General features: G+C 60.8%; 103 protein-coding genes and 13 pseudogenes (2 of these 116 running past the window's edge). 57 read left to right on the plus strand and 59 right to left on the minus strand.

The genetic code is table 11. The features are described 5' to 3' along the window. Both ABNG04_RS07770 and ABNG04_RS07775 read left to right on the plus strand, forming a co-directional pair. Window positions 1-586, plus strand: the 3' portion of a protein-coding gene (locus ABNG04_RS07770; RefSeq protein ID WP_371161502.1) for an alpha/beta fold hydrolase. The gene continues 362 nt to the left of window position 1, outside the view; the window shows 586 of its 948 coding nt (coding positions 363-948); its start codon lies off the left edge, out of view; the stop codon is at window positions 584-586. 78 nt (window positions 587-664) lie between these two features. After that, window positions 665-1,423, plus strand: coding sequence for a response regulator (locus ABNG04_RS07775; RefSeq protein WP_371161504.1), 759 nt, complete (start codon window positions 665-667; stop codon window positions 1,421-1,423). Window positions 1,424-1,450: 27 nt separating this feature from the next. Here the strand turns inward: ABNG04_RS07775 and ABNG04_RS07780 are convergent, their stop codons facing one another. Continuing rightward, complete coding sequence (locus ABNG04_RS07780; RefSeq protein WP_371161506.1) at window positions 1,451-1,969, minus strand: DUF4442 domain-containing protein; 519 nt, start codon at window positions 1,967-1,969, stop codon at window positions 1,451-1,453. A gap of 126 nt (window positions 1,970-2,095) precedes the next feature. Between ABNG04_RS07780 and ncsA the strand changes: the two genes are divergently transcribed. Then, window positions 2,096-3,076 (plus strand): tRNA 2-thiolation protein NcsA, encoded by a 981-nt coding sequence (gene ncsA, locus ABNG04_RS07785; protein ID WP_371161508.1) that lies wholly within the window; start codon window positions 2,096-2,098, stop codon window positions 3,074-3,076. Window positions 3,077-3,131: 55 nt separating this feature from the next. On the opposite strand, the gene ftsZ is transcribed toward ncsA, so the two are convergent. From ftsZ to ABNG04_RS07800, 3 genes are all read right to left on the minus strand, one after another. After that, window positions 3,132-4,355 (minus strand): cell division protein FtsZ, encoded by a 1,224-nt coding sequence (ftsZ, locus tag ABNG04_RS07790; protein ID WP_371161510.1) that lies wholly within the window; start codon window positions 4,353-4,355, stop codon window positions 3,132-3,134. Between the two features lie 4 nt (window positions 4,356-4,359). Further along, entirely contained in the window at window positions 4,360-4,539 is a 180-nt protein-coding gene (cdrS, locus tag ABNG04_RS07795) for a transcriptional regulator CdrS (RefSeq protein ID WP_006111915.1), read from the minus strand. A gap of 204 nt (window positions 4,540-4,743) precedes the next feature. Further along, the gene (locus tag ABNG04_RS07800) at window positions 4,744-5,370 is read right to left on the minus strand and encodes a double zinc ribbon domain-containing protein (protein ID WP_371161512.1); all 627 of its coding nucleotides are present in this window, start codon (window positions 5,368-5,370) and stop codon (window positions 4,744-4,746) included. A gap of 219 nt (window positions 5,371-5,589) precedes the next feature. Between ABNG04_RS07800 and ABNG04_RS07805 the strand changes: the two genes are divergently transcribed. The 3 genes from ABNG04_RS07805 to ABNG04_RS07815 are packed head-to-tail and all read left to right on the plus strand — an operon-like array spanning window position 5,590 to window position 10,615. Then, entirely contained in the window at window positions 5,590-6,039 is a 450-nt protein-coding gene (locus ABNG04_RS07805) for a DUF7518 family protein (protein ID WP_371161514.1), read from the plus strand. Window positions 6,040-6,057: 18 nt separating this feature from the next. Continuing rightward, window positions 6,058-9,639 (plus strand): chromosome segregation protein SMC, encoded by a 3,582-nt coding sequence (gene smc / locus ABNG04_RS07810; RefSeq protein ID WP_371161515.1) that lies wholly within the window; start codon window positions 6,058-6,060, stop codon window positions 9,637-9,639. Then, complete coding sequence (locus tag ABNG04_RS07815) at window positions 9,632-10,615, plus strand: segregation/condensation protein A (RefSeq protein WP_371161516.1); 984 nt, start codon at window positions 9,632-9,634, stop codon at window positions 10,613-10,615. The genes smc and ABNG04_RS07815 overlap by 8 nt, the downstream gene beginning before the upstream one ends. Window positions 10,616-10,948: 333 nt before the next feature. Here the strand turns inward: ABNG04_RS07815 and mtnP are convergent, their stop codons facing one another. From mtnP to ABNG04_RS07830, 3 genes are all read right to left on the minus strand, one after another. Next, on the minus strand, window positions 10,949-11,818 hold the full coding sequence (gene mtnP, locus ABNG04_RS07820; RefSeq protein ID WP_371161518.1) for an S-methyl-5'-thioadenosine phosphorylase: 870 nt from the start codon (window positions 11,816-11,818) through the stop codon (window positions 10,949-10,951). 103 nt (window positions 11,819-11,921) lie between these two features. Then, entirely contained in the window at window positions 11,922-12,920 is a 999-nt protein-coding gene (locus ABNG04_RS07825; protein ID WP_371161520.1) for a YeiH family protein, read from the minus strand. Next, the gene (locus tag ABNG04_RS07830; RefSeq protein ID WP_371161522.1) at window positions 12,917-13,108 is read right to left on the minus strand and encodes a hypothetical protein; all 192 of its coding nucleotides are present in this window, start codon (window positions 13,106-13,108) and stop codon (window positions 12,917-12,919) included. The genes ABNG04_RS07825 and ABNG04_RS07830 overlap by 4 nt, the downstream gene beginning before the upstream one ends. 130 nt (window positions 13,109-13,238) lie before the next feature. Here ABNG04_RS07830 and ABNG04_RS07835 point away from each other — a divergent pair, with 130 nt between their 5' ends. Further along, window positions 13,239-14,660 (plus strand): HD domain-containing protein, encoded by a 1,422-nt coding sequence (locus ABNG04_RS07835; RefSeq protein WP_371161523.1) that lies wholly within the window; start codon window positions 13,239-13,241, stop codon window positions 14,658-14,660. A 34-nt stretch (window positions 14,661-14,694) separates the two neighbouring features. Here ABNG04_RS07835 and ABNG04_RS07840 read toward each other — a convergent pair whose 3' ends face one another. From ABNG04_RS07840 to ABNG04_RS07880, 9 genes are all read right to left on the minus strand, one after another. Continuing rightward, on the minus strand, window positions 14,695-15,384 hold the full coding sequence (locus ABNG04_RS07840; RefSeq protein ID WP_371161525.1) for an HD domain-containing protein: 690 nt from the start codon (window positions 15,382-15,384) through the stop codon (window positions 14,695-14,697). A gap of 12 nt (window positions 15,385-15,396) precedes the next feature. Further along, entirely contained in the window at window positions 15,397-16,092 is a 696-nt protein-coding gene (locus ABNG04_RS07845; RefSeq protein ID WP_371161526.1) for a phosphoribosyltransferase, read from the minus strand. A gap of 65 nt (window positions 16,093-16,157) precedes the next feature. Further along, entirely contained in the window at window positions 16,158-17,123 is a 966-nt protein-coding gene (gene kdgK1, locus ABNG04_RS07850) for a bifunctional 2-dehydro-3-deoxygluconokinase/2-dehydro-3-deoxygalactonokinase (protein ID WP_371161528.1), read from the minus strand. A gap of 105 nt (window positions 17,124-17,228) precedes the next feature. Continuing rightward, complete coding sequence (locus ABNG04_RS07855; protein WP_371161530.1) at window positions 17,229-17,807, minus strand: DUF7519 family protein; 579 nt, start codon at window positions 17,805-17,807, stop codon at window positions 17,229-17,231. Then, window positions 17,747-19,198 (minus strand): DUF58 domain-containing protein, encoded by a 1,452-nt coding sequence (locus ABNG04_RS07860; RefSeq protein WP_371161532.1) that lies wholly within the window; start codon window positions 19,196-19,198, stop codon window positions 17,747-17,749. The genes ABNG04_RS07855 and ABNG04_RS07860 overlap by 61 nt, the downstream gene beginning before the upstream one ends. Then, window positions 19,195-19,746 carry a DUF7269 family protein gene (locus ABNG04_RS07865; protein WP_371161534.1) on the minus strand — a complete coding sequence of 184 codons (552 nt, stop codon included), beginning with the start codon at window positions 19,744-19,746 and terminating at the stop codon, window positions 19,195-19,197. The genes ABNG04_RS07860 and ABNG04_RS07865 overlap by 4 nt, the downstream gene beginning before the upstream one ends. 58 nt (window positions 19,747-19,804) lie before the next feature. Beyond that, a complete protein-coding gene (locus tag ABNG04_RS07870; RefSeq protein ID WP_371161536.1) occupies window positions 19,805-20,755 on the minus strand; it encodes a DUF4129 domain-containing protein in 951 nt (316 codons plus the stop codon). Between the two features lie 123 nt (window positions 20,756-20,878). Continuing rightward, the gene (locus tag ABNG04_RS07875) at window positions 20,879-21,928 is read right to left on the minus strand and encodes an MBL fold metallo-hydrolase (protein ID WP_371161538.1); all 1,050 of its coding nucleotides are present in this window, start codon (window positions 21,926-21,928) and stop codon (window positions 20,879-20,881) included. Between the two features lie 62 nt (window positions 21,929-21,990). Continuing rightward, a complete protein-coding gene (locus ABNG04_RS07880) occupies window positions 21,991-23,019 on the minus strand; it encodes a PAS domain-containing sensor histidine kinase (RefSeq protein ID WP_371161540.1) in 1,029 nt (342 codons plus the stop codon). A gap of 172 nt (window positions 23,020-23,191) precedes the next feature. On the opposite strand from ABNG04_RS07880, the gene ABNG04_RS07885 reads away from it, so the two are divergent. The 3 genes from ABNG04_RS07885 (at window position 23,192) to ABNG04_RS07895 (ending at window position 27,380) form a co-directional block, all read left to right on the plus strand. Beyond that, window positions 23,192-23,569: a hypothetical protein gene (locus ABNG04_RS07885; protein ID WP_371161542.1), complete on the plus strand. Its 378-nt coding sequence runs from the start codon at window positions 23,192-23,194 to the stop codon at window positions 23,567-23,569. Window positions 23,570-23,776: 207 nt separating this feature from the next. Further along, the gene (gene purL, locus ABNG04_RS07890) at window positions 23,777-26,032 is read left to right on the plus strand and encodes a phosphoribosylformylglycinamidine synthase subunit PurL (RefSeq protein ID WP_371161544.1); all 2,256 of its coding nucleotides are present in this window, start codon (window positions 23,777-23,779) and stop codon (window positions 26,030-26,032) included. Between the two features lie 160 nt (window positions 26,033-26,192). Continuing rightward, complete coding sequence (locus ABNG04_RS07895) at window positions 26,193-27,380, plus strand: ABC transporter ATP-binding protein (protein WP_371161545.1); 1,188 nt, start codon at window positions 26,193-26,195, stop codon at window positions 27,378-27,380. A gap of 50 nt (window positions 27,381-27,430) precedes the next feature. Here the strand turns inward: ABNG04_RS07895 and ABNG04_RS07900 are convergent, their stop codons facing one another. After that, entirely contained in the window at window positions 27,431-27,580 is a 150-nt protein-coding gene (locus ABNG04_RS07900; protein WP_006111935.1) for a DUF7550 family protein, read from the minus strand. Window positions 27,581-27,766: 186 nt separating this feature from the next. Between ABNG04_RS07900 and ABNG04_RS07905 the strand changes: the two genes are divergently transcribed. From ABNG04_RS07905 to ABNG04_RS07915, 3 genes are all read left to right on the plus strand, one after another. Continuing rightward, window positions 27,767-28,363: a DUF7504 family protein gene (locus tag ABNG04_RS07905; protein WP_371161547.1), complete on the plus strand. Its 597-nt coding sequence runs from the start codon at window positions 27,767-27,769 to the stop codon at window positions 28,361-28,363. Between the two features lie 213 nt (window positions 28,364-28,576). Next, window positions 28,577-29,806 carry a glycosyltransferase family 2 protein gene (locus tag ABNG04_RS07910; RefSeq protein WP_371161549.1) on the plus strand — a complete coding sequence of 410 codons (1,230 nt, stop codon included), beginning with the start codon at window positions 28,577-28,579 and terminating at the stop codon, window positions 29,804-29,806. Between the two features lie 493 nt (window positions 29,807-30,299). Next, entirely contained in the window at window positions 30,300-37,040 is a 6,741-nt protein-coding gene (locus ABNG04_RS07915; protein ID WP_371161550.1) for a PKD domain-containing protein, read from the plus strand. Between the two features lie 1,190 nt (window positions 37,041-38,230). On the opposite strand, the pseudogene ABNG04_RS18135 reads toward ABNG04_RS07915, so the two are convergent. Further along, window positions 38,231-38,323, minus strand: a pseudogene (locus ABNG04_RS18135) (HVO_A0114 family putative DNA-binding protein); the annotation flags it as partial. A gap of 75 nt (window positions 38,324-38,398) precedes the next feature. On the opposite strand from ABNG04_RS18135, the gene ABNG04_RS07920 reads away from it, so the two are divergent. Continuing rightward, on the plus strand, window positions 38,399-38,647 hold the full coding sequence (locus tag ABNG04_RS07920) for a hypothetical protein (protein ID WP_371161552.1): 249 nt from the start codon (window positions 38,399-38,401) through the stop codon (window positions 38,645-38,647). Window positions 38,648-38,781: 134 nt separating this feature from the next. On the opposite strand, the gene ABNG04_RS07925 is transcribed toward ABNG04_RS07920, so the two are convergent. Further along, entirely contained in the window at window positions 38,782-40,005 is a 1,224-nt protein-coding gene (locus tag ABNG04_RS07925; protein ID WP_371161554.1) for an RNA-guided endonuclease TnpB family protein, read from the minus strand. 269 nt (window positions 40,006-40,274) lie between these two features. Here ABNG04_RS07925 and ABNG04_RS07930 point away from each other — a divergent pair, with 269 nt between their 5' ends. Beyond that, window positions 40,275-40,637, plus strand: a complete 363-nt coding sequence (locus tag ABNG04_RS07930; protein ID WP_371161556.1) for a PIN domain-containing protein — start codon at window positions 40,275-40,277, stop codon at window positions 40,635-40,637. A gap of 93 nt (window positions 40,638-40,730) precedes the next feature. Here the strand turns inward: ABNG04_RS07930 and ABNG04_RS18140 are convergent. Both ABNG04_RS18140 and ABNG04_RS07935 read right to left on the minus strand, forming a co-directional pair. After that, window positions 40,731-40,907: pseudogene (locus ABNG04_RS18140) on the minus strand (toxin-antitoxin system TumE family protein); the annotation flags it as partial. A 34-nt stretch (window positions 40,908-40,941) separates the two neighbouring features. After that, the gene (locus ABNG04_RS07935) at window positions 40,942-42,321 is read right to left on the minus strand and encodes an ATP-binding protein (protein ID WP_371161558.1); all 1,380 of its coding nucleotides are present in this window, start codon (window positions 42,319-42,321) and stop codon (window positions 40,942-40,944) included. A gap of 297 nt (window positions 42,322-42,618) precedes the next feature. Between ABNG04_RS07935 and ABNG04_RS07940 the strand changes: the two genes are divergently transcribed. Together ABNG04_RS07940 and ABNG04_RS07945 are read left to right on the plus strand one after the other, a co-directional pair. After that, window positions 42,619-43,152 (plus strand): DUF7342 family protein, encoded by a 534-nt coding sequence (locus ABNG04_RS07940; protein ID WP_371161560.1) that lies wholly within the window; start codon window positions 42,619-42,621, stop codon window positions 43,150-43,152. After that, on the plus strand, window positions 43,149-43,586 hold the full coding sequence (locus ABNG04_RS07945; protein ID WP_371161562.1) for a toxin-antitoxin system TumE family protein: 438 nt from the start codon (window positions 43,149-43,151) through the stop codon (window positions 43,584-43,586). Before ABNG04_RS07940 ends, ABNG04_RS07945 begins: the two co-directional genes overlap by 4 nt. Before the next feature lie 125 nt (window positions 43,587-43,711). Here the strand turns inward: ABNG04_RS07945 and ABNG04_RS07950 are convergent, their stop codons facing one another. From ABNG04_RS07950 to ABNG04_RS07980, 7 genes are all read right to left on the minus strand, one after another. Then, the gene (locus ABNG04_RS07950; protein ID WP_371161564.1) at window positions 43,712-44,164 is read right to left on the minus strand and encodes a type II toxin-antitoxin system VapC family toxin; all 453 of its coding nucleotides are present in this window, start codon (window positions 44,162-44,164) and stop codon (window positions 43,712-43,714) included. Further along, window positions 44,161-44,436, minus strand: coding sequence for a hypothetical protein (locus tag ABNG04_RS07955; RefSeq protein WP_371161565.1), 276 nt, complete (start codon window positions 44,434-44,436; stop codon window positions 44,161-44,163). Before ABNG04_RS07955 ends, ABNG04_RS07950 begins: the two co-directional genes overlap by 4 nt. A gap of 285 nt (window positions 44,437-44,721) precedes the next feature. Beyond that, on the minus strand, window positions 44,722-45,123 hold the full coding sequence (locus ABNG04_RS07960; protein WP_371161567.1) for a type II toxin-antitoxin system VapC family toxin: 402 nt from the start codon (window positions 45,121-45,123) through the stop codon (window positions 44,722-44,724). Then, window positions 45,123-45,395 carry an AbrB/MazE/SpoVT family DNA-binding domain-containing protein gene (locus ABNG04_RS07965; RefSeq protein ID WP_371161569.1) on the minus strand — a complete coding sequence of 91 codons (273 nt, stop codon included), beginning with the start codon at window positions 45,393-45,395 and terminating at the stop codon, window positions 45,123-45,125. The genes ABNG04_RS07960 and ABNG04_RS07965 overlap by 1 nt, the downstream gene beginning before the upstream one ends. A gap of 219 nt (window positions 45,396-45,614) precedes the next feature. Beyond that, window positions 45,615-46,856, minus strand: coding sequence for an RNA-guided endonuclease InsQ/TnpB family protein (locus ABNG04_RS07970; RefSeq protein ID WP_371161571.1), 1,242 nt, complete (start codon window positions 46,854-46,856; stop codon window positions 45,615-45,617). Further along, window positions 46,856-47,263, minus strand: a complete 408-nt coding sequence (tnpA, locus tag ABNG04_RS07975; RefSeq protein WP_371161572.1) for an IS200/IS605 family transposase — start codon at window positions 47,261-47,263, stop codon at window positions 46,856-46,858. Before tnpA (ABNG04_RS07975) ends, ABNG04_RS07970 begins: the two co-directional genes overlap by 1 nt. A gap of 171 nt (window positions 47,264-47,434) precedes the next feature. Beyond that, entirely contained in the window at window positions 47,435-47,698 is a 264-nt protein-coding gene (locus ABNG04_RS07980; protein ID WP_371161960.1) for a HepT-like ribonuclease domain-containing protein, read from the minus strand. A gap of 203 nt (window positions 47,699-47,901) precedes the next feature. On the opposite strand from ABNG04_RS07980, the gene ABNG04_RS07985 reads away from it, so the two are divergent. Next, window positions 47,902-49,182, plus strand: a complete 1,281-nt coding sequence (locus ABNG04_RS07985; protein WP_371161574.1) for an RNA-guided endonuclease InsQ/TnpB family protein — start codon at window positions 47,902-47,904, stop codon at window positions 49,180-49,182. Between the two features lie 49 nt (window positions 49,183-49,231). Here ABNG04_RS07985 and ABNG04_RS18145 read toward each other — a convergent pair whose 3' ends face one another. Next, window positions 49,232-49,390 (minus strand): toxin-antitoxin system TumE family protein, encoded by a 159-nt coding sequence (locus tag ABNG04_RS18145; RefSeq protein WP_510963762.1) that lies wholly within the window; start codon window positions 49,388-49,390, stop codon window positions 49,232-49,234. Between the two features lie 126 nt (window positions 49,391-49,516). On the opposite strand from ABNG04_RS18145, the gene tnpA (ABNG04_RS07990) reads away from it, so the two are divergent. Both tnpA (ABNG04_RS07990) and ABNG04_RS07995 read left to right on the plus strand, forming a co-directional pair. Beyond that, window positions 49,517-49,906, plus strand: coding sequence for an IS200/IS605 family transposase (gene tnpA / locus ABNG04_RS07990; RefSeq protein ID WP_371161576.1), 390 nt, complete (start codon window positions 49,517-49,519; stop codon window positions 49,904-49,906). Beyond that, a complete protein-coding gene (locus tag ABNG04_RS07995) occupies window positions 49,903-51,138 on the plus strand; it encodes an RNA-guided endonuclease InsQ/TnpB family protein (protein ID WP_371161578.1) in 1,236 nt (411 codons plus the stop codon). The genes tnpA (ABNG04_RS07990) and ABNG04_RS07995 overlap by 4 nt, the downstream gene beginning before the upstream one ends. Here ABNG04_RS07995 and ABNG04_RS08000 read toward each other — a convergent pair. The 7 genes and pseudogenes from ABNG04_RS08000 to ABNG04_RS08030 form a co-directional block, all read right to left on the minus strand. Further along, window positions 51,101-51,406 (minus strand): hypothetical protein, encoded by a 306-nt coding sequence (locus tag ABNG04_RS08000; protein ID WP_371161580.1) that lies wholly within the window; start codon window positions 51,404-51,406, stop codon window positions 51,101-51,103. The genes ABNG04_RS07995 and ABNG04_RS08000 overlap by 38 nt on opposite strands. Further along, window positions 51,407-52,021 (minus strand): DUF7342 family protein, encoded by a 615-nt coding sequence (locus ABNG04_RS08005; RefSeq protein WP_371161582.1) that lies wholly within the window; start codon window positions 52,019-52,021, stop codon window positions 51,407-51,409. A gap of 65 nt (window positions 52,022-52,086) precedes the next feature. Continuing rightward, window positions 52,087-52,318, minus strand: a pseudogene (locus tag ABNG04_RS08010) (glycosyltransferase family 1 protein); the annotation flags it as partial. A 512-nt stretch (window positions 52,319-52,830) separates the two neighbouring features. Further along, the gene (locus ABNG04_RS08015) at window positions 52,831-53,235 is read right to left on the minus strand and encodes a MarR family transcriptional regulator (protein WP_371161584.1); all 405 of its coding nucleotides are present in this window, start codon (window positions 53,233-53,235) and stop codon (window positions 52,831-52,833) included. A gap of 113 nt (window positions 53,236-53,348) precedes the next feature. Beyond that, window positions 53,349-53,672, minus strand: coding sequence for a glycosyltransferase (locus tag ABNG04_RS08020; RefSeq protein WP_371161586.1), 324 nt, complete (start codon window positions 53,670-53,672; stop codon window positions 53,349-53,351). A 703-nt stretch (window positions 53,673-54,375) separates the two neighbouring features. Further along, window positions 54,376-55,620 (minus strand): RNA-guided endonuclease InsQ/TnpB family protein, encoded by a 1,245-nt coding sequence (locus ABNG04_RS08025; protein ID WP_371161588.1) that lies wholly within the window; start codon window positions 55,618-55,620, stop codon window positions 54,376-54,378. Window positions 55,621-55,972: 352 nt separating this feature from the next. Further along, complete coding sequence (locus tag ABNG04_RS08030; protein WP_371161589.1) at window positions 55,973-57,253, minus strand: RNA-guided endonuclease InsQ/TnpB family protein; 1,281 nt, start codon at window positions 57,251-57,253, stop codon at window positions 55,973-55,975. 53 nt (window positions 57,254-57,306) lie between these two features. Here ABNG04_RS08030 and ABNG04_RS08035 point away from each other — a divergent pair, with 53 nt between their 5' ends. Next, complete coding sequence (locus ABNG04_RS08035; protein ID WP_006114978.1) at window positions 57,307-57,444, plus strand: hypothetical protein; 138 nt, start codon at window positions 57,307-57,309, stop codon at window positions 57,442-57,444. 35 nt (window positions 57,445-57,479) lie between these two features. Here ABNG04_RS08035 and ABNG04_RS08040 read toward each other — a convergent pair whose 3' ends face one another. Beyond that, window positions 57,480-58,007 carry a DUF7342 family protein gene (locus ABNG04_RS08040; RefSeq protein ID WP_371161592.1) on the minus strand — a complete coding sequence of 176 codons (528 nt, stop codon included), beginning with the start codon at window positions 58,005-58,007 and terminating at the stop codon, window positions 57,480-57,482. A 563-nt stretch (window positions 58,008-58,570) separates the two neighbouring features. On the opposite strand from ABNG04_RS08040, the gene ABNG04_RS08045 reads away from it, so the two are divergent. The 3 genes from ABNG04_RS08045 to ABNG04_RS08055 all read left to right on the plus strand — a co-directional run bounded on the left by ABNG04_RS08045 (window position 58,571) and on the right by ABNG04_RS08055 (window position 60,185). Further along, on the plus strand, window positions 58,571-58,867 hold the full coding sequence (locus ABNG04_RS08045) for a UPF0175 family protein (RefSeq protein WP_371161594.1): 297 nt from the start codon (window positions 58,571-58,573) through the stop codon (window positions 58,865-58,867). An 8-nt stretch (window positions 58,868-58,875) separates the two neighbouring features. Next, window positions 58,876-59,220 (plus strand): PIN domain-containing protein, encoded by a 345-nt coding sequence (locus ABNG04_RS08050; protein WP_371161596.1) that lies wholly within the window; start codon window positions 58,876-58,878, stop codon window positions 59,218-59,220. A gap of 443 nt (window positions 59,221-59,663) precedes the next feature. Further along, on the plus strand, window positions 59,664-60,185 hold the full coding sequence (locus tag ABNG04_RS08055) for a DUF7342 family protein (RefSeq protein WP_371161598.1): 522 nt from the start codon (window positions 59,664-59,666) through the stop codon (window positions 60,183-60,185). A 548-nt stretch (window positions 60,186-60,733) separates the two neighbouring features. Here ABNG04_RS08055 and ABNG04_RS08060 read toward each other — a convergent pair. From ABNG04_RS08060 to ABNG04_RS08080, 5 genes are read right to left on the minus strand one after another with little or no spacing between them, the layout of a single operon-like run. Beyond that, on the minus strand, window positions 60,734-61,387 hold the full coding sequence (locus ABNG04_RS08060; protein WP_371161600.1) for a restriction endonuclease: 654 nt from the start codon (window positions 61,385-61,387) through the stop codon (window positions 60,734-60,736). Further along, the gene (locus ABNG04_RS08065) at window positions 61,380-61,622 is read right to left on the minus strand and encodes a hypothetical protein (protein WP_371161602.1); all 243 of its coding nucleotides are present in this window, start codon (window positions 61,620-61,622) and stop codon (window positions 61,380-61,382) included. Before ABNG04_RS08065 ends, ABNG04_RS08060 begins: the two co-directional genes overlap by 8 nt. Next, complete coding sequence (locus ABNG04_RS08070) at window positions 61,619-64,411, minus strand: plasmid replication protein RepH (protein ID WP_371161604.1); 2,793 nt, start codon at window positions 64,409-64,411, stop codon at window positions 61,619-61,621. The genes ABNG04_RS08065 and ABNG04_RS08070 overlap by 4 nt, the downstream gene beginning before the upstream one ends. A gap of 47 nt (window positions 64,412-64,458) precedes the next feature. Continuing rightward, window positions 64,459-64,920: a DUF8112 family protein gene (locus tag ABNG04_RS08075; protein WP_371161606.1), complete on the minus strand. Its 462-nt coding sequence runs from the start codon at window positions 64,918-64,920 to the stop codon at window positions 64,459-64,461. Continuing rightward, complete coding sequence (locus ABNG04_RS08080; RefSeq protein ID WP_371161608.1) at window positions 64,917-65,240, minus strand: PadR family transcriptional regulator; 324 nt, start codon at window positions 65,238-65,240, stop codon at window positions 64,917-64,919. The genes ABNG04_RS08075 and ABNG04_RS08080 overlap by 4 nt, the downstream gene beginning before the upstream one ends. Window positions 65,241-65,618: 378 nt before the next feature. Between ABNG04_RS08080 and ABNG04_RS08085 the strand changes: the two genes are divergently transcribed. Both ABNG04_RS08085 and ABNG04_RS08090 read left to right on the plus strand, forming a co-directional pair. Further along, complete coding sequence (locus tag ABNG04_RS08085; RefSeq protein ID WP_371161610.1) at window positions 65,619-65,957, plus strand: winged helix-turn-helix domain-containing protein; 339 nt, start codon at window positions 65,619-65,621, stop codon at window positions 65,955-65,957. Between the two features lie 432 nt (window positions 65,958-66,389). After that, window positions 66,390-67,142 (plus strand): tyrosine-type recombinase/integrase, encoded by a 753-nt coding sequence (locus tag ABNG04_RS08090; RefSeq protein ID WP_371161612.1) that lies wholly within the window; start codon window positions 66,390-66,392, stop codon window positions 67,140-67,142. Window positions 67,143-67,360: 218 nt separating this feature from the next. On the opposite strand, the gene ABNG04_RS08095 is transcribed toward ABNG04_RS08090, so the two are convergent. Together ABNG04_RS08095 and ABNG04_RS08100 are read right to left on the minus strand one after the other, a co-directional pair. Continuing rightward, on the minus strand, window positions 67,361-68,659 hold the full coding sequence (locus ABNG04_RS08095) for a tyrosine-type recombinase/integrase (protein ID WP_371161614.1): 1,299 nt from the start codon (window positions 68,657-68,659) through the stop codon (window positions 67,361-67,363). Further along, complete coding sequence (locus tag ABNG04_RS08100; protein ID WP_371161616.1) at window positions 68,656-70,089, minus strand: ArnT family glycosyltransferase; 1,434 nt, start codon at window positions 70,087-70,089, stop codon at window positions 68,656-68,658. The genes ABNG04_RS08095 and ABNG04_RS08100 overlap by 4 nt, the downstream gene beginning before the upstream one ends. Window positions 70,090-70,438: 349 nt before the next feature. Between ABNG04_RS08100 and ABNG04_RS08105 the strand changes: the two are divergent. Continuing rightward, a pseudogene (locus ABNG04_RS08105) lies at window positions 70,439-71,005 on the plus strand (transposase domain-containing protein); the annotation flags it as partial. 7 nt (window positions 71,006-71,012) lie between these two features. On the opposite strand, the gene ABNG04_RS08110 reads toward ABNG04_RS08105, so the two are convergent. Further along, entirely contained in the window at window positions 71,013-72,281 is a 1,269-nt protein-coding gene (locus ABNG04_RS08110) for a sulfatase (protein ID WP_371161618.1), read from the minus strand. 179 nt (window positions 72,282-72,460) lie between these two features. Between ABNG04_RS08110 and ABNG04_RS08115 the strand changes: the two genes are divergently transcribed. Beyond that, window positions 72,461-73,600, plus strand: coding sequence for a glycosyltransferase family 4 protein (locus ABNG04_RS08115; protein WP_371161619.1), 1,140 nt, complete (start codon window positions 72,461-72,463; stop codon window positions 73,598-73,600). Between the two features lie 23 nt (window positions 73,601-73,623). On the opposite strand, the gene ABNG04_RS08120 is transcribed toward ABNG04_RS08115, so the two are convergent. The 3 genes from ABNG04_RS08120 to ABNG04_RS08130 form a co-directional block, all read right to left on the minus strand. After that, window positions 73,624-74,037, minus strand: coding sequence for an HVO_A0114 family putative DNA-binding protein (locus tag ABNG04_RS08120; protein WP_371161620.1), 414 nt, complete (start codon window positions 74,035-74,037; stop codon window positions 73,624-73,626). A gap of 32 nt (window positions 74,038-74,069) precedes the next feature. Further along, window positions 74,070-74,387 carry a toxin-antitoxin system TumE family protein gene (locus ABNG04_RS08125; protein WP_371161622.1) on the minus strand — a complete coding sequence of 106 codons (318 nt, stop codon included), beginning with the start codon at window positions 74,385-74,387 and terminating at the stop codon, window positions 74,070-74,072. A 212-nt stretch (window positions 74,388-74,599) separates the two neighbouring features. Further along, window positions 74,600-74,848, minus strand: coding sequence for a UPF0175 family protein (locus ABNG04_RS08130; protein ID WP_371161624.1), 249 nt, complete (start codon window positions 74,846-74,848; stop codon window positions 74,600-74,602). Window positions 74,849-75,301: 453 nt separating this feature from the next. Between ABNG04_RS08130 and ABNG04_RS08135 the strand changes: the two genes are divergently transcribed. Together ABNG04_RS08135 and ABNG04_RS08140 are read left to right on the plus strand one after the other, a co-directional pair. After that, window positions 75,302-75,448 carry a DUF2080 family transposase-associated protein gene (locus ABNG04_RS08135; protein WP_158059631.1) on the plus strand — a complete coding sequence of 49 codons (147 nt, stop codon included), beginning with the start codon at window positions 75,302-75,304 and terminating at the stop codon, window positions 75,446-75,448. 3 nt (window positions 75,449-75,451) lie between these two features. Beyond that, a pseudogene (locus ABNG04_RS08140) lies at window positions 75,452-76,363 on the plus strand (RNA-guided endonuclease InsQ/TnpB family protein); the annotation flags it as partial. A gap of 24 nt (window positions 76,364-76,387) precedes the next feature. On the opposite strand, the gene ABNG04_RS08145 reads toward ABNG04_RS08140, so the two are convergent. Next, the gene (locus ABNG04_RS08145; RefSeq protein ID WP_371161627.1) at window positions 76,388-77,218 is read right to left on the minus strand and encodes an IS5 family transposase; all 831 of its coding nucleotides are present in this window, start codon (window positions 77,216-77,218) and stop codon (window positions 76,388-76,390) included. A gap of 78 nt (window positions 77,219-77,296) precedes the next feature. Here ABNG04_RS08145 and ABNG04_RS08150 point away from each other — a divergent pair. Continuing rightward, window positions 77,297-77,629: pseudogene (locus ABNG04_RS08150) on the plus strand (zinc ribbon domain-containing protein); the annotation flags it as partial. Between the two features lie 427 nt (window positions 77,630-78,056). On the opposite strand, the gene ABNG04_RS08155 reads toward ABNG04_RS08150, so the two are convergent. Further along, the gene (locus ABNG04_RS08155; RefSeq protein ID WP_371161629.1) at window positions 78,057-78,695 is read right to left on the minus strand and encodes an IS6 family transposase; all 639 of its coding nucleotides are present in this window, start codon (window positions 78,693-78,695) and stop codon (window positions 78,057-78,059) included. A gap of 2,023 nt (window positions 78,696-80,718) precedes the next feature. Then, window positions 80,719-80,931: a hypothetical protein gene (locus tag ABNG04_RS08160; protein WP_371161631.1), complete on the minus strand. Its 213-nt coding sequence runs from the start codon at window positions 80,929-80,931 to the stop codon at window positions 80,719-80,721. Between the two features lie 128 nt (window positions 80,932-81,059). Here ABNG04_RS08160 and ABNG04_RS08165 point away from each other — a divergent pair, with 128 nt between their 5' ends. Together ABNG04_RS08165 and ABNG04_RS08170 are read left to right on the plus strand one after the other, a co-directional pair. Continuing rightward, on the plus strand, window positions 81,060-81,212 hold the full coding sequence (locus tag ABNG04_RS08165) for a DUF2080 family transposase-associated protein (protein WP_371161633.1): 153 nt from the start codon (window positions 81,060-81,062) through the stop codon (window positions 81,210-81,212). Then, window positions 81,209-82,486, plus strand: a complete 1,278-nt coding sequence (locus tag ABNG04_RS08170) for an RNA-guided endonuclease TnpB family protein (protein WP_371161635.1) — start codon at window positions 81,209-81,211, stop codon at window positions 82,484-82,486. Before ABNG04_RS08165 ends, ABNG04_RS08170 begins: the two co-directional genes overlap by 4 nt. Before the next feature lie 36 nt (window positions 82,487-82,522). Here ABNG04_RS08170 and ABNG04_RS08175 read toward each other — a convergent pair. After that, a pseudogene (locus ABNG04_RS08175) lies at window positions 82,523-82,606 on the minus strand (type II toxin-antitoxin system RelE family toxin); the annotation flags it as partial. A gap of 188 nt (window positions 82,607-82,794) precedes the next feature. Between ABNG04_RS08175 and ABNG04_RS08180 the strand changes: the two are divergent. The 3 genes and pseudogenes from ABNG04_RS08180 to ABNG04_RS08190 all read left to right on the plus strand — a co-directional run bounded on the left by ABNG04_RS08180 (window position 82,795) and on the right by ABNG04_RS08190 (window position 85,630). Next, window positions 82,795-84,048 (plus strand): RNA-guided endonuclease InsQ/TnpB family protein, encoded by a 1,254-nt coding sequence (locus tag ABNG04_RS08180; RefSeq protein ID WP_371161637.1) that lies wholly within the window; start codon window positions 82,795-82,797, stop codon window positions 84,046-84,048. 179 nt (window positions 84,049-84,227) lie between these two features. Then, a pseudogene (locus ABNG04_RS08185) lies at window positions 84,228-84,494 on the plus strand (IS1595 family transposase); the annotation flags it as partial. A 158-nt stretch (window positions 84,495-84,652) separates the two neighbouring features. Continuing rightward, window positions 84,653-85,630 (plus strand): IS1595 family transposase, encoded by a 978-nt coding sequence (locus ABNG04_RS08190; RefSeq protein ID WP_371161639.1) that lies wholly within the window; start codon window positions 84,653-84,655, stop codon window positions 85,628-85,630. Window positions 85,631-85,685: 55 nt separating this feature from the next. Here the strand turns inward: ABNG04_RS08190 and ABNG04_RS08195 are convergent, their stop codons facing one another. Continuing rightward, on the minus strand, window positions 85,686-86,351 hold the full coding sequence (locus ABNG04_RS08195; protein WP_371161962.1) for a helix-turn-helix domain-containing protein: 666 nt from the start codon (window positions 86,349-86,351) through the stop codon (window positions 85,686-85,688). A gap of 276 nt (window positions 86,352-86,627) precedes the next feature. Here ABNG04_RS08195 and ABNG04_RS08200 point away from each other — a divergent pair, with 276 nt between their 5' ends. The 9 genes and pseudogenes from ABNG04_RS08200 to ABNG04_RS08240 form a co-directional block, all read left to right on the plus strand. Beyond that, window positions 86,628-87,518, plus strand: a complete 891-nt coding sequence (locus tag ABNG04_RS08200) for a hypothetical protein (RefSeq protein ID WP_371161641.1) — start codon at window positions 86,628-86,630, stop codon at window positions 87,516-87,518. A gap of 225 nt (window positions 87,519-87,743) precedes the next feature. Continuing rightward, complete coding sequence (locus ABNG04_RS08205; protein ID WP_371161643.1) at window positions 87,744-90,563, plus strand: hypothetical protein; 2,820 nt, start codon at window positions 87,744-87,746, stop codon at window positions 90,561-90,563. A 3,251-nt stretch (window positions 90,564-93,814) separates the two neighbouring features. Beyond that, complete coding sequence (locus ABNG04_RS08210) at window positions 93,815-93,985, plus strand: NUDIX hydrolase (protein ID WP_371161645.1); 171 nt, start codon at window positions 93,815-93,817, stop codon at window positions 93,983-93,985. A 255-nt stretch (window positions 93,986-94,240) separates the two neighbouring features. After that, entirely contained in the window at window positions 94,241-94,540 is a 300-nt protein-coding gene (locus ABNG04_RS08215) for a type II toxin-antitoxin system HicB family antitoxin (protein WP_371161647.1), read from the plus strand. After that, entirely contained in the window at window positions 94,518-94,796 is a 279-nt protein-coding gene (locus ABNG04_RS08220) for a type II toxin-antitoxin system HicA family toxin (protein WP_371161964.1), read from the plus strand. The genes ABNG04_RS08215 and ABNG04_RS08220 overlap by 23 nt, the downstream gene beginning before the upstream one ends. A 206-nt stretch (window positions 94,797-95,002) precedes the next feature. Continuing rightward, entirely contained in the window at window positions 95,003-95,515 is a 513-nt protein-coding gene (locus tag ABNG04_RS08225; RefSeq protein WP_371161649.1) for a winged helix-turn-helix domain-containing protein, read from the plus strand. Next, on the plus strand, window positions 95,512-95,691 hold the full coding sequence (locus tag ABNG04_RS08230) for a hypothetical protein (protein WP_371161969.1): 180 nt from the start codon (window positions 95,512-95,514) through the stop codon (window positions 95,689-95,691). Before ABNG04_RS08225 ends, ABNG04_RS08230 begins: the two co-directional genes overlap by 4 nt. A gap of 225 nt (window positions 95,692-95,916) precedes the next feature. Then, window positions 95,917-97,197 carry an RNA-guided endonuclease InsQ/TnpB family protein gene (locus ABNG04_RS08235; protein ID WP_371161651.1) on the plus strand — a complete coding sequence of 427 codons (1,281 nt, stop codon included), beginning with the start codon at window positions 95,917-95,919 and terminating at the stop codon, window positions 97,195-97,197. Between the two features lie 56 nt (window positions 97,198-97,253). Next, a pseudogene (locus tag ABNG04_RS08240) lies at window positions 97,254-97,563 on the plus strand (toxin-antitoxin system TumE family protein); the annotation flags it as partial. Window positions 97,564-97,582: 19 nt separating this feature from the next. On the opposite strand, the pseudogene ABNG04_RS18045 reads toward ABNG04_RS08240, so the two are convergent. Next, a pseudogene (locus ABNG04_RS18045) lies at window positions 97,583-97,654 on the minus strand (DUF7342 family protein); the annotation flags it as partial. 61 nt (window positions 97,655-97,715) lie between these two features. Continuing rightward, a pseudogene (locus tag ABNG04_RS08245) lies at window positions 97,716-98,023 on the minus strand (DUF8137 family protein); the annotation flags it as partial. A gap of 82 nt (window positions 98,024-98,105) precedes the next feature. On the opposite strand from ABNG04_RS08245, the gene ABNG04_RS08250 reads away from it, so the two are divergent. Further along, window positions 98,106-98,696 (plus strand): DUF7342 family protein, encoded by a 591-nt coding sequence (locus ABNG04_RS08250; RefSeq protein ID WP_371161653.1) that lies wholly within the window; start codon window positions 98,106-98,108, stop codon window positions 98,694-98,696. A gap of 3 nt (window positions 98,697-98,699) precedes the next feature. Next, the gene (locus tag ABNG04_RS08255) at window positions 98,700-99,182 is read left to right on the plus strand and encodes a toxin-antitoxin system TumE family protein (protein ID WP_371161655.1); all 483 of its coding nucleotides are present in this window, start codon (window positions 98,700-98,702) and stop codon (window positions 99,180-99,182) included. Between the two features lie 147 nt (window positions 99,183-99,329). Here the strand turns inward: ABNG04_RS08255 and ABNG04_RS08260 are convergent, their stop codons facing one another. Then, window positions 99,330-100,325, minus strand: coding sequence for a DUF8137 family protein (locus ABNG04_RS08260; RefSeq protein ID WP_371161657.1), 996 nt, complete (start codon window positions 100,323-100,325; stop codon window positions 99,330-99,332). A 146-nt stretch (window positions 100,326-100,471) separates the two neighbouring features. On the opposite strand from ABNG04_RS08260, the gene ABNG04_RS08265 reads away from it, so the two are divergent. Both ABNG04_RS08265 and ABNG04_RS08270 read left to right on the plus strand, forming a co-directional pair. Continuing rightward, window positions 100,472-101,887, plus strand: coding sequence for an ATP-binding protein (locus ABNG04_RS08265; RefSeq protein WP_371161659.1), 1,416 nt, complete (start codon window positions 100,472-100,474; stop codon window positions 101,885-101,887). Window positions 101,888-101,944: 57 nt separating this feature from the next. Further along, the gene (locus ABNG04_RS08270) at window positions 101,945-102,067 is read left to right on the plus strand and encodes a hypothetical protein (protein ID WP_371161661.1); all 123 of its coding nucleotides are present in this window, start codon (window positions 101,945-101,947) and stop codon (window positions 102,065-102,067) included. A gap of 49 nt (window positions 102,068-102,116) precedes the next feature. On the opposite strand, the gene ABNG04_RS08275 is transcribed toward ABNG04_RS08270, so the two are convergent. Then, window positions 102,117-103,397 carry an RNA-guided endonuclease InsQ/TnpB family protein gene (locus ABNG04_RS08275; protein ID WP_371161662.1) on the minus strand — a complete coding sequence of 427 codons (1,281 nt, stop codon included), beginning with the start codon at window positions 103,395-103,397 and terminating at the stop codon, window positions 102,117-102,119. A gap of 133 nt (window positions 103,398-103,530) precedes the next feature. Further along, window positions 103,531-104,571 (minus strand): annotated as a pseudogene (locus tag ABNG04_RS08280) (RNA-guided endonuclease InsQ/TnpB family protein); the annotation flags it as partial. A 143-nt stretch (window positions 104,572-104,714) separates the two neighbouring features. Between ABNG04_RS08280 and ABNG04_RS08285 the strand changes: the two are divergent. Beyond that, window positions 104,715-105,159 (plus strand): annotated as a pseudogene (locus ABNG04_RS08285) (zinc ribbon domain-containing protein); the annotation flags it as partial. Between the two features lie 5 nt (window positions 105,160-105,164). Here ABNG04_RS08285 and ABNG04_RS08290 read toward each other — a convergent pair. Then, window positions 105,165-106,241 (minus strand): TrmB family transcriptional regulator, encoded by a 1,077-nt coding sequence (locus ABNG04_RS08290; protein ID WP_371161664.1) that lies wholly within the window; start codon window positions 106,239-106,241, stop codon window positions 105,165-105,167. Between the two features lie 133 nt (window positions 106,242-106,374). Between ABNG04_RS08290 and ABNG04_RS08295 the strand changes: the two genes are divergently transcribed. The 7 genes from ABNG04_RS08295 to ABNG04_RS08325 all read left to right on the plus strand — a co-directional run. Further along, entirely contained in the window at window positions 106,375-107,745 is a 1,371-nt protein-coding gene (locus ABNG04_RS08295) for an ABC transporter substrate-binding protein (protein WP_371161667.1), read from the plus strand. 44 nt (window positions 107,746-107,789) lie between these two features. Then, window positions 107,790-108,686, plus strand: a complete 897-nt coding sequence (locus ABNG04_RS08300; protein WP_371161669.1) for a carbohydrate ABC transporter permease — start codon at window positions 107,790-107,792, stop codon at window positions 108,684-108,686. Window position 108,687: 1 nt separating this feature from the next. Then, the gene (locus tag ABNG04_RS08305; RefSeq protein WP_371161671.1) at window positions 108,688-109,611 is read left to right on the plus strand and encodes a carbohydrate ABC transporter permease; all 924 of its coding nucleotides are present in this window, start codon (window positions 108,688-108,690) and stop codon (window positions 109,609-109,611) included. Window positions 109,612-109,613: 2 nt separating this feature from the next. After that, the gene (locus ABNG04_RS08310; protein WP_371161673.1) at window positions 109,614-110,705 is read left to right on the plus strand and encodes an ABC transporter ATP-binding protein; all 1,092 of its coding nucleotides are present in this window, start codon (window positions 109,614-109,616) and stop codon (window positions 110,703-110,705) included. A 4-nt stretch (window positions 110,706-110,709) separates the two neighbouring features. Continuing rightward, window positions 110,710-111,831, plus strand: coding sequence for an ABC transporter ATP-binding protein (locus ABNG04_RS08315; protein ID WP_371161675.1), 1,122 nt, complete (start codon window positions 110,710-110,712; stop codon window positions 111,829-111,831). 188 nt (window positions 111,832-112,019) lie between these two features. Then, a complete protein-coding gene (locus ABNG04_RS08320) occupies window positions 112,020-113,360 on the plus strand; it encodes a lyase family protein (protein ID WP_371161677.1) in 1,341 nt (446 codons plus the stop codon). Between the two features lie 103 nt (window positions 113,361-113,463). Then, on the plus strand, window positions 113,464-113,630 hold the 5' portion of the coding sequence (locus ABNG04_RS08325) for a TIM-barrel domain-containing protein (protein WP_371161679.1). 2,209 nt of this gene lie beyond the right edge of the window; the window shows 167 of its 2,376 coding nt (coding positions 1-167); the start codon lies at window positions 113,464-113,466; the stop codon falls past the right edge of the window.

A 113,630-nucleotide genomic window follows, 5' to 3' on the forward strand; every position in this document is an offset into this window, starting at 1 on the left:
CGAGTTTGACGAGGCGGCCGTCGTCGCCTCCTCGCTGTCGGCCGCGTACGCGGCCGCCGCGGTCGACGACGCGGGCGGCGGCGTCGAGCTGAGCGGGTTCCTCGGGGTCTGCCCGACCGCGACCGCCGGGCCGAGCCCGGCGAAGGGGTGGCTCCGCGAACTGCTCCGCGCGCCCCTCGTCGGGCGGGCGCTGTTCAACGTCATCACGTCGAAGCCGTCGATCCGCTACTTCAACGCCGACCACGGCTACGACGACCCCGCGAACCCGAGCGCGGAGTGGACCGACTACGAGTGGCGCACGACCCACGTCGAGAACGCGCGGTTCGCGCCCGCGTCGTTCGTCTCCGGCACGCTCAACAGCGAGATCGACCTCGCCGCGGCGCTCGCCGACTTCGACGTGCCGCCGACGATCGTCTGGGGCCGGGAGGCGACCGTCAGCCCCCTGACGGACGGCCGCGAGCTCGCCGACGCGGCGGACGCGCGGCTCGTCGTCTTCGACCGCGCGCGGCTACTCCCGCACGTCGAACACCCCGACCGCTTCGTCGAGACGGTCGAGGAGGCGCTCGTCGCCGGCGCGACGGCGTAGCGACCGGTCTCACCTGCGATTCTCAGTCCTGAACATCGAACGATCACGGATAAGTACGCCACTCGTCGAGGGCTCGCTATGACGGACACGTTTCGCCTCCTGTGCGTCGACGACGAACCGGGGTTGGCCGGGCTCGTGGCGACGTACCTCGAACGAGACGACGACCTCGACTGCGAGACTGCGGTCGAGACGGACCCCCGCGAGGCGCTCCGCCGCGTCGAGCGCGAGTCGTTCGACTGCGTCGTCAGCGACTACGACATGCCCGGCCTGACGGGCGTCGAACTGCTCTCGGCGGCGCGCGAGGTCGAACCGGAGCTCCCGTTCCTGCTCTTCTCGGCGACCAGGCCTGACGAGATCGCGGCCGAGATGGTCCGCGCGGGCGTCAGCGACTACGTCTCGAAGCACGGGGGAGCTGACGGCTACACCGCGCTGCTCCGGCGCGTCAAGCGCGCCGAAGCTGGCGAGTCCGGGCGCTTCGACGCCGGCTTCGAGGACGGTCGCCCCCGAGACGTCGCCCTCGACGGCGTCTGTACCGTGAGCCCGGACGGGACCTTCGAGTTCGTCGGGGAGGAGTACGGCGCCCTGTACGGGTACGACCCCGAGGAGCTCGAGGGCGAACCGTGGCAGCGGGTCCACCCGGACCCCGAGGTCGAGCACATCCGCACGCACATCATCCCGGCCGTGACCGAAGGAGAGCGATGGAGCGGGACGAGCACGGGGCTCCGAGCGGACGGAAGCCGCTTCGCCGAGTCGAAGATGGTCAGCACCACCGCCGACGACCGGTTGGTCATCTCGGTGTCGCCGCTCGACACCGTCGCGCGCGCGGCCGACGACTGAGCCGAGCCCGCCTCTGCCGACGGTCTCTCACTCGTCGCGGCGGACGTACAGCGTCTTCTCGCAGGCGGCGTGGACCCTCCCGCCCTCGTCGACGAGCGAGACGAGGTACTCGCGGTCGGTCGACTCGCCCGCGTCGAGTTCCTCGCGGATCGACTCGGTCTCTGCCGCCGGGAGCTCGAACTCGGCGTACAGCGTGTCGCGCCCGGGCTCGATGAACTCAAGCGCGGCCGACTTGTCCCACACCGTGAACTCGTCGCCGAGGACCCGGCGGAGCATCATCATGTACACCGGGTCGACGGCGGCGTAGATGCTGCCGCCGAAGATGGTGCCGACCGCGTTGCGGGTGCGCCAGTTCAACGGGACCCGGATCCGAACGTACCGCCAGCCGGCGGCGATGTGGTCGACCCGGGCCCCGGTGCCCCGGTACGCGGGGAGGAGGTTGAACCCGTATCGCCAGAGCCGCGTCCGGCGGCTCTCCGCCGGTGGGTTCTCTCGCAGGGGTCGCAGGTCGGGGTCGCGGTCGACCCCGGTCGGGGAATCGCTCACGGCGATCCGCGGCGGGCCGGCGACAAACCGGTGTCGGAACCGGCGACAACCGACCGGCGGTTGTCCGGCGCGACCGTCCGACGGAGCCCGAAACGGGTATCCCCGCGCGACCGCAACCCGACACCGATGGAGTGCGACAAGTGCGGGGCCGACGCGATCCACCACGCCGCCTACTCCGGGGCCCACTTCTGTGGCGAACACCTCCGGCAGTCGGTCGAGAAGCGCGTGAAGCGTCGGGTCCGCGACGACGGCCTCCTCGACCCGGACGCGACCCCCGATGACCCCGACCGCTGGGTGATCGGCCTCTCCGGCGGGAAAGACAGCGTCGCGCTGACGACGATCTTGGACGACGTGTTCGGTCGCGACCCCCGCGTCGAGATGCTCGCCTTGACAATCCACGAGGGGATCGAGGGATACCGCGACGCCAGTGTCGACGCCTGCGTGGAGCTAGCCGACGACCTCTCGATGCGCCACGAGCTCGTGTCTTACGAGGAGGAGTTCGGCGTTCGAATGGACGACGTGGTCGAGGACGACCCCGAGGACATGGCGGCGTGCGCGTACTGCGGCGTGTTCCGCCGCGACCTACTGGAGAACTACGCCGCCGAGTTCGACGCGGACAAGCTGCTTACCGGCCACAACCTCGACGACGAGGCACAGACCGCGATGATGAATTTCCTCGAGGGCGACGTCCGACAGGTCGCGAAACACTTCGACGCCTCGCTCGGCCCCTTCGACGAGCGCGGGGACACCGACGTGTTCGTCCCCCGCGCCAAGCCCCTCCGCGACGTGCCCGAGAAGGAGATCGCGCTGTACTGTCACGTCCGCGACCTCCCCACGCACATGGCGGAGTGCCCCCACGCCGAGGAGGCGTACCGCGGCGAGATCCAGTCGACGATCCACGCCTTGGAGGAGAACCATCCGGGCGCCCGTCACTCGATCATGGCCGGCTACGAGGAGTTGTCCGCGCTCGCGGCCGACGCCTACCGCGGGGACGGTGACGAGGGCGACGAGAACCCGGGTGTCTCGGAGTGCGAGCGCTGCGGCTCCAAGACGAGCCGCGATGTCTGCCGGAAGTGCCGACTGTTGGCGTCGATCGAAGCGGTGTAAGACACGCGTCGGCGCGCGAAAAAACGAACTGCGGTCAGTGTCCGGTCGGTCGAGGTCAGCGGATGACGTCGAGCCCGTTGTTCTTCTCGATCTGGTCGCTGCCGCCGTCGGACTCCCACGCGCTGCGGTCGCCGCCGCCGGAGACCGCCGGCTCGCCGCGGCCGCCCGCGGCCTCGTTCGCCTCGGCCGCCCGCGAGCGCGAGTCGCCGAGGTCCTCGCTGTTGACCGCGGCGCGGGACTTGTCGGCCTGCTTCTGGGTGGAGGGGCCGAGCACCTGCGCGCTCTGGACGCCCGTCATGATCGCCATGACGCGCACCTTGCCCTTGTACTCCTCCTGTATGCGCGCGCCCCAGATCACGTTGGCGCTCGCCTCCAGCCGCTCGGTGATGTTGTTCGCGATCCCCTCGGCCTCCTTCAGCGTGAGGTCCGGACCGCCCGTTATATGTACGAGCCCGCCGGAGGCCCCGCGGTAGTCGACGTCGAGTAGCGGGTGGTTCATCGCGTCGTTGACCACCTCTTGGGTCTTGTTCTTGTCCTGCGTCTCGCCGACGAGCATGACCGCGACGCCGCCCTGGTTCATGATCGTCGACATGTCCGCGTAGTCGAGGTTGATCAGGCTCGGCTGGGTGATCGTCTCGGAGATTCCCTTTACGGTCTCCGCGATGATCTGGTCCATCACGGAGAACGCCTTCCCAATCGGCAGGTTCGGGACGTAATCGAGGAGGCGGTTGTTGTCGAGGACGATGATCGAGTCGGCCTCGTTGCGGAGGTCTTCGAGCCCCTCCTCGGCTTTCACCGTGCGGGCGCGCTCGACGTTGAACGGCGTCGACACCATCCCAACGACGATGGCGCCCTGTTCTTTGGCGATCTTCGAGACCACCGGCGCCGCGCCGGTGCCCGTGCCGCCGCCCATACCGGCGGTGACGAAGACGAGGTCGGCGTCGCCGAGCACCTCTTTGATCGTCCCCTGGGCCATCTCCGTGGCGCGCTCGCCCATCTTGGGGTCGCCGCCGGCACCGAGCCCCTGCGTGAGCGACTTGCCCACGAGAATCTTGGTGTCGGCCTCGATCATCTTGAGGTGCTGTTTGTCCGTGTTGATAGCGACGGTGTCCGCGCCGTCGACGCCGATGTTATACAGGCGGTTGACCGTGTTGTTCCCGGCGCCGCCGGCACCGACGATGACGATCCGAGGGTCCCCGAACTCGTCGTCCATGTCGACGTCCATGTCGCGCTTCTCCGCTTCCGCGTTGTCGAGGGCGTCCTGAACGAGATCTTGCATTTGTTTACACCTTCGCCCAGCTGCGGTTGCGGCCGCGCTCGTCGCGCTCGCCGTCCTGTTCGTTCAACATATCGCGGACGGCCGACCGGATCGCCTCGCTCCGGTTCGGGAACTCGCCCGTCTCCACCATCTGTTCGACCTCGTCGATCTGCTGTTTCGGAATTCGTAGTGTCACACGCTCCATTGTATTCCCCCGGTAAGACGGCGTCCACGCGACGCGTGTGTCTTACAATTCGGCGTCGTCCGGGAACGGGATCTCGCCCCGCTCCGGACGGCCGCTGTAAGACGACCGTCTTACGCAACTTGAATCACCGAGGCTATTCATATAAAGCTATCGGCAGTTGTAAGACAAACACCGCGTTTGTCGTATACAGGCGCTTACAACCTGTTATCTGTCTTTCAAGACGTCTGCCGCCGGGGTTCGACGCCCACAGCCCGGGCAGAACGCCCAGTCGGTCCGGAGCTCGTCGCCGCACTCGCAGAACGCCCGGTGCGACTGCTTCTCGCCGCAGTTCGGGCAGTAGACGTGCTCTCTGGGCACCGTCTCGCCGCAGCCGCCGCAGGCGCTCTCGCGCGGTTGCGCGCCCGGGCCGCTCCCCGCGCTCGCGTCCGTCTTATGCGCGCTCGACTCCGCGTCGTCGGCCGTCTCACCCGTCACACGGACCGCCTCATCCGCGTCGGTCGGTTCGGCTGACGGCGCGTCGAGCGTGACGTTTACGTTGACGTCGCTGGGTGCTCCGTGCGGGTATACGGGCGCCGCGGCACCGCCCGCCGGGCCGATCCGCTCGTCGAGCGCCGCGTCGAGTCGCTCCACGATCAGCTCGTCGACGCGGTCAGCGAGGGCGTCGTCGACGCTCTCGTTCGAGGCGTCGGACGCGTCGGACGCGCTCGCCCCCGCCTCGGCCCCATCGAGGTGCGCTCGGAGCGCCTCCCGCATCACCTCGCTCTTGGAGGCGTCACACGCTTCCAAGCGGTCGACGAGGTCGTCGTCCGCCCGAAAGGTGATCTTGCTCATACCCAACAGATCCGGCGGTCGGTACTAGTATCTTCCCCCATCGTCTGACACGTTTCACAGTTCAGATACATTCGGTCGGACACGGACGGATTCCGCGCCGACGCCCGCCGAACTCCGCCGGCGCGGGCCGAATCCCGCCGCGGGCGCCCGAATCGTGGTAATTGGTCACACGTGTGTCTGACGCAGATTTATACGCGTCGCGCGAGCACACGTGTGTATATGAGTAACCGCGTCGAGGACCTCGAACGGCAGGTCGCGGAGCTACAGGCGGCGGTCAACGGACTCACCGAAGAGCTCGTCGAGATGAAAGAGCGCGTCCGACAGCTGGAAGACGAGCGGTCGGTCGCGGTCGAGGCCGACGCCGCCGGCGCGACGGCCGGCTCCGAACCGAACGCGGCCGACGCCGGCGAGACCGCCGACGAGCCCGCGACCGACGATGCTGCCGCCGCGTCCGGCGGCGAGCGGAACACCCACTCCGACGACCACGTCGACGTGTTCGAGTCCGTCGAGGAGTCGTCCGACGGGGCCGAGGCGGGCACGGAGGAAGGCGGCGACGTCATTGTCCCCGAGCAGTCGGCGACGACGCCCGACGCCGACGCGGAGCCCGAGGAGACCGCCGAGGACGACGACGGCGAGTCGAGCGACACCGACGACATCATCGTCGCGTAAGCGGTCGCCTCCGACCCAATGTACATCACTGAAGTCGTTCTGGACGGGTTCAAGAGCTTCGGGCGAACGACGAGGATCCCCTTCTACGAGGATTTCACGGTCGTCACCGGCCCGAACGGCTCCGGGAAGTCGAACATCATCGACGGCGTGTTGTTCGCCCTCGGGCTCGCCCGCACCCGCGGGATCCGCGCCCAGAAGCTCACCGACCTCATCTACAACCCCGGCCACGACGACGGCGAGGCCGCCGACGGGCCGAACGAGGCGTCCGTCACGGTGGTGCTCTCGAACGAGGACGGGGCCCTCGACCGGTCACAGGTCGTCTCTGCGGCCGGCACCGAGAACGTCGGCGATGTCTCCGAGATCACGATCAAGCGCCGCGTCAAGGAGACCGAGGACAACTACTACTCGTACTACTACCTCAACGGCCGCTCGGTGAACCTCTCGGACGTCCAAGACCTGCTCGCGGCCGCGGGCGTGACGCCGGAGGGGTACAACGTGGTGATGCAGGGCGACGTCACCGAGATCATCAACATGACCCCCTACCAGCGCCGGGGGATCGTCGACGAGATCGCGGGCGTCGCCGAGTTCGACGAGAAGAAGGAGGCCGCCTACGAGGAGCTTGACACCGTTGAGGACCGCATCGGCGAGGCGGACCTCCGGATCGGCGAGAAGCAGGATAGGCTCGACCAGCTCGCCGACGAGCGCGAGACCGCGCTCCAGTACCAGGACCTCCGCGACGAGCTGGAGGAGTACCGCGGCTTCCGCAAGGCCTCCGAGCTTGAGGAGAAGCGCGACGCGCTCGCCGACGTCGAGGCGGAGATCGGCGAGGCAGAGACGGACCTCAACGAGCTCCGTGAGGAGCTCGACGCGCGGCAGGGGAAGCTCACCCGCTTGGAGGAGGACTTAGCGGACCTCAACCACGAGATCGAGACCAAAGGCGAGGACGAGCAGATCCAGATCCGCTCGGAGATCGAAGAGATCAAAGGCGAGGTCTCGCGGCTGGAGGACAAGATCGAGTCGGCCGAGTCGCGTGCGGAGTCAGCCGAGACCGACCGCCGAGAGGCGTTCGTCCAGATCGACCGCAAGGAGGAGACGATCGAGGAGCTGGACGGCGAGATCCGCGAGGCGAAGGTAGAGAAGGCGTCGGTGAAGTCGGAGCTGGCGACGAAGCGCTCCGGGCTCGCCGATGTCGAGGCGGAGATCGAGGGCGCCGACACGGAGTTCGACGAGCTGAAAGCCGAGCTCGCGGAGAAGAAGGAGGCGATCGAGTCGCTCCGCGAGGAGAAGAACGAGACCCAACGCGAGAAGGACCGGCTGCTCGACGAGGCCCGCCGCCGCTCGAACGCGGTGAGCGAGGCCCGCGAGGAGCTTGAAGAAGCCCGCGAGTCGCTGCCGGAACACAAAGCGCGGATCTCCGAGCTGAAGGGGGAACTCGACAAGGCCAAGAAGAATCAGGCGACGATCGAGGACGCGGTCGCCGACCTGTTCGCGGAGAAGGCGGAGCAGAGCGAGCAGCTGGAAGAAATCGAGGACACCCTCCGCGAGAAGCAGAACGAGTACGCCAAGCTGGAGGCGGCCGCTGACCAGCGCGGCGACGCCTCCTGGCCCCGGGCGGTCACCGAGGTGAAGAACGGCGGCATCGACGGCGTCCACGGCGCGGTCGGCGAACTCGGCTCGGTCGAGGCCCAATACGCGGAGGCGTGCGAGACCGCGGCGGGCGGCCGGCTGGCGAATGTCGTCGTCGACGACGACGGCGTCGGCTCGACGTGTATCGACTACCTGAAGCAGCGCAACGCGGGCCGGGCGACGTTCCTTCCAATCACGAAGATGGACGACCGGAGCCTGCCGCGAAAGCCGTCGCTGCCGGGCGTCGTCGACTTCGCGCGCAACCTCGTCGACTACGACGCCGCGTACGAGTCGATCTTCTCGTACGTGCTCGGGTCGACGCTCGTCGTCGAGGACATGGCGACCGCCCGCGAGCTGATGGGGGACTACCGGATGGTCACTCTCGACGGCGACCTCGTCGAGAAGTCGGGCGCGATGACCGGCGGCTCCGGCGGCGGCTCCCGCTACTCGTTCACGAAGTCCGGCGGCGGGAAGCTCGAACGGCTCGCGACCGAGATATCCGACCTCGAAGACGAGCGACAGTCGGTCCAGGCGGAGATCGACGCCCTCGACGACGACATCGAGGACGCGCGCGACCGGAAGGCCGACGCGGCCGAGCGCGTCCGGTCGCTGGAGGCCGACGTCGAGCGCGCCGAGGCCGACCTCGCCGACGCGGAAGACCGGATCGAGGAGCTGGAAGCCGAGCTCGAGGATCTGGAGGCGGAACGCGAGTCGGTCGACGCGGAGATGACGGCGTTAGACGAGCAGCTGGCCGAGACCGGCGCGGAGATCGACGAACTCGCCGGGGAGATCTCGGAGATCGAGGCCGAGCTCGCCGACTCGAAGATCCCGGAGCTCTCCGAGCGCGCCGACGAGATCCGCGCCGAGATCGACGACCTCGAGGACCGGATGAGCTCGTTCGACGGCCGAATCAACGAGCTGGAGCTAGAGAAGGGGTACGCCGAGGACGCGCTCGACGACCTCCACGACGACGTCGAGGCGGCGCAGAACGCGAAGGCGGAGGCGGAGGAGGCGATCGCCGACCACGAGGTCGCGATCGAGGAGAAGGAGGCCGAACTCGCCGAGAAGAAGGAGGCGATCGCCGACCTCGAAGCGGAGCTCACGGCGCTCAAAGAGGAGCGCGAGTCGCTCCGCGAGGAGATCCGCGAGGCGACGCAGGCGCGCGACGAGCAGCGGTCGCTCGTCCCGGCGGCGGAGTCGGACCTCTCGGACCTCACCGACCGCCGCGACCGCCTGGAGTGGGAGATCGACGAGCTGGAGTCGCAGGTCGGCGACTACGACGCCGACGAGATCCCCGACCTCGACGAGGTGGAGTCGCGGATCGAGGAGGTGGAAGCCGAGATGGGGGCGTTAGAGCCGGTGAACATGCTCGCGATCGACGAGTACGAGGAGGTTCAGGCGGCCCTCGACGAGCTCCAGGAGCGCCGCGACGTGCTCGTCGAGGAGCGCGACGCCATCGAGGAGCGGATCGAGGGGTACGAGGCGGCGAAGAAGGAGACGTTCATGGAGACGTTCGACTCGATCAACGACCACTTCCGGGACATCTTCGCGCGCCTCTCGGCCGGGTCGGGGGAGCTCGTCTTGGAGAACCCCGAGGACCCCTTCGAGGAGGGACTGACGATGAAGGCCCAGCCGGCGGACAAGCCGGTCCAGCGGCTCGACGCGATGAGCGGCGGCGAGAAGTCGCTCACCGCCCTCTCATTCATCTTCGCCGTTCAGCGCCACAACCCCGCGCCGTTCTACGCGCTCGACGAGATCGACGCGTTCCTCGACGCGGTCAACGCCGAGCGCGTCGGCGAGATGATCGAGGAGCTGGCCGAGGACGCACAGTTCGTCGTCGTCGGTCACCGCTCCGCGCTCTTGGAGCGCTCGGACCGCGCCATCGGCGTCACGATGCAGGGCGACAACCTTTCGGCGGTGACCGGGATGCAATTCGGCGACGACGCCGACGAGGAGGTGAGCGCGGATGACTGAGGACGGCGACGGAGCCGCCGACGGCGGCGTCCCCGACCTCGACCTGACGAGCGACCGCGACGGCGCGGATCCGTTCGCCGACGACGAGCCGGAAGGCGGGGGAGCCGAGACCGGCGAGCGCGACGCCGGCGGCGAGTCCGACCCGGACGTGCCCGACGTGTCGCCCCCGGGCGAGACCGACGACGACGAGGTCGAGCCCGTCGAGCTCCTCGTCCAGCTCGCCGAGGAGGGCGAGATCGAGCCGTGGGACATCGACATCGTCCAGGTGACGGACGCCTTCTTGGAGAAGCTCGACGAGACGGACCTCCGGACGACCGGGCGGGCGCTGTTCTACGCCAGCGTCCTCCTCCGGATGAAGAGCGACGGCATGCTTGCGGACGACGACGAGGACGAGGAGCCGGAGCCCGAGCCGTGGGAGGTCGCGATGGAGGGCGGCGCGCCTGACCCGGCCGCCGACGGGTTCGACCCGGTCGACAAGCTGGAAGCGGAGATGGACCGCCGGCTCAACCGGAAGAACACCCGCGGATCGCCGGAGACGCTGGACGAGCTGGTCCGCGAGCTCCGCGAGGCCGAGCGCGGCTCGTGGTGGAAGGACTCCCGCGAGTACGACACCTCGGAGTCGCCGCATGGCCACGCCCGCGGCACGCAGACGCTCGACTACCACGCCGGCGACGAGTTCCGGCAGGACGGAGAGCCAACCGCCGGCGAGGCGACCGACCGCACCCACGACGAGGACATCGAGGAAATGATCGTGGAGATCGACAACGCCCTCCGCACGCACTTCGAGCGCGGGCGCACGGAGGTGCTGTTCGCGGAGATTGAGGCGGCCGGCGGCCGCCCGTTCATGACGTACCTCGCGCTGCTGTTCATGGCCCACCGCGGCTCGGTCCGGCTCCAGCAGGACGACCTGTTCGGCGACCTCTGGGTGAAGGACCCGTCGGCGATGGCCGGCGAGTCGGAAGCGATCGCGGACTAGTACGCTCCTCGGATCACGACCGCTTCCGAGGCTTCCGGCGCTCCGTAATACACAGTTACCCGCGAATCGGTGGCGAACGTCGTCGAAGCCCCAGCCGGGAGGCGGGCGCACGCTCGCTGCGCTCCTCGGTCGCTCACCCCGTTCTCCCTACGGTGCTTACGTCGCCTGCGCCCGCCTCCCGGCTGCCCTTTTGAGTCCCGCCCCGCACAGCACCGGCCCGCACCTCACGCCTCCCCAGCCTCGTCGGCCTCCTTGCGGTCGGCCGACTCCCTCGCGCGTGCTACTCGGCCGCGAGGCGGCCTCGCAGGCACGCGCCACCGCCAGCGTGCCCGGTTATAAGTAGTCGCCGAGCAGCGGCTCGACGCGCTCTTTCGTCTCCTCGGGGATGGCCTCCGTCGGCGTGTTGACGGTCCCCGCCAGCGACGTGTGCGCGTCACACTCCAGGTTCTCGGGTAGCGTCCGGACGGCCTCCTCGACGGCGGCCTTGATCGCCGCCTGATTCTGCTCGGCGTTCTCGAGCACCTCTTCGAGCGTCACCTCGCTGTCTTCTTTCCACACGTCGTAGTCGGTGACGCCCGCGATCGTCGCGTACGCGATCTCGGCCTCGCGGGCCAGTTTCGCCTCGGGGATCGCGGTCATGCCGACCAGGTCCCACCCCTGCGACTTGTAGAACTCCGACTCCGCGCGCGTCGAGTACTGCGGCCCCTCGATACAGACGTAGGTGCCGCCCTTCACGACTTTCGTGTCGTCGTCGCCCACCGCCGACTCCGCGGCCTCGGTGAGGTGGTCGACGAGCGCCGGGCTGTACGGGTCCGCGAACGGCTGGTGGACGACGACCCCGTCGCCGTAGAAGGAGAGGTCGCGGTGTTTCGTCCGGTCGTAGATCTGGTCGGGGACGACGAGGGTCCCCGGCTCCAGCTCCTCTTTCAGACTCCCCACCGCGTTCGACGCGAACACGTGGGTGACGCCGGCCTGCTTCAGCGCGTACATGTTGGCGCGGTACGGGAGGTCGGTCGGCGAGACGCCGTGCTCCGAGCCGTGACGCGGGAGGAACGCCACCTCGCGGCCCGTGTCGCCGAACTCGCCGATCGTCACCGCGTCGCTCGGCGCCCCGTACGGTGTGTCGAACTCGACTTCCCGCACGTCGTCGAGCGGGAGCGCCTCGTAGATGCCGCTGCCGCCGATGAATCCGATCGTTCCCATACCCGGAGTGCGCCCGCTCGCTACTTATATGACGTGAACCCGAGCGGCGCGCCGTCGACGGTGCGGTCGCCGGCGCGGGGCGACGGCGCGGCCCAGACTCGTCTCACAGCAGCCAGCGCACCGCCGCGAGCGCGACCGCGCTCACGGCGAGCAGGTGGACGAGGACCGCACCGACGGGCGCCGCGCCCACCGCGCGCATGTCGTCGATCCGGATCGAGAGCCCGAGGCCGACGAACGCCAGCGCGAACAGCGCGTCCGACACGCGGCCGATCGACGCCAGCGCGGCCGGCGAGAGCAGTCCGGTGTTGGCAATGACCGCCACGAGGAGGAAGCCGAGCAGGAACTTCGGGAACTCCGCCCACAGTCGCCGGACGCCCGGGTCCGCCGCCGACCGCGCCGCGTACGCCAGCGAGTACGCGACCGCGACGCCGCCGAGGAGGGAGTTGCGCGCGAGTTTCGTCACCGTCGCCCACTGGCCCGCCTCGGGCGAGTAGGCGAACCCCGCGGCCGCGACGGGGCCGGTCGAGAACATGCTCACGCCCGCCCAGACCCCGAACTGTCGCCCGGTGAGCCCGAGCCACTCGCCCGCCAGCGGGAACGCGACGAGCGTCACCGCGTCGAAGAGGAGTATCGTCGCGGCCGCGAAGGTGATGTCCGCCCCCCGCGCGTCCAGCACTCGGCCGATCGCGACCACCGCGGAGACGCCGCAGATGCTCGCGCCGGCCGCCAGCAGCGAGGACGTGGGCGACCCGATCCGGAAGAGCCCGCGGGCGGCTATCTCCGCGAACAGTAGCCCCCCGCCGACGACCGCCACCACGAGCGCGAGGACGGTCGGTCCCGCGGTGAGGAACTCCTCGACCGCGACCGCCGCCCCGAGCAACACGATCCCGGTCTCCAGGAACAGCTTGTCGACCCCCACGCCCGGTTCCACGACGTCCGGGACGCCGACGGTGTTCCCGACGCCGACGCCGATCGCGACCGCGACGACGAGCGGCTGGAGGCCGGGGACCGCACCCGCGACGAGCGTCGCGGCGACCGCGCCGCCGCCGAGCAGCGCGAGGCCAGGGAGGTACGCCTGGACCGCCTCGGCGATCCCGGTCACAGCGCTTGTCCGACGATGTGCGCGGCGACGATCCCGAGCCCGAGCGCGAGCGCCTGCCAGCCCCGGTCGAGCGCGGTCCAGCGGTCGACGACCGAGGCGTCGGCCGCGTTGGCGGGAGCCGCGTGCGCGTCGGCCTCCTCGTCGCGATCCGGCCGCTCCTCCGGTCCGTCGGCGGCGTCCGATACCATACGTATCGATCGCCGCGCCCGCATTTATACGGTGTGAATCAGGGATTCCCGGCGAGTGACGCGGCGGCGAAGCGGGGCCGCGGGCGACCGAAAGAGGCAGGGTTCGGGAGGGTGTGGTGCCCACAATCGGATGCCCACGACCCAGATCAAAGACTCCGTTCACGGCTACATCGAGCTGCCGGACGAGCTCGTCGAGGGGGTCGTCGACACGCGGCCGTTCCAGCGGCTGCGGTACGTCCGCCAGCTCTCGGCGACCCACCTCGTGTACCCGGGCGCGAACCACACCCGGTTCGAGCACTCGCTCGGCGTCTACCACCTCGGTCGGACCGTCTTCGAGAACCTCCGGCAACAGTCGTACTTCTCGCGCGGCGCGACGACCGACGAGCTCGAGGAGATCCAGCGCACGCTGGAGTGCGCCTGCCTGCTCCACGACGTCGGCCACCCGCCCTTCTCGCACCTCTCCGAGGGGTTCCTCGACGAGGGGGTCCTCCGGGAGCGCGTCGCGGGGACCGGGCTGGTCGACGCCTTCGACGCGGCCGGGGTCGGCGGCGCGCCGCTCCGCTCGGCGAACTCGCACGAGCTGCTCGGCTGCGTGATCATCGTCGAGGAGTACGGCGACGCCCTCCGCGCGTTCGACGTGGACCCGTTCGAGGTGTGCGCGTACGTGCTGGGGTACAGCCTCGCGTACGAGCGCGGCGATCCGTGGCAGTACGGGGTCGGCGCGCAGCTGCTCCACTCTCCAATCGACGTGGACCGACTGGACTACATCACCCGCGACAACGAGATGACCGGCGCGGGCGTGTTGAGCTTCGACGTCGAGCGCATGGTGGACGCGTACACCGCGCACCCCGAGGCGGGGCTGGCGCTCTCGGAGAAGGCGCTCTCGACCATCGGCAACTACCTCGAGGGGCGGATCGCCCTGTACATGTGGGTCACCCAGCACCACAAGTCAGTGTACGCGAACCGGCTCCTCCAAGCGCTCTTAGGCGAGTACGTCGCCGAGACCGGCGAGAGCCCCGTCACGGTCGACGGGATCATCGACCGCGAGCTCGACGACAACGCCGTGCTCGAACGCCTCCGGCGCGCCGCCCGCGAGCACCCCGACTCGACGCTCGCGTCGATGTACGACCGCTTCCGGAGCCGCCGCTTCCCCGCCACCTGCTGGAAACACCGGATCGCGCTCGCCGACCGGATCGGCGGCGACTTCGACGGGGACCTCGGCGGCGACGACCCGCTCGACGCGTTCACCGAGTGGCTCACCGAGGGTGACGACCGCTTGGAACGGCTCCTCGCCGACGCCCTCGACGTGCCGGTCCACGAGGTGTGGATCGACCGCTCGTACGTCCCCGCCTACGACCCCGACGAGCTGGAGGACATCCCCATCGCGTACGGGGGAACGACGCGGTCGGTCGCCGACTGGGGGCTGTACGGCGACCGCGCGTTCGACGTGCCGATCCCCTTCGTGTTCGTCCCCGACGGGACGAAGCGCCGAGCGATCCGCGTGCTCCGCGAGGCGTTCGAGCGGGAGGTCGCGGCGGAAGGGCTCGCGTAGGGTGTCATCGGGCGGGCCGCGACGGCGGTCACCGCTACTCGTCGCGCGCGGCCCAGTACCGCTCGCGGATCGCCGCGAACAGCGCCCGCCCGGCGTCGGTCCGGAGCCGCGGCTCGGTCGTCGCGAAGAACTCGTCTAGGTCGTCGTACTCGCGGAAAGCGTCGGGGTCGCCCCGCTCCGGGTCGTATCTGTCGTCGCGCTCGTAGCGGACGGCTTGGAGGCAGGTGTCGAGCAGGTCGCACTCCTTGACGAGGACCGCCTCCGGCGACTCCCGCGTCTCGTACGCCTCCCAGGCGTCCCGCACGTCGTCCGGGAGCGGACCGGCGAGGTCGCGCATCGCCGTCCGCTCGGCGGCGACCTTCGCCTCGCGGTCGACCGCGTCCGCAGTCGAGTCGGCCCGGGTCGCCACGTCGCCCGTCTCCGCCTCGGCGACGTCGTGAACGACCGCGAGCCGGAGTGCCCGGTCGCGGTCGACGCCCGGGAGGTCCCCACGGAAGCGGTCGCCGAGCGCCAACACGAGGTACGCGACGCCCCACGAGTGGGCGGCGACGGACTCCGGTGACTCGACGCCGCGGAGCTGCCAGCCGGTGCGCCGCTCGTCTTTCAGGGCGTAGGCGTCGAGGAGGGCGTCGAGCGCCGCGTCGGCGTCGCCTGCGGGGTCAACGTTGTCGTCGGCGTCGTCCGCGGAGTCAGCGTTGCCGTCACTGTCGTCTCCGGAGGCCATCGCTCGGTCCGGCTACTCGGCGAGCGCCCACGTCTCGTCGCCGACGGGTACGGCCACGTCCCGGCGGACCATCTCCTCGATGACCTCGTCGAGGCGACCGGGCTGGGCGACCTCCATCTCGATCCGACCGATGCCGTGGTACTCCTCCAAGTAGTGGCGCAGGTCCTCCCGGGAGAACGCCGACTCGTCGGCGCGTTCCATGGCCCCCTCCGTGAGGTCGACCATGTCCTCGAGGAAGTTCCACGGGTAGACGACCCACGTCCACTGTTCGAGCCGCTCGCCCACGAAGTCGGGCTGGAACTCGGAGGTCCCGAGGAGCTGGAGCGTCGCGGTCCGGACCGCGCCGGCGTCGCGGTCCTCGACGTACTCCTCGGCCCGCTGGATCGAGCCGCCGGTGTCGGCGATGTCGTCGATGATGAGGACGTTCTTCCCCTCGACGCTCCCCTCGGGCATGGGGTAGCGGATCTGGGGCTCGTCGCTCTTCTCGGCGGCCCCCACGTAGTGTTCCATCTTGAGGCTGGTGAGGTCGTTGAGCCCGAGGAAGTCGCAGACGCACCGCCCCGCGAACCAGCCGCCTCGGGCGAGGGCGACGACTACGTCCGGCTCGAAGTCGGCCCGCTTCACCGCGTCGGACACGTTGCGGCAGAGCCCGTAGATGTACTCCCAGTTGGTGAGCGTACAGTCGAAGTCGTCCGGGAGGTCGCTCATACGAGCGTACCTGCCGGCCGCGCGGTGATAAGGGTTTAGCTCCGCCGCTCGCCCGGGCCGACCGACTAGCGATCGATGCCGCCGCCGCCGGCGACCACGGCCTCGACCTCGGTGCGCGTGACGACGGCTACGTCGCCAGCGACGGTGCGTTTCAGCGCCGCGGTCGCGGCCGCCCACTCCAGCGCGGCCGAGAGGTCGCCGCCGTCGATCCGCTTCGCGAGGTACCCCGCGACGAACGCGTCGCCGGTGCCGATGGCGTCGAGCGTCTCCGCGTCGAAGACGCTCTGCTCGTACACCTCGCCGTCGCGCAGCGCGACTGCGCCCTCCGCGCCGCGGGTGACGACGACCGTCTCGAAGCCGAACTCCGAGGCGAGGCCGTGCGCCATCGCGACCGCGTCGCCCTCGCGGCCCAACACCTCGCGGGCGTCCCGCCGCGGGACGAACAGGGTGTCGACGTGCTCGAACAGCTCCTCGTACGCCGCCCGCGCGGTCGCCGGCTCCCAGAGCTTCGCCCGGTAGTTCAGGTCGAACGAGCGGGTGAGCCCCGCGTCGCTCGCCTCGCGCAGCAGGGCCCGCGTCGTCTCCGCGGCGCGGTCGGACAGCGCCGGCGTGATCCCGGTGGTGTGGAACCGCGTCGCGTCCGCGAACGACGCCGTCGACAGGTCCGCGGGCGTCACCGTCGTGATCGCGGCGCCCGCCCGGTCGTACACGACGTTCGACCCGCGCGGCGCGGCGCCCCGTTCGAGGTAGTAGGTCCCGACGCGCCCCGCGTCGGGGTCGGTCCACGCGACCGCCGGCTCGACCCCGTGGCTCCGCAGCTCGCTCGTCACCCGCCGCCCAGGCGGGGAGTCCGGCAGCTTCGAGAGCCAGACGGCGTCGGCGCCTAGGCGGGCCGCCCCGACCGCCACGTTGCTCTCCGCGCCGCCCGCCTGGACGTCGAGCGAGTCGGCGGTCTCCAGCCGCTCGCCCCGGGGCGGCGACAGCCGGAGCATCGTCTCGCCGAACGTCACGAGGTCGGTCACGCCGACCACCCGTTCGCCTCGGTTCGCATACCGTCCCGTCGGCGGGCCGGCACAAAAGGGTCCGCGATCGCTCGCGGCGGGCGGGCGACCCCGCGTGGCGCGACGCTCCCGCCCTCACCGCAGCGCGGAGATGAGCGCGATGCCGCCCGCCAGAAGCAGCGCGAGCGCGGCGACCGGTTGGCCGCCGCCGACCGCGAGCGTCACCCCGTAGACGAGCGCGGCCGCGAGCGCGCCGACAAGCAGGCTCGCCCCCGCGTGGACGGCGACGTTGCGGCGGACCCGCGCGCCGCGGCCCACCTGCTCGCCGAGGCCGACCCCGTGGTCGGCGAGGTCCCACGCGACCGTCAGCCCGACGGCGGCGACGAGCAGCGCCTCGGCGGGCGCGCCGCGGTAGCCCGCGAGCACAAGTCCCCCCACGCCGACGGCCGCCCCCCACCCCAGGACGCGCGACGACCGCCGGAACGAGCCGACGAGGAACGCGAGCGCGGCGACCCCGAGCAGCGCGCCGCCGGCCGGGCTGGCGACCGCGCCGGCGGTCGACGCGACCCCCGCGGCGGCGAGGCTCGCGACGACCGCGGCGGTCGGCGGCCGCGCGTCCGCCTCGTGGAAGTCGACGAGCGCGTCGTCGTCGGTCATCGCGACCACCGCCTCGTCGCGGCCGCGACCGCGACCGGGAAGGAGTCGTCGCCCCACTCCAGCGCGCGGATCCCCGCCGACCGGAGCGTCCGGAGCCGCTGGCGGCGTTCGAGGGCCGCCAGCCGCTCGCCTGCCGTGCCGGTCGCCGTGGGGTCCGGCGAGAGGACCGTCACGAGGTGGCCGTGCGCGTCGATCCGCCGGGCGAGCGTCGCCGCGGTGTCGTCGACGAGCGGCGTGAAGAAGAGCACCTGCGCGTCGGCCGGGAGCCGCCGCCGGAACCGCCGGAGCCACAGCGACCGGTAGAACCGCTCGTCGCTCGGCGTCGGTGCCAGCGCCGGGTCGGTGGCCAGCGTCTCGCGCCCACGGGCCGCGTGAACGGTCCCGCTCCCCGGCGCGAGCCAGCAGTCCAGCGGCGACAGCGCCGCGACGCCGACCCGGTCGCCGCCGTCGAGGAGCGCGGAGAACGCCTGTCCCGCGGCCGCGACGCTCGCCTCCACCGCGGTCTCGGCGTCGGGGTCGGCGGCGACGTAGGCCGACTCCCGGGCGTCGACGAGCAGCACGACCGTCGCGGAGCGCTCCTCGCGCAACTCGACCGTCGACAGCTCGCCCGTCCGCGCGCGCCGGTTCCAGTCGACCCGCTTGAGCGGGTCGCCGCGGCGGTACTCCCGGGTCGCGTGGAACTCGACGCCCGCGCCGCCCACGTCGGTCGGTACCCGCCCATGGTGGACGGTCGTCAGCCCGCGCAGCGGGAGGTCGCCGCCGGCGGACAGCTCCGGCGTACAGGCGAGCGCGGTCGGCGCGTCGAGGTCGACAACGCGCTCCCGCGCCCCGGCCGCGTCGCGGGTGATCGCGGTCAGCGGCTCCCACTCGTGGTCGCCCCGGGCCCCCCGGACGGTGTACTCGAACGTCACCGCCGTCCCGGGCCGCAGCGCCGTCGCAACCCGCGCGGGACCGTCGACGACCGCCAGCCCCGGCGGGACGCCGTCGACGAGCCTGAGGTCCGGGAGCGCGCGCTCGCCCACGTTCTCCGCGCGGACGGTGACCCGGACTTCGTCGCCGGGCTCCGGGGCCGCGTCGCTCACCGACCGCGTTACCGCGAGCGTCGGCGTCGGGGCCTCGCCGGCACGCACGTACACGGCGTACCCCACGCCCACCGCGCCAGCGAGCACCAGCGACGACTGCCGGACGAGCACGCCGAGCCCGACGAGCGACAGCGCCGCGCCGGCGATCCCCAGCCAGCGGTCGGTCGCGACCTCGCGCCGGTGCTCCCGATCGGTCGGGGTCTCGGTCGGCTCCGCCCCGGCCGCGTCGCTCGCCTCCGCCGCGGTCGCGTCGTCCGTCTCCGGCTCGCCAAGGTCGTTCGTCAGGGATTCTCCGGCGTCGCTCGCCTCGGACTCGCCCGCGCCCGCCGCTTCGGGCGCGACCGCCGCGTCCCGCGAACCGCTCACGGCTCGCCCCCGTCGATCCGTTCGATTTCGTCGATCGCGGCCCGGAGCCCGTACCAGTAGTTCGAGCGTCCTCGCACCCCGGCCACGACGCGGACGCGGACCGGGTACGCCGTTCTGGTATCGAAGAACGCGGCGGCGGCGGGGTCGTCCGTCCACGTCCCGTCGTCGACCGCCTTCGCCGCCGCCTGGCGCGCGCAGTTGCGGTCCCGGGCGACGACCTCCACGGTCGCCTCGTGAACCCGGTCGCGGAGGTCGCGGCGGCTCCGATAGCCGCCCGGCCCGGGGCTGGCGACCTGCGCGATCCGCTCGTCGAGCGCCGAGCCGGGCACCGCGGCGGGCGCGCGCCGCTCCGGCTCGCCGGGCTCGGTCAGCAGCCGCCGCCGGTCGCGGCGCGCGTTCGCGTATCGGACTCCCTGGACCAGCCCGAGGACGCCGAGCAGCGTGACGACGGCCGACGTGGGCGAGATGGCGGCCGCGATCCCGCGGTCGAGCGCCGCGAGGAGGCCGACGGCGACCGCCGCCACCCCCGCGATCGCGATCGGTCGCACTACCAGTCACCCCCGTCGAGCGCCGCGTCGGCCTCCTCGTCTCCGACGTGGTCGCGGGTCACGAGTCGCCCCCGTGGCGCTCCTCGATCCGTCGCAGCGCCTCGACGGCGCGGCGCTCGCGGTCGTCGGTCGCGTCCTCGCCGCCGTAGCGCACGCGCTCGAACACCTCGGTGAGCGCGGTCACCGGCTCCTCGGCGACCCCGGCGTCGACCGCCGCGGTCGCGAACTCCGCCGGCGTCGACGACGCCGGCCGGTCGACGTCGAGGACGTCGGTCATGTCCCGCCATGCGCGGTACACCTCGTTGTCCGCGTCCGACGACTCTATCCGGTCCGCGGCCTCGCCCGCCGTCCGCCCGACCGCGGCGAGGTCCGGCGGATCCTCGGCCGGATCGTCGGTTCGGTCGCCCTCGCTACCGTCGGCCTCGTCGTCGCCGCCGGCGAGGAGCAGCGCGGCGACGCTCGCGATCACCGCGGCGACGACGACGACCGCGAAGAGGATCTGCGGCGCCGACGCCGCCCCCTCGCCGCCGCCGAGCCCGCCGCCGGCCGCGCCGGCCGGTAACAGTCCCGTCTCGTTGCCGCCGACGCCGAGGCCGACGGAGACGCTCCCCGCCATCGACCCCGCCCGGCACGCCGACAGTATCCAGAAGAGGATCCCGATCGGCGCGCCCATCACACCGGCGACGGTGACGCTCGCGAACAGCGACCCCGTATCGCGATAGGCTATCCCGGCGAGCAGCGTCAGTCCGAAGAAGAACGCGAGCACCGCGGGGGGTTCCCTGAGGAACGCGAGACAGACGTCCGACGTGGCGAACTGGCCCGCCTCGCCCGACGACGTGAGGACTCCGGGATCGTCGTCGCCCTCGCCGACGCTCGGCTGTCCGCCGGATCCCCCGCCGAACCCGCCGCTACCCGTGTCGACGGCGGAGTCCAGCGTCGCGGACGCGACGCCGAGCGCGAGGAGGGCGAGGATGGCGACGGCGACCGCGACGAGGGCGTCCCGCTTCACGTCCCCGAATACGGCGGCCGGCGGGTATAGCTTTCGGCGACCGCGGTTCGTCGAGGCGCGCCGGGGCGCGTCGGTGCGGACCCGCGGGGTCGTCCCTCTCCCGTCCGAGCCTCAGGACTCGGCTTACGCGTCCTCGCTCCCGTCGACGGCGTCGTCGAGCGGCGTGGTCGGGAACAGGGCGTCGACGTCGGGGTCCGGGTCGACGAGCCGGTACGCGGTCCCGTCGGGCTCGACGACGCCGGCGTCGGCGAGGTGGTCGAGGTGCGAGAACGCCTCGCCGGGGCCGTGGAGCACGTGGATGTCCTCCAGCGAGCCGAACAGCGCGGCCGACACCTCCCACGCGGTGGCGGGCCCGGACTCGTCGAGGACCTCGATCACCCGGCGCGTGCGGTGGCGGTGGTGGTCGAGGATCGTCGCCGCCCGGCGGCTCGGCTCGTCGATCCGCTGGCGGTGTCCCGGGTGCGCGGCGTCGAAGTCGCGCGCGACGATCCGCGCGAGGCTCTCGGCGTACGCTGCGAGCGCGCCCTCGACGCGCACGTCCGCGCCGCCGACGTTGGGGGTGTACTTCGGGAGCAGCGCGTCGCCCGTGAACACTTCCTCGGTCGCGTCCGCGGCGGCGACGGGGTCGTGGTCCGGCACCGCGTGCGGGTCGAACGCGAAGCCGGAGAGCCCGGCGGTGTGGCCCGGCAGGTGGAGGGCTTCGAGCGCGACGCCGCCGGCCTCGATGACGTCGCCGTCCGCGAACGTCGTCACGTCGGCCGGGTCCCCGGAGAGCCCCGTGCTGACCGCGTCGAAGAAGTCGATCAGCCGCTCTTGATCAGCGGCGGGCATCCCCCAGCGCTCGAACGTCTCGCGCTGGAGGTCGCGGTCGGCGAACAGCGGCGTCTCCGTCCCGTCGACGAGGCCGGCGTCGGCCTCGTGGACGTACACGTCGGCGCCGCCCTCGGCCTGGACCTCGCCGGCGAGCCCCGCGTGGTCCGGGTGCCAGTGAGTGAGCACGACCGCGTCGACGTCGGCGAACGAGCGCCCGTAGTCGGCGAGGCCGTCGACCAACTCCTCGCGGACCTCGGGGAGCGAGACGCCGGTGTCGACGAGCGCCGTCGTCTCGCCGTCGAGCAGGTACACGTCGTTTTCGCCCTCGAAGACGGTGTTGCCGAGCTGGATCCGTTTCACACAGCCACGTCGGCTGCCGGGCATTTCACGGTTTCCACCGCCGGATCCCGCCTTGCCTCGCGTCACTCGACGTCGACGCCGGTGAACTCGAAGCGCGCCCCGCCGTCGGGGCCGTCCGTGACGTCGACCGCCCACCCGTGCGCCTCGGCGACCCGCTCGACGATGGCGAGGCCGAACCCGGTCCCCTCCGGATCGGTCGTGTGGCCGGCCCCGAAGACCTCCTCGCGCTCGTCCTCGGGGATCCCGGGCCCGTCGTCCGCGACGTAGAACCCACCCTCGAGGTCGCCGACGGTGACCGTGACCGCCGGGCCGCCGTGCGAGACGGCGTTCCGCAGGAGGTTCTCCAACAGCTGTTTGAGTCGGCTGCGGTCCGCGCGGACGGTCGACGTCGCCTCTGCGCGCAGCGTCGCGTCCGCGGTCTCGACGCTCCGCCAGCACTCCTCGGTGACCGCGTCGAGGGCGACCGGTTCGAGCGACTCGACGTCGACGCCCTCGCGCGCCAGCGTCAGGAGGTCGTCGATGAGCGTCGCCATGCGGTCGTGCGCCCTCGCGACCGCTTCGAGGTGCTGGGAGTCGCGCTCCTCGCGAGCGAGTTCGAGCCGGCCCCGGGCCACGTCCAGCGGGTTCCGGAGGTCGTGCGAGACGATCGAGGCGAACTCGTCGAGCCGCTCGTTCCGGCGCTCTAACTCGCGTTCCCGGCGCTTCCGCTCGCTGATGTCCCGGATCACGCCGACCCGGCCGAGCTCCTCCCCGTCGCCGAGGTCCGTCGACCCGAACCGCATCTCCGCGGGGAACGGCTCGCCGTCGACCGGCTCGAACTCGTACTCGATCACCCCGGCGTCGCGGTCCCTCTCTTGCATCTCCGCGCGTTCGCGTCGCGCCTGCATCGCCGTCTCCTCGCTCACCCAGTCGTAGATGTCCGTGCCGATGAGCTCGTCCCGGTCGACGCCCTTCATCTCCGCGTACCGCTCGTTGACGTAGACGATCGTACTGTCGGGACGGATGGCGTAGACGGCGTCGTCGAGCGACTCCAAGATCGTCTCGTACCGACGCAGGTCGCGCTCGCGACGGTCCGGGTCGCTGTCCTTCATCGTGGTTGCCGTCCAGTTTCGACCGATCGGTAATAAACCGTCGCTCGTGCCGTCCGTGTCGCTCGATCGCGCAGCGGATCCGCTCCGGTCGTCGCACCGCCCGACGCGACGCCGTGACACCCCCGCCAGGTCGATCCGTTGAGGCTTTGCTTCTGCCGCCCGTTCCGACCGCATGGAGTACCAACCGGGCGTGTGTAACATCGGACCGACACAGCAGCGACGGCGGCTCCTCCTCGGCGTCGGGTCGCTCGCGCTCGCCGCCGCGTTCGTGGCGGCGGTCGTCTCGTTCGCGTGGCCGCAGTGGTCGCTCATCCTCACGGTGTTCCCGCTGTACGGCGCCGCGATGGGCGGGTTACAGTACCGCGAGCGCTTCTGTATCGGATTCGCCGGCATGGGCGTCTTCGACGTCGGCGGCGGGACGAGCGAGATCCAGAACGAGGCGGCGCTCGCCGCCGACCGGAAGAAGGCGGTCAAGCTCAACGCGAAGGCGATGGCCATCTGCGCGGCCGGGACGGTCGCCGTCTACGCCGGCGTGGCTTTCCTCTTGTAAACACCGACCGGAGTGCCGGCCGATCAGCTGTTAATAACCGAGTGTGGAGCGACGAGCAACACCGCCGAAGCCCCGGCCGCGAGGCGGCCTCGCAGGCACGCGCCACCACACGAGTGCCGTGTCGCAGCTGCCGTCGCGGTCGCCGCCGATAACCACGAACGTGCGTATAGAAAAGCATTAGAACCGCCTCGGTGACCACGTAAGTGAATGAGTCTGTCCGATGCGGACCACGAGCTCGTGACCGCGGAGCTCGGCCGCGAGCCGACGGCGGCCGAGGCCGCGCTGTTCGAGAACCTCTGGAGCGAGCACTGCGCGTACCGCTCCTCGCGACCCCTGCTGTCGGCGTTCGACAGCGAGGGCGACCAGGTCGTGGTCGGCCCCGGCGACGACGCCGCGGTCCTCGCGCTGCCCGAGCCGGACGCGGCCGACGACCCCGCGGCCGAGCGCGACGCCGCCGACTACGGCGACACCTACGTCACCTTCGGCGTCGAGAGCCACAACCACCCCTCCTTCGTCGACCCGTTCGACGGCGCGGCCACCGGCGTTGGCGGCATCGTCCGCGATACGATGAGCATGGGTGCGTACCCGATCGGGCTCCTCGACTCGCTGTACTTCGGCGGCTTCGACCGCGAGCGCTCGCGGTACCTCTTCGAGGGCGTCGTCGAGGGGATCTCCCACTACGGCAACTGTATCGGCGTCCCCACGGTCGGCGGCAGCGTCGCCTTCCACGGCGGCTACGAGGGGAATCCCCTCGTCAACGTCGCCTGCGTCGGCCTCACGAACGAGGACCGCCTCGTCACGGCGACCGCCCAGGAGCCCGGGAACAAGCTGGTGCTCGTCGGGAACGGCACCGGCCGCGACGGGCTCGGCGGCGCCTCCTTCGCGAGCGAGGACCTCGCCGAAGACGCCGAAACCGAGGATCGCCCGGCGGTCCAGGTTGGCGACCCGTACGCCGAGAAGCGCCTGATCGAGTGTAACGAGGCGCTGGTCGACGAGGACCTCGTCCGCTCGGCCCGCGACCTCGGCGCGGCCGGCCTCGGCGGCGCCTCCTCCGAGCTCGTCGCGAAGGGTGGGCTTGGCGCGCGCATCGACCTTGACTCCGTCCACCAGCGCGAGCCGAACATGAACGCCACGGAGATCCTGCTCGCCGAGAGCCAGGAGCGGATGTGCTACGAGGTCGCGCCCGACGACATCGACCGCGTCGCCGCCCTCGCCGAGCGGTTCGACCTCGGCTGCTCGGTCATCGGCGAGGTGACCGACAGCAACTACGTCTGCGAGTTCGCGGGCGACGCGGACGGGGACGCCGAGGTCGTCGTCGACGCCGACGCGGAGTTCCTCGCCGACGGCGCGCCAATGAACGACCTCCCGAGCGAACCCCTGAGCGAGCCCGCCCGTGACCTCCCCGCGGACGAGCCGCCGCTCGACGAGGCGGTCGAAGCCGTCCTCGCGGCCCCCTCCACGGCGAGCAAGCGCTGGGTGTACCGCCAGTACGACCACGAGGTCGGGACCCGCACGGCTCTGAAGCCCGGCGACGACGCCGCGCTGCTCGCGATCCGAGAGACTGAGGCGGCAGACGATACAGACGGAGCGAGCGACGCACCCGGCGACGGCGTCGGCCTCGCGCTCTCCTCAGGCGCGAATCCGAAATGGACCGCGGCCGCGCCGTACGAGGGCGCGCGGGCGGTGGCGCTGGAGAACGCGACGAACCTCGCGGCGACCGGCGCGGTCCCGCTCGCCGCGGTCGACTGCCTCAACGGCGGGAACCCGGAGAAGCCGGACGTGTACGGCGCGTTCGAGGGGATCGTCGACGGACTCGCGGACGCCTGCGCCGCGCTTGACACGCCCGTCGTCGGCGGCAACGTCTCGCTGTACAACGACAGCGTCGAGGGGCCGATCCCCCCGACGCCGACGCTCGCAGTGCTGGGCACGACGCGCGGGTACGACGCCCCGCCCGCCGCGCTCGACGCCGAGCGCGCGGCCGACTCCGAGCTCCTGCTGGTCGGGTCTGGGGGCGACGCGCTCGGCGGCTCCGAGTACCTCGCGCACGCTGGCGGGAGCGACCGATTCCCGACCCTGCCCGACGAGTCCGGCGGCGCGGACGACCTCGGCGGCCTCGTCGCGTCGCTCGCGGCGGCCGCGCGCCACGACTCGACGCTCGCGGCCCACGACGTGAGCGAGGGCGGGCTCGCGGTCGCGCTCGCCGAGCTCGTGACCGACGACGCCGGCGTCGACGCGACGCTCCCCGACCGCGTCGCGGCCTTCGACGAGACGCCCGGCCGGCTCCTCGTCCAGACGACCGACTCCGAGGGGGTCGCGGCCGCGACGGGCGACCTGCCGGTGTTCCGCCTCGGCGACGTGACGACCGACGGGACCCTCTCCCTAACCGTCGACGGCGAGTCGGTCGCGCTCTCGGCCGAGGCGGTGCGGGACCACCGCGACGTGATCGAGCGCGAACTGGCTTGAGCCGCCCTGACGCGGCGAACGAGTAGTAATCCGGCGTAGCGTCCGACCGCCTTCACCCGATTTCGATCGTCCGGGAGCGAGCGATACGCTTTTAGGCACTCCTAAAGTATGTCGCGGCAGCCGCGGGACGCCGGCCATTCCGGTGCCCGCCACCTCATCGATGGCATCCACGGAACCTGTCGGCACGACGCGCTCGACCGAGTCGGACGACGCGACGGCCGATCGATCGGACGACTCCGCGACCGACCACCGGGCGAGCGCCGCCGCCGACCACGGGGCGACCGCCGCCGCGGACCCCGTCCTGTCGCTGTCCGAAGTCACGAAGGCGTTCGGCCCCGAGACCGCAGTCGACGACGTCTCGCTCGACGTGCGCTCCGGCGAACTGCTGACGTTCCTCGGCCCCTCCGGGTGCGGCAAGACGACGACGCTGCGAACCATCGCGGGACTCGAAGAGCCGACCGAAGGAGAGATCGCCCTCGGCGACGAGGTCGTCGCCGGCGACGGCGCGTTCATCCCGCCGGAGCAGCGCGACGTGGGCATCGTCTTCCAGAACTTCGCGCTGTTCCCCCACCTCACCGTCCGCGAGAACATCGCCTTCGGGCTGACGGACGCCGACGCCGCCGCGAGCGAGGCGCGCGTCGACGAGCTGCTCGAACTGGTCGAGATGACCGAGCACGGCGAGAAGACGCCCGACCAGCTCTCCGGCGGACAGAAGCAGCGCGTCGCGCTCGCGCGCTCGCTCGCCCCCGAACCCGAGGTGCTCCTCTTAGACGAGCCGTTCTCGAACCTCGACGTGCGCCTCCGCGTCGAGATGCGCGAGGAGGTCCGGCGCATCCTGAAGAAAGCCGGCGTCACCGCCATCTCGGTCACGCACGACCAGGAGGAGGCGCTCTCCATCTCCGACCGCGTCGCGGTGATGCACGACGGCCAGATCGAGCAGGTCGGCCGCCCCGAGTCCGTCTTCGAGCGCCCCGAGTCGAAGTTCGTCGCCTCCTTCCTCGGCCGGGCGTCGTTCCTCGAGGGCGAGCTTCGCGACGGGAAGGTCGACACCGGCATCGGACGCTTCGACGCCGTCACGCTGGAGGGGTACGACACCGTCTACGACGGCGCGCCCGTCGACGTGCTCGTCCGGCCCGATGACCTGCGCGCGACGCCTGCGAGCCCTGAGCTCGCCGACGGCGTCATCGTCTCGCGACAGTACGTCGGCCCTTCGTTCGTCTACCGGGTCGACCTCGACTCGGGTGACACGGTCCACTGCCTCCACAACCACGTCGAGGAATTCGGTCTCGACGAGCCCGTCTCCCTGGAGCTCACCGCGGACCACCCGCTCGCCTGGTACCCGCGGTAAGCGAGTGCTGGCGACTCGGCGATTGAATAAAAGCCAACGAGCGACTGCGCTCAGAAGGTCGCGAGGAACGGCACGGCGTACGCGAGCAGCAGGCCGACGAGCGTGACGGCCGCGCCGATGCCGACTTCGCGACCGCCGAACTCCTGCATCGGGGCGGTCACGCGCTTGTCCGGGTCGGGCTCGTGCGAGTGGTCATCCATACGTTCGGATGTGGGTGGGGGATACATAAGCGCACCTGAACTCGACAGCGAGACTCGTAGTGTGCTGTTGTCACTGCTCCCCTCGCTTCGTGTTGGAGACTCCCATCGGCTGGACAGTCCCTCGGCCGTCAGTAAAGAATGTAGCTTGGAAAAATTAATTATATGACAGTTGGCTACTACCTGTCGATGGAGCTACCTATCCGCGACGGTGAGACGGTGTTAATCACTGGCCCAACGCTGTCGGGACGGCGGCGATTGCTCCATCAGCTGCTACACACCGCACCGGGAGAGTCGGCCGTGATATCGACAAGAGAGCCAGCAGGCACTGTCCGATCCAGGTATCAGCGGCGCACTGACGGCGACGGGTCCGAACTTATCGTCGTCGACTGTATTACGAACGCCCTCGAGCGAGCGGCAACAGACACAGAGATGACGAAATACGCCCAAAGCCCGGACAATCTCACGTCGATCGGGATGAAGTTCGCCGATATACTCCAACAGCACCGGTCAGATCAGTTTTCGGTCGGAGTTGTGAACCTCTCGCCGCTGTTGGTATACACGTCTCGCCGCGACGTGTTCCAGTTCACAAATATCCTTACCCAGAAGTCGACCGGCGCTGACTGGCCGGTGTATGCGGCGATCGAACCTCGGGTCCATGATACGTCAACTGTTCACCAGTTTATTCCGATGTTTGACACTGTGATAGAAACCCGACGAACCAATTCCGGCGACCAAGAACTCCGTGTAAAAAAGCCATCGCTGACCGATTGGGAAACCTTCTGAGTACACCGGAGCGTCTCTAACGGTCGTAGAAGGTTACTGTAAGACATTCCTCTGACTGCGCGACTGAGTGATCGTTTGTTACTTTACCATCCCTCGGGTAAACTAAACGTCATAGAGATCTCTACAGATATTAATATTACCAATCACCTACCTATCGGTATACGAAAACTTAAAATAGTTGGCAAAAAATAACTAGCTCACGAACACGTTTCGATGGCCACAATAACTAACAATCTCGACGGGCAGGCGGGGGAGGCAACCGCACAGACAACCACTGAACAGTCCCGTCAATCGGCAGATGAGCTGCTCGTCGGGGCCAACTCTAATACGATGCCCACGCTGAGCGTCGTGATGCCGACGCTCAACGAGGAAGCCGGGATCAGAACGTGTATCAACTGGATCAAAGATGCCGTTGAAGCGCTTCAACTGCCGACCGAAATTCTGATCAGCGATAGCTCGACGGACCGGACGCCCGAAATCGCTCGCGAGATGGGGGCCGTCGTCGTTGAACCCGACGGCAAGGGGTACGGATACGCGTACCGGTACGCATTCAACCGAACCCGCGGTGAGTACATCGTGATGGGTGACGCGGACACCACGTACGATTTCACGCAGATCCCACGACTGCTGGATCACCTGCTGGAGACAAACGCAGACATCGTCATGGGAAGCCGGCTTGACGGTGAGATCAAAGACGGTGCGATGCCGACGCTACATCAGTATATCGGCAACCCCCTGTTGACGCGGTTCCTCAACACGTTTTATCGCGCCGGCGTGAGCGATGCTCACAGTGGGTTTCGAATTTTCACCCGCGATGCGTACGAACAGCTAAATCTCGGGACGAGTGGCATGGAGTTCGCCTCCGAGATGATCATGGACGCTGGGGCACGTGACCTCACAATTGAGGAGGTACCGATCGTCTATCACGAACGCAAGGGCGAAGAGACGCTTGACAGCTTTCGTGACGGCTGGCGGCACGTCCGATTCATGCTCGTGAACGCACCGGGATACCTCTTTTCAGTCCCGGGAATGCTCCTCACGATATTCGGTGCGGCGGTAGTGCTGATCGCACACACCGGCATCGAGTTCGGAGCAATCACGCTTGGGACGAACTCGATGATCGCCGGCAGCCTGTTTTCGATTCTAGGTGTTCAAGTCGGCTCACTCGGCGTGTTCGCCACCGTCGCCAGCGATCCGATCCAGAAGCCAAACGACGTGATCACCGACTGGGTCACCGAGAACGCGACGCTCGAACGCGGTGCATCCGCCGGGCTCACGGTCTTCACCGCCGGCGCTGTGTACGCGAGCTGGCTTATTGCGGAGTGGGCACTCAGCGGCTTCGGGTCCGTTCCGTTCACGACGAGCGCCCTGCTCGCGTTTACGTGTATCGTGGTTGGAGTCCAGCTTGTCTTCTCGTCGTTCTTCCTCAGTTCGGTGAACTGACTGCCTTCCGGGTCCTATTTCGAGACGACTGTTGACACTCTCGCCGTGGCCGCGGTCAAAGTGATTTCTACTGACTGTCGTCGTGTCTTCTGACCTGCCGTGCGCCACAGTGACAACTCTCGTGAAGCCCTTGCTAAGAAGGTCTCGAGAGTCTTTTACCCCCAGACTGAGCTACCAAGTCTATAGTTTTATTAATCTTCAATTAACACGTTGACACCAACACGGGGCATCCACGAGTGACAATGTCACACAATAGATCCTCTTATACCGCCAGCCCAAGCCGAACCGCTAAAACAACACCGACAGCTCCGCGTTCAGCAGATGACGTACATGGTATCGTAATCGATTCTAGCGGGACCCAGATACTGCGTAGCCCGCTGGGTAAAGCGTTGATATCGTCCGTTCAACGAGTTGGTCGCGCGGCTGACGGGCGAGGCTCTGGCTTCCCTCACAGAGACACCGATTCTCTTGATCCGGCTAGTGTGAACAGACCATGACACCGTGGCAGAAGCAAACGGGTGCCATTCTTTTTTCACTTCTTCTACTCACCTCAATGGTCGCTGGTAGCGCTGCGTCCAGTGAATTTGCGACAGCAGACACACCCACGGACGGCGATACCTCGGTGATCAGCGAACCGATCAGTAACAACGAGGTGACGTTCACTGACACCAGATACATCGAGCAGATCGCATTCAACGCCGCGACCGACATTCAGGGGCGGGTCAACCTCACGGAACGGGACCCGCCGAATCGGAACGGATCGGTCGCCGACGCCATCCAGACGGAGTTCGTCGATGCCGACGACGAGGTAACCGGGTTTACATTGGCAGCGTCCATTGATATTCGGCGTGCGCCGGCGCTCGGCGACGGCGAGACGGCAACGCTTCGCGGGTCGGTCCCAGCGCAAGCCATCGATGACCCCTCGTCGCTAACCGTCATCCGGGTTCCGGACAACCTGTCTTCAGCCGAAACACTCCCGACTGATGTCACCGACGCCTCCGGCGGAGAGAATGACACGGTCGGTTTCGAGGCCACCACGACGAACTTCTCGACGTTCGTCGTCGGCGAGACTCAGACCTCAACCGGCGAGTTCGCCGTAGATATCAACGGCACTCAGACGGACGACTCGGTCGAACCGGGGACGACGGCGACCGTCGTCGCGTCGGTCACCAACACCCGCGACAGTCAAGCCACCCAGACCGTTACACTTGATTTCGGCGAGAATACGAGCACGGACAGCGTGGAGCTGACGCTCAACGGGAGCGAATCTACGACGGTCATCCTGACCCACGACGTTGCCGTCGACGCGCCGCTCGGGTCCCCGAACGCGACGGTCCGAACCGCGAACGACAGCGACTCTACCGAGATCAGCATTATCCGACCTGACGACGGCGAGGACGACGCCGCGCCCTCAGAAGTGAACGTGACGGCCTCGTCGGTCTCCCCGATTAGTGTCACCAGCAGCACACAAGAGACGTTCGAGGTTGCGGTCAGGATCGACAACACGTCGCTGGGCGACACGGCGTCGGGTGACATTACCGTGGCGTTCGAGGGGTTCAATCTCAGCGTCGACGACGACGAGCTAGCCGGACCCGAAGAAGAGCTTCGGATCGACTACACCGACGCGAACGTCTCGAACGGAACGATCAGCGTCACGGAAGTCGTTTCCGCGACCGCTCCGTCGACAACGGGAGGATACCCGGTCTATGTCACGGATGTAGAAGTCGCAACTGGGAGTGACACCGACGAGTTCCTGATCGAAGACGAACTCGTCACCATGGACACGATCGAGGTGACCGATGGACCCGACGACGGTGCTGGATTACCCGAAAATGGTACCGAAGACGATCTGTACCGGATCGCTAACGTATCCGAACTCCAAGCGATGGAAGACGACCTGAACGGGCATTACGTGTTGGTCGCCGACATTGACGCCACCGATACTGCGCAGTGGAACAACGGAAGCGGGTTCGATCCCGTTGGAGGGACGCTATTCAACAACGACCTTCCGTGGTTCCGCGGAACGCTGGACGGGAACGGCCACACGATTGCCGGACTCACGATCGATCGTCCAAGTGAAGACTTCGTCGGGATATTCAGGACCAGCGCCGGAACAATATCAAACGTATCGCTGACGAACGTTACAGTGACTGGCAACTCCAGAACCGGTGTTGTCGCAGCAGCCAACCCAGGGGATGTCTCGGACACGAGCGTCTCCGGGAACGTCACTGGCGATCGGTACGTTGGTGGTGTCGTCGGAGACAATCCTGGTTCGATCACGAATGCGACGGCATCCGTGACTGTCAGTGGGGGGCAAGATGTGGGCGGACTCGTCGGCGGAAGCGACGGCACAATCACGGCTGCGACGGCGTCCGGGAGTGTTAACGGGACCGGTGTCGTAGGTGGTCTCACTGGGTCAAACCAAGGTGCGATTTCGGACGCAAACGCATCCGGCAGCGTCACTGGAAGCGAGTTCGGCGACGTCGGTGGACTCGTTGGTAGGAACGCAGGAACGATTACGGCCGCGACGGCGTCCGGCAACGTGACTGGGATTGGCGACTCGGGTAATAGCATCGGTGGACTCGTCGGCGGAAACACTGGCACGATCACGAATACGGCAGCATCCGGACGTGTGAGTGGGAGTAGTAACGTGGGGGGACTCGTGGGGAAGAACGACGGCGGCGGCAACAGAGATGGCGGAACGATTCGAGAGTCGTTCGCTGTCGGGCTTGTGTCGGGAGAGAACGGTGTCGGCGGCCTCGCGGGAAGCAACATCGCGTACGATGGAACCACGGGGAGCATTTTCGAATCCTACTTCGATTCACGGACGACCAATCAGCCTCCATCTGAGAATGTGACGAGTCTCACGACTGCTCAGATGCAGGGAGAAGCCGCTCGGACGAACATGACCGGGCTCGACTTCGAGACCACGTGGCGGGTGACCGACGGCTACCCCGCACTTCGCGCGTTCTCTGAGACGGCTCCTGGCGAAGGTCCGCCGGACGCTGGCACTGCTCTCACGGTGAACGCGAGTGCGTCGTCAGTCTCTCCAACGACGGCCATTGTCGGCGACTCACAGACGTACACGGTGACGGTGACGGTCGAGAACACGTCGCTGAACGAATCCGAGGCCCGCAACATTGAGGTCCGGTTCGAGGACTTCGAATTCGACACCGGCGAAGACGACCTCACGATCGGTTACAGCGCCGCCGACGTGACTGACAGCACTGTCACCGTCTCCGAGACAGTCTCCGCCACGCCAGTGTCGACCGGCCTACACGACGTCACCGTCACTGACATCCGTCGCGAGGCCATCGACGAAGAGACGGGATCCCTGCTCGAAAACGCGAACGTCACCATCGACACGATCGAGGTAATCGATACACCCGACGCGCCCCCGGAAGCCGAAGGGATCTCCTTCGTTCCGGCCGCTGGCAGCTCGAGTTTCGGCCGGAACGACTCCCGTGTATACGCTGAGAAGATCGTGGTCGCCACGCCGTCCTCGGGCGGGGTCTCGATCGGGGACGCGAACTCGCGCGCGTTCCGCCTCGTCCAGACCGACACAGACACGAACGAGTCGGTGGTCGTCGAACCGGAGCCGGGAGTTGGCACGTACAACATCACCGGCGCGGCGTTCGAGATCTACCAGCCTAACGGCACGATCGGGTACTCCAACCCGCTCGCTGACCGTGGCCCGGCGCTCAGGGTCGAACTCGCGAACGGGACCAGGACCGAGATCCCGGTCACGGTCTCCGGGAACCGAGACCTGTTCGACCCGTCCCGCACCGAGTCGAGCGTGTTCGACCCGTACGCCGTCCAGCTGCTTTCGGAGAACACAACACAGCCGTCCGACTCGTCAGTGCTCGCCGAGACCGGCTCCCGTATTCGCGGTATCGGCTACGACGGTGGGCCGGGGACCGAGCAAGGGCTGCGACAGAACTCGACTGAGGGCACGATCGAGGCTTCGATCGACCGCGAAAGCGACGTCAACGCCTCGTGGGATGTCGAGTACGTCGTCGCTTCCTCGCCGGACTCCCTGATCGAGTACGCCGTCACTCCCGCGTCGAACTCCGCGATTCTGAACCGCTCGGTCGACAACGATAACGCGGCGGATAACTTCACCGCGACGTTCGACAGCGGCGGGCTCCAGAACGGCAGCTATCTTCACGCGTTCGTTATTCGGCCTAGTGAGAGGTCCGACGAGGTGTATCTCACGCTGATCGGTGAGAACCTCCGTATCGGTGACGCCGGCGACGGGCCGGACGACGGCGGCGATCTCGTGCCGTTCCCCGAGACGGATCAGCCCGGCCAAACAACGCCGCCGAGCCTCGCGGGCAAGTTCCGTGTCGAGGAGTCGGTTGCCGCGTCGACCACCATCGCACTCTTAGAGAACTCCTCAACGGAATACTCGCTGAACATCACCGCGCCAGACGGAAGCGAGAACGTCACGTTCTATCTCCAAGAGCAGGCGGTCAGCGCCTCACAGGACATCGACGACGTCCGCATGCTGCTCGACGGCCAGCCCCGTCAGTTCACTGTCGTCGAGGACGCCGGTCCCGGGAACAGCTCCTGGATCGCGTTCACCGTCCCGCACTTCTCAACCCGCACAGTCACGTTCACGAGCGAGTCGGGAAGCGGGGACGCCGCGCCGTCTGTTACCGCTCCGGGTAACGCCACCTACGATCCGAGCAGTTCGCTGACTATCGGCACGAGCCACAACGCGACCGGCGTGATTGATGACAGCGACGTGGCGATCCGGATGGTCAACGTCACGGCTGGAAACAATACCCAGGTCGCGCTGAACGACTCCGTCCCGGTCGAAGGCCGTGCGAACACGACGATCCCGGCCGACCGCCTCTCAGGAGACGTGACGATTGAAACGCAGCTGTATAACGTCTCGTCTAAAAGCGTCGTCGAGACCGATGTGGTATCCTTCTCATCAACGATACAGTCGACTCTCACTGTGAATAATAGCGATCCTGATACGTATGACTCGATCCAAGCGGCAGTTGATGCTGCAGCCCCGGAAACAACCATTATCGTACATCCGGGCGAGTACAACGAGAGTGTCCAGATCTATCGGAACGTGTCGATCGTGAGTGAATCGGTATATGCCGCCGATCCCCGTCCCAACACGGGTGCTCCTGCTCCCGCCCCTGTCTTAGACAGCAACAGGACGTCGTACGCGGCGTTCAACATCCACCACGACATCACTGGTATCCGAATTGAAGGATTTGAAATCCGGAACTACACCAATGGCATTCGGGCGTGGAACAACGGTACAACCGCGATAACGGTCAGACAAAACACCATTAGACAGGTTGATACTGGCGTCCTTGTTGGTGGTGACCCAACTATCGATGATATCGGAACCGGACAACACCGGTACTGGAATATTTCATCCAACGATATTCAAAATGCCACTGATTCCGGAATGCAAGTCTATAACCTTGCCAATGCCACCGTCCGTTCGAATCAAATATATCGCTCCGCCGAAGTGAGCGGTGGTAACAACTTCTCGTTCGGTATCTCCACCACAGCGAACAACGAGACAGTGACAAATGTCACTGTAAGGAATAATAGCCTCACCGGAACTTACGATAACTTCGGAATCGGTGTTCGAGCGGGCTTTCCCCAATTCGATTCATCCGGTGCGCTAACTGATGTTGAGATAGTGGATAATCGCGTTGAGGCTTCTTTACCTGGAGATGGGATCAGTATCAGCGCGTACAACGACAGTCACGCCACCAACATTCAGGTTGTGAACAATACGGTCAGCGATGCTACGACCGACTGGCCCGGTGTCGGTGTATTTACCATGGATAACGGCCAGATGGGGTCACTTACAGTCAGAAATAATACACTATTAGGTAATAAACATGGATTCGGAATCGCAATGGCGACGAACACAAGTTATGACACTGTTCGTCTCCTGAACAACGACATCAGCCAGAACGAGCGGAACGGCGTCATCATCACCAGTAACACCTCAGGTGATGGATTAATACTCCGCGAAAATACGATCACCAGCAATCAAAACGCTGGTCTCCTACACAACGGGACCGGACAAGTGAACGCCACGCGTAACTGGTGGGGAGCAACAGATGGACCAAGCGGCAACTTTACCGGGAGCGGTCAAAAAGTATTCGGCAACGTTACAGTTCAACCCTTCTATACCGACGCAAACCTGACGACGCTTTCCTCGGAGCAAGACGACGGATCTAATGGTGACGACGATAACAGCACTGACAGCGGTGCCGCACCGTCGATTACTGCTCCGGGCGACGCCACCTACGACCCGAACAGCCCGCTCACCATCGAGACGAGCCACAACGCGACCGGCGTGATAGACGACAGCGACGTGACGATCCAGATGGTCAACATCACGGCTGGAAACGATACCCAGGTCGCGCTGAATGACTCTGTTCCGGTTGAAGGCCGTGCGAACACGACAATCCCGGCCGGCTCTCTCACAGGGAACGTGACGGTCGAAACGCAGTTGTACAACGTTTCGAGTGGAACCGTTGTTGCGTCCGACACGGTCTCACTCACCGCAGACACAAGCGACGATGGCGGTGGTGGCGGGAGTGGCGGTGGCGGCGGTGGCGGCGACGACAGCGACGACCCGTCGGAACCGGCTGTCACCGCAGTAATCACCGCCAACCAGACTGGGGTGTACCCGGACGAAGTAATCATGTTCAATGGGTCCGCCAGTGAGGGAACGAACCTCGCGTACGAGTGGACGTTCGGTGATGGAACGAGCGCAACGGACGAGAGCGTCACTCACGCGTACAACGCTACGGGGACGTACAACGTGACGCTCACCGCGGCAAACCAGAGCGCCTCCGACACAGACCAGATTGCGGTGCGGGTGGTGGAGCCGGTCACGGCGACGCTCACGGCCGAGCGAACAAGTGCGTCAGTCGGCGATATCATCGAGTTCGACGCACTCGCGAGTACGAGTGACAACCGGACCGCAAACGTCACTTACGAATGGCAGTTTGGCGACGGCGACACAGTGACCGACACGGTCGTCGCCCACGAGTATAACGCCACGGGGACGTACACGGTAACGCTCACCGCGACCGACACCGTCACCGGCGAGACAACCACCGATACCGTTGAGGTCACCGTTGAGGAGGGAACCGACAACGAGGTTCCTGGCTTCGGCCACATCGCGTCGCTGCTCGCGCTTCTCTTGTTCGTGCTAGGCGTGAGACGGAAGAGCGGCTAATAGCGAGACAAGGCTGACTTGTCACCCCATTTTCTCGGGGCTCACCGACCGAGTGAGATCGTGGCTACTCATCTGTTGGCCCGTGTTCTACTGCCTCGGTTCCGACCTCTGTGATATTTTCAACGAGCAACCTCCATACAGTTGCTCCATGAGTAGCATGTCAAACCTACGACTCTCAGCTAGGCTTCCGGACGCGCACCTTGTTTGGACTTCCGTACGCCGACGAGAGTGAGAGCTGACCACGTGTCTCTCGCCGGCCACACGACAGCGCGACTGCCTTTCCAGAGAAACACAACACAAAAAACTACTCACGGCGATCGGCGGCTACCCGTCGAGCTGGCGGGCGAACACGCGCACGTCGCACTCATCACACTCGATCGCCGTTTCCCACCCTTCGTACGGGTGGTCATTTGGGGGGACAGACACCACGGAAACATCGGTCTCTCCGCATTCAGGACAGCTCGTAGGGAGGGACACGCGAAGTATTAGCACGCAATCTCATATCAAATCTATGTATAATGACTGGAAACTCCTTAAATAATAGACACTTTGATCGCTTTCTCAATTGACTCTCTATACGAGAGACCCCACACGTCAAACACTGACATCTTGAAACCACACAACCCGCGTGGCCACAGAGCGCAGCCTACTGCTCAGGTACGTGGCCACTCAGTTTCAAACGATATTTCACACCTCCAAGCTGTAGCTCTACGCCCACTACACTTGTCTTTCCACGCCTCTCTATTTGGGTTATTTATTTCTATTCTTACCCATATGAGACAAACGTAACTGATTGTGTATTTTTTAGATTCCCTCTAGCACCACTCCTACCCGAAGTCGTAGTCAGTGTCGCGAGCGTCGACGTACTCATCATTGCCCATTCGATCGGGCACGTAACACGGTCCTCGTCCACCAGCGAAGAACACCGGTGCCTCAATGTCGAGGTTGCTTCGGCGATCCACGAGCGCTGGGATCAGCTCTCGAAATTCACGCACTCGAGGCTCACGGCGAGTGCGGAACGTGCCTCGTGGCGAGCAGTGTTCGGTGAGCGGTAGGAGTGACGATTTTGAGAGATCCTCTGCGGTGAGAATCTGTACATCAAGCTGTTGGGCGAACTGCCACGCTGAAGTCGTCACGCCCCACGCCATCATCAAGACGGATGTCGCTCAGACAAAGAAGTAGCGCAGCTGTCAGGGCGCGGCAGTGGCTGCGTCGCCAGCTTCTGGATCGAACGGGAGAGTGATGACCCGTTCGTCGAACCAGACAACTGGGCGCTTACTACGATCTGGAACTGACATTTCTATTCTGTCGTTATTCACGGGAAAACGCTCTTAAACCCATATATCTCAATATATTGTATGGTCAAAACTATCCGAGTATCGGAGGAATATCACGAGTGGCTAAACGCACACAAGGAAAGCGACGAGACGATGGAAGAGACGCTTCGACGGATGACACGCGGTCCTCACCCGGGCGACGTGGCTGGCCTTCTGACCGCGGGAGAAGCCGAAGAGGCTAAAGAGGCGGTGGAAAACCTTCGTGGCCGTGACCGCGACCGCCTTGACGCTGCTGGTAACGCCTTCGAAGCCGAAGATACGACTGAATGATCATCGACTCCTCGTTCCTTTTCGACCTGGTGACATCCTCCCCGTCGTGAACGACGGGGCTTCCCACACGGTGGGAATGCCAGTCAGTCGTCGCTGGCAGTGGGTTCCGACTCTTGAAACGTTGTGAGTGTCATCTACGAGGGTGTCTCGCTCTGCTCACACTGAGTCGTGGCGGTGTCACAACCGCTCCCATCCCGAGGCGAGTCATCGCCTACCTGTTTCACTGGTAGGCTCTCTCCCCACGGGTCAACGCGCCGTGCGATGTTCGCACTCGCGTTAATATCCGCTTGAAACGTCGAAACGTGGCAGTCTAGATTCTTGCACTTGAACTCAGCCTGTCGGGGCCGATACCCGATGTGTTTGCACGAGTGGCACGTCTTCGAGGTGTACTGCGGGTGGACGTACCGAACCGGGACACCGGCATCTTCCGCCTTGTCCTCAATTCGGCCCTGCAACCGAGCAAAGGCCCACGCGTGAAGGCGTCGGTTCATATACTTCCCGTAGTCCAGCGACTCGCGGATGTACGCCAAGTCCTCCATCACGATAACAGGGTTCTCGAACTGGTTAGCGTACTCTACAGACTCACGAGACGCCTTCTCGATGATGTCCGTGAGTCGGTTCTGGTAGTACGAGAATCGCTCCTCAATACGCCACTCCGAAGCGTCTCGCTCTTGGAGTCGCTTGAGTGTCGTGAACATCTCTTTGCGGATTCGCTTGTCTTCTTTCCCGTTGATTAACAGTGGTTTCGTGGGAGTGTCGTGTTGGAGGGCACAGCCCGTGACCAACATCGACTCACCAATATCGAACCCAATCCGGGTCGGATTCTCAGGGATTTCGGAGGTGTCCTTGATTTCGTATTCAACGGTGACGTGGAGCGTCCACGTCTTCCGGTGTTTCTGCAAGCGAAGTTCGCCCACTTTGGTACTCGACTCGTCATCAAGCAGGCTGTCCCACAATTCTTGCTGGTCTGGATTCAGCCGGAGTGGTATCCAGAAGTTGGTTCCGCGACCGGGTTGCGGGACGTTCCAGCAGATCTCGTACTCGCGCTCGGAGTCACGGTCGAACTTTCCGGCTCGATTCACGAAGCGGAGCGGGTGTTCGTCGTCCAACTCTTCGGCGTTGTACGTCTTGTGGAGTTTGGGGACGTAGGACTTGAGGGCGTCTTTCGCTTGGTACGGCAGGTTGTACGGCGTCACCACGTCGTTCGTGGCACTCATCGTCGTACAGTGTTGCTCGAAGGCGTCGTTGAGTGCGTCTCGGTATTCAGACAGCGTTTGCTGGAGGCGTTGCTCTTTACACTGCGTTGGGGGTACGAGTGTGGCTTCCAGCGTCTTATTCGCTGTCTGAGTCGTTGACATCGTAGCCTTCGGATTCGAGTGCTTTGCGAAGGAGTTCGGGATATGCTCGTGAGTGGCGTATCCCGTGGTCGCGGGCGTACTCCTTCACGGCTTCGTGAAGTGGCCCGCCCCGCTCCATATCGAAGGCGGCTCTCATCCACCTAAACGTAAGTTTTAACGTAAGTTAGATGTTGCGGTCGGCATTCGGGCCGAGTATCAGAACGCGGTTAGTTCAGTAGTTGTCGGATTCCCTCCCGGCCTGAAGGCCGGGATTCCCTCCTTGAGGGAAGATGGCGGAAGACGCGGACGCGTTCTCGAAGGGCGAGAAACTCGTTGAGGACGGTGAGATGCAGTGGTTGCCGACTCCGGTGGTCGCAGAGGCCTACTACGGTGTCACCACGGCTCGTAGCGACACCACTGAACAGGAGTTACGCAATCGGCTTCTGGGATATCCGCGTATCGAGGTTGACGAAGCGATCGCGCGGAGAGCTGGCGAACTACTTGTGGAGGCAGACGACCGTTCCGGAGGAAACGCTGGCGTCGGAGCAAATGACGGGTACATTGCTGCGATGGCCGATGTTCTTGATGACGCGGTTCTCACGGACAACGTCGATGATTTTGAAGCGCTCGGCGTCCTGGTTGAGACCTACTGACAACAGCCTACACACCTGTTGCCGACACTTGATACCTTCCTCGCTGTAACCCTCTTCGCCGTCTTGAGCCGAATCATTGCCTGAACAGCGCGGTCACCCCCACAGGTCTTCGATCCGTGCCCGGACATTGGCGACCGTTCGTGTGAACATCGCCGACGGGTGGTGGTTGGAGGGAGAATCGGGAATCGCATCTCCTGATCGGGCTGCTGGTGGCGGGTGAAAATGCGTTCGGGTTGTAGGCAAATTCGGGTGCCGATCCCACCGACACCGCCGGTCCTCTTCGGAAGCGTGCGTCTCTGGTCACTCACCCGGCGCTGAACAGCGCTGCGAGGTCCTTGAGTCCATACAGCGACGTGTCGGACCGCTCGTCGACGACGGTCCGCAACTCGTCGGTGAAACCGGCTCGTGAAAAGACCGCGTACCGTACATCTCGGTCGGCCCCTCGCCATCGGACCTCCGACTCGAGCGCGGTGAGATCATCGAACACCGCTCGCCCGACAGGATCCGCGGTCCACTTACATTCGCCGAGCAACAGCGTCTCGGTCTCGTCGTTGATCCCGACGACATCGATCTCTTCGCCGCTGTACCACCACCGGCCGACCCGCGAGCAGGAGAGAGGAAACGCCGACGTTTGAACCGCCTGCTGACAAACGGTTTCGAAGGTTCGACTCGTGTGCGTCGGTAGCGTCTCGGCGGCCGCCGCCCGGACTGGTGCCGTGCGCCCCTGCTCGAGCGTTCCCCGATTGGGTGCCACGTACCGAAACCAGAACCGAAGGAAGTCGTCGGTCAACCGATACAGCCCCCGGCCGTCTGGATCCGTCACTGGGTGTTCTCGTTCGAGGATTGCGAGCTGCGTGAGATTCTGGAGATACCGGGAGAGGCTGCTCGCGTCGCGACCGATCTCGTTGGCGATCTCGGTGACGCGTGTGGCGCCGCCGGCGATGGCTTCGAGGATCGCCATATACGTCGCGGGCTCGCGGAGTTCTTGGCGTAACAGAAACTCGGGCTCCTCATACAGGAACTCGCCTTTCGAGAGGACGGCCCGCTCAACGTTCTCGAGGAGACTCCGCTCCGGGTCGAACTGTTCGAGATACGCGGGGACGCCGCCGAGTACGCTGTACACCTGGATCTGTGTCTCTAGACCGTCGTCCGGGAAGAACCCGCGAACGTCTGCGAACGACAGCGGCGCGAGTTCCCACTGTCCGGTTCGGCGACCATACAACGGACTCTCGTAGCTCAACACGCCCTCCTCCATCATCGAAATCGACGAACCCAACAACACGAGCGAGATGTCTGTCTCCGCGAGCACCTCGTCGACGATAGTCTGGAACACCGACGGGATTGTGTCGTCCTCGCCGACGAGATACGAGAACTCGTCTAGCGCGACGACGCACGACCCGTTGACGCGGGCTGTGAGGTATCGAAACGCCTCGACGAACCCGTCGACGTCCGGTGTGACGTCGTCGAACGCCTCAGCGCATTGTGCCGCAAACCGCCGGGCGTTGTGCGTTGTGCCCCGCTCGTCACAGAGATAATAGATGGACGTGTCGTCGAGCGTCTCGAGTGCCGTCGTCACCAGTGTCGTCTTCCCGACTCGCCGCCGGCCGTACACGACGAGCAGCTGTCGGTCCGCACGCGTGAGATGTGACGTGAGCCAGTTGAGCTCTGCCTCCCGGTTTATCATTATGTGGACGATAATATTATCGCGTTCATAATAGTTGTTCGGGTTAGCGGTGACAGTTGTACTCTCGCTTTTTCTTTGTAGGAACCGTCGGCACTCCGTTCCGTGGCTTCGTGCCCGTGACGGCCACCTGTCGTCGTTTCCGAGCATCAGTCGTTTCGACTAGCGACCGTAGAGTCCGTCGACAACGGATGTCAGCCGTGGGAGGATGTCCAGAGCAAGACACGTTAGGGTCCGCCGCCATTGACCAAATAAATCTGTGACACCAGAATTATATAGGCAACTCTGCTATTTACCGGTATGACCGCCGACGACCCGCCCCCGGAGTTCGGACTTGCCGAGGGGTTTGGTGCGGATCTCGATGCCGAGCCCGCCGACGAGCGCGTGTATCGGGTCGCACTCCAGCTGTACGAGCCCGCAGGCGTGTCGGCAATCGCCGAGCGCGCCTCATGCGCGCCGGATACCGCTCGACGGCACCTCAAGCGGCTGGCCGATATCGGCGTCGTTGATCGGGTGTCGGAGTCGCCGCTCACGTTCGTTCGCAACGAGTCGTACTTCGAGTGGCGGCTTCAAAATCGGCTCGAAGACCTGTCACGTGACGAGCTTCACGACAGGCTGGCCGAGCTCACCGAGCGCGAACGCGAGTTCCGCGAGCGGTTCGACGCGAACTCACCGACCAACGTGGATGCGTTCGAGCACGCTGACTACGACGACGTCGAGACGGTCTGGCTCGCCCTGAGCGAGTGGGAAACCGTCAGAGACCGGATCGACCGGCTGGAGGCGGTCCGGCGCGGTCGCGGCTTGGATTCGTCTCCTGAGGAGAACGCCGCGTGACCGGGCTTGACCGGTCGCGGTCCCTCGACGAAGCGACCCTTCGGTATCTCAATCGTGCGTTCGGTCGACGTGATGAGGTCCGCCAGACGTCGCTGTTCCCGACGAACAAGCCGGAGCGTCTCGTCGTGACGCTCGATACCGACTCCTATCCCGAGGGCATCGACGCTGTCTCGCTTGAACTCCGCACGTACACAAACGGCGACTTCCACGTCTCGTACCACGAGGCCCGGGCTGGCGACCGGCGACGGTGTCGCTGGGACCGCCACGATCAGCCCCACAACGCCCGCGACCACTACCACCCGCTCCCAGACGCCGGCACGGCTGCTACCGTCGACCAAAGCTACGCGACGGACCTCACGCAGGCCATCGAACAGACCGTCCTCCCGTGGGTCGACAAGCGGGTCGGCACGCTGTGGGAATCGACCACCGATTGAGTCCGTTCGCGTCCGGCTGGGACGCACATCTGTCACCCTCTCTGACTCTATTCGTGTATCCTCACGAGAGCGGGCAAGAACACACCAGCGACTAATGGTGTAGCTCGTCGACTGATATCGCCCGACTACGCTCCGTCTTCGGTGAACGTGAGTGTTTTCGGAACGAGTCGAGGAACGATCCCGTCGAAGTCGTCGTCAAAACTCAATATCCCGTCTATTTCATGGTATTTGACCATCGCGACGGTCATTGCGTCGGTGAAACTGATCTCGTGGTCGGCGTAGGTCTCGTGGACGGAGACGGCGCGATCGAAGAGCGGGGGCGAGGAGTGAAGTAGTTCGATCGCCGACGGATATCCTTCGCCACGAATTCGCTGTCCTACTTTGCGTCCGGCGTCGATATCTCCCGTCCGCATCTGGGTGAGCGTGACCGTCTCGTCGTAGACGTAGTCGCTCGTCATCACGTGGCCGTACTCCGTAGACGAGAGGACGGCGTTTAGTGCGTCGGTGCCAACGGCGTGTCGACTCGCATCGGTGTCGTGATGCGCGTAGAACACGCCGGTGTCGACGAAGACACTCATCCGTAGAGAATGTCGTCGATGTCGTCCTCGGTCGTTTTGACACCGGAGGCGATCGTCCCCTCGTTGAACGCCTCCAGTTCTGTGTCGTCAAGCGCCGTCTTCCCGTCGCGGAACGAATCGACGAACTCCGCGCGAGAGTCGACTGCCGACTGGATCAGCGTCGAGAGGATATCTTGTTGCGTGACCTTCTTTCCGGTCTTGAGCCGAATCTCCGCCTGAAGCTCTTCGAGGTTCGATTTCGCGTCTTCGTCCATCTTGACTGCTGTCGCCATATCTAATAGTTGTGGACACAACCTAGTTAATCTTTCTACTGCGATCAACCGCACAACGCTCGAGACCACTACTATCCGCTCTCGGACGCCGGCACGGCTGCTGCCGTCGACCAAAGCTACGCGACGGACCTCACGCAGGTCATCGAACAGACCGTCCTCCCGTGGGTCGACAAGCGGGTCGGCGCGCTGTGGGAATCGACCACCGAGTGAACCGCTTCGCCGTCGTACTGTAGCAGGGGATATCGGTCGTCTCGGTCACCGGTGCGGGTCAGCGAGTTGAGCCGCTCAGACACCGTTTTCGCGAAATCGCTTCACGGTCACGTCGACGTCGTCGAAATCGTCGTCAGCACCCGTGTAGGCTGTCGCCCCTTCCATCGCTGCTGTGGCCAGGGTAAAGGCGTCTCCGAGTGCGACGTTGTAGTCGCGTTTGTAATCAGCGGCCGATTCCCAGACGTCATCAGCGGTAACGACGTCGCACCAGTTTCGAATCCGAGCTACGTATGCTTGCGCCGCCTCCGGGTCGTCTCGTCCGCATACGTACCGCACTTCGGTACACGTCACTGTATTCACTGACCCCTTCAGCTGGCCGTCTTCTACGCCGTCAATGATCGCTTCGACGGCATCACTCCCAGGCTCGTCCCAGTAATAGGCAATCAGCGGTTCCGCGTCGAATACCACGTGATCCATTAATTATCTCGCTCGAGGCGTTGGCTTCGCTCCTTGTCCGCCTTCCGCTCTTCACGAAGGATGTCTGTTCCGCGTTCTGCCGTGGTTGCGGCTCCACGGAAGTCTCGAAGGCTGGGGAGGGGTTCAACGACGATTTCTCCATGCTCGTTTTCGTGGATGCGGACCCTGCTTCCCGGTTCGATTCCATGCTTTTCCCGAAGCTCTTTGGGGATTGTTGCCTGTCCCTTCTGACTCAGGCTCACGATTCGACCTTCGTCAGTTGTACTTGTCATAGTATTACTATTTGAGGTACTACATTGAATCTTTTCCCAGTCGCTCTGATGATCAGTTCGTAACACACGTGTTCTCCGGAACACAAGTACGAATTTAACCAACGTACTTGACCGATATTGTTGGTTAATAGTGGCCAATCTGAATGCGGTATCGTCCGCCGTCGGATCTGTTTGTAGCCCTCGAATAGGGAGAAAGGGAGTTGAGTGAACTACCCCACCCTACTCGCTCACCGCTGACGCGGTTCGCTCCTTGAGGGTGGGGCTTCCTGCTTCCACGACGCGCTTTGCAGACACCGAGGTGTCCACAGGGAGCGCAGTCTCCACAGGCGTTCGTTCGGAGTGTCCCACTCCTACATCTTCGAGGCCGCGAGAAAGGATGTTCCACGCCGCGTTTGCGTCCCTGTCCGCCTCAAACCCGCAGGCGAGACAGGAGTGTTCACGGACCCACAGCGGCTTGTCGGTCGAAACGCCGCACGACGCGCACTCTTTGGTCGTCCCTCTCGGGTTCACCGCGACGAAGTGGGTCCCTTCGCGCTCGCACTTGTATTCGAGCAACGAGAGGAACGTTCGCCACGCCGCCGACGCCGTGTTGCGGCTGTTCGACGGCGACTCCATCATCCCCTTCACGTTTAGGTCTTCGACCGCCACAAGGTCGTACTCCCGGGCGTAGTAGTTCGAGAGTTTGTGTAAGAAGTCACGGCGCTTCCGTCGGAGGTCAGCGTGACACTCCGCGACCCGCCGCCGTTGCTTCTCGTAGTTGTTCGATCCGTGCTGTTTGCGCGAGAGCTTCCGTTGCTCGCGCTCCAAGCGGCCGCGTTCGTCTGAGAGGTCGAGCGACCCGACAGCCGTGCCGTCGGTATCGTGGGCGTACTTGAGAATTCCCACGTCGATACCGACGCACGTCTCGGGGTTCTCAGCCGGTTCAGGTGGTTTGCGATCCATTTCGACGCCGAAGGTGGCGAACCACTCGCCCGTCGGTTCCTTCTTGACCGTGACCTGTTTGAGCGTCGCGTCGTCGGGGATGGCGCGGTGGATCCGAATCGGTATGTCTCCGAGTTTCGAGAGTGACAGCACAGTCTGACCGCCCTTCTTGTCGAGCTTGAAGCCAGACTGACTGTAGGTGAAACTGCGGAACTCCCGTGGTGGCTTCCACTTGAGTTGACCGACACGGTAGCCGTTCTCCTTGAGCGCGGAGAGGCCTTTCAGGTTGTCGAACAGCCGTTCCACAACGGTTTGGAGAACCTTCGAGTACACGTCCGAGAGGTCGTCCCACCACTTCTTGAGGTCGGGTAGCTCCGACCGTAGCGTGGTCATGGACGGCAGTTCACCGTGTTCGTTTTGGTACTCGTTAAGTCGGTAGAGCGTGTGGTTATAGAGTTGCCGACAAATATCGCGGTGGCGGTCCAACTCCTCGCGGTGGGCGTCGGACGGCGTGAGGCGATATTTGTAGGCGTAGTACATCAGCTCTCCCGCTGATGTTCGACGTACTGTTTCAGCACATCCAGCGACACCTGCCCCGTCGAGATGAGGCAGTACGAGTCGTTCCAGAACGAGTCGCCCCACAGGTCGGTCTTCAGTTCGTCCGCGTACTCGTTACGGATACGGCGGGCGGTAGCGCCCTTGACCGTATTGATGAACTTCACGAGGTCTGTGGTAGGTTTCGCTCGGAACAGGATGTGAACGTGGTCGTCCTCGCCGTCGAGATTCGTCAGTTCGACGCCGTACTTGTCCGTGAACCCGCTGATGACCCCGCGAATGAATTGGGTTCGCTCCTCGGTTAGCACTCCGCGCCGATACTTCGTGGTGAGTATCAGGTGGTAGTGTAGGGAGAACGTCGAATGCGCTCCCGAGTCGAGGTCATACTCCATTAGGTTCACCCTATTGTACGACACCCCAATACAAAAACGTTGCGACTACGTTGGCCTGTGGGCCTGTAACCGTATCGCTGTATGAACAGATGATGACGGCGCTGTATCCCCACCCTACTCCGCTCCCTTCGGTCGCTCCGTTGAGGGTGGGGGCTTAGCGCCTATATCCAGCTAAACGCTTTGAGCGAGTTTTCCACGGCGTCTGTATTTAAGATTAACAGCGGTGAGTATACACAATGTCAGATCTACTCCCCACCATTCAAACCGATTTATATAGTTTTTATACACAGAGAGACCTGTATGGAGGGTTTTGTATACCTCATTGTATTCGACGCGTTCATACTCGTGTGCTAACATATTCCGGAAGCCGATGGCGGCAACGAGTGTATCGGCTGTCTCTATGTCGGTGACGCCCTCACGATCAAAAACTTGTATGGCGCCTTCAGGGTGGGTTCTTGGCCGTGTTGAGGGAGACTGTGTCTCCGGTTTCGTAGGCGCGTCGCCAGAGTTGGTGGACCGCTCGAGCGACGAGTCTCGGTTCTGTTACCTCGATACAGGACGCAGTTCGACATCCCGGCTGGATATTCCACGCTGAGCAAATACACAGCTTCAAATAATTTCAATTACATAGGTTACGTATGGCGAAACAGGTCGTCACACGCACCTACACTGCTTCCATTCGGAATCAGTTGCGGGTGTCTGACGATCTTGATGCCCTCGGGTTCGCAGCCTCGAAACTTTGGAACGTCGGACGGTGGACATGTAGCCGAATCTGGGATGAAGTCGGTCACATCCCGAACCACACCGGACTCACCGCGTACCTGAAGTCACACGAACGCTATAATGACCTCCATTCTCAGTCAAGTCAGCGAGTCCTTCAAGAACTCGCTGAGGCGTTCTCTGGCTGGTACGGCAACCGACAAAACGGAGACACGAACGCGAACCCGCCCGGCTACCGCAAACACGGCGACGAACACCCGCGTTCCACGGTGACATTCAAAGCCGCCGGCTTCAAACTCGATACCCAGTACAACCGCGTCCGACTCTCTAAAGGCTCGAATCTGAAAGAGTACTGGTCGGATTTCGTCCTGTGTAAGTATCAAATCCGCCCGGACGTTGACCTCTCCGCCGTGGAGAACGTCCAACAAGTCAAGATTGTGTGGACGGGCGACGAGTGGGAACTACACTTCGTCTGTAAGGTCGAAATCGACGTGGATGAAGCCCCCGGTGAGAAGACGGTCGGTGTTGATCTCGGGATCAACAACTTCGCCGCGCTCGCGTATGAAGACGGCCACAGCGAGTTGTACCCGCTTAATTGCTTGAAACAGGACGACTACTACTTCAGCAAGCGAATCGCTCGGTGTGACGACTCCGATTCCGAGCAGGCCACCCGACTGAACCAGAAGAAGTCGGCCCGCCGAACCCATTACTTCCACACCCTCTCGAAGCACATCGTCCAGCGGTGTGTTGACGAGGAGATTGGAACGCTTGTGGTGGGCGATCTCTCCGGTGTCCGTGAGGATAAGCGGAACGGCGAGTCAAAAGACCGGGGTAAACACGGGAATCTCGACCTCCACTCGTGGGCGTTCGACCGATTTACCAACCTTCTCGAATACAAAGCGGTGATGGAAGGAATCACAGTCGAGCAAGTGTCTGAGCGGGATACGTCGAAGTCGTGCTCGTGCTGTGACCGGAAGCGTGACGCGAACCGTGTTGAACGCGGACTGTATGTCTGTGATGAGTGCGGTACAGTAGCGAACGCAGATGTGAACGGCGCTGAGAACATTCGGCAGAAAGTATCTCCGAGTTCACCGACTCTCTCGGTGAATAGGAGTAACGGCTGGTTGGCACAGCCATCGACGTTCTTGTTTGACAAGGAAACTGGCGCATTCGCGCCTCAAGAACAGGTAACGTCGTAAACCACAATATCCCAACCCAGCGGTGCGGTACCGTGGGAATCCTCGCACTTCAGCGCGGGGAGGATGTCAAGGAATCGGCGTCAGGCGAGTGGTGAAAATGTCGATCCGGCGCATCGGGTTTTGGATGATGGTCAAACCGGAAGTCGAGACCGTTCTCGTCTGTGTGGTGGACGCTGTAGCACCCCGTTTGATACAGATACGAGTGTATATCTCCGTCTTCAGGCGGGGGTCAAGCGGACAATAGCCTACACACCCATCGACGACGCTGCGGCTGGATTTCTCACCGTTCTACCGGTAGTATTAACACGCTGACGAACTATAGTGTACATCACGGATGAAGACCACACGGCACGCGACCTACAACCTCAACTACCACATAGTGTGGTTGCCGAAGTACCGTCAATCGGTACTCGTCAATGAGGTCGCTGACCGTGTGCGGACCATCCTCCACGAAATAGCCGACAGCAAAGGCGTCGAAATTCTCGACCTCACCGTACAGCCCGATCACGTTCACATGTTCGTCAGTAGTCCGCCGAAGAACGAACCGGCGCTCCTCGCCAACTGGTTCAAGGGTATCTCCTCGCGGAAGTACAACCACCGCTACGCCGACCACGACAGCGAGAAAATCGGATGGGCGCGAGGCTACTACGCAGGGACCGCCGGGCACGTTTCGAGTGAGACGGTCAAGAAATACATCCAACAGCACAAGCAGAACGAGTCGTGACCGAACTCACGAAGACGTTAGAACTGAAACTGGTGGAGCCGACCGCCCACAAGCGGCGGAAACTCCGCGAGACGCGAGAGGCGTACCAGCAGGCGCTTCACGATGCCTTCGACGCTGACTGTGCCACGCAGACCGAAGCGAACGACATCGTGGTCGAGCACGATCTGAGCGGGTACGCGAAAAATGCGCTCAAACAGTACGTCCCGCAGCTCACGACGACCTACAACGCGGATGAACTTCACGACGACCACCCCGTCCGCTTCACGAACGAGGGGCTACGACTCGACCACAAGCCCGAAAACGCGATCGAGTGGTACGTCAAAATCCCGCACCACGAAGACTACCACCTCTGGATGCCAGCACAGCCGAACCCCAAACAGCGAGACTGGCTGGAAGCGTTGAACGCAGGAGATGCCAGGATGGGTGAGAGTCGGCTGTTCGAGCGGGACGGTGGGTGGTATCTCCACGTCACCGCTACCCGCGACGTTGAGGATGGTTCCGAGGTGTCTGCCGAAGAACAGATGCCCATCGGTGTCGATATTGGGGAAGCGTCGCTCGTCACGGTGTGTCACCGCGACGACCACGGTTCTCCGACTGCGCCTAAATTGTGGGCCGACGAGGGGAAGACCATTCGTCGGCTCCGTAAGACCTATTTCACTGCCAAGCGCCGACTCCAGACGCGTGGAAGCGAGCGTATCGCGGAGTCCTTTGGCGACGACGTGTGGAGACAGATAGACGACGTGTTCCACCACGTCACCCGCGAAGTAGTGGAGTACGCCGAATCCGTCGAGAATCCCGTTCTCGTGCTAGAAGATTTGACGCACATCCGGGAGTCGATGGACTACGGCGAGTATATGAACCGTCGTCTCCACGGGTGGGGGTTCGCCAAAATCCACGCGCAGATACGCTACAAGGCCGTTGAGAAGGGTATCCCCGTTGAGACGGTGAACCCGCGCAACACCTCGAAGGAGTGCCATGCGTGCGGTGAGGTGGGGTATCGTCCGAAGCAGGCGACGTTCACGTGCCCGAACAAGGCCTGCTGGGTAAGCGAGTACCAAGCAGACGTGAACGGCGCGATAAACATCGCAGACCGCTACCTCAGCGGAGAGAGCCATTCAAGAGAACACACGGATGGCGATGACTCGGCTGAGGATGGGGGGCGTTTGACCGCCCCACAAGACACCCAAGCCGATGCTACCCAGCAAGAGACGCTTGGGACGTATGCGTCTTGAAACTGTAAGGCCACGCTCGGCCTGAAATCCCGTGGTGGGATTCCCGCGAATTTAGGCGCGGGATGTGGTCAAACCAGCGGATATCGAACCGACACCACGTCGCGTCAGCGATACCGTCGGCAACGTGGATTCGTAGTTCGGTCGGGTCAAGTAGGCTGTCGAAGCTCGCGTGGTCGACGAGCCCATCGAGTGCGAGAAACTCCTCTCGGATCTCTTCGAGGGCTGCGATGTCGAGCGACCCGACATCCCCCTCGATGTCTTCGTCCATCTACGCGGTGGTGCGTGAGGCGTCGTCACCGAATACACCACGCTCTCGGCGCTCGGTTGTAGACTCAGCGGTGCGCACTGCGGCTGCGTGACTATCGTCGGGGTCAAACTCGTAGAGCGCGAGCGCGGCCTGTGCGATCTCGAGGTTCTGCTCGATCTGGCGCCAGCGCGCGACATCACCCCAGCCGTCGTCGCCGGCGTCGAGTGCGAGGGTGAGCTCGTCGATCGTTCCGACCTCGTGGGTTTCCTTGATGTTCGCGCGCTCTTCTTGGAGCTCCTTGATCGATTTACGGATCTCAGCTTTCGTGTGTTCGCGGTGAATCGCGGCGATACGACGCATCGCGAGCATCTGGGGGGCGCGCATGTACTGACTGCCGGCGTCGGTGGTGATGCGCTTGACACGACCGTCCGCAGCCATCGTCGAGAGATACTTGCGCGCCGTCGGCGGGCTAACACGGGCGCGATCGGCGATCTCCTCGGCGGATTGCGGCTCGGTCGTCACGTCAACGACCTGTCGAACGCGGTCGAATGCCGTCGTGTCCTCTGTCCACTGCTCGATAACGGCCTCGTTCACGTCGCCCTCCCAAAGATTCTCCGGGGGGTCGCTGGTAGTCATGATAACGGGTACGTGGTGGAGCATAAAATATCTTTGCTAGAGAAAATATTCGTTAGGTAGAGTCGTCACCACACGCCGTCGATCGCGCGCCGATAGGCTGTTTCCGCCTGTTTGGCGATCGCGTCCCAGTCGTACTGCCGGGCGTGTTCGGTGGGTCCCGCCCAGTGCGGCGTCGAGCCGTGTCGCGAGAGCCTCTACCGTGGGCTCGACGCCAAAGCCCGCGTCGGCGATCACCTCGCTGGCGGCCGACTCCGGGTGATCCGCTGCGATCACAGTACAGTCTGCGGCCATCGCCTTCGGGGCGGACGCGTCTCCGTCGTCGACGAGGACGCCGCAAGACGCCACCTGCTCGGCGTGAGAGAGCGGATTCGCTTGTGCTTCGAGCAGCTCGCGTTCGGGGCCTCATCGTGGAACAACATTCCCGAGAGATATCTCAGCTGATCACCACAAAGCGTCTTTCTCGAATCCGACAAGATCAAATATTTGATATTAATGCTTTTTTGACTTCCTTCTCACCAGCAGCCGTGAGCTGACCGATTGGTTTTCCCTGCCTGATTGCGCCGGGTGGAATCGTGTACAGCGCCCATGGCATGAAGTACGAATGCCTGCTCAGTGAGATCCCTTTCAGATGAGTATCTTTGACTTCGGGAGTGTACTGGTTCTGATATTTGTTGGCGCTCGTCCCGATACACATAATCGTACAGTCGGTTGCGCCGAACGGGTGCGTATCGTGCGCTAAAATGACACCCGGGCGGTCTGCGTGTGCGTTCGTCGGATCTCGAATCCAACAGACCGTCCCAGACGGGTACCTACTCATGCTGGAGGTCTGCTTCGAGTTCCTCGAGTTCCGCCTCCAGTTCCGCGTCGTCCGGCTCTCCTGCCGGCGTCATCGCTTCGGGATCGGGTTCGTCTGTGTCTCGGTGGTGCGCAAACAGTCGATTCACTTGATCGAGATTTGCGACGTACCGGTGGATGTCATCACGCTCGGGGAGCGCATGGTAATACCCGTCTTCGGTTTTCCCGACGTATTCCTCGTCGTAGAGCCGAGCAAGCGTTGTCGTGGCCGTCCCTCGGGGGATTCCCAGGTCCTCATCGAGGTCTTTCGAAGAGAATCCCCATTCGGGATTTTCGTACAGGTGTGCGACGATGTCCGACTTCGTGGTGCCCGGCCGAAGATCGAGTTCTGGATCGTGGGTTTCAAGATAGACGGGCATGCTGTACCAGTCTGTAGTAGTGTGTAGTATATAGTAGTTTTCCAGCGTGTGCCCTGTGTACGACACTTCGGTTTCAACCTCACGCGAGCGGTGGCATCGTCGTCCGACCACACTCACCACGCGCCGTCGATCGCACGCCGGTAGGCCGCCTCCGCTTTCTCGACGATCGCGTCCCAGTCGTTCCTTTTGCCGTGATCCGTTGGCGCCGTGGGCGGCCGGCTCCCGCCCAGCGCGGCGTCGAGCCGCTCTCCCACCGCGTCGACGGTGGACTTGACGCAGAAGCCCGCGTCGGCGATCACCTTGCTGGCGGCCGACTCCAGGTGCTCGGCCGCGATCACAGTGTAGTCCGCGGCCATCGCCTTGACGAGGCTGATACTGAACCTCTCACGGGTGCTCGGCGACGCGAAGATGCCGGCGGCCCGCATGTAGCCGAGCACGTCCGCCTACTGATCGAGAACGCCCAGCAAGTCGATGCGGTCGGCGTGGACCTCGCGTTTGGGCCCGTCGCATTCCCCATACTCGATTGAATATTTTCTAGCCCATTCAATCATGTCGTGCTCCTCTACCCGAAGTCGTAGTCAGTCTCGCGAGCGCTGACGTACTCATCATTGCCCGTTCGATCGGGCACGTAATTCCCGGTGAAGGGCAACCGCTGCCACATGGAATGACGGATCGACGAGCGAGCCGTGGGAACCGATTGCGAGGATGTTACGGAGAATCGAGGAGAAAGCCTCGCGCTTTAGCGCGGGGAGGATGTCAAAAATCATCTGGACAACCATTCAAGAAGACGTGCCTACATCGGGAACACAGATCAAGTCCGTTCGAGACGAACTCGGGTAACAGCGACTGGCGCGTTTTGCTCCTATTCTATGCCAGTGGCCGTTCCGTTCTCCCAGGTCACGGAGTGTATCACATTCGGCAATTGATCCAATCGTGCTTCGACAACTGCCATTGGATGCTTATCGATATATTGTGCGCGTTCCCGAAACGTGACGCTGTCTGATTGATTTAGCTGGAAGTGAACTTCTCCATGTTCTGGGTGGTCGTCATCTTGATGCCAAGTAAACTACCCTACTCTACTCCCTCGGCGCTCTGCGCCTCGGTCCTTGAGGGTAGGGCTTTGATGTGGACTCCCGGCAATCAATCACCAGCAATAGGTTGGTGACCCTCGCCGTTCAACGTCCCACCATTCACACGCACGTCTACTGGTGCGTCTCCGCTCCCCGACTTGGGCGAGGAACGGAGTCTGTGTTGTCGCTTCCGGCCGTATCGCACGCCAATATTCTTCGCAGCGTTATAGTCTGCGTTCACTTCGTACCCACACTTCTGGCACTCAAATTGTTCTCCCTGACGGTTCGCTTCGTGCGTGAACCCACAATCCATCCGAGAACACCGTTGGGACGTGTGGTTCGGCTCAACCTCCTCCACGGAGACACCCTGCTCTGGTGCCTTGTAGGAGACGTACTTGGCGAGGCGTCGGAACGCCCAAACGTGGTGCCATTTCGCGTACGGAAGCCGCTCGCGAATGTCCGTTAGGTCCTCGAATGCGATCACATCGCAGTCGTGTTCGACGGCTTCCGCGACGATCTCGTTGGCAACCGTGTGGATGTACTGTTTCCGCCACGCTTCTTCGCGCTTGCCGAGGCGAAGTAGGGCGTTGTGTGCGGCTTGCGTGCCGCGCTGTTGTATCTCACCACGCCGCTTCTCGAACTCGCGGCACCAATGGTCGTAGTCGTCTCCCTGCCAGAAGTGCCCCGTTGAGGAAACGGCGAGACTGGTAACACCGAGGTCGATACCGAGGACTGTTTGGTGCCCAGTATCTTCCGAAACCTCGGACTCGTCGTCATCGTACTTCCGAGTCGTAATGTGGAAGTAGAACTCGTCGGTCGTGTTATCATACTGCAGTGTACTCGCCCGGAACTCGTACTCCTCTGAAAGAACATACTGTTCGTAGGGCGTTGGGCTGTCCGCCGGGAGTTCAAAATCACACTCAACGCGCCCGTTAACGGTTGAGAGCGAGGCTTTGTTCCGGTAGAATGTGGCGCTCCGCTTGTCGTAGACCATGCTCCAGGAGGTGAAATCCGGTTGGCTCACACACTTGCCCTGCTTCCACCGTTCGACGCACCCTTTTGTCGCTTGAACGGCGCGTCGGATGGCCTCTTGTACGAGGTTGGCAGTGAGATCAGTTTCTTTCCGCAGCTCTGCGTAGAGGGCGTCTCGCGCAGTTGAGTTCGCAGTGATACAGTTCGTGTAGGAGTTGTCGTCCCAACAGAACTCGGCAGCACGATTCGCACAGTAGAGGAACTGTCGCGCAGATTCGTGGAGGTCGCCGCGCCGCTCATCGGGAACGTCGAGTTTGACCGGCGCAGTTCGACGCACCTCCATGTTTCAGATTACTACTCAACGGGACTTATAATTCTGGGAGTCAGGTAGCTACAGTCGTGCGGTTGCGTCGTCCATTGTCGGTTTCCTCTCCGACCTACTCGCTCGCTACACTCGCTCCTTGAGGTCGGAGGCTCCACCTCGAATTATGCTGAATACAGAATCACTCTGGAGCCGGTTCTTGATTCGTCGATGAATCCGTTTGTTATTGAGGCCGTCTCTGTTTGCGAGAAAGATCATCGGGCTCAGGCGATCGCAATGTGTCCATCCCTATCGGAATCAGAGAGCTGAGTGACATCTGTATGACACCCTCCTCGCCGTGAACGGCGAGGTTTCCTCGCGCTGGGGGTATCGGTTACCGACCCACGGAGGCAACTTGCGGGTTCGTATGCTCCTCGTTGGGAACTGAGCGTGGTGACTCTGACCAATTATGGTCGTCCCACTTGAGGCATACAGGCCGTGCCATCGACCGTGTTACCGTCGTCTGCCGTCGAAGGAACGTCTCTGACGCAGATAGGTCTGCGTGCCCCTCGAATCCACACGGACACGTCAGCGTATCCTGATGCCGGATCGTGTCCTCTGTCGAGCCGCAGTTCGGACACTCCTGGCTCGTCCACGCCTCCGACCGAACTTCCACCGAAATACCGTATTCTTCGGCGGTGCACGCCAGTCGGTTCACGAACGCTCTAAACGCCCAGAAATTGTGCGTCTTCGCGTTCGTCTCCACCGACCAGTGCGTGTCAAGCACGTCCGTCAGCGCCCCGACGTACACCGTCGAAACGCCATCCTCGTACAGGCGTTCGATGAGGTCACGAGCGAGGGCGTCTTGGGCGTGGTCACGTCGCTTCGTGCGCCGATCGTACAGGCACCGGATGCGGTCACTACTGTATCGTCCTTCTTCCAAGAGCGATTGGCGGCGGGCGATTTCTCGTGTCGTCTCGCGAAATCGCTCGAACAGGTCACGCCCTTCATACAGGAGTTGCTGACCGGTCGTGGTTGTACAAGCGACGAGGTTGTTCGCACCAATATCCAGAGCGGCTTCTTTTGAAGCCAGTGGGTGTGCCAGTCGAGAATGGTCTTCGCTGATTGTGACTGGCTGAAAGGCCCTGAACGTCTGTGCTTGCTCGTCGTAGAACAACTCTAACCGACCCTGTTTCTTGTACTCCTTCCAATTGGGATCGCCTCGAACTTCGAGGCGGAGACGTTCGCGGTATCCAAGCCCGTACTCGTCTTTCAGGTCTTGACCGACGAGAATTTCGAGCCGGGAGTATTCACCCCACTCGACTGAGTATGACGTGTTGCGGATGTACGTGCGGAGTTCTCGTCCGTCTTCCGAGTTCCCCCAGTATCCGGGTTTACTGTTGGCTTCGCCCTTCTTTTTGAGGCTGAAGAACGAGTTCCACGCTTCGCGGTTCTTGCGTTCGATTTGTTGAACCGTGGACGCACCGAGTGTCCCGCCGTAGCGACCGCGATACTCGCTGATGTCCCACACGTCTTTGTCTGGGTCGGCGTAGTTCTCGCGGCGCTCGTAGTTGATTTCGTTCCAGAGAGCGGCAGAAGCATCCAACAGGCGTCGAAGCAACTCCTCGTCCTCGTTGGACTGCGGAATCACATCGAACGTATTGGCCCGCTTCATCACCTATTGGTTATACCGTAACGCACATAATTGTTCCGTTCATGTGATACTATATGGTCGCAATTCGCATCGAGTTCGATGACGACGAACAGTACGAACGACTGAAGCAACTGAAGAAACATCGTGGGTTGACATGGAAGGGATTGCTCCTTGAGGGAGAAAAGAAAGTTAGGGAGGATACCCCGGAGTAAGCGTCGAACGGGGTATGTGTCGTAGTGTGTCGGATTCACGCCCGCTCTAAAGGGCGGGACTCTCTCCTTGAGTCAGGTAGTACATGTTTCAACAGACGGGTCTCTGTCTCCAGAGCCTCCCACGTCGAAACAGCATTCCGAATGGCACGCATTTCCGCTGTCGTGAGATCTTCTTCAACCAGTTTGTTGCGCAGCTCGGAGGCGGTCTCGACTTCGTATTTTTCCTCTAGTGATTCGACCTGAGCAGTGTGTTCAACAAGGGTCGACTCAAGTTCATCACGAGAGTTCTCGTTAATGAGGTCAAGTACCTCCTCAATGAGCGTCTGTACTGGGTTTGGCGCATATCTCGTCTGTCCATCGACGGTGTGTTCTTCTGCGTTATTTCCTGCCACAAGGGCCTCTAGTTCACTATCTGCTGTTCCCCACGCGACATCTGCTTCCTCTGCAATATCGGAGACTGTCGCGGGTTCATCGAGTGTCTCAATGACCATGCGGACCCGCTCACGCCCACTATACTTGTCTTTCCACGCCTCTCTATTTGGGTTATTCATTTCTATTCTCATTTATATGCGACAGACGCAAATAATTGTGTATTTCTTAGAGCTTCTCTAACACCACTCCTACCCGAAGTCGTAGTCAGTGTCGCGAGCGTCGACGTACTCATCATTGCCCGTTCGGTCAGGAACGTAACACGGCCCTCGTCCACCAGCGAAGAACACCGGTGCCTCAATGTCGAGGTCGCTTCGGCGATCCACCAGCGCTGGGGTCATCTCTCGATAATTCACGCATCCGAAGCTCACGACGAGTGTGGAACGTGCCTCGTGGCAGTCGATGTTCTGTGAGTGGTGAGAGCGAATCTTTCGAGAGATCCTCGGTAGTGACGATCCGCATATCAAGTACCTGGGCGAGATACCGCGCTGCGGTCGTCACGACCCACGCCACCACCAGAATGGGCATTGCGCGAGCGAGTAGCGCCCGGTGTGAGATGGCTTCGACTGCGTCGCGACCCACAAGGGTGGTCTGCCAGTCTTTACCTCGAGACCGCCGTCCACCGGCTGTTCTGGCAACGGGGGTGCCGATCGGAGGCGACAGAGTATTTACCCGTAGTTCCGATGTACTGGCGCGTATGTCCGGATTCAGAGCGGATCTTGATGCCATCGCGGCCGCTGGTGGCTACGACGACACTGACGCCGTCGTCGAGGAGGCCGTCCGCGAACTGTTGCGCCGTCGTCCGGAGCTCAGGGTTTCGCTTGTGGTCGAAAAGTACCGGACTGGAACGGTGAGTCTCAATCGGGGCGCCGAATTGGTCGGCGCCTCGACGGAGTCATTCAAGCGCGAACTCGCGGAGCGAGGGATCGACCGGGAGGCCGGATTCCTGAGCGAGTCCGCTCGCTCGGATCGCTTGGAAACGTTCCGCCAATAAGTCGACGGATGGCGTTCGTCGAAAACAACGTCCTGAGTTCGCTCGCGAAGATCGACCGGCTGGATCTGCTCCGGTCGGTCTTTGGGACCGTCCAGACACCCCTTTCGGTTATCGACGAACTCGACCGTGCTGCGGACGAAGGCTACGATTTCGTTACCCATATCGACGCAGTCAAATCGTACAACGACGGCTGGCTCGAAAGTGTCGCTCCGACGGACACCGAGGTTAAACTAGCAGATGAACTCGATGACCACGCACTTTCCTCGACCGACGCGCGGTGTCTCACGATCGCGTCTCAGCGAGAGATGCGACTCGTAACCGATGACGCGCATGTCGGCACACGCGGACAATAGATTGGCAATGAAGTCTGGGACCTCGTACTGTTGTTTCAGGCGGCGATCTACAGGCGGTTCAAGACGAGTGCCTCGGGGCTTGACCCCGAGGGTGAAGCCGACAACGCCTAACCTATCAACGCTAATTCATACGTTTACACCACCCGAGTCCGTCGATTAAGTTATGGAGAAGTCGCTCACAAAGACACTCGTCTTCCAACTCCAATCCGGTGATGAGCGACTTCTCTCCCCGACAGAGCTGACCGGTATTGTTGGTTAATATTGGCCGATCTGAACGCAGGTACCGTCCGCTGTCGGATCGGTTTGTAGGGACTTAGAATGGATGATGATCGTTGTGGTGTAAAAACAGTAGTGAACATCACTCACCACTGTCGGTAGATCCTCCTCTATTAAAATATCTACAGTCCCTTGGATATATATTTTAGCAGGCCATAGGAGGCCCTATGTCAAACGAAACGGATAGTACCGATCCAAACTCGCCTTCGATGACGCGAGGTGAGCGGGTTCGTGCAGCCGCACGAACGCTCCGAACGCCCCGAACAGCATCGTGGGTAGCCGAAGAAACAGAAACTACGACAAAGACGGCTCAAAAGTACCTTGATCAACTCGTTGAGGATAACGTCTTACAGAAGATCGAACGTGGAGGCCAGACCCTCTACTGCGTCGATCAGCTGATGGCGACCTATCGCGAAGTCGCAACCCTCCAACGCGAACACGACCGAGAGGAACTTGCCGACACCCTGGATTCGATCCAAGCACGGATCGCAGAGTGGGAAGCCGAATACAACGTCGAGTCGCCAAGCGAACTCCTTGCGAGTATCGCCGACGTCGATACCCCTGCTGAAGCCGACGTTCGCCGTGAGATCGCCAGCGAGTGGGAACATCTTGCTGATCGGGTGCCGGTTGTGAAGGCAGCTCTAAAAGAGTACGACTGGGCGACCGATCGAGACAGGATCCCGGTCTGAACGATGGGCTTGCCAGGAACAATTGATACGTCTGTTTATACCGGGCTTCGTGACGTACTGGACCGGCACCCCAAAATCACGACTGTCGGCTTTGCGCCAGATAGTATCTCGAAAGAGTTCATCCGGGCGAATATCGCTCCCGATCGAATTGAGCCACCGACTGGCCCACAGTCTCCAATACTTGAAGTAGAGTGGCGGTTTCGACGAGAGACAGAATACTATCGAATACACTATGGGGACCCGAACACGGGCTTCAATTGTGGGTGGCATCGCGACGAGGACCACCCAGATCTAGGTTCGACACACTTCCAGTACGAACATCAGCAAACAGGGGAATCCGCTCGGACACGCGCGAAATTCACAAAATCTGTGCCAACAGAGATTCTGTGGACTGCGCTTCAGCGGTTATTCGAAACAAAGATTCCAGCGTATAGGTAGGTAGAGCTCCCGAGCGATGACATTCATGGACTCTATATGTGGGTCAGCCAGATCTCCGGAGAGGCATTCGATGAATGGGTTGAACAAGCCTAGGTTTCTTTAGCTACAACTCATTCGAACTCGTAGTCGCTCTCACGAGCGTCAACGTACTCATCATTACCCGTTCGATCGGGCACGTAACACGGCCCACGGCCCCCACTCCCGCAGAACACCGGTGCCTCAATGTCGAGGTCGCTTCGGCGATCCACGAGCGCTGGGATCAGCTCTCGAAATTCACGTACCCGAGGCTCACGGCGAGTGCGGAACGTGCCTCGTGGCGGGCGATGTTCGGTGAGCGGTGGGAGTGACGCTTTCGAGAGGTCCTCAGCGGTGAGAATCCGTACATCAAGCTGTTGGGCGAGCTGCCACGCTGCGGTCGTCACGCCCCACGCCACTACCAGGATGGGCATTGCGCGAGCGAGTAGCGCCCGATGTGAGATGGCTTCGACTGCGTCGCGACTCACAAGGGTTGTCTGCCAGTCTTTACACTCGACGACGAGAAAATCATCGGGCTCATTCGCGAGTGGTTTTCGCCGCGCGATCACGTCGGTTTCGAGCCCGAAGAGGCGCTCGTTGCGCGCTGTCAGGTACCCCCACGATTCGAGTGCCTCGGCGGCCCGTCTTTCGAGCCACCGACCGTTTGTCGGGTCGTGATCAGTGGTGGGTTCCTCGTCGGTGTCGCCCACCCCTGGAATCTGGTCACGTTCCTCATCGAACTCACGCATCTGTGGATTCCTCTTTTTCGGTGAGTTCTCGTGCTGTGTCTTCGAGTGCGGCCGCGATCGATTGTGCCTCTGCAGGCGTGAGTTCCGCGTAGGTGGTTCCCCACTCACCGCCGAAACTCAACAAGACAGCCGACTCGTCGAGGGCGTCTTTCGCGACTTGGATTGAGCCCGCTGTCTGGGTGACTGGCTGGTCGCGTGTGATGTTTGTTTTGAGATCCGCTTTGGGTGCTGTCATCGATTCTCACCCCCTTGTTTCGAGTGGAGCGATGGGGTTGGTGGGGCTGCTGTCTGTGCGTATTGTGGCATCTGAGTGCCGTGTGTGTGGTCTGCGGGCTGTGCGGCGTGCTGGTCGGACTGGTCCAGTTTCACTGGAAGCGTGGTGTCTTTGATCATGGTGTCGGGTGGCGTGAACAGTTCCGTTTGTACACAGATAGCGCGTGTCTGTGCGCTTTTGTTGGGGTCACTGCTCACGACGCAGTGTGGTTGAATTCGGTGTCGATGCGCCACCAGCGGTGTTGTTGTATTGGCTGCTGGTTGGGTGAACGAGATCTCTGGCTCGCTCGTCCATCGTCGGTGGCCATCCACCTGGAGGGGGTGGATGCGCTCGAGTTTGCGTACGGTCTGGATGCGACGGTCATAGCTACTCGCGGAGATGTCGGCCCGCTTGATTAACGCGGTGCGGCCAAGCGGCTGCTCGGCGTGGAGCAGCGTGGCGTACAGCTTCGTGGCCGTTGGCGTCAGCTCGGGTCGAAAGCGCTCTGGCGAGAGGGTGGCCGCTGCGCGCTCGACGGCAGCCAGTGTCGGAGAGTGAGACTCGTTCAGCGCTCGCAGCAGGCTCACCACAACGTCGTACGGACACGCACTGCGGGTGTCGGTCGGGCCGAACGAGCGGAGACAGAGCCGGATGAGCCGCTGGCGCTCACGGGGTGTCCACTGTACGTCGTGGGTCATCGCTATGTCGTCGATCACCCGCCGGATGGCGGGGTAGGTCGTCCCGTCGACGACCGGAATCTCGAGTGTCGGTGCGGCTTCAGTGCCCTCCGCAATCGCTTCCCGGACCGCGGTGAGTTCCTCGCGGAGTGCGGTGGTGATTGCGTCATGGAGCTCGGTGGCTGTCGGGCCAGCGATCACCCACGACATGGTGAGATCCATCGTCGCGTGATTCTCAATTTCGTACGGGAGTCGGCGACGCAATTTTGCTGGCCGGTCTTCGAACAGCAGCCGATAGCCCGAGTGAACGCCGTAGACGGACTGTTTTGGGGCTGTTTTGGCGAGGAACCCACAGAGATTCTGAAGGTTGGTGGAGTTGCGTGTGAGTGCGCCAGTATCCGGGATTCTGACGGTGGTTGTGAGCTCGATGCCGGCGGCGTGATACAGCTGGGTTGCCGACGCGACCAGCCCGTGAAGATCTTCGAAGAGATCGCTTCGAGCAGCTGTGTCATCACTGTCTGTCAGTTTGGCGACCTTCGAGAGAAGCTGGTCTCGAACCGTCGTGATCCGATCTTTCCACGCGTCGTAGGTTGTTTCGTCATCGCTGAACCACCCCACCTGATGGCCACGCTGGAGGAGTTGCGTAATATCGTGATCGAGATGCTTGTGGAGTGTCTCGAACTCGTGACCAAGCCGTGATGGGGTGAGGATTTTCGAGAGGGCCTTGTCACTGAGTAAGACGCCCGCGAGACGTCCCAACGTTGCGAGGGGCCCACCCCATTGGAGCACGACGAGTGTTTCTTCGTCGGTGTGACTGAGATACCCAACTCGGCCATCCTCGAACCGGCGTGGCTGGTCATCGATGAGTGTGATGGCGTCCTCATGAGCGGCCATGGCGAATCGCTTGTGGAGGTGAGCTGGGGCGTCCGCTGAGTCGGTGAGCCACTGGACGTATTCTTGATCTTCGTCTGGGTCTCTAGTTGTCGCCACCCACTCGTCGGGTGGTATCTCACCCCGTCGGCGGGGCGACACTGTACTTGTAACTTCCTGAGGGGTCGCAGTAAGACACCCATCAAGGCGACGCTGATCTGGGTGGACGAGCGCATACTCGTCATCGAGACACTGCTTGACGGCTTGGTGTCCAAGATCGGTTAGTTGGACCGTGTGCTGTTGGCCACGACGGTCGATTGTGACTAGGTCACGAGCTTCGAGGTCGAGGACATAGCTGCTGATTGTCCCTTCAGCAACGTCGATTGCGTGGTCATTGACGAGATCACGGTAGCTCCGGGCGGACGCTGTCTGGAGATTCCCAAGCAGCCGGCGCTTTCCTGGCTCGGTGTCGAGATCATAGATGGCCTCCCATGCGGTCTCGACACTCTGAGTGGGGTGGTCGGTTTGGGGGGACCAATCCCGGCTGTCAGTAAGATCAAAGTGACAGTCGGTCCAGTCGGGATAGCGGTTCGAGAGGTGTCGTTGTACCGCAGGGGACGCGACGAGTCGGACGTCGAATCCACTCGCAAGCACAGCAATTGCCGCGAGCGCACGGACCCCCGTGCGGCGGTCTGTAAGGCTAGTCCACGCGTTGCCGTCCAACAGAAGTGTGATGACGCGCGGCTGGCCGTCGAGTTCGCGATGAAGTGCCACTGGCCCCTTTGCGAGCGCGCCAAGACCGGCGTTGACCGGCCCGCGTCCTGTGCCGATGCTGGTGACAATGTCGGTTAGATTCTCACGTCGCTGTTGGTGGTACGTATTGAGCGTCTCAGTGGGTTCATCTGTATAGGTGAGCGCGAGTGTCGTGATCGCGCGGGTGTACGCGATGGCTTCCGCAATATCGTCGGTCCATGCGTTGTCCATTCGCTGCCACCTAGGCAGGGTTGCTGTGAGGAGCTGTGAGCTCGTCCGCCACGGGTCTGTGGTGGCGTGGGTGCGGATACTCTGTTCAGTGCGTGGCCGGAGCTCAGTGAGGACCCCTGGGAGCCACTCGGTCATCCGAGGCGAGATCCCCGAACAAATAATCCCGTTGGTGGAACTGATCGTCGTGGGGCTGACAAGCTGGACCCCTCGCTTGCGAGTCGTAGGCTGGCGTGTTCGCATAGCCAGTCACCTTGGGGTGATCGGCTGGTTGGTCAGCGTGACCAGCATCACTCTGCGCCCTCGCGCCGCGGGCCACCATCAGATCGAGCGTGGTCTCGAACCGCCGTGAGAAGCGGCGTCGGTTCCTGCTCTCTTTGGTGGGTTGGGGATCGTGGTGTTGTGGCTTCCCGGTGGACGCGTGGCTCTGAACTCGTTGTGGGGCTTGTGACAACGGTGCTCGGTTCGAGCAGAACGAACGTTGTCGATTGTGTCTGCGTGTTTGAACACGTCCCGATATGCCCCGTGAGGACGTACTCGCGAACGCCACGAGTGAAGACCGTCGGGTGTTCGTGGATATCTGCCCCGCACATGATGTATCCAATCGCGTACGCGGGCTCACCGGCCGCGCGGTAGGCGTAGGCGGTGATGTCGTCGCCTTCGTGGAGCGGCTGCCCGCAGACTTGGCAGATTGGGCGGGTGGTGTTGATCGAGATGCGCGTGAGTTGGGGGAGGTCTGTGGGTCGCGTCATTTGTGTCCTCCCTCAGTGACGTCATGACTGCCAGCTTGCCACGCTTGCCGAGCAGCAAGTGCGCGACGGGCCGACTCGGTCAGCCGGTACGTTACCGTGTCGTGGGTGCGTTCGGTGACGTAGTCGTATTCGATGAGTTCCTCAAGGACAGCACAGACACGGGTTTGGTCGATGCCTTTGGTGTAGTACGTAGAGAGTTCGCGGTGAAGTGAACGACTCTCGGTGGGGCCAGTTTGTGCGACTACCCAGAGCAAATCGCGGTGGGCGGCCGCGAGGTCGGCCAGCCGGATGTTGTCGCTCTCGGCGTTGGGATTAGACATTGCCCTCCTCTTTGATCTCTCTGGCGACGCTGCGAGTCGCCCTGTGTGTTGTATAGAGCAGGCTACCGAGAGCAGCACCGTACTTGTCGGCTGGGTTGGTACACAAACTCCAGTAGGAGCTGCTCGGTCCGTCAGTCGTCTCGCAGGGCTTAAGCCCCGCAGTTGCCAGCGTTAGCATGGTTCTGTGATTGGGCACAGAACCCGTCCTGGCCGGGTGCTGGTACACCGCGGCCGGGGTTTCTACACTCTCTCGCGATCCAAGAATTCGACGCTCGGGCTCTGTGATTCATTATATGCACCCCTGTAACTTCAATGTAACGAAGGTGCTTTGGAGAGACAAGCGACCGTAATATAGACACTGGTGTATGAAATACAGCTATGAGATATGCGGGTAGCTGGATGACTGCGGTTGATGACCGCATTCTAGAATATTTGTCTGAACACAAATCCGGGTCACCGACAAAAATGAAACGCGAAGGTCCGATCCGGTACTCGCGACAGCAGGTCCACCGTCGATGTAAAAAGCTGTCTGAACAGGGCCTTGTTAATGACCTCGGAAATGGTGTCTACATGATTACTGAAGACGGTGAGGCATATCTTGAGGGTCGACTCGACACCGAAGACTGGCGTTACATCGATCAGGACACTGACGAGGCCGTCACCGACGACAATGCTGATACCGCTCCGACCGAGGGTACTAATGGAGACGCCCCTTAGACGCAGGTAGTTGTCCTATCGCGCAGTAGCCGAGTGAACACACTGGTGGATATTCCAGCGATAATCTATTTGATCTCATCGTTACGTTGGTAACATAACAGAGTAGCTGCTTACCACGCCCCGGTGGCTGCGGCCCGATTGGCAGCAAGTGCCTCCTCTGTGACGGAAATTCAACCGAAAGTGTCCACATGAACCTGTAGACCTACATCTAGTACGGTGTTGAGTGCCCTGCAAGCGCGTCAAACGAGGCTCAACGAAAATAGTCCATTACAGTTACTGTACTTCGGTTATTATGCTCCTAGTCAATATCTGCAGGATACTGTCATCCCAAACGCGATCCGTGTCCCGCTGCTGTCTGGTGGTTTGCTCCGAAAAATCAAAAGCAAACTTATGAAAGAATTAGAACCAATTGAGCCGGCTTTATCAGTGGAAATGTACCTTGATGACCGCCGCAGTCATCAGTCCAAAGCCACCACCACAGCGCACCGATCGCGGTTGTCGTCGTTCGTCAACTGGCTCGACGAACGGGGCATCGATAATCTCAACGAACTCACCGGACGGCTCGTCAAAGAATACAAACTTTACCGGCGAGAGGAGTCTGACTGGGCACCCTCGACCGAGAAGTCCAACCTCGACACCATCCGCGTCTTCGTTCGGTGGGCCGAAGGAATCGAGGCGGTCGAGGCCAACCTCTCTCAGCGCATCCAGTCACCGGTGCTCAACGACGACGAGAACGTCCGACACACCGAGCTCGATTCGGAGACGGCCGAGAAGGTGCTTTCCAACCTGGAAACGTATCACTACTGTTCTACCCAGCACGTGACGCTGGCGTTGATATGGCATACGATGTGTCGCCGGAGTGCAGTCCATGCACTCGACCTGAAAGACTACGACCCGAAAGATCAGCATCTTCGCTTCATTCACCGACCAGAATCCGGCACGCCGCTCAAGAACAAAGAGAAGTCGAACCGGTACATGGCGGTGTCGGACTCCATCGCGGAGCTGTTGGACGACTGGATCGCCAATAAGCGGCCGGAGGTCGTCGACGAGTACGGCCGAAAGCCGCTCCTCTCGTCGAAAAATGGCCGACTCCACAAGTCCACGATCAGTGGATACGCCTACAAGTACACACAGCCCTGCAAGTACGAGGGCGAGTGTCCGGTCGATGGCCGGGATCAACAGTAGTGTGCGGCGGCGTCTCACCAGAAGCTTGCAGACTGTCCGGAGTCGGTTTCACCGCACCCGTTCCGCCGCGGCTCGATAACCCACTGGCTTCGGTCTGACGTCCCGCCACGCGTCATTTCGGACCGCGCCGACGTCTCCGAGCAAGTAATCGAAAAGCACTACGACGAACGGACAGAAATCGAGGAGATGGAGCAGCGCCGCGAGTTCCTCGACAGTATCTAGATATCCTCGAGATGGGAGCGGCGTGACTCGCGTCGCTCCGACTTCGTACTCAGGTCGTACCACTGCTCGATCGTCTCGGGGTTGGCGTCGCACCGTTTCGAGATCACGTCGGCGGTCGGGACGCCGTTGGCCCGGAGGTGCGTGATGTAGCCCCGCCGGATGGGATGCGGTGAGACAGACTCAGGGCAGTCGTACGCGGCGTTGTTGGTCTGCGCTGCCTCGCAGGTGTCTGGGTCTCTCCCGACCGGACACGCGTTGCCTATGGCGCAGGGGCGCGACCAGCCGTACACGTACTGACGGATGGAGCTCTTCTGGAGGCGTCCGTTTCGCGTCGTGAGGAGTGGGTCCCTCCCGTGCTCGTCGGTCACCGTCTTTCGGTTAGCTTGGATGTACCCATCGAGGACCTCTCCCGCATCACGTGAAATACTGAGCTCACGCTCGCCAGACTTTCCGTTCTTCAATCGTGTGCCCGTCTCTTCTCGGTTGACCGCCTCGATGTATCGCTCTTGGGCGTCGTAATCGTCGAGGTCGAACGCGTACAACGTGGATTGCCGGATCCCCGTCTCGGCGAGGAGTGTCCAGACCACGTGCTCTCTGGTGAAGGGCTCGAACTTGGCGAGATGGGTGAGAATCTCCTCGGCATCTTCGTGGGAGAGAATCGTTTCGTTGACGGATTCACTCTCCGAGAGCGTCGGCAGAATGACCAACTCGTGGAATCCGGATTCAAACACGTTTCGACGCTCGCAGTACCGGAGGAACTTCCGGAACGTGGACAAGCAGCTCCTCACCGACGACTTCGACCCGAACTGTGGATTTGCTCGGAGGAAGTCGTGGAACCGGTCGATGTGCGACGGGTGTACGTCTTCGAGATCCTCGATATCGCTCTCCCGACAGAACGCTTGGAAGTGCTTCAGTCGCGATCTATACGATTTAACGGTGCTTGCCTGAACGCCCCACGGATTCGTCTCGAGGTAGAACTCGATAACATCGTCCACTGAGGCGGTGCCGGCGAATACCTCATCAGCTGTTGGATTGGCCGCTGAATTGTTGGACTCTTTGGACCAATTCTCGGGCGAAGACGTGTTTTGCTCCGTCCCTGTTTCTGTGGCCTGGGTTAGTTCGCCGGCTTCCCATGGTTTGACATGCGAGGTGGTGCTAGGAGCTACAGTACCGTCGGGCTGCAGTTCAGTTCCTTGGACGGATTCAGGGACGACCTCGCCGCCGTCGGTCCTCAGTTCACGGTCTTCTTCACGGCTCGCCTCGAATTGGCCGGGGGTCTCGTCCGGATCAGTCACGATTCGACCCTCCCAGCGGTGGGCTGCATCTCACGGCCATAATTGGCTGGCAGTCGCGAGACTGGAGCCACGGTCGAACCCGTGCCCCGACCAACTGTACTGGATATTGGCCGGGGACCGTGTGGCTTCGTCCGGCGGCATACTTGGGCACCCGTAGTCCGTTTTCCCCGAACAGCTCGATCAGAGTATGCTGGGTCGTCGGCCTGTGTCTGGCCCTCGTAATTGGCCGGGTTCTCGGCCAACATAGGGTGCCAGGTGACGATGGAAGTTGGTCGGGAGACCGGATCTGATGACAATATAGTTAAACTACCGACCGGTACTGTAAGTAGAATAAGGACGAAGTACCGCTTGTGACTCCTGAAAATGGCATAGAGTCCTCCAATCGCTCCAATAGCAAAAACGGTGATGACCGGATAAAACTTACCGAGAGTATTTATTATTGATCCACTACTCCCGCTACCTCCACTTCCCGACCCTTGAGCAACAGACCCAGAGGAGGGGATCAATATTTGTATGATACTTGTATAATCAGGGATCGAAAAGGCTGACGCTAGAGTTACTCCCGCAGTACCTGCGTATGTTGACCACAATATCCAAGTTGGAGCAAAAACGAGAGCGGCTAAAACACCAACCCAAACAGAATTTATATTGGTCTGAAGGCTTTTTTTACGCACGATTTTACATTTAAAGTAATAGAGAACACATGCCCCTGAAAATGTGGAAATAATAACTATTCCATAAAAGAAATGAAGCATTACAGAAGTTATGAGAATAATACTAAATAGTACATTAAATCGAAGGTCTGAATCTTGATATGACCTAGTGAAAAAATAGATTGATAAAACAAGCCATGGTAGAGCCATTGATTCCGACTCCATTAAAGTAGAAGTACGTAAAAAAAATGGCTGAGTGGCTGCGAATAGAAGGGCGAAAAACCCGACTCTAAGGTTACCTCCCACACGATACGCTAGCATGAAAAATAGAAGAGGCAAGATTGCCCCGATAAAAATTGTCACGTGGCGTACTGATGTAATGGGTCCACCTAGGAGCAGGTTCGATTGTGCAAGCTCAATAATATAGATTGGTGATGCCTGATACATGTCGTTACCAAGTACCTTTCCGATTTCAGTTGCCCACTTTGCCCGATACATCCACCGACCGTGATCAATACCACTAGCGACAACAGACAAGAATCCAGACAAACGTAACCCATATCCAATGATTAGTGTCGTGGTTGAAAGAGCATACCAGCCATAGCGAGAATTAGTAAAGAATCCACCAAGGACAAGACTAGTTACGCTCCCCGCTAGCAATACAAAAAACAGGACTGGACGAGGCATTGGTAGTCCCGTCAATGTGTAGAAAAATAGTGCGCTCGCAAAACTCGTGAATGCAATAGTCACTGAGAGTTTTGTTGATTTGCTTATCATACCTTAGATCGTCAATATCGACGAATTGATTGTCACTGTCGAAGTGTTCGTTTATTCACCCAAGGTTCAAAAGCGGCTTTTTCCGCCGCTTTCCCCCAGAACTCATCTATTTTAATATACTTGTTTGTTTCTAGTATCATAGATGTATATTTTTGAGCCCGCTAGTATTCAATAATTTTCACATTATTAAAAATAGGTTGGATCCACGGGCACAATTGTGAATTTGTACACATGCTGATCTCCACTGTGGATGCCAAATATAATTCGAGACATATATAATTTTCTATTCATATCTAGACGTTATTCCAATGAGGATTGAAACGAGAGGCGTGCGTCTTCAAACTGATTTATGCCCGAAAGCAGCCGTCTCAGCGGCTTTTTATACGATATAAACTGGACTTTGTAGACCAAGAGTTAAAACCAAAACTATTGATCAATCATAGTTTTATTCTCATATAAAATTATTTCTTTAGAATACTATCTTATTTCTTGGGGTATTCGGTTTAATCGGGTTCGTTCTACTGTTCATAGCCGGGCTGATAAGGCCGACCTACAGCCGGAATCCAGTCTGAGCCCGAATCATGTTGCGGTCGATGAAACTGTGATTCAGCTTGATCATAACAATAATTGCTGTACATCGCCCTTGAGCCCGACTCAAACAATTTACTCCACACAGAACGTGAGCCAACAAGAACGAACAAGATCGCGGGTCAGTTTTTTTCGGAACTCCGCGAAAATCCAAGATAAATAATACGTTCATTCTCATTGATGACGCATTTTCACCTCACCGAGCCTATAGGAACATGGCTTCAATTTCAGATACGAACGGCATGGAAACTGGAACAGCGTCGAATATGTTTTTCGTGAGGTAAAATGTAGAACTACCTATCTCTCAAACTGTTTCAGCAAGGTTAAAATTCTTCTCATTGTTTATACCCTAACGCGTCCAGCCGTCGTTCGATCTCCTCGTCGACCTCTGCATCATCCTCGACCGACTCCCCGTTCTCGACACGAACCCGCTCGTCGACGTGCGCTTCCAACGCCGCACGCAACCCTGACCCCGCACACTCCCCAAACTCGATCGCGCCCGACTCACGATCGCGCTCACAGAAGCACGCGCCCTCGGTGGTTCGAGACGCGTACCGCCGGAGGTGACTGTGCTCGTCCTCGCCGCGCACCTGGCAGAAGACCGTTCGGTCGTCCGGGAACTCCTCGACCAGCGACACGTCCGGATCGGTCGCCTCGGCGCCGACAGTCGCCTCAATCGTCGCGCCCACGTCCAGCGTGCTCGCGGGAGTCGCCACCTCCTCCGCGCGTCCCCCAGGCGGCCGCACGTACAGGGGCACCTTGGTGATCTCGTCGTGGAGGTACCGCGGGTGTTCGTAGTAGCCGTGTTCGCCGAAGGCATCGCCGTGGTCGGCGGTGACGATCAACAGTGACTCCTCCAACAGCCCGCGCTCCCGAAGCGCCTCCAGGAACTCCCCGATCCGCGCGTCGTTGTACCGGATCTCGGCGTCGTACAGGTCGATCAGCAGCTCGCGCTCGGCATCCGTGATCGACTCCGGATCTTTGATCGCCCGCTGGTATAGCGACTGGGCCGCGCGGCCGGACACCGACTCGTCGGCGTACAGCGTCGCGTACTCGCCCGGCGGCTCGTACGGCCCGTGGGTGTCCATGTAGTGGTTCCACAGGAAGAACGGCTCGTCGTCCGCCAGCGAGTCCAGCCACGACAGCGACCGCTCGTTGATCTCCTCGGCCCGCGCGTAGTGCCGGTTCCGAAGCTTATCGAACGCCCGCTGGGCGAGCGCGACCAGCTTGTGCTGCCCCAGATGGAGGTCGTCGTCGAAGTGGTCGAATCCCTCGTCGAACCCGTACGCCCGCGAGACGAACGGGTTCGAGTGGAACCCGGCGGTTGCGAAGCCCTCTTCCGAGAGCGTCGACGCCACCGTCTCCGTCGCGAGCCGATACCCCTCGTCGACCGCGACATCCGGGTACTCTCCCGTCAACAGCGCGGGCACCGCCTCGCGGGTGTGAGAGCTCGCGCTGTAGGCGTTCTCGAACCGGATCGACTCCTTAGCCATGTCATCGAGAACGGGCGAGGTCTCGCGGTGGTAGCCGTACGAGGAGAGGTGGTCCGCACGGAGCGCGTCCGCGGAGAGAAGAATGATATTGTCACAGTCCGTTTCGACCATTACCGATATGAAATTCGTAGATCGTATTATATCTTGGCTTTCAAACACGAGTGGAGTCAAAGATTCGTGAAATCCGGCGAATGAAACGGTGCGTTTCGAGATGACTCAGCAGACTATTAGACCGTTTACCAGATGTGTCTTCGAAATTGTATTATTCACTCACCGGTATCTTATGCGTAATGCGTATTGCCTTCGTGAGTAATGTCGTCTACCCCTACGTGACAGGAGGCGCCGAAAAGCGCATCCACGAGATCGGCACGCGCCTCGCCGATCGGGGCCACGCAGTCACCGTGTACGGCCGGCATTTCTGGGATGGGCCCGCAGAGATCACCCACGGGGGGATGACGCTGCGCGCGGTCGCGCCCGAGGCGGACCTCTACGCCGAGGAGCGGCGCTCCATCACCGAGGCCATCGACTTCGCGGCGCGCGCGCTCCCGTCCCTCCGCAGGCGCCTCCGGAACGGCGAACACGACGTGGTCGTCGCCAGCGTCTTTCCGTACTTTCCGGTGCTCTCGACGAAGCTCGCGAGCCTGCGGACGGACACGCCCCTCGTCACGACCTGGCACGAGGTGTGGGGCGACTACTGGGAGGAGTACCTCGGGCGGCTCGCGCCGTTCGGAAAGGTCACGGAGCGCATCACCGCGCGCACGTCCCAACACCCGACGGCGATCTCGGCGATTACGGCCGACCGACTCGCCGCGATCGGACCCGACCGCGACGACATCGAAATCGTGCCGAACGGGATCGACGTCGAGCAGGTCCGCACCGTCCCGCTCCCCGATCGGGGCTACGACGTGCTGTTCGCGGGCCGGCTGATCGAGCATAAGAACGTCGACGTGCTTCTGAAGGCGTTCGACGCGGTCGCCGCCGAGCACGACGCCACGCTCGGGATCGTCGGCGACGGCCCCGAGCGCGACCGACTTGAAGCCAAGCGCGACACGCTGACCAACTCTGACCGCGTCGACTTCCTGGGCTTCCTCGACGACTACGAGGACGTGCTCGGGCACATGCGGGCCGCCGACGTGTTCGCGTCGCCGAGCACCCGCGAGGGATTCGGGATCACCTTCTTGGAGGCAATGGCCGCGGACTGCACCGTGATCGCGGCCGATCACCCGGAGTCGGCCGCCAGTGAGGTGATCGCTGACGCAGGCTTCTGTGTCGAGCCCACGGTCGACGCGCTCACGGAGCGACTCGACGCCGCACTAGGTGGTGCCCGCCCACCGACATCACCCACCGACCACGCCCAGAAGTACGACTGGGACGCGATCGCCGAGCAGGCGGAAACGGCCTACCGGCGCGCGATCGACGGCGCGTGGTGAGTGGTCATTCTTGCGTCTGCCCGCTATGCACTCGCAGCGGTATCGGCGTCGCCGCGATCGAGGAGGGGATAGTCGATGTGAACCTCGATCCGATCGAACGGGACGATGGGTTGGATCGCACCGCTGGGGCCGCCTTCTTCGAGGGTGAGGATCCCCAACACGTCGAGCTGCTTCAGGTCCGAGTGGACATCCGATACGTCGCGATCGACGAGCCGGGCCGCCTCGCGCATGCTCTCGGGGGTCTCTGCCGCGATCGCGCGGATGAGCTCGAGGCGGAGCGGTGTGAGGCTGTCGACGAAGTCGTCGTAGGTTCCGAACTGGAGAGTCGCCGTTCCGTCTTGGCTGTCGAGATCATCGGCGTCGACATCTCGGACGAACTGAAGTGCGTCTTGGCGGAGCTGTTCGTGGTTGCCGACGGTGATATGGAGTGTGGTCATGGTTGGGATATTGGTGGGACGGGTGAGGTCGATCAGTGGGGGCGGGGCGGGTCGCCGCCGACGGCCTCCCAGTACTCGTCGGCGCTCGCCCAGAACTCCACGAGTCGATCTTCCATCCCCGGAAACTCGATGTCGTCTCTGTCGCCGGCCGCGGTGTGATGTTCGTGGCCCTTCGTGTCTTCGTGTGAGTTATCGTACCGGACGAGCGTGAGATCATCGAGGGTGCCCAAGTGGAGCGTGTACTTCCAGCCAGAGGGGTATGTCTCGGCATCATCGGTCGGCCGAAGCACGACGTTCTCGACGAGGCCAGCCTCAACATGCGTATACTGGAAGAGCGGCTCCTGTGACATCCCCTACGTGTTGGAACAACGACCAACAGTATAAGTGTTGGGCGAGACTCCAACAGGATCGAACCGTCCCCGAGTTCTCTCTGGCCGAGGGTTCTCCGTACGTTCGTCCCAGATTGTCGTCGGAACAACCACGTTGTCGAACTAAGTTTCGACGAGGTGCAGCCGTTCGATGAGTATGAGGGTCAACCGCGACGACGTGTGTGCGATAACTGTCAGTCTTGCGCGTACGCAACGTCGAGTGCGAGGTCCGCTTCCGTGTAGTGGCGCTGGATCTTGCGGTCACCGAGAAGCCGGTGGAACGCCGCCTTCGAGAGACCGGCGAGCTCTCGTGCCTTCCCGAACGAGAGATATCCTTCCCGGTACAGTGACACTGCGAGCTCCTGCCGGACGATCGGTTCTCGATCCTCCGGTGGTGCCGCAATCGCATCTAGCACGTCGGATGGGAGATCGATACTGCTCATACGAACTGATTCGGAATCATGCTACTTAGTAGCGCCGTTTGGGTACTAATCCGTCCAGTTTCGCCGATGCGGGCTTTCTCGTCGAGCCCGCAGTCGACGTCCTCATAGAACGACTCGACGCCGCACTGAGTGGTGCCCGCCCACCGACATCGCCCGTCGACCACGCCCGGCAGTACGACTGGGACGCGATCGCCGAGCAAGCAGAATCAGTCTATCTGCGCGCCATCGATGGGACCTGGTCGAAATACTTCAAAATAATGATAGAAGTGCAATTTCTTCTAACTGGAATTAGGCGCTAAGTCCCCTTCCTCAAGGAGCAACGCAGGGAGTGAAGCGACCGAGTAGCGCAGTAGGGAGGGGATACAGCGCCGCACGGTTCTCATACACCCGCGACACTCTCGATCCACAGGCCCACCGCCTCCTTTATGTATATCCAAGGTCTATACACTGGTGATGGACAGATTTGAAATCGAAGGCGAGGAAGTCCTCGATGGAACGGCAAAACCGTCGGGGAATAGTGCCCACGTCATCGTCCCGAAACGCTGGCGCGGGGCCGACGTGAAAGTCGTCCGCGTCTCCGAACCCGACCCAGACGAATAGACCATGCAATACAACTACAAGTATCGACTCGACCCGCCGGAAGCCCTCACCGAGACGCTTCTGTCCCACCTCGATACTTGTAGGCAACTCTACAACCATGTCCTCTACCTGCTCAACGAGGAAGATGACATTCCCGCCCGCTACGAGGTACAGGGGCAGCCCCCTGACCTCAAATCGCGGTGGGACGGCCTCGGGGACGTTCACTCGAAAGTCCTACAGATGGTCGTCAAGCGCGTCTACGACAACCTCTCCACACTCAAAGCGCAGAAAGAGAATGGACGCGCTGTGGGGATGCTCAAGTGGAAACCGCCCCGAGAGTACCGTTCGCTCACCTATAACCAGTCCGGCTTCGAACTCAAGAATACGAGTGGTCGGCCTACGTTGTGGTTGAGCAAAATCGGTGAGATTCCGATTCACCTCCACCGCGACATTCCCGGGAACGCGACTATCAAACAGATCACGGTCAAACGAGAACCCACGGGAGAGTGGTTCGCAACCTTCGGCATCGACGTAGGAGAAGGCACACCTGAAAAACCAGAGATGCCCGAGAAGGTCGTTGGCATCGACGTGGGGATTCTCAAGTACGCCCACGATACCGATGGGTACGCCATTGAAAGCCCCGACTTCAGCAACGAACGCAAACGACTCGAACGCTCCCAACGCGAACTCTCACGGAAGGAACACGGCTCTGCGAATTGGGAGAAACAGCGCCGAGTTGTGGCCGAACGACACGCCGATCTCAAGCGAAAGCGACGCGACTTCCTTCACAAGTTATCGAACCACTACGCGAGAGAATACGACCTTGTGGCAGTCGAAGACTTGGACGCGAAAGGGTTGATCGAACTCCCCGGCAACTCACGGAATCGAGCAGGCGCGGCGTGGGGGGCGTTCCTTCGAATGCTTGAATGGCTGTGTTGAATCGCTGTAAGGCGGAGGGATTCACTGTTTGAGGAAGCGTTTGATGTTATAGACGACACACATCAGCGCGATTTCGCGGAACTCACGGAACCATGACCGCGCTCGCACGGCGAAGCCGAGCGAGCGCTTCACAGCCGAGTTCACGGTTTCAGTCATTGAGCGCTGATTGTAGCGGTTATCGTCGATTCTAGCGTTGTGTGCGTGGTCGTACGGTGCGAAGATGCGGTGCTTGATCAGCGGTCTGATCCCGAGCTCACGCAGACCTTCGCGGAGCGATTGCTTGTCGTAGCCCTTATCGGCCGCAAGAGACCGCAGATCGCCCGCGTTCCGGCGGGCGATCTGCTCAGCAAGGTCTGCGTCGCTTCCCTCCCGATTCGTTGAGCAGTGAATGTCAAGGACAGCCTGAGACGCTGTATCGACGAGCTTCGTGACTTTGAGCTTCTGAACGCGGTAGCTGATTCGCTGGCAGTAGTGGCGGCTGGCTGGTGAGCGGTCGTAGAACGTAGCGTCGATGGCAGCGTGTTCGGAGAGATCGTACAGCTGCGCCGACTGGCCCGGCAGCACTCGACAGACGCTCATGCTGATCCGGTCGAACGCCTTACACAACGTAGACGGCGCGGGGAGATCGGCCGCGTTAAGGCCGATCTCCCCGGTTATTTGTGGCATCTCTTTGAGCAAGTCGATCGTCATGCGGTACGATGAATCGAGGTAAATTCGCAGACAGTGAAGCGAAACGAGTGCGTAGTCGGCGAATCCGCCGCCACCTTCCGGGGCGGCGGATTCGCCTCCATCGCCAGTAACTCTTTGAGCAACCGGCACAACTTCCGCAATGAAGCGAGAGATTTGGGTCATAGACAACCGCATTCTCTCGCTTCAACTCCTTTGATTTAGCGGCCTGCCTCGCTGCTGTCTGGTGATTCAACACAGCCGCTTGAATACAAATGCGTGCGTGAGGGAACGCACTTGGTCTCGGTTGACCCGAAAGATACGACCAAAGAGTGCGCGTCCTGTGGTGTCAAGACGGATAAACCGCTGTGGGTGCGCGAACACTCGTGTCCCGCCTGTGGGTTTGAAGCGGACAGAGGTGCGAACGCGGCGTGTAATATTCTTTCTCGCGGCCTCGAAAAAGTAGGAGTGGTTCACTCCGAATCAACGCCTGTGGAGACTGCGCTCCCTGTGGACACCGTTGTGTCTACAAAGCGCGTCGTGGAAACAGGAAGCCCCACCCTCGAAGAGCAAACGGCGTCAGCCATGAGCGAGTAGGGTGAGGTAGTTCACATAGGCAAAATGCTTCTCGAACTGTAATTTTGGAGATATTGGTGTAGATCTGCTGAATTTTACGACACTATTAAATACTATTATCAAGAGCCACAAAGACGAAGATAGAGTAGCTCTACGGACGTTATATCAAACTTAGAGAATGAACTCCCCAGATTTATTACTCTCACACTAGTTTGTGTATCCAGCGAATCACCAGACGGGATCGGGCGTATCGTGCTGCGTCACGATATCAACGGAAAATTCGGTGGGTTCTTTATAAGCAACCCGCCGCCGTATGGCGTACACGGACTTGCATGCTCGGTGACGATCCCTGCAGGCGCATTATGTCATTCCTGACGGAGCAAATACATCAGTTCGCAATTTCGTTGGGTCACAATATGTAACTTCTGAGTGAATAGTTGGGGTCGTGTTAAGTTAAGCATCGGTTCCAGCAGACGGCGAAGGCTCGGAGCCATGATTCTGCCGCCGTTGGCTCCGCGTTTCTAAACGTATTTGAAAACGAAGAGGTTCGGCGTTTTACTTCTCTGAAGATACGTTCGACAGCATTCCGATTTCCATGACGAACGATTTGAAATCGGAGCGATATCCGTGAGAGCGCAGCTGTGAGATGTCCGCCAGCATCCACGAGAAACAGCGCATCCTCAACGTGGTGTTTCTCTTTGAGATCGCGGAGAAACACCAGCGTGAATTGTTGATTTTGAATAGGAAATACGTCAACATGGAGGAATTCGTTCGTCTGCGGATCGACAGCAGCGTACAGCCAGAATCTGTCTGAGCCGATCTGAATCGCAGTCTCATCGACCGCAACGCGATTCGGGCTCGCACCATCAGCTGGCTGTAGATCGGCCTTTTGAATCCAGTTGTGAATTGCTGTTCGACTTCGTTGTACACCCAACTTCTCAAGATACTGTTTGGTATTCGAAAGTGATAGTCCAGCAAGATGGAGCTGAATACCGGTTTCAATGATCTCGTGGGGTGTCCGTTCTCGCTCCACAAACTCCAAGTCTATCCATTCAGTAGAGCCGTTGAGGCGGTTGGATTCGGGCATAGACCATTCGAAATACCAACCGCCTCGTTCTTAACTTAACATCGCCAATAGTTGGGCTACATACTTTTTTGACTAGCCACGCTTCCGAAAGTGTGAGACGGCAATCAAGTTAATCAAAACAATCTGCATGCTAGCACGCAATCCAGCTATCTTCTAGTGGACGTTTCTTATCGACTACCAGACGTCATCTATCACCAGCTCCGACCACGCCGTGCCGTCCACAGTCTCATAGCAATAAAAATACTGCGGCGGCCCGCATGAGTTCAGTCTGCATCGCCGCGGCCGACTCATGATACGGCTCGAGTACGCTTCACGGAGAGACGATATCGACCGGACTCTGCTGAACACTAAAGAATGGATACGCGAGAAATCCCATCAGATAAAAACCACAGATATGCTGCGTATTCGATCACAGACACCGTGGGTGTGAGCTATCAAAACTGATCCAACAGACAGTCAGCAAGCCGTATTGCAGGCGACCGTATGAGCTACCAAACCATGCTGCAAACGGAAAGCAGCGAGAACAGCGAGTGAATCAACGAGCGAATGTGCGCGAGTACCCCCCAAGAAACGAGCGGCTTGTCCACGACAATCAAGAACTGACTGCCGACGCAGTTGCAATATGTCAGTGCGCGCGTCTACGAGCATCAATCGCGGCCGCCGACGTACACCACCGGTAGGAAGGCGACAAACAGGTTTTTGTGGGTAAATACGGCTACAGACTCCGGGTTCGGGCTCAAGGATGTTCACACCCCGAACCGCACGGCCGCCGTAGTGCTGGGCCCGGGGAGCGCCGATCAAACGCCTTTGATCCCAGTAATATGCGTAATTCGACTACAGTTCGAAGCAGTCTCCGAGAGCGTCGGTATTGATGGCAAAAAGACAGTTATCCAATGGACGGGCCTCGATGCGTCGTTCACAGAGATCGTCGTCGCCGCACACATGTACGAACTGGACGTTGGTCAAGTGCTCACGCACAATGACATTACGATGTCTTCGATGTCACGACGCTCTCATATCGAGGCTAAGAGTGACAGCCACCCCATCCAGAATACAGACCCCTGTGGAAAGTGCTCTGCTAGCATAGCTGGCTCGGACCGCCAAGACGCTGCAGAGAGCCCAACCCCAACACCATCCCCGCAGCGAGCGCAAGTGAGAGTAGCCCCCACGCGACTGCCGCACTGCCGGTCACAATCGGTGAGGGGACTGCGAGTCGAAGCAACACGACAGTCATGAACGCAACGCTTCCGCCAGCGAATAGCACAGAGAGAGTACCCCACGCAGCCACCCAAGGCCGAGACAAGCTGACTATAGACGACCTCCAGCCAGCAATAACACCCTCAGTGGTCTCAGAGCCGGTCACTGCCTCATCTGAACCCTGATGCCGCTCACTAGAAGCACCATCTGCGTGGCGAGTAGTCTTTTCATCACTGACGCGAACTATCTTCTCACCACTACTCCCATCCGTAATCGCTGTCTTTGCTGTCGAATCACCCGGTGCTGCCTGAGACCCGTCCGAATCAACCCAAACTAACCAGTAGCGATGGGTCTGCGTTTGTGCGTCACAACCGAGAAACCCGGCTTCGACCAACTCCCGTAGCGCAGTGTTACTCGTTGCCCGCGAATTGAACTCCATATCAGAGAATGTCTCTTCAAGATATGCTTGCACATCACGTCGTGTGAGCGCTTGCGTCGGGCTCGCTGCGCCACGGTGGATAAACGCCTCGAGGTATTTGTATCGGGCGTGCGTCCTGAACTGGTCGAATCCATAGTCAATGAGAGCGACAGCCAACGCCTCGGGGAGCACGTCAGAGAGTATCGGTTGGGTGGCCATTATGAGCCGCTTCTCAGACCCCTATTATAGCCATTTTGGTCAGAACAGCCGTAATCAAAATAATTATATAATACCTCTCATGGCCAGCGAGCATCTATTCATCATATAATTGGTGGGATGTTGAACGGTGAGAGTCACCAGCCTCTTGCTAGCGACTGATTACCGGGAGTCCATATCAAAGCCCTCCCCTCAACGAGCGAACCCCGTCTGGAGTGAGCGAAGCAGGGTAGGGTAGTCTACAAGAGGCGTGTACGCCCACAGATCATCCCGGGGATTGTCGGGTAACTTCCTCTCGGCTTCTCTGTACCGACGTGAAATCTCCCCCTTCTGCTCCCACCCCTCGTGGATTTCACCCTTCGACTGGGGAGTTCGGTCGGCACTCTCGTCTTTCTCCTTCGCCACACTTTGTCACCATCTACAGGCTGTTCAAGGCGAGTGCCTCGGGGCTTGACCCCGAGGGTGAAGCCGACACTTACTGACCAACCCACCGACCGCAGCACTTATGTATATACCAAATCTATACATATATGATGGATAAGCACGAAATCGAGGGCGAAGAAGTGCTTGAGGGAACTGCAAAACCCTCGGGTAATAGTGCCCACGTGATCGTTCCTAAACGCTGGCGTGGGGCCGACGTGAAAGTCGTCCGAACCTCAGAACCCACCGAACAAGACGAAGAATGACCAACTCACAGGCTCTCATCAAGACGCTGGACTTCCAACTCGACATCCAGAGTGACAACGAGAGCCTGTTGTACGACGCCACGGTTGAGGCTCGCTCGGTATACAACGAGACCATCTGCCTCGCCAAGCAAGGCGTGGACTGGGACGCGATTCCCGACCGTGTAGCCGATGACGCCGATCTCGTGAAGAACACGACTCAGCGCGTTGTCGCCAAGGCTCTCGGATCGATGGAAAACTACTACGAGTACGACGACTTCGGTCAGCCGAGCCACACCAAGGACGGTGTATACCCACTTCGTATGAACTACGAGGAGGGGTACAACCTGTCGCTCACCGACGATGGCGACGTGGCGTTCCGAATCAGCGCGAAGCCGTACAACCACGTCAAGGGCGTCCTCAAAGGAAGTGACGCCCACCTCGACATTCTCAAGACCGCACTCGAAAGCGACGAGTGGAAGATTGGGACGGCAGAAGCCCTGTTCCACAACGACACTCCTGAGTTACACGTCAACGTCACCAACACCGAACAGACCGTTCGAGATAAGCAGGATTCGCGGACGGTCGTCGGTGTGGACGTCAACGAAGACAACATAGCGTTGACCGCGCTCTCTGAGGATGACGTCGAGGATACGTTGGTCATCGACTTTCCCGAAATCAAGTTTGAGCGCCACCGCTACTTCACGATGCGGAAGCGCGTCCAGAACGCAGGGAAAGACAGCATCCACGACACACTGGAAGGGCGTGAAGAACGGTTCGTCCGCGACCGACTCCACAAGGTGTCTCGGCATATCGTGGAGTGGAGCCGTCAGTTCGAGAAACCGTGTATCGTCTTTGAAGACCTCAAAGAGATGCGCGACAGTATCGACTACGGTACGCGAATGAACCGTCGCTTACACCACCTCCCGTTCCGCGCTCTTCAGTTCTATACGTCGTACAAGGCTTCGTTCAGGGGGATTCCGACCGCGTGGATTGACCCTGCGTACACGAGCCAGCGGTGTCCGATGTGTGGGCATACGGAGCGTGCGAACCGCAATAAGAAGCGGTTCAAGTGTAAAGGCTGTGGGCATCAAGACCACAGCGACCGAGGTGCAAGCGTCAACATCGCCGTGAAAGGCATCAAGAAGCATCAGGATTGGAATGTGCCTGCTCTCAACAGCCTTCCCGTTGTTCGGAAGATGCGACGGCGGGCATCGGGGGCCGTGGACGCCCCGACCGTGACCCACGACGCCGTTCGAGGTGACCAGACCGAGGGTATCGTGGGAGTGTCCGACTAACCCACGGGAAGCCTCGGGGCTTGACCCCGAGGCGGTTCACGTATCGTCTCTCCACGAGCCCCACACCTCTCGATACTTCCCGAGCTCACGGTACTCGCTCTTCCGCTTGAAGACGTCAATGGGTACATCACCTGAAGCGGTCAAGGCGGATGCCCCTTCCTCAACAAGCGCCGGGCTTCCGGCGTCCGCGCCGGAAGCACAAGCGAGCAGGGAGGGGAAGGAGCCGACAACTGCTACAGAACCGCACGACGCCGGCAGGCCAACTCCCCGAACGTATATAATAACCTCGTCCGTGTGTGAATACGCAGATGGAAGTCAAGCGCACCGTCCCCGTCAAACTCGACGTACCCGACAAGCGGTGCGACGACCTCCACACCACTATTGAACAGTTCAACGACGCCGCCAACTACACGGTCGAGAACGGACGCAACGGCGACGGCTACCTCATCCTGAACAAGTCCACCATCCACGACAAGGTGTACTACGACCTTCGGGACCGGACGGACCTGCCGTCGAATCTCTGCATCCGCGCCTACTCGAAGGCCGTCGAGGCGATGAAGTCCACCGTCGCGGACTGGAAGAAGGGCAATAGCCGCCCGCTTCCGCGGTTCAGCGAACTCTCGGCGGTGTACGACAAGCGGACATTGACCATCCGCGACCAGAGTGCGACACTCTCGACGGTCAACGGGCGGGTCGAAGTCGAGTACGTCCTCGGCGACTACCAGCGGTCGTACTTGGACGACGACGAGTACGAGCGTCGGATGGGGACGTTACACTACCACGAGGACGAAGACGCCTTTTACCTCCACATCGTCGTCATGAAGAAGGTCGAAGAACGGGACGGTGACCGCGTAATGGGCGTCGATTTGAACCTCAAGAACGTTGCCGTGACCAGCACGGGCGCGTTCTTCGATGGTGGCGCACTGTTGTGGGGCCAGAACCACTACTTCCGAGTCCGCCGAAGCCTCCAAGACAAAGGCACTCGTTCCGCCAAGCAGACACTCAGGCAAGTGTCGGGGCGAGAAACCCGCTTCGTCTTGGACCGTCTGCACACCATTTCTCGGCGACTCGTCGAAGAAGCGCGGTCCCACGACTGCTCGTACATCGCCGTCGAACGCTTGACGCACATCCGTGACCGGATGGACAACGGGGACGACCGAATCAAGCGCCAGATGCACAACTGGGCGTTCCGCGAGTTACAGGAGATAGTCGCGTACAAGGCCGCCGAGTACGGCATCCGGGTCGAAGACGTGAATCCGGCGTTCTCGTCGCAAACCTGCTCAAAGTGCGGCCACCAGTCGAGTACGAACCGCGGTTCGGACGGCTGGTTCGAGTGCAACGAGTGCGGGTACGAACTCGACGGCGACTACAACGCGGCGAAGAACATCGGCAAGCGACTGATAACTGTACCTGAGGGCAAACGTCTCTCGGGGTTGGGCGACGGTCAACTCGCCCTGAAGTCCGGGACGCTGAACGGGACCGGGGACTACACCCCCGACGACCCATCCGGGTCGGCAGACCGGGAGTCCACGGACAAGCCCCGTCCTCAGACGCGAGCGTAAGCGAACGTCAGGGCGGGGTAGTTGACGTTGAGTTTGACCATGTCTCCATCGCCGTTGTCTCCCGCGTCAGTGCCCATACCGCGTGGCACGCGGGTGGCATTCAAAGACCTATCGCTCAGTCGTTTCGCGGATCGCCAACTAGTTCGTGAAGTACCTCGGGGACAAGCCCCGAGGCTTCAGCCGATACGCTGCTCAGTATCAACTAGATTGCGCCGCTCCTCGATCGAGCCTACAAAACCGTTCGCACGGTGATTCGAGAGGTGGAAGCCGCAGTTCAGCGCGGCTTCACCGTGGTTTGGAAGCACCTTGACCAGTTCATTGACGGACCGACGCAAGTCGACGAACCTGGCAGGGTCTGTTCAGGTTACAAAGGACAAGAGCCGCCGCGGAACAGCCGTTCTTGCGGCGGCTCGTCACGGTCTGGCCGCTCACACTTTCGGTATCGTTCGATCACTCACCCTCGCCGGAGAATCTGTCGAGACAGCGGTTGCGTGTCTCGTTATCGGGTCTTTCCGCAGCTCTCTATAAGAGCGATTTCTCACGCTCTTATGTAGAAACGCGGAAAGCCCGTATAATTACACTAAGTCGCCGGTAATCGAGAGGTATGTCCTCCACTGAGTCAGCGTTCGGTCGTCTGTTTCAGCAACTGATCGAGTTAGATGTCATCAAGATCGATACGGAGCCGCTCGATGCCCGCATCGAGCGGCGACTCAAGCAGTTCTGGGAGAACACATCCTGTCCGCGCTGCGGGCATCACAGTATCGTCACGTGGGAGACTACCGACCGTATTTGGTGTCGAGACTGCGATTTCAAGCCGACCTACACCTACGGAACACCCTTCCACGAGAAGCATCTCACCTGCGGCGAGATACTTCTCGCGTTCACTCTCTACGCCGATACCCTGCTCAGTATCAACCAGATTGCGCCGCTCCTCGATCGAGCCTACAAAACGGTCCACACCGTGATTCGAGAGGTGGAAGCCGCGGTTCAGCGCGGCTTCCCCGCGGTTTGGAAGCATCTCAACCAGATCATCGATGGACCGACGCAAGTCGACGAATCTGGCAGGGTTTGTTCGGGCTACAAAGGTCAAGAGCCGCCGCGGAACAGCCGTTCACGCGGCGGCTCGTCACGGTCTGGCCGGTCACGCTGGCGGGGGCGGCACGGTGATCAGCTGACGCTCGTCGCGGCGTGCCGCGACTCACTGCGCGTGATTCGTGGACACCGCGGAATCGACTATCAAGGCGATCTTGAGCCGGTGATTCAGGAGGCTAAAGACCTCTCCCAGCCGCTGGGAGAGGTCTGGACTGATGGACTCCAAGCATACCGAGAGATGGATCGGACCCATCGAACAGTCATCCACAAAGAGAGATACGTATCGCCCGACGGCGTCCACATCAACCAAGCTGAGTGCCTGTTTTCGATCATCCAACCGTGGCTGCGGAAGTTCCGCGGCCTGTCCAAGCAAGGCTTGGAGCAGGCCGCTCACACTTTCGGTATCGTTCGATCACTCACTCTCGCCGGCGGATCTGTCGAGACAGCGGTTGAGTGCCTCGTTATCGGGTCTTTCCGCAGTTCTACATAAGAGCGCGATTTCTCACAGTTGATCTCGCTGCTTGGACAGAAAAGAAACGAGATCGTCAGGTCGCGCTCGTCGCACTATGGTGCGCCGCGTCGATGTCTCTGTCGTACTCGTCGGCGATGATTTCCAAGGCGGGCTCGTACGCCGGGCGGTTCTCCATCATCTGGTTGATAGCGTCGTCCAACGGGATGACGGGGTTACCGTCAACCCACTCGGCGTCGATATCATTGGTCTTCGGGTACAACACATAGTGGATGTCTCCATTGACGTCGCTGGCGTCCGGGCGCTCGTTGATCGTCGCATCGACGCCCCACTGTTGGAAGAACGCACTCCACCGTTCGACATCACGGCCGTGTATGTCGATGAATACCGGATAGTCGTCGTGGCTCCGCGCGACCTGGTAGCCGCCGTGCGTCCAGACATACGCCGCGTCAATTTCCGTGTACACAAACTCCATCCCAGCGAAGTGGGGGATAATGTATGCGTCCTCTTGGGAGATGGTGTCGCGGCTGTACAACGCAGCCATCATCTCGGCGTACTGCTGGCGCATCTCGTGGTCGACGATCTGAATTCCATTATCTGTGTTAGCGATAATATCTGCGTTATCTAATCGCTCAATCCAGTCGTACACCCATGAGTACGAGATGTCAATCTTGCTCGCGATGCGATTGATAGAATCGCCATGCTGGGCTGCTAAGACAATCTTCGCAGCTGTGGAGTCCATTAATTCGATCATTATTACATGGCTTCTTGGTGGCAACTGTTGACGGGTCACACAAAAGCGTACTTGAGAACCGAGGAAACGCGCAACCTGAATATCCACTTCGTGGAATCCTTAGCTTTTACCGCTGGGAGGAGATCAACAGGCGCCTCTATTATAAAAAACCACATGGTTGGTGAACGGTCGTATCGTCTCGTAAACGCCCGTTTAACGTATTCTACACCCGTTTACTCCGCAAATCCGTTATTATGGCCCCCTGTGTGAGCTGAATCGTCAGCAATGACGAACCACCACAGACTGCTAAAACGAGTCGAAACAGCCTATCAGGCAGCTGGCTACACAATCGAAGCCACCAGTCAAGTCGACCAGCGAGGTCCAGTTGACCTTCGCGTGTCCCGTGCGGGACAGCAGACTGCTGTGCTTGTCACCGCCAGCAACGTGAGCAAGCCGGGAGTCGTGCTTCAAACCGTCGACCAACTCACGGGCCCCTCGAAAAGCGTCCACATCGTAACCACCTCGGCACAACAGGCCGCAAGACTGCGGTCGCTTCTCGAGCGTCCAGTCGTGACGTCGACGGCAGCCGGCGCAGAGTGCTACTTCCACTCAACCCCGTTCGCCCCGGACGGAAACGAGCGGACCTGTAGTGAGCCATGCGTGTGGGTCACAACAACTGCGGAGCAACCGGTACCTGTCGAACCCATCCTCTCGGTTGAGCTCTTACCCACGTCCGATCAAAAGGCCGACCGCAGAAACCCACCCCAGGAGCGCGATACCGACGAGGATAAAACCCAGTTCGAGAACGACACCACCGGCACGGGAGTCACCCAAGCCGAGCGCTGGAATGGTGCGATCGAAACAGGGCCTCGTTATGATGCGTGGATAACTGAACACGACGGACGCTGTCCGCCCGCGGAACGACGGTCGCTTCTCCGGACACCCGTCGTTCCACAGTCCCCATCGGACGGCGAGCACACCACGGTCATGCTTCTCAAGAGCGACCTGACGCGCAAAGCGGACCGGCTCGCCACGATCGAACGCAAGCGAACGCACAATCCTGCCGTGACCGCGGGACAACCGGATACCCCGAACAGCCGACCGTTCACCGCAGTCCACCTACTCCCGCGAACGGACTGGAACAGCATCGTCGACACCGCATCAACCCACCCGTAGTAACCCAGAATGTCAATACAGGTAACAAAGAAAGAAAACCCCTGGGCTCCGGGGTCAGCTGACGAGCCCGAGGGGCTTCCAGAACCAACAGACGTTCCAGAGCATCAAACAGCGGTACACTCGACCCGAGGTGGGGCAAAACAACGGAAAAACGCAATCCGCGTCCGACTGCCACGAGACCCACAAGCGCGTGCGGATCTGCCAAACGACATCACTGGCGTTCTTGTGTGGATTATCGCCGACGTGTGTAGTGAAAGCTGTATTGAGAGCCTCGAAATCCTCATCTATCCCGCAAAATACGGGCTGGAGTTCGTCCTCCACCCGCGCCCGTACGGGCTTGACGGGAACAGCGATACCCAATCGACACTCGATTCAGCTGAAAAAAAGACCTACGCGCAGCCACTAAGCAAGCTCAAACAATCGGTGAAGCGCCGCTACCCGGCCGCTGTAACCGCAGAAGTCGGCCACCTCGATCTTGAGCCTGTCGGGTTGTCTGATGTGACGACGACCCGTCTCTATTCACACAAAGACGGCAACAGAGAAACGCCGGGCAACAGCAAGACAAAACCGCTCAAAGCGCTGTTTGACGCGTTCAGAGCGAATCATGACCCGTTCATCTACCAGGTCATTGTGAGTGGGAGTAATGGACAGTATAACGTGTGTGTTCGCTGTGCGACCTACCGGCCAAAAGATACCTACACCGGCGACCGTGGGTTTGCGAGACTCGTCGAACACGGGAAGCCATCGGACCTCTCGCGAGTGTTCGCGCCCGGAAACGTCACGTCGAATCACGACCCACGGCTCGCAGCCGGCCTCTGGAAGACGAGCTACACCAAGCGCGTCAACGGCCCCGATAAATACCGCGTTGAGTACAACGACGAACGGACAAACCAGTACACCAGCCGCAGAGAAGTACAAGCTCTCGCAGACCGAGTCCGCGAGATTATGCTCGGCAAACGCGAACACCGCCGGCTCATGTCGGGGGATACAAGTACAGAACACTTCCTCAAAGAAGACTACAAGCTCTATGGCTGGTTCTCGGTGTTTGAAGCGCAACTCGCACCCTTCGTTCAGACGGTCACCGACAGATGGAAGACAAACCCCTGGCGTGACGTCGAGGGGCGATCAGCGCCGGTGTTCCACTCGACTGAGCCGATCACAATCGAGACCGAAGCCGAGTTCGGGTATGGCGAGGGAACGACCGACGCAGCGGCTGGTGACCCGAATGTCCAAAACGAGGGGAACCTGCCACACCGGAGCTATGAAAACATCGTCGAGCGGAGCTTCACCGAGGGGGGTGATGACATCGAGAAGGTTGAGCAGACAACAGAATCGCTCCCAGACCTTCGGATTCGGACCGAAGAGCAGTTCATCAAGAAGCTTGGAATCCCTGTTTGCTCGACAATCGTCGCCTACGAAGTCGACGATGAAAACACCACAAAGCCCTCGAACACGCTCAAAAACGCTGAGCGGGCCATCGCTGCTGGCCGGCACGTGATCTTCGGGTTTACCCAAGATCGCGTTGAGCGCGGCTACCAGCATCTCAGTCGCGGCTACAAAAAGAAGACGCCCGATGGGAATGGAGCAATCCTGTATAACCGGACTGACCTGGTGCGGGTCGTCGATGGACGCAGTCTCGTCCGCCGCGGAAGCGGCAAGACCACGTATGAACTTCGTGGCACAGAACTCACCGTCACTGACGACGCCGGTGAACTCGTCAGCGGACACGCAAGCGAAGACGTCAGCACCTTCGACTGGCCAGTCGCTGGTGAGACAACCGACGAGGCTGGTGAACCTGCCGGGCGGTGTGGGTACTATCGAAAAGCCGACGACGGGACCCACCGCGTCGAGACTCGCGACGGGACCGCCATCATCACCTACAGCGAGAAGAAGGCGTTCCTCGCTGACTGGTGTCGGATCTATGAACCCCACATTCCCATGGGGTTCGGCTATCTCGATCACGTAACGGTCACCTATCTCGACGAGGAGACAAACCAGATCGAAGTGTACGACCCCACCCCAGAGTGGGCGACCTACGAGCGACAAGAAACACAGAAAGCGGGCTTTGCGGCCTTCTTCGATCAGTTCATCGTCGCCCGCGATGGCCCAGAACTCACCTACGACGCGCTTGAGGAGAGGTTCGCAACTTGGTTTGAGGGTCACTCGCAGTACGATGCGCCAGTCAGATCCGTCATTGGTGGGTACCTCCCTGCGGAGTTCAAAGACGCGAAAACCGGCGGGACAGGGAACGCCTACAAATACTTCGACGGGTACGACTGGCTATTCGACCCGACGATCGACTCGCCACATCAAACGGGCCCGCCGGCTGATTACGACCCTGATGACCCCGAAGGCACCAGTGAAACCGACAGCGATGACGCTGCAGAAGATGACAGCGATGCTGGTGGCGAAGACGACGATGACGGTGCAGAAGACGACAGTGGCGTTGACGACGGTGTAGAAGATGACAGCGACGACACGAGAGCAGACGACGAGAAAGATGACGGCGACGACGACGCTGCGGGAGACGGCGAGGAGCCCGGCGACGTTGCCGAAGATGATAGCGACGACGCCACAAAAGACGGCGAAGATCCCGGCGACGGTGTAGAAGATGACAGTGACGGCATCGAAGAAGACGACGCCGAGCAAGATGGTAGCGATGACACGAAAGCAGACGGTGAAGACGCCGACACCGCTGAAAAAGCCGGCGACGACTCCGACGGCACTGTGGAAGGAGCTGATTCGTCCACCGACGCTGCGGGGGACACTCTGAACGAATCTGACGCCACCAAAACAGCAGCTGACGTCGACGAGCTCAACGACGCTGTAGAAGCCGACGTCGACGACACGAACACAACTGACTCCACCCCTGCTGTCAGTTCCACCGCAGACGCCGATGAGAGCGCGCACGCAAGCGCCAGCACCGACCCCGAAGACACAACGGGCGTCCAACAGACGCTCACTGGCGCCACTGAGGAGCGTGATGCTGGTGAGGACACGACTCCCGACGAGGGAGACGACGCTCCCAGCACAGACGACGCCTAACTACAGCCCGCTGTGTGAGCACCACAGCGACACCACCTTTGTGACCCACCGACACGAATGACAGATCCCACCTGGCAAGCGATCGAACTTGCCGTTGACCCACGACGCGCCCGCCCCCGACACGCACCCCCGTTATCGACGGTCATCGCCGAGATCGTCCATACCGCGTTGTGGACACACGACTGTGGCCCGATTAGCTATCTCTCACTGCCAGGCGTGTCCCGACACCGAACCTTGTTGTGGGCTGGAAGCGCCCCAATAGAGCCACGCTCACCGGCAGGCGTTGAATGTACGAACAGCACCGACGCAACAAGAACACTCGCACAACTCGCGGTCACCGCGAGTGAAGCGACAATGGGGGTGAACATCGTGACGATCGATCCACGCCCGCTTGGAGCCACCAGTGCGTTCACTGAACGCCTGCTTGCGAGTGAGCCAACCGCACTGACAGCGACTACAACGCGGGAACCGTCGCTTGCGCCCCTACTCGACGTGTCCAGTGAGTATCCGTCCGCGCTCAGTGTTGTTGCTGAACGCGGCACAGACACGACAGAACTTGCGGTTCGCCGCGTCGATTTTAGGCCGAGCGTTCAAGTGACGGATCGAGACACGCTTGCGGAAACGCTCCCCACGCCGATGAGCGACCGCCTTGAGAGCCCAGACACCCTCACCAACTGGGAGTTACTCAACAAACACGGCTGGGAGTACATAACTGAAAAAGCCCTCCCTGCGAACCCGACGCTTGTCCGGCAATCATACACCACTGCCGACGAGACAGCGCCAAACCGCGCCCTCGCAGTGGCAGGTTCAACAGCTGAGTACGCCCAACTGTGGACACGCACTCCCAGTGATCCCCTGACAGCCGAGTATCAGACACTTGGTGTCACCGGCCGATTCACCGCAACTGGATCGACGCTGCCAGCGTTTTTTCCCGTTGACACACAGCTCTATGCGACGTCACTCTGGGAGCACCTGAACTATCGGGGCCCACCACAGATTACGCCGGTAACGCCGGTTGTCGTGCCACCGGGTATGCGGCTTGCCGAGACGGACCCAACCGTCCAAGCGAGTCATCGCCCAGCTGTGACAGACGACAGTGCAGATCCGTTTGTACAAAACGTCATCCGGTGGTGTTGCGAACGCGGTGAGACGATCACCGCAGTCGAGTCTTCCTCACCGGCGGTGTCATTTCACCGGACGACAGTTGATGGGACAACCACGCTCGTGTATCTCCCTGTTGGGGGGTCGGTTCACCCAGGCCGGTTGCTCGCGGCTGTCTGGGATGCCCACTATGACCCGGCCCTTGCGGGGCTCACGGTGTTTACTCGGTCAGACGCGACCGCACAAAACGTAACAAGAATCCTTGCGCGACCATTTGACTCGCCGACAGATTCGGTGACACCGTTGTATCAACAACCACGATTGCTTAGAGATGCGGTTGGCACGGCAGTCTGTGACGCCGAGTGCGCTCGCGAGACGTGGACTGTAACGCCAACAAATGAACTCCGGTGTCTTGTTGACGATACCTGTCTAATGCGTGGGCAGTTAACCGATTCACTCGATACGCTTGCGAGCCAGTGTCGTCGCGTCACGGCGACAGACACGGGGGCAACCATCCACCATCCAGATGGGACCACAACAGCAATTGACCGGGAGACGGCCCGTGCCACGCTCCGCCCACTGTCTGTGCCCGCCCGGCCAGTCCATCTCGCAACCGGGCGCGAAACAGCGACCGTGGTTGTCCAAGACGGGGCCGAGTTTCGCGATGTCCGGTGGCCAGCAGCGACGACTGCTGTGTGCTCGCCTGACCGTGAGGCGTTTATCACCCGTTTTCGAGAGACGTATACTGTTTCTGACCCGGACGCAACACTACACTACCACGAAGGACTTCCAGAGATGGTCGCATACGGCAGACAGTACGCTGCACAACCACCCCACCCACTTGGGTGGGCTGCGTTCGCCAAGCAGTACCGAAACCAACAGGGCCACACCCCAACCGCTTCAGGGCCACTCAGGGGGCTGCGGCTTCGATATCTACCGCCCGCTCGCGAAGCGGTGTTTGCGGCTCTGTCTACCGACTAGAGGGGATGTTCGGTCTCCTGTCGGCTTCCCCTACTGACTGAAGCCATGGGCGTGTTGGGTGTTGGTGTGAGCTACCTCGGTCAAGTCGACAGGAAAAACGGACTCCCGCAGTGGCGTGTCCTTTCAGAAAGAGAGAACAAAATGCTCCACCGCTGATCAGCGATCGTGTTCATCAGAACCCAGATCTACAGCGTTCGTCGAGTGATTCTCGCGACGATTTTAAAATGTTTGGGAAGTGATATACAGACAAACGCGTGCGGGCGGTCCAGGCAGTGAGAGAGGCACGTCGATTGACATGCCACCGAGAGGGTTCGCTGTATCGGAGTCGCTATCGGAGTTAGACGGGGGTGAGAGGGGGGTGATTGTGGGTGAACACCAAAGAGCCCCTAGACAGATGGATCGATGTGCCGTCTCCGAGTTAGAGGGGGTAGATCACCGACTGATAAGAAGAAGAAGAGGGTCCTAACGGAATGGAGTGCTGTCGCAACGGATTGTGTCACAAGCAGGCGGAGCCAACACCGTAGGACTCCCCGGTGGGCCCACCAACCAAAGGCGATCGTGTATGACAACAAATGGGTAGATTAGTCGCGTGAAAATATTGGCAGACAATCGGTGGCTGAGAGTGTTGATTAAATTCGGCTCGCAGTTACACCGGAAGTGAGCCAATATATCAGATCAAATAGTATTGCGTGCGGGGCGATTCAGCGAGGAGAGATCAAAGGATGTTTCAGTTGTCTTGGTTAGTTCGCGTGTCCGGTCATTTGTGATAGATCTCCTCAGCGGGGCACGCAATACGTTGAGCGAAAGGAAACGAAGAGTGGCTGACCTACGGGCGGATCTGCTGGCCTCCGCGCCGGAGGGGTCTCTCACTTCTCACACAGTCGGTGGGGGATCTGGTCTTGTTCTTCTTCTTATCAGTCGGTATCTTAACCCCTCTAATCATCCCCGTCTAGCGGTTTTCGATACTACCCTCTACCTGTCTATGGACTCCCTCTAATTACGGGTCTAACTAGCATCGCCGTCGACAACTGCTCTCTTGGCGTGCCCGGCAACCCCAGTGACAATGTCGAATACGCTAACACACCCGCAGCAGCGCTGTCCAAACCTACTTTCGCTCTCGCCGCTACCCACTGGGAGGAGAGACGGTCTGTGACGACCAGTTCGATTCGATGCGGACGCCCATAGTCGTTGACGGCTGGGGGGCGATCGAGCGTCGTGACGGGATATTAACCGGCAATCCCGAAATCGCCGCCGACGACCAGCACGGCGCCTTCCAAGCCTTCCGCCCGCCGTTCGAGGACATCCACCAGTACGTCACCCAGTATCTCGACGATCGCTAGCCCGACGACTCCCGTCCGAGCCGTGTCGCCCGTTCGACATTGGCGAGCGTGTCCACGTCCCGTTTGCCTCTCACTCCTTGAGCAGCGACCGGACCCGGTGGACGTAGCCGTTCGCGTCCCAGCTGTGAGCGTCACCGACCTCGTCGTGCGAGGGAGACAGCCGTCGAGCCCATCACCAACGACCCTCAACGACCATCCAGAACGGCTTGTTCACCGGTCGAATGCTTATTATATTACTCAGGTAATACGCTGGTAATGAGTACTGACACGAGTCCGAACGACGATCCGCAAAGTGGGCGAACGATCACGCTCACGCAGGCGGACGACGGCTGGTGGGTCGCCCGTGACGAGGAGACGGGTGTTGCGAGCCAAGGTGAGAAGAGACAGGACGCCCTCGACAACCTCGACGAGGCAGTCGCGCTCCACAAGGGAGAGGTCGGCGAATCGATCGATACTCGGGAGCAAGAGGAGGACGTACTCGAGGAGCTCGGCATCGATTCGGATGAGGTAGCGACGGCTCGTGATGAGCACGATGGTCTCCCCGAATTTATGTAGTGAATCGAATGGCGTCACGCGATTTCTCCCGCGCGACGTCGTCAAGGCACTCACGAAAAACCGCTTCGTCATTGTTGACCGAACTGGGAGCCACGTCAAGCTGCGGTACGAGCACCCGACAAACGACGATGATGTCCGCGTCGTTTCTGTACCGCAACACGACCGGATCCGAATTGGCACGTTACGCAACATCGCAGCGCAATCCGGGGCGGAGGACTTCGAGAAGTGGTGTCAGTGGATCGACCAGCAGTGCTGACATGCCACTCGATCAATCACCTGAAAAATAGCGTAATTGTAGTCAACTTCCCACGCTCCCGCCAACGGCAGTTTGAGGACGGGGTTTAATAGCTTCCAGCGAGGGCAGGTCAACGGAGCAGTCGCCTGACGACGTTCATCGAGAAGAACCGTTTTCAGATAGTTATTCTAGGAAACTATTTGTTTCGCGCCCACGTAGCGTCCAACATGACCGACACGTGGGACAACGTCAATGAGCAGGTCAAAGCGGACTGGAAAGATGACACCACGCCGTTCGAGCGGGTGTACGAAATCGTCGAACAGACTCACGACGGGCAATCGGCCGCCGAGATCGCTGACCGCGCGCTCGTGAGCGAGCCGACGGCGCGTCGCCACTGTAAGGCGCTCGTGAATACTGGGTTCGCCGAGACGGAACTAGACGGCCAAACAACGCTGTACAAGCGCAACAGCGACCGAATCTTGATGTCCCGAATCCGTGAGTTGCGTGAGGAGGTCAGTCGGTCGGAGTTGCTCGACAGTATCCAAGAGATGAAGGCCGAGATCCGGCGCTACGAAGACCGCTACGACGTGGTGTCACCGGAAGAACTCGCCCAGCAACTCGAGGCTGACGAGACGGAGGGCTGGGATGACCTCACGGCGTGGCGCACGACGCGGCAGAATCTTGCCGTCGCGCAAGCCGCACTCGCCTACGACGAGGCGAGCTACCAGCTCGCCGTATGAACGATGACGACCGTGCCGGCGAGTTCGGGCCGATCTATCTCCCAGCGCTCCAGCGGGTCCGTGACCGCTGGCTCAAACTTGAGCCGTTAGTCGACCAAACAGCGTATGATGACGTCGTCGCTCCCACGGAACTACCTGACTCAAGGAGAGAGTCCCGGCCTTTAGTGCGGGCGTGAATCCGACACTCCACTTCACAACCACGTTCGACGCTTACTCCGGGGTATCCTCCCTAACTTTCTTTTCTCCCTCAAGGAGCAATCCCTTCCATGTCAACCCACGATGTTTCTTCAGTTGCTTCAGTCGTTCGTACTGTTCGTCGTCATCGAACTCGATGCGAATTGCGATCATATAGTATCACATGAACGGAACAATTATGTGAGTTACGGTATAACCAATCGGTGATGAAGCGGGCCAATACGTTCGATGTGATTCCGCAGTCCAACGAGGACGAGGAGTTGCTTCGACGCCTGTTGGACGCTTCTGCCGCTCTCTGGAACGAAATCAACTACGAGCGCCACGAACACTATACTGACCCAGACGGAGACGTATGGGACATCAGCGAGTATCGCGGTCGCTACGGCGGAACACTCGGTGCATCCACGGTTCAACAAATCGAACGCAAGAATCGTGAATCGTGGAAGTCGTTCTTCAGCCTCAAAAAGAAGGGCGAAGCCAACGGCAAACCCGGCTTCTGGGGTAACTCGGAAGACGGCAGAGAACTCCGCACGTACATCCGCAACACGTCATACTCTGTTGAGTGGGGCGAATACTCTCGTCTTGAAATTCTCGTCGGTCAAGACCTGAAAGACGAGTACGGGCTTGGACACCGCGAACGTCTCCGCCTCGAAGTTCGAGGCGAACCCAACTGGAAGGAGTACGACAAGCAGGGCCGATTGGAGTTGTTCTACAACGAGCAAGCACAGACGTTCAGGGCCTTTCAGCCAGTCACAATCAGCGAAGACCATTCTCGACTGGCACACCCACTGGCTTCGGAAAAAGCCGCTCTGGATATTGGTGCGAACAACCTCGTCGCCTGTACAACCACGACCGGTCAGCAACTCCTGTATGAAGGGCGTGGCCTGTTCGAGCGATTTCGCGAGACGACGCGAGAAATCGCCCGCCTCCAATCACTCTTGGAGGACGGCCGATACAGTAGTGACCGAATCCGACACCTGTATGACCGGCGCACGAAGCGACGTGACCACGCTCAAGATGCGCTCGCTCGTGACCTCATCGAACGCCTGTACGAGGATGGCGTTTCGACGGTGTACGTTGGGGCGCTGACGGACGTGCTTGACACGCACTGGTCGGTAGAGACAAACGCGAAGACACACAATTTCTGGGCGTTCAGAGCGTTCGTGAACCGACTGGCGTGTACCGCCGAAGAATACGGCATCTCGGTGGAAGTGCGGTCTGAGGCGTGGACGAGCCAGGAGTGTCCGAACTGCGGTTCGACTGAGAATACGACGCGCCACCGCGACACGCTGACGTGTTCGTGTAGCTTTGAAGGACACGCAGACCTCTCCGCGTCAGAGACGTTCCTTCGGCGGCAGACGACGGTAACACGGTCGATGGCACGGCCTGTATGCCTCAAGTGGGACGACCATAATTGGTCAGAGTCACCACGCTCAGTTCCCAACGAGGAGCATACGAACCCGCAAGTTGCCTCCGTGGGTCGGTAACCGATACCCCCCAGCGCGAGGAAACCTCGCCGTTCACGGCGAGGAGGATGTCATAGATCAGTCTCAGCGATGGCCTTGGCGACACCGAGAGCGCTCGGCTCGATATCCAGTGGAGCGAACTCGGGATGTATTCGTTTCACTACGTCGATAGCGACGGCGTCAACTGGCGCTTTGATCGCCACCCGAACACACTCCCCTAAGATCCATTTTCACCCTCCGCCCGAAGCCGCGACGGCGGACGCCGAATCGTCCTGTATCGACGTGACTGAGGTGTCACTCGTCACTCGTGCTGTCCATGCGATGTGGCGAGCAGCGTACGAGAACGACGACACCGACCAGCTGAATAGCGCCTCAAACCCGCCGTGAGGCAGCAGTAGCGCATGGTTCGGTCAGCCATGTCGATATTCTGTTTGCGAGCGGCTTCGACATCCGAGTAGAGCGCCAATGCGTGCTTGATTCCAATGGCGAGCTACGGTTGATCGTTGGTGGTTCTCAAGAGAAACGTGCTGTTGGTCCGCTCAGATACCGAGATCACGGAACGTCCAGTCGGTCGGCAGGGTGGCGTCGAAGCTGGCCGCCTCGACGAGGTCACCGAGCGCTGTTCGACCGTGTCGTCTAACTCGAACGTGTCGTCGAATTCCTCGTGCCAGTCGTAGTACCGCGGCATCCCTGGCCAGTAGTCGTCCGTCTTCAGCCCATAGACGCAATCGAACAGATAGCGACGAGACGGCATATCGTCACGGGCGGGACGCGAGAACGTTCCGTCGATCGATTCGTCTCTCACTAACGCGTCGAGCAAATCGACCGCCGCGTCCTGGCCGGCGTAGACGGACCATAGCTTTCGAGAACAATGAATGAATATAGTACTATACCAAAGTACTATGTTCCGCTAGCCTGTCAGTGCCTCCATGAGCGACCGACACCCACCAGCTACGTTTACAGATATCAACGAGGCAGTCGGGACAGACTGGGAGTCTAACACGACGCCATACGAGCGCATTCGGCATGTCATTAGCCACACGTACAGCCCACTGTCGGCTGATACGGTCGCTGACAATGCGCGGACCGCTCCGAAGACCGCTCGAAAGCATCTGAACACACTCGCAGACGAGGGGTTCGTCGAGACGACACCCGGCAAGCACGGTAGTACGCGGTATCGTCGCTCGCCTGAATCACTAGTCGTGGAACAGGCGTCCGACATCCTCGAGCACGTTTCGACTGACGAACTCGTCGCACGGATTCAGGACATGCGCGAGCAGCTCACAGACTATCAGGCTGAATTCGGTGTCGAGTCCCCTGAAGAGTTAGCCGTCAGCCAAACGAATCAGGCGCTCGCCGAGTCCGGAGATCCACAAGCAGAGATCGATCCCGAGCGGATTCGTGAGTGGAAGACGCTCCGTCGGAACCTCGCGTTCGCAAATGCGGCCCTCTCGATCGATACCGCCGAGCAGTTTGTCGACGATGACCGTCGCTCGACTGATGAGAACGTCCCGGCCTGAGCGATGGTGAACGCTCCAGATCAACACGAACAGCATACGCTCCGTGGAGCGACAGACCGTCCGGCACTACTCACGATTCGTGACGTTATCGAGGAAATGGAGCCGCTTGCGACAGCTGAACTCGATGACTACCTTCATCCATCTGTCCTCGAAGTTGCGCTCGACGATGGACTGTGTACGGCCGACGCGGCACGGATGGACGTCCAGTGGACCACACAGGCCGACTACAAGTTCCATTATACTGACACAGAAGCGGTGAATCTTCGGTGGGGAAAGCATCCACATGCGGACGGCTATTTCAACGTCAGAGGGCTCAAACATTATCATCCGCCGCCGACTGCGAGCTCAAAACCAGATGAGGTCGAAGAATCCTGTATCAAACAGACTCCCGAAGTATTGGTCACTCGCGCCATCCTCAAACTCTGGCGGGTCGCCTACCACATGGATTCGTACGACCCGCTCAATACTGGCCAAAATCCGCCGTGAATTGTCTTGGGGCAAATGGTTCGAGACGCAAGCGTCTCGTCATCACGGAAGACGAAGTCTTCCGTACGACCCGGAGAGTTCCTGTGGGTTCCCAACTACGTTGACATCCTTGCCGCGCTGAACCCAAGGCTTTCTTCCCGATTCTGCTCAGATACCGAGGTCCCGGAGCGTCCAATCATTTGGCAGGGTGGCGTCGAAGCCGGCCGCTTCGACGAGGTCACGGATGCGCTGTTCGACCGTGTCGTCTAACTCGAACGTGTCGTCGAACTCCTTGTGCCAGTCGTAGTACCGCGGCATCCCCGGCCAGTGGTCGTCCGTCTTCAGCCCGTAGGCGCAGTCAAGCAGATAGCGACGATACGGCATATCGTCACGGGCGGGACGCGAGAACGTCCCGTCGATCGACTCGTCTCTCAGTAACGCTTCGAGCAAATCGACCGCTGCGTACTGGTCGGCGTAGAACGCGTGTTCGAGCGTCGGATTCACCAAGAAGATATCTTCCGAGACGCGGGCGTGGAGACGGTCGGCCACCGAGTGGTCGGGATGCCCGATTCCCCACCCGTACGCGTGGACTTCCTCCTGTGTGGTATCGGCTGTATCGCCGGCAGCGACTGCGACGGCATCGAGGTACTCAAGCGCCGCAACTGGAATCGCCTCCACATTCTCGGTCAACCGCGTGCGAATTAGATTCCGTCCCACAGCATTCGCGATCGTAGGTGTCACGAGCGGCAGCTCGTCAGTCGCAGTCGGATCGTGCACATCTACCACATTCTCGAGGAAGTTCCAGCCCGCTGATCGCGTCGCTTGATCAAGGGCGTCGCTAACGCGCTCGTGGTACGGCCAAAACATGTCTCGGTATGCCTCGCCGCCGTCGTCTTCCGCAAGCGCAGCCGAGAGTGTCGACTCGAACTCGGCGACTGCGTCGTGAAGGGCGTCTCTGTCACCCTCCGAGAAGCGGTTGAGTAGGGTATCAACTTCGGCGGCGGATCGCTTTCCTCTGTCGGCTGGCGACGAACTTGTGGATTGTGACTGTCCGAGATCCGCCGAACCAACGGATGTCTCTGACTGGACGTCCTCGCAGTCGTGGAGGCGGAGACGGGTGAGTGTCTCGAAGGACCCTCCGCAATCGTCGCACTCGTGAGGCATAGTCCTACTACAGGGATGGGGGCAAAATACGTTCCTTCCTCGAAGTACCATCCCCACTATTAGTAAACAAACTATTATAGTATAGACTATTGTAGTCTAGTTTCTAACTTCGGGAGATATATGTACCTCACACAACAAGCGACGGCATGGACCAGTTCGTCGACCGTATCGAGGAACTCGATCGGCTACAGACTCTTTATGAGAGTGACGCTGCGGAACTCGCAATCGTCTACGGGCGTCGTCAGATCGGCAAAAGCGAACTCGTCCGCCGATCGATCGCTGACCGCGACGATGCCGTCTACTACCAGGCAGTCCAAGGGACAGCGACGACACAGCTCAGGCGATTCGTTGAGGCCGCGGCGACGGCCTATCCGGATATTACGGCCGTCAAAGAGGAGTGGGAACCGCTCTTAACGTACCTCACCGATAGAGACGCCATCATCGTCATCGACGAATTTCCGTACCTCATCGAATCGAACGAGGGACTCCCGTCGATCGTTCAGCACCTGTGGGATACCGCCGTCAACGAGAGCCGGGCAACCCTCGTACTTACTGGCTCTGCGATCGGCATGATCCATACCCACGTCCTCGATGGTGGTGCGCCACTCTATGGCCGGGTCTCTCAGACACCGAATGGCCGCCTCGAACTCACCCAGCTGCCGTTTCGCTCCATCAAAGAGTTCGTGCCGACCTACACTCCCGAAGAACGGATGTTTGTCTACGGCGTCTTCGGCGGCACACCCCGGTATCTCAGCCCCCTCGATCCGTCACAGAGTCTCGGTGAAAACATCACGCGGCTGCTGTGTGATCCGGTGGGTCCACTCCACGACGAGCCCGAAACCGTCCTCCAGATGGAACTCACCGAGGTGAACACGTATTTTTCGATTCTGGAGTCGATGGCCAGCGGGAACCGCAGTCGAAACGAGATCGCGCAGGGGGCTGGCATTGAGAGTACCAACACCTCGTACTACTTCGACCGGCTGGAAACGCTCCAGATCATCGAGAAACACCATCCGGCGCTCGCTGACCCGGCACGCAGCAAACGGACACGATACCAGATTCGAGATCCCGTCTTCCGGTTTTACTTTCGATATCTCTACGGCCGCAGTGGACAGTACGAACTCTACGGTGAGAACGCGTATGGAGATCTCATCGAACCGGAACTGCCCGACTTCGTCAGCGAAACGTTCGAATCGCTCTGTCACCAAGCGGTGCCAGCGCTCTATCCGGACGTCCAGCTCACCCAGGTACCAAGCCAGTGGTGGTACAAACACCGCGAGATCGATGTTGTCGCACCAACCGACGAGTCAACGCTGATCGCTGGCGAAGCGAAATTCACCACCGCCCCGCTCGGTTATGACGTGCTCGCGAACCTCGAGGACGATGTCTCCCATATCGACTGGACACCCCCCGGAGGTGGTGAGCCCAGGTATGAATTCGCCCTGTTCAGCCGTTCTGGGTTCAAAGGGTCCGTCGAAGAGGCTGCGGACGAACGTGACGACCTCCGACTCTTCGAGCTGTCCGACATCGTTGCCGTTCTCGAGCGTCGCTCCGACCGGTAATTCTCGATATTTCTAGACCGGGAAAGATATATATCTATATCATTCGAACAACGCCGTATGGCTGAGGACGAATCGAAGGCGGAATCATCACCGCCCGACACGGAGACCGCCGAACGGCAGTGGCGCAAGAATCGAACGACGTTCCAGCGGGTGTACGACTTGACATCCTCCCCGCGCTGAAGCGCGAGGATTCCCACGGCACCGCGCCGCTGAGTTGGGATATTGTGGTTTACGATGTGACCTGTTCTTGAGGTGCGAACGCACCAGTTTCCGTGTCAAACAGGTACGTCGATGGCTGTGCCAACCAGCCGTTACTCCTATTCACCGACATATTCGATGAACTCGGAGATACTTTTTGTCGAATGTTCTCGGCTCCGTTCACGTCCGCGTTCGCCGTCGTTCCACACTCGTCGCACACGTACAACCCACGCTCGACACGGTTTGCATCGCACTTGCGACTACAGCACGAACACGATTTCGACGTATTGCGCTCAGACACCTCCTCGACGGTGATGTCTTCCATCTCGGCCTTATACGTGAGTAGCTCCGTGAAGCGGTCGAACGCCCACGAGTGAAGATCGAGGTTCCCATGCTTGCCCCGGTTCTTCGACTCACCGTCCTCGTCGTCCTTGCGGATGCCAGAGAGGTCGCCGATCACTATCGTGCTGACATCTTCCTCAACACACCGCTCGACGATGTGTTTCGAGAGCGTGTGGAAGTAGTGCGTGCGCCGACTCGATTTCTTCTGATTCAGCCGTGTAGCCTGCTCAGAGTTTGAATCGTCACACCGCGCAAGCCGCTTGCTGAAGTAGTAGTCGTCCTGCTTCAGACAGTTGAGCGGATACAGCTCGCTGTGACCGTTCTCATAGGCGAGCGCGGCGAAGTTGTTGATCCCGAGATCAATGCCAACCGTCTTCTCGCCGGGCGACTCAGACACCTCAATCTCAACCTTACAGACGAAGTGGAGTTCCCACTCGTCGCCTGCCCACACTAACTTCACTTGTTGGACGTTCTCCACGGTGGAGAGATCAACGCCGGGTCGCGTCTGGTATGTACAGAGAATAAAGTCCGACCAATACTCCTTGAGGTTCGACCCTTGAGAGAGTCGAACGCGGTTGTACTGGGTGTCGAGTTTGAACCCAGCAGCTTTGAACGTCACCGTGGAACGCGGGTGTTCGTCGCCGTGTTTGCGGTAGCCGGGCGGGTTCGCTCTCGCATCTCCGTTACGTCGTTTGCCGTACCAGCCGTTGAACGCCTCAGCGAGTTCTTGAAGGACTCGCTGACTTGACTGCGAATGCAGGTCATCGTAACGTTCGTGCGACTTGAGGTAGGCGGTGAGTTCGTTGTGGTTTGGAATGTGACCGATTTCGTCCCAAATCCGGCTGCACGTCCACCGCCCAACGTTCCAAAGTTTCGAGCCTGCGAACCCGAGGGCATCAAGATCGTCAGACACCCGAGACTGATTCCGAATGGAAGCAGTATAGGTGCGTGTGACGACCTGTTTTGCCATACGTAACCTATGACAATAATCCTAGTTAATAGTAGCCATTCAGATGGTGTGGAATATCCAACCATGCTTTCGAGCAGTGGGCTGTGGAGGAGTTGTCGGATTCATCCCCGCGCTGAAGCGCGAGGCTTTCTCCTTGATTCTCCGTAAATCCGCACTTCGAACACCGCTGACTCGTGTACGCCGGACTCACCTGCTCGACCTCGATATCGAGTATCTCGGCTTTGTACTCGACGTACTCGTACAAGCGACGGAACGCCCACGCGTGGAAGCGCTTCGCACCAGCCATCCGATCGCGAATATCCGTCAGGTTCTCGAACGCGACGTGTGTACAACCGTGGTCGCGGGCTTCCTCGAGAATCTGGTTCGAGGCACGGTGGAGTTCGTCCTGTATCCAGCGGTGTTCGCGGTCGTCCATCGACTGGATCGACAGGTGCGCCGACCGCGTCCCCGTCTGTTGCATTGACCCCCGCGTCTTCTCGAACTCGCGGCGTCGATGGTTCAACTTGTCGGCGTTCCCGATAAACGCACCCGTAGACATCACAGCAAGCGAGCCGTCCACATTCAGATCGACGCCAAGGACTGTTCTGTGCTTGGCGTCAGAAGACACACCCGTGGACTGTTTGTGTTCGTCTGTGGTGCGGCGCATACGCGCGTGGAGGTAGAATGAGTCGGTCGAGCGGTCGTACTGGAGCGTGGACATCCGGAACTCGTAGTCCTCGTTCAGCAGATACTCGCCGATCGGTGTTTCCTCGGGATCATCAGGAATCACGTACTCACACTCGACACGCCCGTTTATTGTTGAAAGAGACACGTGATCGCGGTGGAACGTCGCAGAGCGCTTGTCATAGACGACGCTCCACGCGTCGAACTGTGGTTGACTGGTTGTCTCGCCCTTTTTGAGTCGGGCAACACCGCTTTTCGTCGCCTCGATAGCACGCCGGATCCCCTTCTGGACGAGGTTCGCAGTCAACTCCGTTTCATTGCGAAGGCGCTCATAGAGGGCGGTTTCGGCTTGTCGTTTCGAGGTGACGCAGTACTCGTCGGGGTGTCTCCACGCCCAGGCTGCGGTGGTGTTCGCACAGTGGAGAAACTGGTCTTTCGTCTGATGGAGGTCGTCACACCGCTCCGTAAGCACGTCGAGTTTGATTTTGACGGTGCGGATCACATCCCCCATCTGTACCTCACATGTTCATCTATTTATGTATAAATTCCACGGCGGGTGCTGGGGAGTCAGGGTGCTATCGCTCGTTGTATGTTGCGTGGGGTGTCGGATTCCTCCCACGGCTGAAGCCGTGGGCTTCCTCCTTGTTACTCTGTGAGAACGGTTGTACGGTAATCGCGTTTGAGTACTTGACCGACATCCGAGAACGGACTGGTGCGTCGTGGGGGCACAAATGGGCGTTCAACCGCCTGTACGACTACGTTGAGTACAAGGCCGAAGCACACGGGTTGACTGTCGAGCAGGTGAATCCAAAGAACACGTCTCGGCGGTGTTCTGAGTGTGGGTTCACTCACCCAGACAACCGAGACGGAACGCACTTCCAGTGTCTGAAGTGTGAGTATCAGAACAACGCAGACTACAACGCTGCGAAGAACATTGGTTTGCGGTTTCTCCGTCAGAACCAGACTGGGGTTGACGGAGGCGCACCCGTAGGCGTGCGCTTGAACAGCGGGATGGTGAACGTGAACGGCGAATATTCGCCTGCCGACGACTCGGCCAGAACGGGAGTCCACGCTGAAAGCCCACCCCTTTAGGGGTGGGTTAGCTTACTCGATTTGCTCAACTGTGAGCCGGCGCATCTCAATATCTTCAACTCGGGCATACCAGCCACCGACTGTGTGCTCGGTTTGCCCGTCTGTAATGACAATCGCAACCTGGCGAGCGATATCAGATAACTCCGGAGTACCGAGCACACCAGCAGCCTCCGAATATTTGAGATCACTCACTGTACCACTCACAGACACCTGCTCTCGTGAGGCCGTATCCACACCCTCAACAGTGACGTGGACCGTTGCCCCATCCGAGAGAATCGGCTCTAAATCTGTGATACAGTGGCGTAGATTTACGTACGTAATCGGCGGATGCTCCGCACGCCCGGAATAGACCGGTTCCCACGCGTCCCAGTGTGTTGTCTGAAAATACCGGTGAAACACGTGGGCAATTGGATAATTATCGGCGATTAACCCGTATGAGTCGCTCAACCAAGGGGTCTGTGGTGAGAAACACGTCTGTTCGCGGTCGCTGATAAGCACAAACGGTCCCGGCAACGTGCGGTAGCGGGCCTCAATAACCGCATCATCAAGATCAACTGATTCGGGATCAATTGGCGCGCCTTCGCTTGGCGGCAGTAGTGTCAGTTGCGTGTACACGCCACGCGATTTCGCTTCGATTAGTGCCTCCGCGAGCAGCTCAAACTGTGCTGGCGTCGCCGTTAACTGGATCTCGTTCGTCGCCTCACAGATAAACCGGGTTGCCTGTTCGTAGACGGTATCTTGCCGCTTAACGATCGTAATCTGGGCGTCTTCGACGCCAGGGCTCTCCCAGAGATCATCAATCTGCTCGGCCGCTTGGGTGAACGTTTCTGCTCGCTGCTGGAGTTCACCCGTCGCCTCAATCGGATCGAGGGCTCGTGCGTGGAGGTTATCCTGCTCGTACGTCTCAATATACCCCTGTGCCTCCAGTTTCCGGAGCACATCGTAAATGCGAGCGCGGGGGACATCTGTCGCATCAGCAATATCCACGGCGGGCGCCGATCCTAGCTTCAGCGTTGCGGTGTACGCAGCGGCTTGGTACTGGGATAGGCCGAGACTTTGAAGCGCCTCCTCGATTTGCCGCTCAGACATGCTATCTTACTACGAGCACTACGCCGAGTCTACTTAAACGTGCTCGAATTACCAGTAAGCCAACAACAACTACAGTGTATATTCGGCCCAAATTTTTATTATCAGTGACTTACAGTTTGAGCGTGGGGCCACAATGTCCATAGAAAACCATGAGGAATTTCGGTCACGGCGGGAGCTGCTCAGGTGGACGGGAAGTGCTGGCTCAGCTGCTGTGTTAGCCGCGCTCGCTGGGTGTAGTGGGGGGACCAACAGCGGCGATAGTGGTGACGGCGGCGACAACGGTAGTGATAACGGCGACGGTAGCAACGAGTACGCACCGATTGAGACATGGTCGAAAGAACAGCAGGCAGAGCGGCGGCAGATAATCAGCCCGATGGTCGAAGAGTTCGACCAGGCAGACGTCCAAATTGAGTTCTTCGACGAAGATAACATCCCCGAGGAGTTGTCAGCGGCGCGGGCCGCTGGCGATCTCCCGAACGTCCTCCAAGTCCAAGCCCAGACAATTCAGAACCTCGGAAATGAGGGCGTGCTCTCGACCGAGAGCGCTCAAGCCGTTATTGACGCGATTGGCATGGACGACCTCCGTGATGGGGCGCTTGAGTTTATGACCACGCCCGAGGGAGAGTATTTCGCGGTGCCACATGATGGCTGGGTCCAGGGGATCTGGTATCGCCAAAGCAAGTTCGATGAACTTGGACTGCCAGAACCAACCACGTGGGAAAACATTCGAGAAGCGGCTGAAGCGCTTCACGACCCAGACAATAACCAGTACGGCATCGGGCTTGGCACTGAAAACGCCAATTTCACACGGCAGGCGTTCACGCCGATTGCCATTTCAAACGGGGCACGTGTGTTCAACGAAGCCGGCGAGATCGTCTTCGACAGCCCTGAGATGGTTGAGGCGCTGGAATTTTACGTCGATCTGGCGCAAAACTACGGCCATCCGGGCAAACACGTCTACGATGCGACGCGGCAGACGTACGTCAACGAGAACAGCCACATGATCATGTGGTCATCGTATATCATCGATGACCTGCTTGAAGCGGAGATGGCTGATGACACCGCCTTCGCGCCGTACGTGCGCCGTGACACTGACGCCTCCTACGGGCAGGTTACCGGCTTCGGGATCACCGAAAGCGGTGACGACGCAGTCCAGCGGACCGCAGAGGCGTTCACCGAGTACATGTTCCAGCCTGACCAGTACGTCGAATGGCTCCACATGGCACCCGGTGGGATGCAGTCCGTCAGACAGTCCGTCTCTGAATCCGACGCCTACCAAGACAATGAGGTCCTGACCGCGTGGGAAGACACAGTCGCCACAATCAGCAGCGCCCTTGATAATGTCCAACGGTTTGGCTTCGTGAACGGGCAGTCAATCCCCGAGTTCGGACAGATTGCGAGTCAACTGCTCGTTGCCGAAGCCGTTGTCCGGGTGTACGAGGGCGAAGACGCTGAAACGGTCGCAAGCGAACAGGCCGAGGCGATGCGGCAAGCAATCGAGTAACCGCCTCGAGACCACTTTTTCTACTAATGAGTGTCCAAGACCGCGTGACCGCGCTTGTTGGCCGAGGAGGGACTGAACGAACACTCGAAGAGAAAGAAGAGCTGCTGGGCTATGCGCTGATTCTCCCGTCGCTGCTCCTTGTCTCTGTGATTATTCTGTACCCGCTGGCGTATAACGTCTACCTCAGCTTCCATGAGGTACCCCTCGCACCGGATGAGAGTGCCATCTTTGTTGGCGCACAACACTACGCTGAGCTACTCGGAAACCCAGCGTTCTGGGAGGCCCTCTACAATACAATTATTTTCACCTTTTTCAGTGACTTGCTCGCCACGCTCGGTGGGCTCTTTGCTGCCCTCTTGCTCAATCGGGCGTTCCGGGGCCGACGGTTGGTGCGTGGGCTCATGCTGTTGCCGTACGTCGCTCCGATCATTGCGGTTGCCTTTGCGTGGCGCTGGATGCTTGACCCCTTGTTCGGCATTGTGCCGTTCATTCTCAACAGCGTGTTGAATCTCAACTTAGGCACAATCGATCTGCTTGGCAACAGCAACTCGGCTATCTGGACCGTCATCATCTTCGACGCTTGGCGGTACTTCCCGTTCGCGTTCTTAATGCTGATTGCGCGCGTTCAAGCTATCCCCGAAGAGATGTACGAAGCGGCACGAATCGACGGCGCCAGCCGCTTTGCGCAGTTCAAAGATATCACGCTTCCCGAACTCAAGTACATCCTTGCGACAGTGTTCTTACTCCGTTGGATCTGGAATTTCAACAAATTCGCTGACGTGTGGCTGCTGACGCGTGAGGTGGAAACGCTGCCAATCTTCACGTATCAGACCGCGTTCGCGAACTTTGAGCTTGGACTCGGCGCAGCAATCTCGATGGTCCTCTTCGTGTTTCTGATCAGTTTCGTGCTGATCTACGTCAACACAGTATTAGAGTGGTAAGATGAGCACCAACACGATCACCCAATCGATCCGCGAATCGTACCTGACAACCAGCCGGGCGTTCAGCCGGCTGTTCCGCTCGCAGGAGATCAGTAGTAGTCGCTGGGAACGCGTTGCGTTCTACGCGAGTATCGGGCTCATGCTGCTGATCGCGTTATTCCCCTTCTATATTATGCTCAAAACGAGCGTGACACCGGACACGAACATCTACTCACAGGAGCCGCAGCTCCTCCCAAATGAGATGACGCTTGAACATTATCGCGTCCTTTTCTCGCCGGAGACGTTCCCCTTCATTACGTATTTCAGAAACAGCCTCCTTGTCTCAACGGTCACTGCCGGCCTCTCCGTTATCGTGGCCACCCTCGGTGGGTACAGTTTTGCTCGCTTGGAGTACCGTGGCCGCGGGCTCACCTCACGGTTGGTGCTTATTGTGTACATGTTCTCTGGTATCCTGCTTGTCGTGCCACTGTTTCAGGTCATGACCTGGCTTGGGTTAGTTGATACTCTGCCAAGTCTCCTCATTACCTATCTCGTCCAGACGTTACCGCTGTCGCTGTACATGCTTGGCAACTACTTCCGGAGTGTGCCCGAAGAGATCGAGGAAGCGGCGTTGATGGACGGCTACTCCAGACTCGAGGTGATTTACCGGATCACCATCCCGCTGTCGGCGCCTGCCATCGTGGCGGTATTCATCTACGCGTTCATGATTGCGTGGAATGAGTATCTCTTTGCGAGCGTTCTCTTACGCTCTCAAGGGCTGTTCACGCTCCCAATTGGGCTTGAAGCACTCAATCAGGCGTTCGAAAACGTCTGGGGCCAGCTGATGGCGGCGTCAATCCTCACCAGCATTCCGGTGGTAGTACTGTTCTTGTATCTCGAAAAGTACCTCGTTGAAGGGATCACCTTCGGCGCGGTGGAGGGATAACGATGAGCAACGACTCAGCGCCGCAATCTGGCCTCGCCACCGCCGACACGACGGCTGGGCAGACCGAACTAGTCAATGTCAGAAAGGAGTACGGCGACACGGTCGCCGTCGATGGCGTCTCGGTAGCCATTGAACCGGGTGAACTGCTTGTGTTACTCGGCCCCTCGGGCTGTGGCAAGACCACTACCCTCCGGATGATCGCCGGGCTTGAAACACCAACTGCCGGGACGATCCGGATTGACGGGGAAGACGAAACGCGAACGCTCCCGAAAAACCGGGATCTGTCGATGGTGTTTCAGTCGTACGCCTTGTATCCGCACAAAACGGTGCGGGAGAATCTGGCGTTCCCGCTCGCAAAGATGGATCTGTCGGCCAGCGAGCGAGATACCCAGATTCAGGAGGTTGCCAATCTTCTTGAGATAACAGATTTATTAGACAAACAGCCTGGGCAGTTGAGTGGTGGGCAGCGACAACGCGTTGCTGTTGGGCGGACCATCGTCCGCAAGCCACGACTCTTCCTGATGGATGAGCCATTATCGAATCTTGACGCGAAATTGCGTGTCCAAACGCGGAGTGAGATCCGCGATCTCCAGCAACGGCTTGGCACTACAACCGTGTACGTGACGCACGATCAAGAGGAAGCGATGAGTATCGGTGACCGGCTCGCAATCATGCGGAACGGCCAAATCGAGCAGATTGGCAGCCCGCGTGATGTGTATCACCACCCGGAGAATGAGTTCATTGCTGGCTTCATCGGCGATCCACAGATCAACTTTATTGATCGCGGTGGTGATCACAGCCTGTTTGAGGCAGTTGAACCGCCGCGCGCAGCCGTGCGGGCCGGGATTCGCCCTGAAGCACTCACACTCGCGCCCGAGCGCACCCAGCCGGTCAGTTTTGAAGCAACCATCACCCTTGTCGAGCCAGTCGGGCACAGCTACGAGCTCACACTCGACGCTGGCGGTGTCACGTTGACCGCGCTTATCGAGCGGTTACCACCAGATGTTGGGACAGGCGACACGCTGGCGTTTGGGTTTGCCCCGGCGGATGTGTACTGGTTCGATGATAACGGCGCTACCATTGTTGAGAGGTGAGAGAATGGCCAACGTTGAACTCGTTGACGTCACCAAAATCTACGACGACGCACAGGGCACCGAGACGGCTGTCGATAGCGTCTCCATCTCCGTTGCTGATGGAGAGTTTCTCACCATTGTTGGCCCCTCAGGCTGTGGGAAATCCACCACGCTTCGGATGCTTGCCGGGCTTGAACCCGTCACAGAGGGGTCAATCCTGATCGACGGGCGCGAAGTTCAGCACCTCGTCCCGAGCGAGCGGAACGTCGCCATGGTGTTTCAGAACTTCGCGCTCTACACGAAGATGACGGCGCGTGAAAACATCGGGTATGGGCTCAAACACTCGACACGGCTCTCTCGACCTGAACGACAAGAGCGGATTGCGGAGATGGCTGAGTTGCTTGGCATCCACGACCATCTCGATGATAAGCCGGCAGAGCTGAGCGGCGGGCAAAAACAACGGGTGGCGCTTGGTCGCGCACTTGTCCGTGAGCCGGACGTGTTTTTGCTTGATGAACCGCTGTCAAATCTCGACGCCAAGCTCCGGTCGGAGATGCGAACAGAGCTCCAACGCATCCACGACCAGCTTGGCGTGACAACCATCTATGTGACACATGACCAGAAGGAGGCGATGACGATGTCTGACCGCATTGCGGTGATGAACGACGGGCGCCTCCAACAGATCGCGACGGCTGAATCCGCCTACGATCGCCCAGCCAACCAATTTGTTGGGACGTTTCTCGGCAATCCGGCGATGAACACCGCCACAGTCACGATCGAACGGCACGATGAGACCGCCAAGCTGCGGACGGATGGCGGCACCGTGTTGACGACAGTGCCCACACAAGCGCTCCCTTCTGGGGTCTCCGAAGCGACTGTTGGCATCCGGCCCGAAGACGTGGAACTGCGACCCGATCCGAACGGGTCGGCGAGCGTTGCTGTCACTGAATTCCAGGGCAACACCAACTACGTTCATCTGACGCTCGACGACCAGTCACTCACCGCCCGGCTCACGACGAATCAGACGTTTGACCGGGATGAACGGGTCGCGCTTGAGATCGACGCGCCGGATCTGTACCTCTTTGATACCGCAACCGGGGAGACGCTCAAGACACGCGACCGTGCGACACACGCTGCCACCAGGTGACCACCATGCGAGACACACCCCCTACAGATCTCTCGTCGCTCACAGACACGCTGAGTTCAGGCGAGCAGTTCTATCGACGGGCGGGTGCGCGACTCTTGTCGCCTCCCGCTCCATCCGTTGATCGCGTGTCACAAACTCCTACAGCGCTCCACGCTGGCTATCACGCGTTCGATCTCGCACATACGCTCATGCTTCACGAGCAGGGCCTTCTCCCACCGACTATCGGGCGCCAGCTCTTGGAGGGGCTCTTGACACTCGAAGATGCGACTGGAGATCCAGTCCCCGCGCGTGAGTCGATTGGCCATGGAGCTCACTCGGGGGAAGCCCACCTGATCGAGATGTACGGTGAAACAGTCGGTGGGTGGCTACACACCGGGCGGAGTTCACACGATCTTTCGGCCGTCACAACCCGGTATGTGTTACGCGACCGCCTCCTCACCGTTGGCCGTAGCCTTGTTAAGTTAGTTGAGACATACGCGTCCCGTGCTGAGGCGGCACTCTCTGTCCCGATGCCCACGTACACGGGACTCCAACACGCACAGGTCGGGACCGTTGGCTACCAGCTCTGCTCGCAGGCGTTCCCGCTCACACGGGATCTTCCGCGGCTCATTGCCTGTTGGGACCGGCTTAACCAGAGTCCGGCTGGGGCGGCGGCGGGGACAACGACTGACTTTGATATTGACCGCGAGCGGGTCGCGTCGTTGCTCGGCTTCGACGCTGTTTGTGAAAATGCTGAGGATGTCGACAAAAGCATAGACCAAATCCTCGAGGTTGCGTGTACTGTTGCGACATGCGCAGCAACTATCGGCAACGCCGCTGACACGCTCTTTCTGTGGGTTAGCGACGAGTTTGGGCTTGCTGATCTCCCCCATGAACTCTGTGGCACGAGCAGTATTATGCCACAAAAAAAGAACCCGCACAGTATCCAGACTGTCCAACGAGAGACAAACGCCGTCCTCGGTACGGCCGTCCAACAGCTCATCGCCGTCAAGAATCTGTCCGGTGGTGTCCAGTATGACCCCGCCACGTTGCGCCGATTTACGGAGACACTCGACACACTACGTGCCGTTGTCGACAAGATGATCTTTGACACTGACAGAGCGCGTGCGCTTGTGACGGCTGAGTGGGCACTTGCCACCGATCTGGCGGCACTGTTGACCAGACAGTGTGAGATCCCGTGGCGAAGCGCCCACCAGATTGTCGCCATTCTCGTCCGCGAGTACGAGGCGACTGACCAATCGCTCACAGACGTGACCGCGACCGATCTGGAGGCGATCGCCGAGGCCTATCTCGGCGACCGTCCAACCGTCTCGACAGCCGCTGTCGAGACACTCCGTGATCCAGCAGAGGCGCTTGACCGCCGGGCTAGCATTACTGGGAGTCCAGCCCCCACACAGGTTGCTGACCAAGTTGTCACGCGTCGGGACCGCGCCGCGACGTACCGCGAGCAACTCACCGAGCGGCGCGTGGCGCTCGATCACGCACACGCGACTCGACGCGCGGCGATTCGGGCAGTCATCGACGCATGAGTTCACCACACAACACCAGCTTCGGCAGCGCCGGTTGTCGTCACAGCCAGTCGTTCGGAACTACTCAAGCAGCAGCCACCCAGTCTCACACGCACTCGTTACAATGCCATTCACCGTAATTGACGGCGTTGACTCCGTTGAACAAACAGCACGGGGTGTCATCCTCACGTGTCAGTTAACGCGGTACGAACTGACCCACACCCGCCAGCGTGAGCAGCTTCAAGAATCCGTTGAACGCACGGTCCCACTCGAAATCACGTTCCTTCGTCC

It is taken from the genome of Halorubrum miltondacostae, from assembly GCF_041379815.1.
GTDB lineage: Archaea > Halobacteriota > Halobacteria > Halobacteriales > Haloferacaceae > Halorubrum > Halorubrum miltondacostae.

What these genes read in the sequence shown, in the direction of transcription:
- ABNG04_RS07920 (WP_371161552.1), top strand. Translation starts at nt 38,399, where the DNA reads ATGGTCAAAACTATCCGAGTATCGGAGGAATATCACGAGTGGCTAAAC.
- ABNG04_RS07775 (WP_371161504.1), top strand. Translation starts at nt 665, where the DNA reads ATGACGGACACGTTTCGCCTCCTGTGCGTCGACGACGAACCGGGGTTG.
- ABNG04_RS08220 (WP_371161964.1), top strand. Translation starts at nt 94,518, where the DNA reads ATGGTCTCCCCGAATTTATGTAGTGAATCGAATGGCGTCACGCGATTT.
- ABNG04_RS08190 (WP_371161639.1), top strand. Translation starts at nt 84,653, where the DNA reads ATGTCCTCCACTGAGTCAGCGTTCGGTCGTCTGTTTCAGCAACTGATC.
- ABNG04_RS07835 (WP_371161523.1), top strand. Translation starts at nt 13,239, where the DNA reads ATGCCCACGACCCAGATCAAAGACTCCGTTCACGGCTACATCGAGCTG.
- ABNG04_RS08250 (WP_371161653.1), top strand. Translation starts at nt 98,106, where the DNA reads ATGAGCGACCGACACCCACCAGCTACGTTTACAGATATCAACGAGGCA.
- ABNG04_RS07915 (WP_371161550.1), top strand. Translation starts at nt 30,300, where the DNA reads ATGACACCGTGGCAGAAGCAAACGGGTGCCATTCTTTTTTCACTTCTT.
- ABNG04_RS07970 (WP_371161571.1), bottom strand. Translation starts at nt 46,856, where the DNA reads ATGTACTACGCCTACAAATATCGCCTCACGCCGTCCGACGCCCACCGC.
- ABNG04_RS08195 (WP_371161962.1), bottom strand. Translation starts at nt 86,351, where the DNA reads ATGGACTCCACAGCTGCGAAGATTGTCTTAGCAGCCCAGCATGGCGAT.
- ABNG04_RS08025 (WP_371161588.1), bottom strand. Translation starts at nt 55,620, where the DNA reads ATGGAGGTGCGTCGAACTGCGCCGGTCAAACTCGACGTTCCCGATGAG.
- ABNG04_RS08215 (WP_371161647.1), top strand. Translation starts at nt 94,241, where the DNA reads ATGAGTACTGACACGAGTCCGAACGACGATCCGCAAAGTGGGCGAACG.
- ABNG04_RS08100 (WP_371161616.1), bottom strand. Translation starts at nt 70,089, where the DNA reads ATGATAAGCAAATCAACAAAACTCTCAGTGACTATTGCATTCACGAGT.
- ABNG04_RS08000 (WP_371161580.1), bottom strand. Translation starts at nt 51,406, where the DNA reads ATGGACGAAGACATCGAGGGGGATGTCGGGTCGCTCGACATCGCAGCC.
- ABNG04_RS08035 (WP_006114978.1), top strand. Translation starts at nt 57,307, where the DNA reads ATGGTCGCAATTCGCATCGAGTTCGATGACGACGAACAGTACGAACGA.
- ABNG04_RS08060 (WP_371161600.1), bottom strand. Translation starts at nt 61,387, where the DNA reads ATGCGTGAGTTCGATGAGGAACGTGACCAGATTCCAGGGGTGGGCGAC.
- mtnP (WP_371161518.1), bottom strand. Translation starts at nt 11,818, where the DNA reads ATGGGAACGATCGGATTCATCGGCGGCAGCGGCATCTACGAGGCGCTC.
- ABNG04_RS08050 (WP_371161596.1), top strand. Translation starts at nt 58,876, where the DNA reads ATGGCGTTCGTCGAAAACAACGTCCTGAGTTCGCTCGCGAAGATCGAC.
- ABNG04_RS08015 (WP_371161584.1), bottom strand. Translation starts at nt 53,235, where the DNA reads ATGCCCGTCTATCTTGAAACCCACGATCCAGAACTCGATCTTCGGCCG.
- ABNG04_RS07895 (WP_371161545.1), top strand. Translation starts at nt 26,193, where the DNA reads ATGGCATCCACGGAACCTGTCGGCACGACGCGCTCGACCGAGTCGGAC.
- ABNG04_RS08130 (WP_371161624.1), bottom strand. Translation starts at nt 74,848, where the DNA reads ATGAGCAGTATCGATCTCCCATCCGACGTGCTAGATGCGATTGCGGCA.
- ABNG04_RS08165 (WP_371161633.1), top strand. Translation starts at nt 81,060, where the DNA reads ATGGATAAGCACGAAATCGAGGGCGAAGAAGTGCTTGAGGGAACTGCA.
- ABNG04_RS08090 (WP_371161612.1), top strand. Translation starts at nt 66,390, where the DNA reads ATGTACCTTGATGACCGCCGCAGTCATCAGTCCAAAGCCACCACCACA.
- ABNG04_RS08270 (WP_371161661.1), top strand. Translation starts at nt 101,945, where the DNA reads ATGGCTGAGGACGAATCGAAGGCGGAATCATCACCGCCCGACACGGAG.
- ABNG04_RS07830 (WP_371161522.1), bottom strand. Translation starts at nt 13,108, where the DNA reads ATGGTATCGGACGCCGCCGACGGACCGGAGGAGCGGCCGGATCGCGAC.
- ABNG04_RS08080 (WP_371161608.1), bottom strand. Translation starts at nt 65,240, where the DNA reads ATGTCTAATCCCAACGCCGAGAGCGACAACATCCGGCTGGCCGACCTC.
- tnpA (WP_371161576.1), top strand. Translation starts at nt 49,517, where the DNA reads ATGAAGACCACACGGCACGCGACCTACAACCTCAACTACCACATAGTG.
- ABNG04_RS07840 (WP_371161525.1), bottom strand. Translation starts at nt 15,384, where the DNA reads ATGGCCTCCGGAGACGACAGTGACGGCAACGCTGACTCCGCGGACGAC.
- ABNG04_RS08045 (WP_371161594.1), top strand. Translation starts at nt 58,571, where the DNA reads ATGTCCGGATTCAGAGCGGATCTTGATGCCATCGCGGCCGCTGGTGGC.
- ftsZ (WP_371161510.1), bottom strand. Translation starts at nt 4,355, where the DNA reads ATGCAAGATCTCGTTCAGGACGCCCTCGACAACGCGGAAGCGGAGAAG.
- ABNG04_RS08210 (WP_371161645.1), top strand. Translation starts at nt 93,815, where the DNA reads ATGCGGACGCCCATAGTCGTTGACGGCTGGGGGGCGATCGAGCGTCGT.
- ABNG04_RS08290 (WP_371161664.1), bottom strand. Translation starts at nt 106,241, where the DNA reads ATGTCTGAGCGGCAAATCGAGGAGGCGCTTCAAAGTCTCGGCCTATCC.
- ABNG04_RS08110 (WP_371161618.1), bottom strand. Translation starts at nt 72,281, where the DNA reads ATGGTCGAAACGGACTGTGACAATATCATTCTTCTCTCCGCGGACGCG.
- ABNG04_RS08075 (WP_371161606.1), bottom strand. Translation starts at nt 64,920, where the DNA reads ATGACGCGACCCACAGACCTCCCCCAACTCACGCGCATCTCGATCAAC.
- ABNG04_RS08030 (WP_371161589.1), bottom strand. Translation starts at nt 57,253, where the DNA reads ATGAAGCGGGCCAATACGTTCGATGTGATTCCGCAGTCCAACGAGGAC.
- ABNG04_RS08200 (WP_371161641.1), top strand. Translation starts at nt 86,628, where the DNA reads ATGACGAACCACCACAGACTGCTAAAACGAGTCGAAACAGCCTATCAG.
- ABNG04_RS08040 (WP_371161592.1), bottom strand. Translation starts at nt 58,007, where the DNA reads ATGAGAATAGAAATGAATAACCCAAATAGAGAGGCGTGGAAAGACAAG.
- ABNG04_RS08055 (WP_371161598.1), top strand. Translation starts at nt 59,664, where the DNA reads ATGTCAAACGAAACGGATAGTACCGATCCAAACTCGCCTTCGATGACG.
- ABNG04_RS07800 (WP_371161512.1), bottom strand. Translation starts at nt 5,370, where the DNA reads ATGAGCAAGATCACCTTTCGGGCGGACGACGACCTCGTCGACCGCTTG.
- ABNG04_RS07950 (WP_371161564.1), bottom strand. Translation starts at nt 44,164, where the DNA reads ATGAGTGTCTTCGTCGACACCGGCGTGTTCTACGCGCATCACGACACC.
- smc (WP_371161515.1), top strand. Translation starts at nt 6,058, where the DNA reads ATGTACATCACTGAAGTCGTTCTGGACGGGTTCAAGAGCTTCGGGCGA.
- ABNG04_RS07985 (WP_371161574.1), top strand. Translation starts at nt 47,902, where the DNA reads ATGGCGAAACAGGTCGTCACACGCACCTACACTGCTTCCATTCGGAAT.
- ABNG04_RS07815 (WP_371161516.1), top strand. Translation starts at nt 9,632, where the DNA reads ATGACTGAGGACGGCGACGGAGCCGCCGACGGCGGCGTCCCCGACCTC.
- ABNG04_RS08255 (WP_371161655.1), top strand. Translation starts at nt 98,700, where the DNA reads ATGGTGAACGCTCCAGATCAACACGAACAGCATACGCTCCGTGGAGCG.
- ABNG04_RS07925 (WP_371161554.1), bottom strand. Translation starts at nt 40,005, where the DNA reads ATGTCAACGACTCAGACAGCGAATAAGACGCTGGAAGCCACACTCGTA.
- ABNG04_RS07910 (WP_371161549.1), top strand. Translation starts at nt 28,577, where the DNA reads ATGGCCACAATAACTAACAATCTCGACGGGCAGGCGGGGGAGGCAACC.
- ABNG04_RS08315 (WP_371161675.1), top strand. Translation starts at nt 110,710, where the DNA reads ATGGCCAACGTTGAACTCGTTGACGTCACCAAAATCTACGACGACGCA.
- ABNG04_RS07930 (WP_371161556.1), top strand. Translation starts at nt 40,275, where the DNA reads ATGGCGGAAGACGCGGACGCGTTCTCGAAGGGCGAGAAACTCGTTGAG.
- ABNG04_RS08180 (WP_371161637.1), top strand. Translation starts at nt 82,795, where the DNA reads ATGGAAGTCAAGCGCACCGTCCCCGTCAAACTCGACGTACCCGACAAG.
- ABNG04_RS07885 (WP_371161542.1), top strand. Translation starts at nt 23,192, where the DNA reads ATGGAGTACCAACCGGGCGTGTGTAACATCGGACCGACACAGCAGCGA.
- ABNG04_RS08145 (WP_371161627.1), bottom strand. Translation starts at nt 77,218, where the DNA reads ATGACCCAAATCTCTCGCTTCATTGCGGAAGTTGTGCCGGTTGCTCAA.
- ABNG04_RS08260 (WP_371161657.1), bottom strand. Translation starts at nt 100,325, where the DNA reads ATGCCTCACGAGTGCGACGATTGCGGAGGGTCCTTCGAGACACTCACC.
- cdrS (WP_006111915.1), bottom strand. Translation starts at nt 4,539, where the DNA reads ATGGAGCGTGTGACACTACGAATTCCGAAACAGCAGATCGACGAGGTC.
- purL (WP_371161544.1), top strand. Translation starts at nt 23,777, where the DNA reads ATGAGTCTGTCCGATGCGGACCACGAGCTCGTGACCGCGGAGCTCGGC.
- ABNG04_RS07845 (WP_371161526.1), bottom strand. Translation starts at nt 16,092, where the DNA reads ATGAGCGACCTCCCGGACGACTTCGACTGTACGCTCACCAACTGGGAG.
- ABNG04_RS08320 (WP_371161677.1), top strand. Translation starts at nt 112,020, where the DNA reads ATGCTTCACGAGCAGGGCCTTCTCCCACCGACTATCGGGCGCCAGCTC.
- ABNG04_RS07880 (WP_371161540.1), bottom strand. Translation starts at nt 23,019, where the DNA reads ATGAAGGACAGCGACCCGGACCGTCGCGAGCGCGACCTGCGTCGGTAC.
- ABNG04_RS07965 (WP_371161569.1), bottom strand. Translation starts at nt 45,395, where the DNA reads ATGACAAGTACAACTGACGAAGGTCGAATCGTGAGCCTGAGTCAGAAG.
- ABNG04_RS08235 (WP_371161651.1), top strand. Translation starts at nt 95,917, where the DNA reads ATGAAGCGGGCCAATACGTTCGATGTGATTCCGCAGTCCAACGAGGAC.
- ABNG04_RS08120 (WP_371161620.1), bottom strand. Translation starts at nt 74,037, where the DNA reads ATGACCACACTCCATATCACCGTCGGCAACCACGAACAGCTCCGCCAA.
- ABNG04_RS08115 (WP_371161619.1), top strand. Translation starts at nt 72,461, where the DNA reads ATGCGTATTGCCTTCGTGAGTAATGTCGTCTACCCCTACGTGACAGGA.
- ABNG04_RS07960 (WP_371161567.1), bottom strand. Translation starts at nt 45,123, where the DNA reads ATGGATCACGTGGTATTCGACGCGGAACCGCTGATTGCCTATTACTGG.
- ncsA (WP_371161508.1), top strand. Translation starts at nt 2,096, where the DNA reads ATGGAGTGCGACAAGTGCGGGGCCGACGCGATCCACCACGCCGCCTAC.
- tnpA (WP_371161572.1), bottom strand. Translation starts at nt 47,263, where the DNA reads ATGGAGTATGACCTCGACTCGGGAGCGCATTCGACGTTCTCCCTACAC.
- ABNG04_RS08225 (WP_371161649.1), top strand. Translation starts at nt 95,003, where the DNA reads ATGACCGACACGTGGGACAACGTCAATGAGCAGGTCAAAGCGGACTGG.
- ABNG04_RS08125 (WP_371161622.1), bottom strand. Translation starts at nt 74,387, where the DNA reads ATGTCACAGGAGCCGCTCTTCCAGTATACGCATGTTGAGGCTGGCCTC.
- ABNG04_RS08155 (WP_371161629.1), bottom strand. Translation starts at nt 78,695, where the DNA reads ATGCCCGAATCCAACCGCCTCAACGGCTCTACTGAATGGATAGACTTG.
- ABNG04_RS08170 (WP_371161635.1), top strand. Translation starts at nt 81,209, where the DNA reads ATGACCAACTCACAGGCTCTCATCAAGACGCTGGACTTCCAACTCGAC.
- ABNG04_RS07940 (WP_371161560.1), top strand. Translation starts at nt 42,619, where the DNA reads ATGACCGCCGACGACCCGCCCCCGGAGTTCGGACTTGCCGAGGGGTTT.
- ABNG04_RS08275 (WP_371161662.1), bottom strand. Translation starts at nt 103,397, where the DNA reads ATGGCAAAACAGGTCGTCACACGCACCTATACTGCTTCCATTCGGAAT.
- ABNG04_RS08085 (WP_371161610.1), top strand. Translation starts at nt 65,619, where the DNA reads ATGAGATATGCGGGTAGCTGGATGACTGCGGTTGATGACCGCATTCTA.
- ABNG04_RS08005 (WP_371161582.1), bottom strand. Translation starts at nt 52,021, where the DNA reads ATGACTACCAGCGACCCCCCGGAGAATCTTTGGGAGGGCGACGTGAAC.
- ABNG04_RS07900 (WP_006111935.1), bottom strand. Translation starts at nt 27,580, where the DNA reads ATGGATGACCACTCGCACGAGCCCGACCCGGACAAGCGCGTGACCGCC.
- ABNG04_RS08305 (WP_371161671.1), top strand. Translation starts at nt 108,688, where the DNA reads ATGAGCACCAACACGATCACCCAATCGATCCGCGAATCGTACCTGACA.
- ABNG04_RS08065 (WP_371161602.1), bottom strand. Translation starts at nt 61,622, where the DNA reads ATGACAGCACCCAAAGCGGATCTCAAAACAAACATCACACGCGACCAG.
- ABNG04_RS08070 (WP_371161604.1), bottom strand. Translation starts at nt 64,411, where the DNA reads ATGCGAACACGCCAGCCTACGACTCGCAAGCGAGGGGTCCAGCTTGTC.
- ABNG04_RS08135 (WP_158059631.1), top strand. Translation starts at nt 75,302, where the DNA reads ATGGACAGATTTGAAATCGAAGGCGAGGAAGTCCTCGATGGAACGGCA.
- ABNG04_RS08230 (WP_371161969.1), top strand. Translation starts at nt 95,512, where the DNA reads ATGAACGATGACGACCGTGCCGGCGAGTTCGGGCCGATCTATCTCCCA.
- ABNG04_RS08295 (WP_371161667.1), top strand. Translation starts at nt 106,375, where the DNA reads ATGTCCATAGAAAACCATGAGGAATTTCGGTCACGGCGGGAGCTGCTC.
- ABNG04_RS07805 (WP_371161514.1), top strand. Translation starts at nt 5,590, where the DNA reads ATGAGTAACCGCGTCGAGGACCTCGAACGGCAGGTCGCGGAGCTACAG.
- ABNG04_RS07935 (WP_371161558.1), bottom strand. Translation starts at nt 42,321, where the DNA reads ATGATAAACCGGGAGGCAGAGCTCAACTGGCTCACGTCACATCTCACG.
- ABNG04_RS07905 (WP_371161547.1), top strand. Translation starts at nt 27,767, where the DNA reads ATGGAGCTACCTATCCGCGACGGTGAGACGGTGTTAATCACTGGCCCA.
- ABNG04_RS08265 (WP_371161659.1), top strand. Translation starts at nt 100,472, where the DNA reads ATGGACCAGTTCGTCGACCGTATCGAGGAACTCGATCGGCTACAGACT.
- ABNG04_RS07955 (WP_371161565.1), bottom strand. Translation starts at nt 44,436, where the DNA reads ATGGCGACAGCAGTCAAGATGGACGAAGACGCGAAATCGAACCTCGAA.
- ABNG04_RS08310 (WP_371161673.1), top strand. Translation starts at nt 109,614, where the DNA reads ATGAGCAACGACTCAGCGCCGCAATCTGGCCTCGCCACCGCCGACACG.